At 45.0% G+C, this 115,343-nt stretch carries 78 protein-coding genes and 1 pseudogene (2 of these 79 cut by a window edge); 19 read left to right on the forward strand and 60 right to left on the reverse strand.

Annotation, left to right across the window (positions count from 1 at the left end):
* The 7 genes from FS628_RS13860 to FS628_RS13890 form a co-directional block, all read right to left on the reverse strand.
* Window positions 1-2,648 carry the start of a non-ribosomal peptide synthetase gene (locus tag FS628_RS13860; protein ID WP_145322713.1) on the reverse strand. 11,335 nt of this gene lie to the left of the window's left edge, so 2,648 of the gene's 13,983 nt are visible here — the first part of the coding sequence; it begins with the start codon at window positions 2,646-2,648; its stop codon lies beyond the left edge, outside the window.
* Window positions 2,649-2,731: 83 nt separating this feature from the next.
* Window positions 2,732-16,246, reverse strand: a complete 13,515-nt coding sequence (locus FS628_RS13865; protein WP_145322715.1) for a non-ribosomal peptide synthetase — start codon at window positions 16,244-16,246, stop codon at window positions 2,732-2,734.
* Window positions 16,239-18,707, reverse strand: coding sequence for a non-ribosomal peptide synthetase (locus FS628_RS13870; protein ID WP_186327815.1), 2,469 nt, complete (start codon window positions 18,705-18,707; stop codon window positions 16,239-16,241). Before FS628_RS13870 ends, FS628_RS13865 begins: the two co-directional genes overlap by 8 nt.
* The gene (locus FS628_RS13875; RefSeq protein WP_222125233.1) at window positions 18,697-22,398 is read right to left on the reverse strand and encodes a condensation domain-containing protein; all 3,702 of its coding nucleotides are present in this window, start codon (window positions 22,396-22,398) and stop codon (window positions 18,697-18,699) included. The genes FS628_RS13870 and FS628_RS13875 overlap by 11 nt, the downstream gene beginning before the upstream one ends.
* Window positions 22,399-22,484: 86 nt before the next feature.
* Window positions 22,485-24,281, reverse strand: coding sequence for an aminodeoxychorismate synthase component I (gene pabB, locus FS628_RS13880; protein WP_145322721.1), 1,797 nt, complete (start codon window positions 24,279-24,281; stop codon window positions 22,485-22,487).
* Window positions 24,282-24,308: 27 nt separating this feature from the next.
* The gene (locus tag FS628_RS13885; RefSeq protein WP_145322723.1) at window positions 24,309-24,914 is read right to left on the reverse strand and encodes an anthranilate synthase component II; all 606 of its coding nucleotides are present in this window, start codon (window positions 24,912-24,914) and stop codon (window positions 24,309-24,311) included.
* Between the two features lie 580 nt (window positions 24,915-25,494).
* A complete protein-coding gene (locus FS628_RS13890) occupies window positions 25,495-26,295 on the reverse strand; it encodes a lipid II flippase Amj family protein (RefSeq protein ID WP_145322725.1) in 801 nt (266 codons plus the stop codon).
* 428 nt (window positions 26,296-26,723) lie between these two features.
* Here FS628_RS13890 and FS628_RS13895 point away from each other — a divergent pair, with 428 nt between their 5' ends.
* A complete protein-coding gene (locus FS628_RS13895) occupies window positions 26,724-27,194 on the forward strand; it encodes a DUF2188 domain-containing protein (protein ID WP_145322727.1) in 471 nt (156 codons plus the stop codon).
* Between the two features lie 126 nt (window positions 27,195-27,320).
* On the opposite strand, the gene FS628_RS13900 is transcribed toward FS628_RS13895, so the two are convergent.
* Entirely contained in the window at window positions 27,321-28,055 is a 735-nt protein-coding gene (locus tag FS628_RS13900) for a YitT family protein (protein ID WP_145322729.1), read from the reverse strand.
* Window positions 28,056-28,967: 912 nt separating this feature from the next.
* Here FS628_RS13900 and FS628_RS13905 point away from each other — a divergent pair.
* The 4 genes from FS628_RS13905 (at window position 28,968) to cysK (ending at window position 32,358) form a co-directional block, all read left to right on the forward strand.
* Entirely contained in the window at window positions 28,968-30,005 is a 1,038-nt protein-coding gene (locus FS628_RS13905; RefSeq protein WP_145322731.1) for a nucleotide-binding protein, read from the forward strand.
* A complete protein-coding gene (locus FS628_RS13910) occupies window positions 30,002-30,235 on the forward strand; it encodes a hypothetical protein (RefSeq protein WP_017687536.1) in 234 nt (77 codons plus the stop codon). The genes FS628_RS13905 and FS628_RS13910 overlap by 4 nt, the downstream gene beginning before the upstream one ends.
* Before the next feature lie 468 nt (window positions 30,236-30,703).
* The gene (locus FS628_RS13915; protein WP_145322733.1) at window positions 30,704-31,087 is read left to right on the forward strand and encodes a hypothetical protein; all 384 of its coding nucleotides are present in this window, start codon (window positions 30,704-30,706) and stop codon (window positions 31,085-31,087) included.
* Window positions 31,088-31,401: 314 nt separating this feature from the next.
* Window positions 31,402-32,358 carry a cysteine synthase A gene (cysK, locus tag FS628_RS13920; RefSeq protein WP_145322735.1) on the forward strand — a complete coding sequence of 319 codons (957 nt, stop codon included), beginning with the start codon at window positions 31,402-31,404 and terminating at the stop codon, window positions 32,356-32,358.
* 185 nt (window positions 32,359-32,543) lie between these two features.
* Here the strand turns inward: cysK and FS628_RS13925 are convergent, their stop codons facing one another.
* Entirely contained in the window at window positions 32,544-34,526 is a 1,983-nt protein-coding gene (locus tag FS628_RS13925; protein ID WP_145322737.1) for an ATP-dependent DNA helicase, read from the reverse strand.
* Window positions 34,527-34,715: 189 nt separating this feature from the next.
* On the opposite strand from FS628_RS13925, the gene FS628_RS13930 reads away from it, so the two are divergent.
* Both FS628_RS13930 and FS628_RS13935 read left to right on the forward strand, forming a co-directional pair.
* The gene (locus tag FS628_RS13930) at window positions 34,716-36,308 is read left to right on the forward strand and encodes a catalase (RefSeq protein WP_145322739.1); all 1,593 of its coding nucleotides are present in this window, start codon (window positions 34,716-34,718) and stop codon (window positions 36,306-36,308) included.
* 553 nt (window positions 36,309-36,861) lie between these two features.
* Complete coding sequence (locus FS628_RS13935) at window positions 36,862-38,223, forward strand: right-handed parallel beta-helix repeat-containing protein (protein ID WP_145322741.1); 1,362 nt, start codon at window positions 36,862-36,864, stop codon at window positions 38,221-38,223.
* 139 nt (window positions 38,224-38,362) lie between these two features.
* Here FS628_RS13935 and FS628_RS13940 read toward each other — a convergent pair whose 3' ends face one another.
* From FS628_RS13940 to FS628_RS14015, 16 genes are all read right to left on the reverse strand, one after another.
* Window positions 38,363-38,644, reverse strand: a complete 282-nt coding sequence (locus FS628_RS13940; RefSeq protein WP_145322743.1) for a DUF6809 family protein — start codon at window positions 38,642-38,644, stop codon at window positions 38,363-38,365.
* A gap of 931 nt (window positions 38,645-39,575) precedes the next feature.
* Entirely contained in the window at window positions 39,576-40,727 is a 1,152-nt protein-coding gene (locus FS628_RS13945; protein WP_145322745.1) for a hypothetical protein, read from the reverse strand.
* The gene (locus tag FS628_RS13950) at window positions 40,724-42,631 is read right to left on the reverse strand and encodes an AAA family ATPase (protein ID WP_145322747.1); all 1,908 of its coding nucleotides are present in this window, start codon (window positions 42,629-42,631) and stop codon (window positions 40,724-40,726) included. The genes FS628_RS13945 and FS628_RS13950 overlap by 4 nt, the downstream gene beginning before the upstream one ends.
* Window positions 42,632-43,084: 453 nt before the next feature.
* Window positions 43,085-44,533: a hypothetical protein gene (locus FS628_RS13955; RefSeq protein ID WP_145322749.1), complete on the reverse strand. Its 1,449-nt coding sequence runs from the start codon at window positions 44,531-44,533 to the stop codon at window positions 43,085-43,087.
* Window positions 44,534-44,756: 223 nt separating this feature from the next.
* Complete coding sequence (locus FS628_RS13960) at window positions 44,757-45,929, reverse strand: phospholipase D family protein (protein ID WP_186327816.1); 1,173 nt, start codon at window positions 45,927-45,929, stop codon at window positions 44,757-44,759.
* A gap of 28 nt (window positions 45,930-45,957) precedes the next feature.
* Window positions 45,958-48,813, reverse strand: a complete 2,856-nt coding sequence (locus FS628_RS13965; protein WP_145322753.1) for an AAA family ATPase — start codon at window positions 48,811-48,813, stop codon at window positions 45,958-45,960.
* On the reverse strand, window positions 48,810-49,358 hold the full coding sequence (locus FS628_RS13970) for an ABC-three component system middle component 1 (RefSeq protein ID WP_127545557.1): 549 nt from the start codon (window positions 49,356-49,358) through the stop codon (window positions 48,810-48,812). Before FS628_RS13970 ends, FS628_RS13965 begins: the two co-directional genes overlap by 4 nt.
* Window positions 49,351-50,718, reverse strand: a complete 1,368-nt coding sequence (locus tag FS628_RS13975; RefSeq protein ID WP_145322755.1) for an ABC-three component system protein — start codon at window positions 50,716-50,718, stop codon at window positions 49,351-49,353. The genes FS628_RS13970 and FS628_RS13975 overlap by 8 nt, the downstream gene beginning before the upstream one ends.
* A gap of 16 nt (window positions 50,719-50,734) precedes the next feature.
* A complete protein-coding gene (locus tag FS628_RS13980) occupies window positions 50,735-51,790 on the reverse strand; it encodes an MBL fold metallo-hydrolase (protein WP_164783155.1) in 1,056 nt (351 codons plus the stop codon).
* Window positions 51,791-52,532: 742 nt separating this feature from the next.
* On the reverse strand, window positions 52,533-53,096 hold the full coding sequence (locus tag FS628_RS13985; protein WP_260871029.1) for a pentapeptide repeat-containing protein: 564 nt from the start codon (window positions 53,094-53,096) through the stop codon (window positions 52,533-52,535).
* Window positions 53,097-53,292: 196 nt separating this feature from the next.
* On the reverse strand, window positions 53,293-53,748 hold the full coding sequence (locus FS628_RS13990; protein ID WP_145322758.1) for a hypothetical protein: 456 nt from the start codon (window positions 53,746-53,748) through the stop codon (window positions 53,293-53,295).
* 329 nt (window positions 53,749-54,077) lie between these two features.
* A complete protein-coding gene (cdiI, locus tag FS628_RS13995; RefSeq protein WP_145322760.1) occupies window positions 54,078-54,452 on the reverse strand; it encodes a ribonuclease toxin immunity protein CdiI in 375 nt (124 codons plus the stop codon).
* Between the two features lie 22 nt (window positions 54,453-54,474).
* On the reverse strand, window positions 54,475-55,806 hold the full coding sequence (locus FS628_RS14000) for a WXG100 family type VII secretion target (RefSeq protein ID WP_145322762.1): 1,332 nt from the start codon (window positions 55,804-55,806) through the stop codon (window positions 54,475-54,477).
* A gap of 250 nt (window positions 55,807-56,056) precedes the next feature.
* The gene (gene yaaA, locus FS628_RS14005; protein WP_260871030.1) at window positions 56,057-56,812 is read right to left on the reverse strand and encodes a peroxide stress protein YaaA; all 756 of its coding nucleotides are present in this window, start codon (window positions 56,810-56,812) and stop codon (window positions 56,057-56,059) included.
* 213 nt (window positions 56,813-57,025) lie between these two features.
* Window positions 57,026-57,904, reverse strand: a complete 879-nt coding sequence (locus FS628_RS14010) for a prohibitin family protein (RefSeq protein WP_145322764.1) — start codon at window positions 57,902-57,904, stop codon at window positions 57,026-57,028.
* A 387-nt stretch (window positions 57,905-58,291) separates the two neighbouring features.
* Window positions 58,292-58,573, reverse strand: a complete 282-nt coding sequence (locus FS628_RS14015; protein WP_186327818.1) for a DUF3139 domain-containing protein — start codon at window positions 58,571-58,573, stop codon at window positions 58,292-58,294.
* 393 nt (window positions 58,574-58,966) lie between these two features.
* On the opposite strand from FS628_RS14015, the gene FS628_RS14020 reads away from it, so the two are divergent.
* Entirely contained in the window at window positions 58,967-59,731 is a 765-nt protein-coding gene (locus tag FS628_RS14020) for a hypothetical protein (RefSeq protein WP_145322768.1), read from the forward strand.
* A 228-nt stretch (window positions 59,732-59,959) separates the two neighbouring features.
* On the opposite strand, the gene FS628_RS14025 is transcribed toward FS628_RS14020, so the two are convergent.
* Both FS628_RS14025 and FS628_RS14030 read right to left on the reverse strand, forming a co-directional pair.
* Window positions 59,960-60,721 (reverse strand): DUF2935 domain-containing protein, encoded by a 762-nt coding sequence (locus tag FS628_RS14025; RefSeq protein ID WP_260871091.1) that lies wholly within the window; start codon window positions 60,719-60,721, stop codon window positions 59,960-59,962.
* A 341-nt stretch (window positions 60,722-61,062) separates the two neighbouring features.
* A complete protein-coding gene (locus FS628_RS14030) occupies window positions 61,063-61,479 on the reverse strand; it encodes a DUF1259 domain-containing protein (RefSeq protein ID WP_145322772.1) in 417 nt (138 codons plus the stop codon).
* A gap of 471 nt (window positions 61,480-61,950) precedes the next feature.
* Here FS628_RS14030 and FS628_RS14035 point away from each other — a divergent pair, with 471 nt between their 5' ends.
* The 3 genes from FS628_RS14035 to FS628_RS14045 all read left to right on the forward strand — a co-directional run bounded on the left by FS628_RS14035 (window position 61,951) and on the right by FS628_RS14045 (window position 63,724).
* Window positions 61,951-62,403 carry a hypothetical protein gene (locus FS628_RS14035; RefSeq protein ID WP_145322774.1) on the forward strand — a complete coding sequence of 151 codons (453 nt, stop codon included), beginning with the start codon at window positions 61,951-61,953 and terminating at the stop codon, window positions 62,401-62,403.
* Between the two features lie 380 nt (window positions 62,404-62,783).
* Entirely contained in the window at window positions 62,784-63,230 is a 447-nt protein-coding gene (locus FS628_RS14040; protein WP_145322776.1) for a hypothetical protein, read from the forward strand.
* Between the two features lie 41 nt (window positions 63,231-63,271).
* Complete coding sequence (locus FS628_RS14045) at window positions 63,272-63,724, forward strand: hypothetical protein (protein ID WP_145322778.1); 453 nt, start codon at window positions 63,272-63,274, stop codon at window positions 63,722-63,724.
* Between the two features lie 518 nt (window positions 63,725-64,242).
* Here FS628_RS14045 and FS628_RS14050 read toward each other — a convergent pair.
* The 6 genes from FS628_RS14050 to FS628_RS14075 form a co-directional block, all read right to left on the reverse strand.
* The gene (locus FS628_RS14050) at window positions 64,243-64,869 is read right to left on the reverse strand and encodes a cell wall hydrolase (RefSeq protein ID WP_145324150.1); all 627 of its coding nucleotides are present in this window, start codon (window positions 64,867-64,869) and stop codon (window positions 64,243-64,245) included.
* 528 nt (window positions 64,870-65,397) lie between these two features.
* Window positions 65,398-66,615, reverse strand: coding sequence for an MFS transporter (locus FS628_RS14055; protein WP_036614537.1), 1,218 nt, complete (start codon window positions 66,613-66,615; stop codon window positions 65,398-65,400).
* A gap of 113 nt (window positions 66,616-66,728) precedes the next feature.
* Window positions 66,729-67,544 (reverse strand): carbohydrate ABC transporter permease, encoded by an 816-nt coding sequence (locus FS628_RS14060; RefSeq protein ID WP_145322780.1) that lies wholly within the window; start codon window positions 67,542-67,544, stop codon window positions 66,729-66,731.
* 49 nt (window positions 67,545-67,593) lie between these two features.
* Window positions 67,594-68,466: a carbohydrate ABC transporter permease gene (locus tag FS628_RS14065; RefSeq protein WP_017687487.1), complete on the reverse strand. Its 873-nt coding sequence runs from the start codon at window positions 68,464-68,466 to the stop codon at window positions 67,594-67,596.
* Between the two features lie 3 nt (window positions 68,467-68,469).
* Window positions 68,470-69,744 carry an ABC transporter substrate-binding protein gene (locus tag FS628_RS14070; protein ID WP_145322782.1) on the reverse strand — a complete coding sequence of 425 codons (1,275 nt, stop codon included), beginning with the start codon at window positions 69,742-69,744 and terminating at the stop codon, window positions 68,470-68,472.
* Window positions 69,745-69,958: 214 nt separating this feature from the next.
* Window positions 69,959-71,143 (reverse strand): LLM class flavin-dependent oxidoreductase, encoded by a 1,185-nt coding sequence (locus FS628_RS14075; RefSeq protein WP_145324152.1) that lies wholly within the window; start codon window positions 71,141-71,143, stop codon window positions 69,959-69,961.
* 551 nt (window positions 71,144-71,694) lie between these two features.
* Between FS628_RS14075 and FS628_RS14080 the strand changes: the two genes are divergently transcribed.
* Entirely contained in the window at window positions 71,695-72,567 is an 873-nt protein-coding gene (locus FS628_RS14080; protein WP_145322784.1) for an AraC family transcriptional regulator, read from the forward strand.
* A 235-nt stretch (window positions 72,568-72,802) separates the two neighbouring features.
* Here FS628_RS14080 and FS628_RS14085 read toward each other — a convergent pair whose 3' ends face one another.
* From FS628_RS14085 to FS628_RS14110, 6 genes are all read right to left on the reverse strand, one after another.
* Window positions 72,803-73,726 carry a hypothetical protein gene (locus FS628_RS14085; RefSeq protein WP_145322785.1) on the reverse strand — a complete coding sequence of 308 codons (924 nt, stop codon included), beginning with the start codon at window positions 73,724-73,726 and terminating at the stop codon, window positions 72,803-72,805.
* Window positions 73,727-73,734: 8 nt separating this feature from the next.
* Window positions 73,735-75,102, reverse strand: a complete 1,368-nt coding sequence (locus FS628_RS14090; protein WP_145322787.1) for a nucleotide sugar dehydrogenase — start codon at window positions 75,100-75,102, stop codon at window positions 73,735-73,737.
* Between the two features lie 80 nt (window positions 75,103-75,182).
* Window positions 75,183-75,986, reverse strand: coding sequence for a response regulator transcription factor (locus FS628_RS14095; RefSeq protein ID WP_145322789.1), 804 nt, complete (start codon window positions 75,984-75,986; stop codon window positions 75,183-75,185).
* Window positions 75,987-76,262: 276 nt separating this feature from the next.
* Complete coding sequence (locus tag FS628_RS14100) at window positions 76,263-77,663, reverse strand: glycosyltransferase family 2 protein (RefSeq protein ID WP_186327819.1); 1,401 nt, start codon at window positions 77,661-77,663, stop codon at window positions 76,263-76,265.
* A 22-nt stretch (window positions 77,664-77,685) separates the two neighbouring features.
* Window positions 77,686-78,894: a HEAT repeat domain-containing protein gene (locus FS628_RS14105; RefSeq protein ID WP_145322791.1), complete on the reverse strand. Its 1,209-nt coding sequence runs from the start codon at window positions 78,892-78,894 to the stop codon at window positions 77,686-77,688.
* Between the two features lie 26 nt (window positions 78,895-78,920).
* A complete protein-coding gene (locus FS628_RS14110) occupies window positions 78,921-81,146 on the reverse strand; it encodes a hypothetical protein (RefSeq protein WP_145322793.1) in 2,226 nt (741 codons plus the stop codon).
* 853 nt (window positions 81,147-81,999) lie between these two features.
* Between FS628_RS14110 and FS628_RS14115 the strand changes: the two are divergent.
* Window positions 82,000-83,242: pseudogene (locus FS628_RS14115) on the forward strand (DNA polymerase IV).
* Window positions 83,239-83,580, forward strand: coding sequence for a YolD-like family protein (locus tag FS628_RS14120; RefSeq protein ID WP_145322795.1), 342 nt, complete (start codon window positions 83,239-83,241; stop codon window positions 83,578-83,580). The pseudogene FS628_RS14115 and the gene FS628_RS14120 overlap by 4 nt, the downstream one beginning before the upstream one ends.
* Before the next feature lie 214 nt (window positions 83,581-83,794).
* On the opposite strand, the gene glsA is transcribed toward FS628_RS14120, so the two are convergent.
* Both glsA and FS628_RS14130 read right to left on the reverse strand, forming a co-directional pair.
* A complete protein-coding gene (gene glsA / locus FS628_RS14125) occupies window positions 83,795-84,736 on the reverse strand; it encodes a glutaminase A (RefSeq protein ID WP_145322797.1) in 942 nt (313 codons plus the stop codon).
* A gap of 114 nt (window positions 84,737-84,850) precedes the next feature.
* Window positions 84,851-85,333 carry a GNAT family N-acetyltransferase gene (locus tag FS628_RS14130; protein WP_145322798.1) on the reverse strand — a complete coding sequence of 161 codons (483 nt, stop codon included), beginning with the start codon at window positions 85,331-85,333 and terminating at the stop codon, window positions 84,851-84,853.
* 74 nt (window positions 85,334-85,407) lie between these two features.
* Between FS628_RS14130 and FS628_RS14135 the strand changes: the two genes are divergently transcribed.
* Window positions 85,408-85,587, forward strand: a complete 180-nt coding sequence (locus tag FS628_RS14135) for a hypothetical protein (RefSeq protein WP_145322799.1) — start codon at window positions 85,408-85,410, stop codon at window positions 85,585-85,587.
* Here FS628_RS14135 and FS628_RS14140 read toward each other — a convergent pair.
* The 7 genes from FS628_RS14140 to FS628_RS14170 all read right to left on the reverse strand — a co-directional run bounded on the left by FS628_RS14140 (window position 85,584) and on the right by FS628_RS14170 (window position 94,778).
* A complete protein-coding gene (locus FS628_RS14140) occupies window positions 85,584-86,870 on the reverse strand; it encodes an L-lactate MFS transporter (protein WP_186327820.1) in 1,287 nt (428 codons plus the stop codon). The genes FS628_RS14135 and FS628_RS14140 overlap by 4 nt on opposite strands.
* A 120-nt stretch (window positions 86,871-86,990) precedes the next feature.
* Window positions 86,991-87,788, reverse strand: a complete 798-nt coding sequence (locus FS628_RS14145) for a LytR/AlgR family response regulator transcription factor (protein ID WP_145322801.1) — start codon at window positions 87,786-87,788, stop codon at window positions 86,991-86,993.
* A 10-nt stretch (window positions 87,789-87,798) separates the two neighbouring features.
* Entirely contained in the window at window positions 87,799-89,451 is a 1,653-nt protein-coding gene (locus FS628_RS14150) for a sensor histidine kinase (RefSeq protein ID WP_145324156.1), read from the reverse strand.
* A gap of 631 nt (window positions 89,452-90,082) precedes the next feature.
* Window positions 90,083-91,636, reverse strand: a complete 1,554-nt coding sequence (locus FS628_RS14155; protein ID WP_145322804.1) for an alpha-L-rhamnosidase-related protein — start codon at window positions 91,634-91,636, stop codon at window positions 90,083-90,085.
* Window positions 91,637-91,649: 13 nt separating this feature from the next.
* A complete protein-coding gene (locus FS628_RS14160; RefSeq protein ID WP_145322806.1) occupies window positions 91,650-92,486 on the reverse strand; it encodes a carbohydrate ABC transporter permease in 837 nt (278 codons plus the stop codon).
* Window positions 92,483-93,361, reverse strand: coding sequence for a carbohydrate ABC transporter permease (locus FS628_RS14165; RefSeq protein ID WP_145322808.1), 879 nt, complete (start codon window positions 93,359-93,361; stop codon window positions 92,483-92,485). The genes FS628_RS14160 and FS628_RS14165 overlap by 4 nt, the downstream gene beginning before the upstream one ends.
* Window positions 93,362-93,446: 85 nt before the next feature.
* Window positions 93,447-94,778 carry an ABC transporter substrate-binding protein gene (locus FS628_RS14170; RefSeq protein ID WP_145322809.1) on the reverse strand — a complete coding sequence of 444 codons (1,332 nt, stop codon included), beginning with the start codon at window positions 94,776-94,778 and terminating at the stop codon, window positions 93,447-93,449.
* A 131-nt stretch (window positions 94,779-94,909) separates the two neighbouring features.
* Between FS628_RS14170 and FS628_RS14175 the strand changes: the two genes are divergently transcribed.
* Both FS628_RS14175 and FS628_RS14180 read left to right on the forward strand, forming a co-directional pair.
* Window positions 94,910-96,718: a sensor histidine kinase gene (locus FS628_RS14175; protein WP_145322811.1), complete on the forward strand. Its 1,809-nt coding sequence runs from the start codon at window positions 94,910-94,912 to the stop codon at window positions 96,716-96,718.
* On the forward strand, window positions 96,703-98,307 hold the full coding sequence (locus FS628_RS14180; RefSeq protein WP_222125234.1) for a response regulator transcription factor: 1,605 nt from the start codon (window positions 96,703-96,705) through the stop codon (window positions 98,305-98,307). Before FS628_RS14175 ends, FS628_RS14180 begins: the two co-directional genes overlap by 16 nt.
* A gap of 33 nt (window positions 98,308-98,340) precedes the next feature.
* On the opposite strand, the gene FS628_RS14185 is transcribed toward FS628_RS14180, so the two are convergent.
* The 5 genes from FS628_RS14185 to FS628_RS14205 all read right to left on the reverse strand — a co-directional run bounded on the left by FS628_RS14185 (window position 98,341) and on the right by FS628_RS14205 (window position 108,622).
* Complete coding sequence (locus FS628_RS14185; RefSeq protein WP_145322814.1) at window positions 98,341-102,798, reverse strand: glycoside hydrolase family 3 C-terminal domain-containing protein; 4,458 nt, start codon at window positions 102,796-102,798, stop codon at window positions 98,341-98,343.
* Window positions 102,799-103,413: 615 nt separating this feature from the next.
* Window positions 103,414-103,701, reverse strand: coding sequence for a stage VI sporulation protein F (locus FS628_RS14190; RefSeq protein ID WP_145322816.1), 288 nt, complete (start codon window positions 103,699-103,701; stop codon window positions 103,414-103,416).
* Between the two features lie 116 nt (window positions 103,702-103,817).
* Window positions 103,818-105,863 (reverse strand): ATP-dependent DNA helicase RecG, encoded by a 2,046-nt coding sequence (gene recG, locus FS628_RS14195; protein ID WP_145322818.1) that lies wholly within the window; start codon window positions 105,861-105,863, stop codon window positions 103,818-103,820.
* A 10-nt stretch (window positions 105,864-105,873) separates the two neighbouring features.
* On the reverse strand, window positions 105,874-106,737 hold the full coding sequence (locus FS628_RS14200; RefSeq protein WP_145322820.1) for a DegV family protein: 864 nt from the start codon (window positions 106,735-106,737) through the stop codon (window positions 105,874-105,876).
* Window positions 106,738-106,813: 76 nt separating this feature from the next.
* Window positions 106,814-108,622 (reverse strand): DAK2 domain-containing protein, encoded by a 1,809-nt coding sequence (locus tag FS628_RS14205; RefSeq protein ID WP_145322822.1) that lies wholly within the window; start codon window positions 108,620-108,622, stop codon window positions 106,814-106,816.
* 234 nt (window positions 108,623-108,856) lie between these two features.
* On the opposite strand from FS628_RS14205, the gene FS628_RS31380 reads away from it, so the two are divergent.
* Complete coding sequence (locus FS628_RS31380) at window positions 108,857-109,021, forward strand: hypothetical protein (protein WP_186327821.1); 165 nt, start codon at window positions 108,857-108,859, stop codon at window positions 109,019-109,021.
* A gap of 238 nt (window positions 109,022-109,259) precedes the next feature.
* The gene (rpmB, locus tag FS628_RS14210) at window positions 109,260-109,448 is read left to right on the forward strand and encodes a 50S ribosomal protein L28 (RefSeq protein ID WP_017687459.1); all 189 of its coding nucleotides are present in this window, start codon (window positions 109,260-109,262) and stop codon (window positions 109,446-109,448) included.
* A gap of 193 nt (window positions 109,449-109,641) precedes the next feature.
* Here the strand turns inward: rpmB and spoVM are convergent, their stop codons facing one another.
* The 7 genes from spoVM to rlmN all read right to left on the reverse strand — a co-directional run.
* Entirely contained in the window at window positions 109,642-109,722 is an 81-nt protein-coding gene (gene spoVM, locus FS628_RS14215; RefSeq protein ID WP_019424875.1) for a stage V sporulation protein SpoVM, read from the reverse strand.
* Window positions 109,723-109,889: 167 nt separating this feature from the next.
* Window positions 109,890-110,141 (reverse strand): hypothetical protein, encoded by a 252-nt coding sequence (locus FS628_RS14220; RefSeq protein WP_062835351.1) that lies wholly within the window; start codon window positions 110,139-110,141, stop codon window positions 109,890-109,892.
* 3 nt (window positions 110,142-110,144) lie between these two features.
* A complete protein-coding gene (gene rpe / locus FS628_RS14225) occupies window positions 110,145-110,804 on the reverse strand; it encodes a ribulose-phosphate 3-epimerase (RefSeq protein WP_145322824.1) in 660 nt (219 codons plus the stop codon).
* A gap of 1 nt (window position 110,805) precedes the next feature.
* A complete protein-coding gene (rsgA, locus tag FS628_RS14230; protein ID WP_145322826.1) occupies window positions 110,806-111,714 on the reverse strand; it encodes a ribosome small subunit-dependent GTPase A in 909 nt (302 codons plus the stop codon).
* Between the two features lie 80 nt (window positions 111,715-111,794).
* Window positions 111,795-113,987 carry a Stk1 family PASTA domain-containing Ser/Thr kinase gene (gene pknB / locus FS628_RS14235; RefSeq protein WP_145322828.1) on the reverse strand — a complete coding sequence of 731 codons (2,193 nt, stop codon included), beginning with the start codon at window positions 113,985-113,987 and terminating at the stop codon, window positions 111,795-111,797.
* Entirely contained in the window at window positions 113,984-114,760 is a 777-nt protein-coding gene (locus FS628_RS14240) for a Stp1/IreP family PP2C-type Ser/Thr phosphatase (protein ID WP_145322830.1), read from the reverse strand. The genes pknB and FS628_RS14240 overlap by 4 nt, the downstream gene beginning before the upstream one ends.
* A gap of 7 nt (window positions 114,761-114,767) precedes the next feature.
* A protein-coding gene (gene rlmN / locus FS628_RS14245; protein ID WP_062836114.1) for a 23S rRNA (adenine(2503)-C(2))-methyltransferase RlmN crosses the window boundary here: on the reverse strand, window positions 114,768-115,343 show its 3' portion. It continues 465 nt past the right edge of the window; 576 of the gene's 1,041 nt are visible here — the last part of the coding sequence; the start codon falls outside the window, past its right edge — the gene reads right to left on this strand; its stop codon occupies window positions 114,768-114,770.

The following is a 115,343-nucleotide window of genomic DNA, read 5'->3' on the forward strand; positions in this document are numbered from 1 at the left end:
TCCACTCCGGAAAGAGCCCTCATCTTCTCCTGCACCTCTCCCAGCTCAATGCGGTGACCCCTGATTTTGACCTGATGATCCTTACGGTCTACAAACTCCAAATTTCCATCAGGCAGACGTTTAACCAAATCCCCAGTTTTATACATTTTCTCATTCGGAGCATATGGGTTATCTACAAAGCGTTCCAGCATCAATTCTGGAGCATTCAGGTAACTGGCCAACCCTTCACCGCCAATGTATAATTCTCCCGTCACACCAATAGGCATTGGATTACGTTTGGAGTTCATGACATAAGCAGTGGTGTTGTGGATTGGTTTGCCTATGGGTACGAGATCAGGCCGCGTAATCGGATAATATGTCGCATAAACCGTCGTTTCTGTTGGCCCATACATGTGCAATAATCGTTCTGGTCCCAAGACAGCAAATGCTTTGTTCAGATGCCTGATTGAAGCTTTCTCACCGCCAAACAGAAGATGTCTTACCTTGCTGAAACAGCTCGGGTTCCAATCCACCATCGTGTTAAATAGCGCAGTTGTCATAAAAGCGACCGTAATTTTTTCCTTGGTGAACATATCGGCAAGCGAAGCTACACTCTGCATCTGTTCTTCAGTAGTCAGTACAAGCGTCGAGCCATTCAACAATGCCCCGTATATATCGAAGGTAGCCCCATCAAAAGCATAATTCGAAATTTGCAGAATCCGATCTTTGGAGTTCAGTTCCACATAACCATTATTTCGCACAGTCTTGATGATATTTTGATGAGTTGCAACCACACCCTTCGGTTTTCCAGTTGAACCTGAAGTATAGATAATGTACGCGGCATCCCGTGGACCCGAAAGGAATTCAATCTCTTGGTGATTGTTCGTGTTAAATGAACGTTCATGCATCATCAACATGTCCGAGGTTAAGATATCTCCCTCATAGTTGGGCAATTCTAATTCAGTGAAACGAAGCAAGGATCGTGCACCACTATCATGAAGCATATGGGTCAATCTTTCGGCCGGAAATGTGGGGTCAAGTGGAATATAGGCAGCGCCAGCCCGAATAATAGCCAACATGCCTGCGATCATCTCCATGGATTTCCGGGCAACCAGACCTACCTTGTCTCCTGGCTTTATGCCATGCCATTGTATAGCTTGGGCCCACTCTTCAACCAGAGCATGGAGTTCTGCATAAGTCCATGTCTGGTAAGCTAATTGAATCGCTGGATGATCAGGATATAACTCTACCTGTCGAATAAATAATTCTGAAATGGACTGGTCCCTCGGATAGTCTGCTGTGGTCTCGTTTCCTTTCGCCAACATATTGTTTTCTTCCGGGGTCAGGATACGAATATCTGAAACACTTATCTCGGGTTCTCGCGCGATGATTAGACAGGCTTGCTTCAGGTGTACAAACAATCGCTCGATAAAAGAACCCGAATATACCTGCTGGTTGTAATTGATCTTGACCCGAATCTCCTCACCTGGACCTATGGAAATGTTCAGATCATAATTGGTATGTTCATAGGCTTCAATGGAAGTAATATCAAATCCCAGTTCAAACTGTTTGGTATCAAACATGCTGGCACTGGACGGGTAGTTTTCATACACCATGATATGATTAAAAAGCTGACCATTCTGACCCGCTTCCGCCTGCACTTCAGCGAGAGACAGATAGCTGTACTCCTCGGACAAAATGGAATTTTGGTGTGTCTCTTTCAGTAATTGGGCAAATGACTGTTTCTCATCCGACGTTATTCTTACGGGTACAGCGTTAATGAACAAACCTACAATTTTCTCCACATTCGGTATGGCAGCCGACCTTCCAGATACTACAGTTCCAAAAACCACATCGTCAGAATTGCTGTAGTATTGAAGTACTACTCCCCATAATGTCTGAAAAAGACTGCTCATCGTGACCTGATATTTACGGCTAACATCCATTAATTGATCTGTCAGCCCCTTGCCCAAATTAAACGTAATCTCCTGAATCGACGGTGGTTCCGCTGAATTCGAAGCTATTTCCGCAGGGAAGTCCGCTCCGATCTCATAACCAGCGAGATAATTCTTCCAATAGGTTCTGGCTTCGAACTCCTGCTGTTCACCCAACCATTTAATATATCGTTTATAGGGAATAACACGATCAAGTTGTGCAGGTGTTCCGTGAATCTCCTGTTTGTAGAGGGAGAACCACTCCTGAAAAATGATACCCAGGCACCATCCATCAATTAGAATATGATGATTGCTCCAGATCAGCGTATATGCCGCCGGGCCGGTTTGGATCATTTGCAAGCGTAGCAGGATATCTTTGGACAAATCAAAAGACCGCTGGCGATCTTCTTCCGCTATCTGCCGGATCATCTTCCGTTGTTCGATAGGATCAGGCTCGGTCAATTGAATGTATTCCAATTTAACTTTTCTGTTTCGCAACACGATTTGTCTCGGCTTGTTGATTTTGTCGTGAATAAAAATCGTCCGCAGCGTATCATATCTCTCGATAACTTTGTTCATTGAGCGTTCCAATGCCTTAACATCGACGAACCCATCAATCGTAAAAGTCATTTGCTCGAAATATACGTCTCCCTGGTCGTAAAGCGAATGAAACAGCAGTGCTTCTTGCATTGGAGATAATGGATAAATATCAGCAATTTCCGGTTTGTTCATCATCCCTTATGTCCTCCCCTTAAATCTATAGATAGCCGAAGGAGCCCCGGAGATCCCCTGTTCAATCTCGGAAATCTCCGGAATGCTCACAGCTTGCCAATGATATCCGAGATATCATCAAGTTCATCCAACGTGAGATCTGCATCGCTAAAGTCGCTGGGTGTAAATTCCTCGGCTTCACGAGTCAGGCAGTGTACAATCAATCTCTCCAGATTCGAGCCATAGCGGGCTACTTGCTCCATAGCCTCTCTCTCATCCATTCTTGAAGGATCATAGCGAAGGATCAGTTGGAATTTCCCCTGATCGACTACACAGTTCCACTCTTCAAAATGGGACATTCGGTTAAGTGGACTGATCAATTCCCCCATAGGCATGGGTGACATGGCGAACGACTCGCCTTGTGTATTTCCTCCAAATTGCCCCAGATAATTAAAGACAATGTCGGGATCACACGCCGCCCCCTCAAAAGCGCACTCGGTAGTCAGATATTTCAGGATTGAATACCCGGTTCCCTTGCCAGGAATGCCACGAAGCATTTCTTTCGTATGACGCAGCGCTTCACCAAGTTCTTCATGAGTTGTACGGAGAAGCACAGGATAGATCGTGGTAAACCAGCCTACGGTCCTTGTGGTATCCACATGGTCCAGTATGCCTTCTCTACCGTGTCCTTCAAGATCGATAACAATGTCTTTTGCATACGTCATGGAGAGGGCCGTCAACAGAATATCCATAACTTCGGTGTGATACGCACGATGAACTTCAGTCAATAGCTGTCGCGTTCTGTAAGGTTCCAGTTCCAAAGTCACTGTTTTGCTATGCTTGAGTAAACCAGGTTTATCGTGATGATCGCGAAGTTGTAGTGCTTTCTGATTTAGCTTGTCCCAATATGCTTGTTGACGCTTCATCTCTTCCGCTGTGGCTACGTTCTGAAGTTCACGACTCCAGAAGCCATAAGAATCCGTCTTCTCGGGCAACTTCACCGTCTTGTCCCCCATGAGAATAGCCTGATACATGCAGTGGAAATCTTCCAGCAGAATTCGCCACGATACACCGTCAATAATAAGGTGATGCATAGCAATAAGCAGATGGTCACCTTCAGGTGTTCTGAACACACCAAGCTGAATTAAGTCATGTCCCAGGTTCACCCTGGATTGAATCGCTGTCGCAAGACGTTCAAGGTGGGCATGATCCCCGTCAGCTTCCACTTCATGTATTTCCACAGGGAAATCCTTATCCTTGTCTATTGGGGAAACACGCTGTACCACACCATCCGGCTGGATATCGAATCGGATACGTAGCGCATCGTGGTGCTCACAAAGTTTATGGAACACCTCATTTACCGTGTCCGTATCCCACCCTTTTCGGTTGTATAGCATCATGGATTGATTCCAATGATTCATGTTGCTGTACCCCTGTGCAAAGAACCATTGTTGAATTGGAGTGAGAGGGATGTCTCCTTCAATGATGTCTCGCTGCTCTTTCCTCGTTTCCATAGGTTCCAAAAACTCGGCACACTCCGCGATTGTCGGATACAACATCAAATGCTTGACCTGTAGTCTGAGCTGATGACGAGTGAGTCTTGAAGCAATCTGTATGGATTTAATGGAATCCCCTCCGAGGACAAAGTAGTTGTCGTCGATTCCCACACGTTCCACACCCAGTACTTCTGACCAGACTTGGGCCAATATTTGTTCTTCTTGAGTTACCGGTGGACGATAATCCCCTTTTATGATGTTCAGATCCGGTGCCGGGAGAGCACCTCGATCCAGCTTACCGTTACGCGTTACCGGGAGCTTGGCAATCGATATAAAATACGACGGCACCATGTATTCGGGCAAACTCTGCTGAACATACTTTCTGAGCTCTTGTTCTTGGAATCCTTCCGATGAAACGATATAAGCACACAGATAATGTCCTGTATTGTCCTGACGAGGAACAACGACCGCTTCCTGTACGTCAGAATGCTGTATCAGCCTAGACTCAATCTCTCCCGGTTCAATTCGGTGTCCACGAATTTTGACCTGATGATCGATCCGTGTAAGAAATTCTATACAGCCATCAGACATCCAGCGGACTCTGTCCCCTGTCCGGTACATTCGTTGACCGGGACAGAATGGATCTTCCAGAAACTTGTTCAGCGTCAGATCCGGATCCCCAACATATTTCTCTGCTACACCCTCACCGGAAATGTACAGTTCACCGGCTACACCCACAGGTAAAAGATGGCCTTGCGCATTGAGTACATAGGCTTTCGTATTATGAATGGGTCTTCCAATAGGAACCGAACTGTGACCTGCCAGATTACGCCCAACATTATATGTCGTTGCAAAAACAGTTGTTTCGGTCGGACCATACCCATTCGCGATCCGGTCGTCTCCCAGATATTGATGAGCTTGCATGACATGAGATTTGGAAAGTGCCTCTCCTCCAACGAATAATCGATGCACATGTTGCAGACAGGTTACATCATGATCGACCAGCGCATTAAACAGTACACTAGTTACAAAGGCAGATGTGATCCGTTGCCCCTTCATAATTGAGGAAAGCTTGTTGATATCCAGCATGTCCTCTCTGCTGATCAGTACAAGCGTTGCCCCGTTCAATAATGAACCGAAGATCTCATAAGTTGATCCGTCAAAGGCATAGTTGGAGAGCTGTAACATCCGATCCTGTTCACGGATATCGATAAATCCATTATTCATCGCAGTCTTTATGACATTTCGGTGTGTAGTGACCACACCTTTCGGTAATCCGGTCGATCCCGAAGTATACATAATGTACGCTGGCATGGTCGCTTCATCCGATAATGTCGTTGGATTACCATCGTATTGAACAGATAATGTGTTTTTCTCTAATAGAGTTCGTCTGGACTCTTCCAGTGGAACCACGAACCCTTTGAACCCAGGGAGAAGTCTATCCGATGGAGCAACGAGCATTCTTGCATTACAGTGTTCCAGCATGTAGATCATTCTCTCTTGTGGATAGGATGGATCCAGCGGAACATATACGCCTCCTGCTCGCAAGATTCCCAAGATCGACACAATCATGTCAATCGAACGGTCTGCCAACAAGCCGACAGCATCTCCACGGCGTAAGCCGCTCTGCTCAAGATAGCTGGCAAGCTGACAAGCCTTCTGGTGAAGCTCCTGATAGGTTAGCGTCTCCCCATAAAAGTGCAACGCCGTATGATGGGGACGAAGCGACGCTTGGGTTTCAAACAGTTGGCTAATCGTACGATCACGCGGATACTCTGCGTAAGTGTCGTTGAACTGTCCCAGGATCTCCTGCTCTTCCGAAGGAGTGATCAGCCTGATCTCGTCCAGTAATATGTCCGGAGAGGTGGACATTTGTCTTAACACATGCTCATAATGAAGCGCCATATTTTCCATCTGAGAATGCTCGTAAAGGTCTGTCGCATATTCTATGGTCAGTTTAAGAGATTCCTGATTCTCGTGAACTACCCAAGTCATATCGAATTTAGAAGTGTTACTCGTCCAATCCAGAGGTTCAATATGCAACTCTTGCAGTTCTACCGTCCGGGGCTTGGCATCCTGTAGAACAAACATGGTGTCAAATAACGGATTGCGCTCTGGATCTCTTGCGATTTGCAGCTTCTCAATAAGTTCATTCAATGGGTACTCTCCATGTTCATAAGCCAGCAACGTGTCCCTGCGCACATGACCGATCCACTCGTGAATCCGGAGATCACCACACAATTCTTGTCTCAGCGCCAACGTGTTAACGAACATGCCTGCAACGGAAGATATATCCGTATGAGTCCTTCCCGCAAATGGAATGCCCACAACAATATCTTTTTCCCCCGTGTACTTGGACAGAAGAATGTTATACGCTGCCAACATCACCATGAAGAGTGTTGCATCTGTCTGTTGTGCTAACTGTTTCACTGCGCCACTCAGCTGAGGACTCAGTTCAAACGTATGGGAAGAACCTGTGAATTGTCGCCGGCTTGGGCGACGACCCTCTGTGAGGATGTCCAATACGGTGATGTCTTTCTCGTACCGCTTAAGCCAGTAATCTTCACTCGTCAGGTAGGCCGACTTGCTCTTCTGTTCACTCATCCACACTGTGTAATCCCTATATTGAACTGTCATCTCATCAAGAGGATGTCCCTGATAGAGTTGAATAAAATCCTGATACAGAATTCCGGTCGTCACTCCGTCCGAAACAATGTGATGCATGTCCAAGACCAACACATATTCTCTGTCTGAAAGTACACATAACCCTGCTCTCATAAGCGGTGCACATCCCAGATCGAAGGGCCGGACAAATGTGCCAATATACCGAGCCAGCTGTTCATTCCTCTCAAGACCTGCAAGCGTTTCAGGTTCAGTTATAAGTTCCAGTTTCCAATGTATGTCCTTCAGGTCATGAATGTGCTGTCGCAGCTCACCATCAACCATTCTGAAGGAGGTTCTTAGTGATTCATGCCGAAGAATAAGTCCTTTCAGCGCAAGCTCCAGACGGATCACATCGGGTTTCCCTTTCATCCTCAGTACCATGGGCATATTGTAACTTGTCCCGGTATCCTCGAACTGTTCCACCAGATATAATCTCTTCTGTGCCGACGACACCGGATAATCCTCTTGCTCTTTGACGCGCGGAATCCGAGTATGATTCTGCTTATCCCCTTGGTCAATCAAGGAGGCCATCTGTTGCAGCGTTGGAGCATTAAATAAATCAGGCATGCTTAATTTGATAGCCCATTTCTCCTGTACCTTCGCTATGAGAACCATTGCTTTCAGTGAATGCCCGCCCATTTCGAAGAAATGATCTTGCAAGCCCGCTTGTGCGAGGTCCAGAACTTCAGTCCATAATTGTGCCAGTTCCTTCTCCGTATGTGTTGAGGGAGCCACATAATTTGAAGACAGTCTAGCAAGGTCAGGTTTAGGCAGAGCTTTTCGGTCCAGCTTCCCGTTCTGTGTAAGCGGTAGGGATGAGAGCTCGATGAATACGGATGGAATCATATACTCAGGAAGTGTTTCTTTTAAGATTCTTCTCCAGTTCTCAGCTTGATGCTCGTTCTTCGTTTCATTCAAGACAAGTACACTTGCAGGGTCAATTACAACATACGCCGCCAACATGGAATGCCCTTGGTCATCACGATGTGCGGTAACTACAGTTTCGTTGACCTCTTTTAGAGCAAGGATGTGATCCTCGATCTCTGCCAGCTCAATCCGATTTCCACGGATTTTCACTTGCTGATCCAATCTACCCAAATATTCAATGGTGCCATCCTTTAACCATCTTACGAGGTCTCCTGTACGATAGACCCTATCTTCCCCTTCCATGTGCCAGGCCAGAAATCTCTCTTCTGTCAGCTCCGGTTGTCCCAAATATCCGGCAGCCAGACCCTCGCCTCCGATGTACAATTCTCCAGGAACTCCCACAGGTTGGGGTTTGCCCCATGTATTCAATACATAGAGCCTTGTATTATGAATGGCTCGGCCAATGGGAACACGCCCAGTTTCCCTTACTCTCTCATCAATGGAATACGTTGTTGCAAAAACGGTCGTCTCGGTCGGGCCATAACCATTTACAATCCGATGTTCTCCCAGTACATCCAACGCTTTAATCACATGATTCACCGAGGCAGCTTCTCCGCCAATAAACAGTTTCCTCATACCACGCAGGCTGTGTACGTCATAATCAACTACCGTGTTGAACAGGGAAGTTGTCATGAAGAGGCTCGTGATCCTCTCTTTTCTCAATGTGCGTGTAAGATACGACACATCATGAACATGTTGATTAGGCATAAGCACGAGTGTTGCGCCATTAAGAAGTGCTCCAAAAATTTCATATGTGGCGCCATCAAATGCATAATTGGACAACTGTAACATTCGATCCTCTCGCCCAATTTCAATGAATCCGTTATTGATACAGGTTTTCACTACATTGCGGTGACTCGTTACCACACCTTTGGGCATTCCGGTAGATCCCGAGGTATACATGACATAGACAGGCTGCTCTGCTGAATAGGAGATTGGTGTCTGTATCGAACTACCCTCTGCATAAACTTGTGGTTCGAGCAGGGGGATGATTGTTCCCGTGTAGGAATCAAGGGTCTGATACTGCTCCATGATGAGCCACTGTGCTCCGCTGTCCCGTAAAATGTATGTTAGTCGGTCTTCAGGGAATTTGGGATCGAGAGGGACATACGTTCCTCCTGCTTTTAATATCGCCAGGATGGCAATGATCATCTCAGGTTTACGATGTGTTAACAGTCCGACGTAGTCACCAGGCTTAATTCCACGTCGCTTGAGTAATGTCGTCATCCGGTTTACGCGTTCGTTCAGTTGTCCATAAGTCACACTCTCTGTACCGTACAGGAGTGCCTCGTGTTCTGGTTGTTCTGATACCATGGATTCAAATGCATCCGTAACAGTCCAGTCTCTTGGATATTCAGCATCGGTTTTATTAAGCTCTCTAAAATACTTTTTTTCTAGCGGGGTAAGCAGCTCCAGCTCCCGCAGTTTCGTATCCATGCTATTCAATAGTTGTTCCAGCAAATAAACATAATGACGAGTCATTTGTTCGATGGTAACCCGGTCCCATAAATCTGAACTGTATTCAACCTCAGCCACGAGTTCATCCCCATCTTCATGCCATACCCAGGACATATCGAATTTGGCCTGCTGTCCATGCCAGTCCAACTTGCGAACAGATATATCTTGAAGTGTTTTGACGGGAAGCGTCATATCCTGCAGTACAAACAGTGTGTCAAATAACGGGTTTCGGTTCGGCTGAAAAGAAAAATGAAGTTTGTCTAATAGATCACTGAGAGAATACATACCACGTTCATGTACTGCCAGCATATATTTTTTGACATGCTGGATATATTCACCAACCGTCAGATCAGCAGCTGCATTAAGCTTCAAAGGCAGCGTGTTAACAAACATCCCCACAGTAGGCTCCACATCTACATGTTCTCGTCCGGCAATCGGTGCCCCTACGGTTATTTCTTCTTCACCCGTATATTTAGATAACATCAGGCCATACACCGATAAAAGAAGGATGAATGGAGTAGCCCCGTAACCGGCAGCTGCTCTTTTCAATTCCTGTACCTTCTTACTTGGCAAACCAAATGTATAGGATGCCCCCCGGTACGATCTGATGGCAGGACGTACACGATCCATTGGAAGTTCTGCGGAACTCTCAAATTCCGAGTACTGATCCAACCAGAATTGCTGTGCTTCCACATAGGTACGGCTCGTCTGCTGTTTCTGCTTCCACATCACATAATCCTTGTATTGAACACGTATCGGATCAAGTGCCCGTACCTGATAAAGATCAAACAGTTCATCATATATCAGATGAGTAGATACTCCGTCAGACACAATGTGATGTGTATCCAGCGCCAGTACATACCGTTCCCTATCGATTTCAATTACACTTGCCCTGATCAGCGGTGCTTCTGCCAAATCAAACGGCTTAACAAAAGTGGACATCACGCCAGACATTGGATCTGTTTCAGTTCCACCAGATTCCTGGATCGAGGATTCCAATGAATCCATAGTCCACCTTTCAAGCTTCCAATCCACTTCATCTATCGAATGAATACGTTGAATTAATTCGCTATGTTCCATGTTGAATGATGTCCGCAGGGCTTCATGGCGTGCGATGACCCGTCTAAAACATGCTTCCAGACGAGCCGTGTCTAATGCTCCTGAGATTTCAAATAACATCGGCATGTTATAACTTGTTCCACTGTTTTCATATTGCTGGGCATAATAGATCTGTTTCTGAACTGATGTAACAGGATATGATTGCATCACCGGAGCCGGCTCAATGGCTCTATACTGATTCCGAGCGGCCTTCTGAATCCATCCAGCCATGTCCCGAAGAATTGGGGCCTGGAATACATCCAGCAGGGTAAGTCTGACATCAAGTTCCTGGTGAATCTTGCCTACTAGTAACATGGCTTTCAGAGAGTGTCCGCCCAATTCAAAGAAATGATCCTGTATTCCTATCTTCTTAATGCCTAGAACGCTTTCCCATATCTCAATCAAGCTCTGTTGGACCGGATTCTCTGCCGGAACATATTGCTGCCCTCGTACAATTGTCGGCTTCGGAAGCTTCTTCCGATCAATCTTTCCATTCGGAGTAAGCGGTATCTCATTCAAAATGGAAAAGACGGTTGGGACCATATATTCTGGCATTTGTTGCTTGAGTTCCTGCTTCCACATCGTTACCAGTTCTTGAAAGGACTGCTTGGCTTCTCCATCCTGAAGTAAAGTGTACGCACATAGATAGGAGTGACCCTGATCGTCACGATCCGCCATCACTATCGCTTCATGGATACCTGACAGTTTACGCAGGCGTCCCTCTACTTCCCCCAGTTCGATCCGATTGCCTCGAATCTTCACTTGATGGTCAATTCGATCAATGAATTCCAGATTTCCATCCGGCAGCCATTTAACCAAATCTCCAGTCCGATATAGACGTTCTCCCGGAATAACTGGGCTAGCTATAAATTTGTCACGGGTGAGCTCCGGTTGTCCCAAATATCCTTGGGCAAGTCCTTGTCCACCTATATGCAACTCGCCGGGAATACCAACAGGCAATCGCTTGCCTTCATGGTTCAGCACATACACTTTTGTGTTATTCGTTGGCTGACCAATTGGAATGTATTCACCAGAAACGATGGAGTAAAATGTGGCAAATACCGTCGTTTCTGTTGGACCGTATACATGTACAAGTCTATGCTTGCCAAGCAGATCAACGGCCTTTTTGACATGTGTCCCGGATACTTTCTCACCGCCAAAGAGAATTTTCCTAGTCCCGTTCAAGCATGCTGGATCCAGATCTACCAGTGTGTTAAATAGTGCCGTTGTCATGAAAGCGATCGTGATATGTTGTTCGCGAATGGCCTTGGCGAGAGCACTCCCATCCAGCACCTCTTCGCGTTTCAAAAGAACAAGTTCAGCACCGTGTAACAGGGCACCATAGATGTCGAAAGTCGATCCGTCAAAAGCATAATTAGATATCTGTAGCAGGCGGTCCTCAGGGGTGATATCCACGTAACCATTATGAATTACCGTCTTGATCACATTGCGGTGTGTCGTAATTACCCCTTTTGGGGTGCCGGTGGAACCAGAGGTGTACATGACATATAAGGGATCTTCCGGTCCAGGAGACTCGGCATATGCGCTGTTATTCACATTATTTCGTGTGAAAACCGGATTCTGATTGGATTCGTGTGCCCAGACATTTTCATTAAAAATCAGAGCTTCACCTTCATAGTTGGGTATCTGATCAGGATGGTCTGCAATCAACCACCTTGCCTCGCTATCCATTAACATGAATGTCTTCCTGTCCGCTGGAAAGCTCGGATCAATAGGGACGTACGCCCCCCCGCTCTTGACAATGGCGAGCATTGCAACAATGACCTCAATGGAGCGGTCCATGATGAGCCCGACACGTTGCCCAGGCTGAACGCCCTGTGAAATAAGGTATCGTGCAAGACGATTCACGCGATCATTTAACTCCTGATACGTAACACGGTACCCGTCCATCACGACAGCCGGATTCGCGCTACCGAGCTCAACCTGCTGCTCAAACAGCTCAGCTACGGAAACATTTTGAGGATAATCTGCATCGCTGTTATTCCATTCATCTATCTGTGCAATGTCAGATTCGGTTACAAGCTCCAGTTCCCCGATTTTCAGTTCCGGGAAAGCCACGATCTGCTGCAGCAAATGTACATAATGTTGTAACATCCGTTTTACGGTATGTGACTCCCACAGATCCGTTCGATATTCAACCGATAACGTCATATCATCTTCGGAATATGTGCAGACCCATGTCATGTCAAATTTTGATGCATGATGATCCCACTCTGCATACTCGACCTCAAGTCCAGGTATATGCATCTGTGCTGTTGCCGAATCCTGTAACATAAACATCGTGTCGAACAATGGATGTCGACTTGAATCAAACGGCAGTGACAAGCGATCTATCAGGTCTTCCAGTGGATATCGGCCGTATTGATAGGCTGCCAGCGTAATTTCTCTCATCTTCTCCAGATATACGCTTACCGACAGTTCTGCCTTGGGTTCACTTCGAAGTGCCAGCGTGTTGGCGAACATGCCTACCATTTGTTCATGCTGGATGGTATCTCTACATGTGAAAGGAGTGCCCACTATAACATCTTCTGCAGCTGAATATTTGGACAACAAAATCTGATAGGATGCCATCATAAGCATAAATAAGGTCTGTTGATTGGTCATTGCTGCATCTTTTAATTGACTCACGAGAGCAGGCTCTAACGTTAAGTTCACACGACTTCCCTCAAAACGGCGGATCGGCGAGCGTAGATGATCTGTTGGTATTTCAAGAACAGGGACTTCGATTTTGTACAAGGACAACCAGTACTCCTGACTTTTGTTATATGCCTCTTGTTGAAGATATCTCTCCTGTTCCCAGACAGCATAATCCTTGTACTGCACACTCAGGTCAGAAAGGTACTGCCCCTGATATAACCGAACCCAGTCGGATATCAGAATCTCTATCGATCGTCCATCCGAAATAATATGGTGCAGGTCAAGCAGTAGCACATGACACTCCTCGTTAATCCGAAGTAAACCTCTTCGGAACAAAGGAGCTTCTCCCAAATCAAATGGCTGGATGAATTGTTCAGCAAACGACTGGATAGCCGATTCCTCCGTCTCTGCTAATGAAGCTTTTTCGAGGCGCAACGGTTCAAGAGATATCTGATCAGGTCCGTGAATACGCTGCCGCAGCTCACCATGGTGTAACTCGAATGAAGTTCTCAATGCCTCATGTCTCTGAATCAGCATCTGCATTGATCTCTCCAAGGCATTCACATCCAGCTTGCCATTTAACCGAAGCAGGAAAGGCATATTGTAGCTTACACCTGCATTTTCCATTTGCTGAACAATGTACATCCGTTGTTGGATAGAAGACGCCGGGTACGTGTCCCTGTAGGGTACGGGCACAAGTTCTTCTCCAGGGTGGTCTGTCGAGCGTGCTGCCATGATCCACATGGCCATCTCCCGAATCGTAGGCATGATGAATACATCCTGTAGTGAAACCTTTACGCCGGTTTCCTTCTGCACTCTGGCCACAAGCATCATAGCTTTAAGTGAATGTCCTCCAATTTCGAAGAAATGCTCCTCTACTCCGACGCTCTGTATATCCAGAATCTCTTCCCAGATACGTGCTAATTTCTCTTCAAACACATTAGCTGGAGCAACGAAATGGTTGGTCTGTCTTCTCGTGGGCTTGGGAAGTGCCTTCCGGTCGAGCTTACCGTTCAGTGTCATGGGAAAGGCTTCCAGTGTAACGAACGTATTGGGAACCATATATTCAGGCAGGGTCTGCCTCAGCTCTTTTTTCCAGTCCAACACAGGAGTTTTGTTATCACTCGGGACGATATACGCGCATAAATAGGTATGTCCCTGCTCATCCTTCTCTGTCATGACCACAGCATCCTGAATCGATTCAATCCTGGATAGCCTGCTCTCAATTTCGCCAAGTTCAATCCGGTTTCCACGAATTTTCACTTGCTGATCCAATCTTCCCATGTACTCGAGGTTTCCATCCGGGAGCCAGCGAACGAGGTCGCCTGTTCTGTACATTCTTTCTCCAGCAGAACCGATTACAAAACGTTCTTCGGTTAACTCAGCCTGATGCAGGTAACCTTGCGCAAGTCCATCTCCGGAAATATACAACTCGCCAGGTACTCCAACAGGTTGAAGTTGTCCTTTTCGATTCATTACATGAGCCTGGGTATTGTGAACAGGTCTTCCGATGGGAACTGTGTTATAGTCCAGCAAACGTTGATTGACCAGATAAGTCGCTGCAAAAACGGTCGTTTCCGTCGGACCATATCCGTTAGCAATCCGGTCATTCCCCAGAACCTGCAGAGCCTTCTCCACATGCTTTTTGGATCCAGCCTCTCCGCCAAAGAAAAGCCTTCTCACATGTTTCAAACATTGAACATCCCATTCAACAACAGCATTGAACAGTACAGCAGTCATAAAAGCCGAAGTGATTCGTTCACGCTCCAGCGTATCAGCAAGCTCCGACACGTTGAGGACGGTTTCCTTGGGAATCAGCACCAGCGTAGCTCCGTTGAGTAAAGCACCGAATATTTCATATGTTGAACCATCAAATGCATAGTTGGAGAGTTGCAACATCCGGTCCGTTTCATGAATATCCATAAAACCGTTATTGATTACGGTCTTCACAATGTTACGATGTGTCGTTTGTACACCCTTCGGTTTACCTGTAGACCCCGATGTATACATGATATAGGCCACATCTTCAGCGGATCTGTGGCATTTCGTAAACATGTCCACAGCTTGCCGCTCGCCGTCACTCTGAAACTGTTCTTGCTTGAACAGATTGATCTGCTTGCCTTCATAGCCGCTGATGAACAGATCCTTCTCAGCAATAAGTACAGCCACATCACTATCTGCAAGTATGGTACGAATTCGCTCAGTCGGGAACTCCGGATCCAGCGGAATATAGGTACATCCTGCTTTCAAAATGGCGAAAATGGCCGTTATCATTTCTATGGACCGCCTTGAAATAAGTCCAATATTCTGTCCAGGTTCAACACCAGATTCGAGCAACTGAATTGCAAACTGATCAACTTGCATACCGAATTCTCGGTATGATAACTGCTCCTCCCCCATGACAATTGCGGTTCGCTCAGATTGCTGTATGACCTGCTGCTCGAGCAGTTCTACAACGGTTGCCTCATAAGGGTATTCGGCTGTTGTGTCATTGTAAGTTTCGAGTAACGCGTGTTCTTCCTCCGTGATAATATCGGCTGTATCGATCTTCTGTTCAGGTTTGGCAATCAAGCAACCAAGAACCTTCAGATATACGTCAAGCAGCCGATCTGTGAATGCTGTTGGATAAGATGACACCATCTTGACGGACAACTCACCGAGAGTTACTGAAATACTAAAATCAAGGAGAGTGTTTGTTTTCTCATAGCTGTAAGACTTAAATTCAAACATTCCTTTTTCCACAGACTCATACACATGAAAATCAATATAGTTAAAGGCGATATCAAATAGCGGATTTTCTCGGCTGCTTTGCTCCCCAATTGCATTTAGAATCTGAACAAGGGACAACCGGCCATACTTTTTGAGTGCGGCTTGTTTATGATATACATTTTGAGTAATGTCCCCCCAGTTCACCAGAGAGTCAAATTGCATGCGCATAGGAACGGTATTTAGAAAACAGCCCAATATGCGTGCTCCATCCTCATGGACAGGACGTCCATTCTCGACAAGCCCGATCAGGATATCATCCTCATAGGACAACATATATAATGAAGTGACGAATGCAGACAGACACAAGGATTTAACCGTAACACGCTGATTACGTGCCGCTTCTTTTAACTGGGTGTACAGTTCCGATGGAAGGAGAGTCACTGTTGAGTTGGCTACTGAATTGCCATGATGAATCTCGGACTGTTCCGGGAATGCATATTTTCGATAATCCGCCAGTTCTTCACGCCAATACTCCATAATGGACGAATTTCTAGATTGGGCCATCTGATCTATAACATAATCTTTGTAGCTCGTTTTTAACGGATCAGGCACTGACTTCCCCTCCTTTGAGAGCACCGTACAAATTCAGTAATTCCGACATAAAGACGGCAACGCTCCATCCATCCAGAATGGCATGATGAAAGATCCACCCCACATATGACTCCTCCTGGGAGGTGAAAATCACCAGACGCCAGAGCGGAGCTTGCTGGATATCAAATGGCCGCTTCCGGTCAAGCTCCATATAATTCCGAATTTCCTGTTCTATCGATTCGCTGTCCCGACTATCCAGTATGACCTCCTGAATATCAAAATGTATACGTTCACAACTATATTGGACAGGTACGGGAAAATCGGAAATATTGAAACCAGTACGCAGAATGGGATGCCTGATTATGAGTTCATTCATGACTGTTTGAAGATTCAGGGCCTGAATTCGATGCTCATGAATCTGATATATAAACTGATCGTGATATACACCCAGACCTTCATTTTTCATGTAATGGAACACCATTCCCTGCTGAATATCGCTCATGGGATACACGTCTTCCACATTGGAGGGTAACAAGGCTCGTAATGTCGGGTTCGCCAGCCACTCTGTACGCATCTGTAATAACTCCATCTCAATCTCGTTCCGGACGTTATCGGGTGCATGAAGGGAAGCACGATGTCTGGCCAGTTCGCGAATCGTTGGATAATCGTACATATCAGCAATTTGGATATGAAGTCCAAGCTCTCTGTTCATTCGGCTGATCAGTTCAATTACACGAATGGAGTCTCCGCCAAGCTCAAAGTAATCACACTCTACCCCCATATTGCGGTTATCCAACATCTCCTGCCAAATGTTCAGCATCTGCCATTCCAGTTCATGGCTTGGCATAACCAAATCGGTAACATCCATTGGAGTCACACTGTCGCTAGGAGCGGGAAGTGCTCTGATATCGACTTTGTTGCTCAGTGTCATTGGCAAAGCCTTCATTTGAATATAATGAGCAGGCAGCATATACTGCGGCAGATGTTGAGACAGCCTTGTTCGTAAATCTTTGCTCTGCTGAAGTCGTTCAGAGACATAATATGCACAGAGAACGCTCTCTCCTGTGTCACCTTCTCTCACCGTAACAACTGCTTGCTGTATTCCATCTATCTCCAAAAGTCTGGTTTCGATCTCACCAAGCTCGATTCGGAAACCTCTGATCTTCACTTGGTGATCGATCCTTCCCAAATATTCAAGTTCACCGTTCATCTGCCAGCGGGCGAGATCTCCCGTTCGATATAACCGCTGCGAGGGTGCAAAGGGATGGGGAACAAACCGTTCGGCAGTCAGTTCTTCTCGGTTCAGGTATCCCCTAGCCAAGCCTTCACCGCCAACATAAATCTCCCCTTCCACACCGATCGGAACCAATTCCCGCTGTTCATCGAGAATATAAATTTGAAGCGTAGGGATGGGTTTCCCAATGTTGCTTGTTTTGCCTTGGATATCATCCCATTCCATTTCCTTATATGTCACATGTACCGTTGTTTCCGTAATTCCATACATATTAATTAGTTGAGCTTGAGGATATTTCTTCTTCCATTCCAGTAGTTGTATAGGTTGAAGAGCTTCTCCACCGAAGATTACCTTTCGAACAGCCAGCGGTGTATCCAAGTCTGACTGTACTTCCAATTTAGCCATTCGGTAAAAGGCAGTCGGAGTTTGGTTTAAAATGGTGACCTGTTCCTTCTGTAGTAATGATAAGAATTGTGCTGGCTCTCTTGTCACATTCAGAGGAACTATAATCAATCTGGCACCATACAATAACGCTCCATACATCTCCCATACCGAAAAATCAAAACAGAATGAATGGAACAGTGTCCACACATCTTCTTTGGTGAAGTCAAACAAGTTTCGGTCATTAAAAAGCAGCCTGACCACATTGGAATGTTCAATCATGACCCCTTTTGGTTTGCCCGTTGATCCTGATGTGTAGATGATGTATGCCAAATCCGATGGTCGATTCACTTGTTCCGGATTTGTTGCATAGTTGCCCTCTTTCCCATCGTCATCCAGCAGGTCTGGAACAATTGCCTTAATCGACATTTCTTCAGGCAGATACTCCTGCTCTTCCGTAATACAGAATTGCGCTTTGCTATCTTCAAGCATGTATTGAATACGTTCCTTCGGGTACTCGGGATCAATCGGCATATAAGCTCCACCAGCCTTAAGTACGGCAAGAATGCTGATAACCATTCCGGGTGAACGTGAAAACAAAATGCCTACAACCTGATTTGGTTTCACGCCTTGCTGTCGAAGATATAACGCCAAGCGGTTGGCCTTACTATTTAATGATGCATACGTCATCTCCGTATGTTCATAACGCAAGGCAACCCGATCACAGGATCGTTTCGCCTGTGCCTCAAACAAACTGATCAGTGTTGCTTCTCGCGGGTATGTGGTCTTCGTATCATTGAATTGCTCCAGAAGTATACGCCTCTCGGTATCAGGCAATCTATTCAGACTCGACAGCTTAATGCTCAACAACCCCTTCCAGCATGGTGATGTAGAATTGAAGAAGCCTTTCGATGGTTTCCATTCTGTACAAATCCGTGTTGTATTCCATACGCAGCCTAAGAATATCGGACTCTTCATATACATGTAGAATCAAGTCATACTTGGATGTACTTCCTGCTTCAATCATCAACTGCACTGATACGTCCTGAAGCTGATATTGGTGTGTAAATTCATTTTGCAGTGTGAACATGACTTGAAAACCCGGTGTTGATCCCGGTGCCGTATGATACGAAAGGTCAGGTAGCAGCATTTCTATAGGTACTTCCTGATGTTGATAGGCATCCAGGGACATTCCTTTAACTTGTTCCAGCAGATCATCAAACGTCATATCTTCACTAAACTCGACGGGTAAAATAACGGTATTCGCTACAAATCCAATGAGATTCTCCACCTCGGCACGGGTCCTGTTGGACATTACGGTACCAATGGGAATATAGGACTGTCTGCTAAAACGATGGATTAGGTAGCCATACACCGCAAATAAGAGCATAAAGAGCGTAACCCCTGACCGGTTTGCCTTCACTAATGTCCTGGAGGTCAATTGGGAATCTACGATACGTTCGATCGTATTTCCTTTGTACGTTCTGGCCTCAGGATATGGAAAATCACATGGTACCTGTATAATGGGTAATGTTCGATTTAGCTTATTGATCCAGTGCTCTTTTAGTTCCCACAGAGGAGAATCACTGCCCTGCTCCATGGAGGATTGCCACAGCACATAATCCGAGTAGGAGACAGAAAGTGGCGACAACATTCGATGCGAATCTCCCAACTCCGAGTTATATAATTGCACCAATTCGTTGGTGAAAATCTCCACTGACCAGCCATCAGATATAATGTGATGCATGGACACAACCAGAATATGCTTGTCCGGGCTGCAATCAATCAGACACATACGAAGACATGCATCGTTCACAAGGTCAAACCGCAAGTTCGCTTCCCGATCAATCTCCATCCTGATTCCAACATGCCTTTCATTTTCCTGAAGCGAGGTAAGATCTATCCGTCTAATTTCTATTTCAGATCCTAGCTCCTTAACATATTGATAAGGTTCCCCATCTTGAATACCATAGCGAACACGCAAGGCCTCATGCCGCATAATCAGTGCTTGTACAGCATTCTGAAGTCTGTATATATGAAAAACACCGGTAAAGTGAATTGAAAAAGTATTGGTATAAAAGGCGCTCTCTGGAGCAATCATGTGCAGAACCCATTGGCTTTTTTGTTTCAATGTAAGCGGAAGTTTCTCTGTTCGTTGCTGCTGTACCGGGATAGGACTATGACTCTTCAACGGTTCCGCATTCTGCAACTCCTGAAGAATTCCATTGATGGTTGCTTGTCTGAAAAAACGCTGTACCGGAATACGCACCTTATACTCGGAAGCAATCATCGCGAGCAGACGAGTCATGCGAAGGGAGTCCCCGCCAAAAAGGAAAAAATCATCATGCTTGCTCACTTGGGTCAATCCCAAGACCGATAGAAATGCCTTTTCTAGAAATGCATAGTGCTCAGAAGAAGCCAATGCTCCTTCACCTATATGAGGTTGTCTGTACACTTCAATTCGGTCAAGAAGTACATTATGTTCCTTTACATATTCACGTACTTTGGTGTACACCAAAGCCTCATGGCAATGATCCTGCTCTGATGTGTAGTGAATAATGCATAGCTTGCCCTGCTGGATCTGTGCTCCTGCGGAATCCTCTTCTTCAGCCTGTACCCAAGCAGCCTGTTCAACAGAGGTTGCTGCAACCTCTTCTTCCATCATCATCTGAGCCTGCTGACGTTCATGCAGCATACATTCTATTCGATTGAGCGTTTCATCAAATTGGCCATCGAGTAGTAGATCTACAAGTTGTAGCCGCTGGATTTTACCTGTAGGTGTACGAGGGAATTCCCTTTTGCTTACTGGAACAATAAACCTCGGATTCACGCCAAATTGTCTCGATATGTTACCTCTCATCTCCTGAATGACAAACAGATTTAATCCTTCATCATCATTCCAAGGTGTATAAAATAACAACAGCTGATCATTGCCAGACTCTCCACCAGATATTCCTGCTGCTGCCACGTAGTCAGCATCAACACCGTATACTTGCTTCATCACGGCTTCAATCTCATAGTTGTATAGATTTTTGCCGTTCATGATCAGCACATCTTTTTCTCTGCCTGTTAATGTCAACATTCCACCTTTAATAAAACCGAGATCCCCTGATTCGAACCACCCATCGTTCGTCAATACGTTGTTAGTCGCTTCCTTGTTCTTGAAGTATTCCGTTATAATTGAATCTCCCTTGAGTTGAACTCTCCCTACATGAGCTTCGGGAAGCGGAACATTGCGATCATTTACTATACGCAGACTTATTCCGGGAATCACCTCTCCAATCTCGACAAAGGCTATTGTTTCGTCCGTATTGGGGGAGTCTGCAAAGATCAATTCGCTATCCAACGACCCCTTAACAACATGCTGAATTCCACCTGTCTCGGAATGATCAAACGTTCTGCTGAAGCAGAGACTGCCCGAAAACTCAGTCATGCCATATGCAGGAACAACGCTATCAGCTCTAAGCCCAAACGGAACTAATTGATGAAGGAATTCTTTGCCTGTCCGAGCCGAGATCGGCTGACCTACATTCAATATGGTTCGAATAGATGACAAGTCCCATGGCCTGGCATGGACGGCTTCATGCCGATTTATCTGTGCATAGGCAAAATTAGGAGCCCAGGTGAATGTGACTTGATGTTCCTCTATATCTTCCAGCCACGAAGTGGGGGAATCCAAAAAACGCTCAACAGAACTTAGCACTTGCTCACTGCCCAACACAACTCCGAGGATATGATTGGTTAACAATCCACCAGCATGATAGAGCGGCATCCAATTCAAGGTAATCTCTTCAGAAGTCAGGCCCAGATGTTGTTTGATACCTATAATATTTGCAAGGATCTGGTGATTCTGATATCGGATACACTTCGGAGTACCTGTTGTCCCTGATGTAAAAAGGGTAAGGACAGGGGCATGGGGCTCACTACTGTGCCTTTCCTGGGAACAGTTATGCCGCAGCAGCTCATTTACCGAAATTACCGCTTCTTCACGTTTGCCCTCACCTTCTAAAGTACCCGCGGAATCTCCTACAATGAGTGGACAATTCAATAACTTCCACACCTGTTTCAGCTTGTGATGATCCACGTGATCGGCTGGCAAATGAAGAGCTGGCTTCAGTGGTGCTGGGTTCATACCGCCAAGTATACAAGCCCAGAGTGCAGCTACTAAGTGATCTATGCGTTCAATTTGCAAAATGACAGATTCCCCTGGCCGGACACCTTGTTGAATCAGTCCTTGAAGGATGCGTTCAGCATCCTGAGACAATTCCATATAATCTGATATTCGGACTTCCCCATTTTCTTTCTTATAATGCAATTTCTTCTTTGGATGATTCCTGACAGTCAGATCAAAAGCCTCAGCGAGTGTCTTAGGATGTCCTGAACAATCAAGTGGTTTGCCTATCAGAATTGCTGGCTCCCCAGCCGAAAGAGTTGGTTGTGAATCCCACAACTTCGGTCGCTGACCATATTGGAAATGTTCCTGCGTCTTCAATACGCTGGAAGCAGTCGGTTGTATCCAATGTTCATCCCAAGCCCCGGAAGAGGTCATTGCTCGCATGGATATTGAAAGCTGTTGGACCGGGAGCTCATGTCTTATATAACGTTGGAGGCAAGTATGAAATGACATTCGAACGGTTTCTCCTTTCACTGCCCTGAGGTAATGGTGAGTTCATGGAACGAATGGTCCAGACTTTCCTGTAAAACTTCAACGGGGATCCACCCACGGACACTATTGATGAGCCATATATTTGTTGCTTCGATTATGTCTCTGTATGTTAATACCTTTTCCTCAAGAGCTCCGTCATACAGGAGTTGATTTCGTAATGTGCCTGCTAATAATCCGCTATCTCTGGGTGGAGTATATTTTTTACCCTGTTGCTCAATGACAACATTTCCTGTTGTGAATTCAGTAAGTTCCCTATGCTCATTCCACAGCAGAACATCATAGCCATCTCCACACGCCATACGATGAACATCATACATGTTCCGATACGTGGTCTTGTGATATAAGAAGCGCTGACTGGAGAGAATTGGTGATTTCGCGAGAGCTACCGTTTGTGTTTCTTTTGTTTCAATAAGAGGCGTGCTCTCAACCGAAATTTGTCCTAATGGAGATAACAACACTCTGACCTTATGAAGACCGGTTGAATGTTTGCTCGCATAAGCAGTCAGATGGTTATCAATATCCTCTCTAATCACCTCAAAGTTAAAATAGGATGCAGAATCCATCATCCGGTCAAGGTGCCTTTCCAAGAGGGAATACTGCCCGTTCTCCAATCGAAGCGATTCCAATAATTCAAAATATGGCTTTTGTTCCGTTAGCATTAACGCTTTTGTTTTGGCCTCTGCATATTCATCCGAAGCTGTCGAATCCCAGGTGATGCCTCCGCCCACACCGTATTCAGCCTGATTTCGCTGATGATCAATCCACACTGTACGAATCGCTACATTAAAAACGGATGAACCATCCGGACTCAACATGCCAATCGATCCGCAATAGATCTCCCTTGGTGTATCTTCCAGTTCATAGATTAAGTCCATTGTGCTGATTTTCGGTGCCCCAGTGATGGAACCGCAGGGAAAGAGTGCTGAGAACATATCCTCCAACTGTATGTGAGACCTGACATTTGCCGTAACGGTAGAGGTCATTTGAAACAGAGTATAATATTTCTCAATATCAAAAAGTCTCGGGACATGCACACTTCCCGTCTCGGCTATAACACTAAGATCATTCCGGAGTAAATCCGTAATCATCACATTTTCAGCCCGATTTTTGGGGGATTCATACAGCCAGTCAGCCAATTCGTCGTCCTGTTCCTGATAGAATCCCCGTTTCACTGTTCCTTTCATCGGACGAGTCTCCAGCTGATTTCCATTCTTTTTGAAAAACAATTCAGGTGAAGCACTTAAAATACTAATATCACCGAGTTGCAGCATGGCCGAGTAATCGGCCTGTTGTGCATCACATAGCTTTGTATAAAAAGCGTAAGGGTCACCCTCATATTCCGACCGAAGACGCATCGTATAATTGACCTGATAGGTGTCTCCCCGCGCGATGGCCTCGTGAATTTTATGTATATTCCGATGATAGGTCTCCTCTGTAACCGTTGGTTCCCATCCTGAGATCCGATATTCATCAGATGAAGATGCATAACCTGTATCATACCCTTCAAAAATACCAAACCATATGAGCGGTAAAGCCACATCTGAATGAACTCGAAAAGCGGGATCGAAAGCTGGCGCAGCCTCATAGGACACATAACCTACTGCATAATATCCCTTATCAACAGCGTCCTGAATCTGTCGCAACGCTGGTTTTACCTCTTCAATGGATATAGCTTTAATGACTTCAACAGGATTCCTGAAGATTTTGCGCTGTTTACAACGATCCTCGCCTACAAAATCAAATAAGATATACGGATTGGCATCTGATTGATTCATTCAAGAATACCTCCTTGAGAAGTTAGTTTAGAGCGTAACGTAACTTGAGTCGGATTCCGTCTTTTGATAAGAACAGTTCTGCAGAAAGTTAGCCAGAATCTGTTTGCCGGATGGCGTAATAATGGATTCCGGATGGAACTGAACTCCTTCTATACTCCATTTCTTATGACGAAGTCCCATCACTTCCCCATCGCTGGACCATGCGGTGACTTCCAATTCTTCCGGGAGATCAGGATTGACAATAAGCGAGTGATATCTTGCCACGTTCAGAACGGCAGGCATACCTTGAAATAACGTTTTGCCATCATGAGAGATATCCGAGGTTTTGCCGTGCATAAGATGCCGGGCTGATTCCACTTTTCCTCCAAATGCCTGAGCAATAGCCTGATGGCCAAGACATACACCAAGAATTGGAATCTTTCCAGCAAAATATCGAATCACTTCAAGAGAAACTCCGGCGTTAGACGGATTAGATGGACCTGGAGAAATCACGATATAATTCGGCGATATCTCTTCCAATTCTTTTACCGTAATCGCATCATTACGATACACGTTTACGTTCTCACCCAGATCAGCGAAGTACTGCACAAGGTTATACGTGAAAGAATCAAAGTTATCAATCATGACGATCATAAGCAGGTATCCCTCCAATATTGAATTAAAATCCAGAAAAGGATGACTTACAAGCTAGGAGACTGACTATTCGGTCTAAAACGCCATGTAAATAGCCGTTCTGATCTTAGTTATGTTGAGGATACAGGTTCTGAAGACCCAAAAAAACAGACTGTTCGGTTTAATGAAGTTCATTATTTTGTGTTATGCGCAAAATGATATTCACTACGATGTTAGTGAAATCTGATGAGAGGGTTGATTCCTTGGAATAAGTGACTTGTAAAGGAGAAGCAAAGAGAACGACGTCTGGTTGCCTTTTTGTGGTAAAAACTGGAAGTTATCCGAATCGTTACATTATGTATCATGTAATATTCTTATATGTTGGGAATTAAAGTGAAAACCAATGCCCATTTCATAATAACCCATATTAAACAAGTATACCACTGTTGTTTTAAATATTTTGCACTTTGATAACTTATTATGTAAATTTTCAATATAAAATGAGTTTTTTTGTCTTTTTTATGAATCACTTTGAGCCGAAACTCACAAAAAAACTGGCCTTCGGGATGTATGGATACATTCCTGATAAGGCCAGCCTTTATCACATCATACTTACAATCCAACCGATCCAATACGCAAATGGAATTAATAGCAACTGTGCTAGAACTGTACCGAACAGCCGGGATACGAGCATACAGCCGTAGATCTGATTCATGCGATCCAAACGGATCTCGCCACGTAATGACTTGTCACTGAGCAATGAAATTCGTGGATCAATCAGGATGGTCAGCAAAATCGTTGCTATTCCGTTAATCAGCCCTGTTGATTGGGATGCAGCTACAGCCTGCGCTGGATAAAGGTAAGCTGCGTACAAGCTGGACAGGACACCTGTTGTGTAGATTGCGGTTACAGCTACATTCAGCAACATTAACCGTCTTGGCATCCCATGCCTTACCAATCGTTTGGCCATCTTCCAGGATGGCGGGGTGATGTAATACGTTGCATTTCTAATCTTGCTTCGCTTCAGCATACCGCGAACCATTGCAGGGATGGAACCGGCTGCTTCAAAATGCACAACCATTCTCGATGAGAGCTTCACCATGGTTGGGAAACACAATATGGCTAATGCCGTTCCTATCGTTGCCGCACCCATTAACCAATGTAGCTGTCCTGCAAAGTGTGGATTGGCCCCACGTGTTGCGGTATCCACCAGATTACCTACCAACGGACCCTGGGCCATATTAGAGGTTCGAGAAACCAACAGCAAGATACCTGCCAGTGAAATGGCTAGAGCGATTCTGCGGGTGCGTAGTCCGCCAAGACGCAGCGCATATGACAAGCTGTCTGCGGCATGAATCAGCATGGTGAACAGCATAGGGATTGCCAGGCTAAGACTAAACATATGTATGTACTCCTTTATCTTCCTTTTGTTGAACTTATTTCTTTCATGCACAGCATTATACTCCTCTGTCTTGTAAAAGTATAGGACCGAGATCCTTCTATATAAGTTGAACTAAAGAATATTTACACTGGACACTCCGATGACTGAACAACCTTCCGATCGCTGTTATCCCCAGATTTTTTTGATTCCTTTTATAAAGGGGTAAATCCGGGGATAAAGGCGAGTTTATGCTTACGAAGTAGCTTTCCACAGAAAGCTTTTAGCTCCACTTCTTCAGGTTCTTTCTGTCCTCTCCGTTTCGTGTAAATGTTTATTTCAATTGATATAGATCATCGGTAATTGCACTTACGACCTCAGCTGTTCATCGTTTATCCCTTCCCTCACAGGGTAATATACAACTAATCCATTATTGTACAGGAGGGATTCATATGCCTTGGAACAAACAGGATTATCCGGTATCCATGAAGAACCTGGAACCACGTGTCAGACACAAAGCAATTGAAATCGCGAATGCTCTGCTCGATGACGGGTATGAGGAAGGACGCTCGATTGCCATAGCGACAGCTAAGGCGGAAGAATGGGATGAGAATCATCCCGTGCCGAAAAGTTCGAAATCGGACTCCACATCTTCTTCCGAAAATTCCAACCATAACAAGTCATCTTCTGCGGAGCGTCGTCATTCCGAGCCCGTTTCTTCGTCCAAAAGTCATGACAACATCCATGTAGTGCCTACCGACTCCGGTTGGGCGATCAAGGAAGAAGGAAAGTCCAACTATCTATCCACATTTGATACTAAGGCAGAAGCTGTAGATCAGGCCAAAGAACTTAGTAGCAAACAAAATATTCGAGCGATTATCCATAATCAGGATGGTCAGATTGCTTCTTCGATCAAGCTCTGAATGAATCGGAAAACAATAAAATCCCCTTTTGCTGCTGAAGAGCAGACAAAGGGGATTTTATTTGAACTTTAATTATCAAGTCCTGAATATGGTGCATACAGGTTATGGTTGTTCTGAAACGTATGGTCAATGGGATACCCCTCTAGCCACTGTAGTCCGTTGTGAAACAGCAGCAGCGTTAACTGCTTTGGCTGCAGCCGACGGCACCGGCAGTTTCACAGCCGAAGTCGTAACCACGGTTCCACGAGCCGGAACACTAACGACGTACGTAATGACTTTGCTGGCGATCCATACGGCCAGAATCGTATATAAAGTTTCTTTTACCGGAAGAAAGAAAAGCGACAATCCCAATACAAAAGCATCACTGACAAAGAAAACTGTTCCCAGCTTCCATCCCTTCCAGCGACTAACCAGCACGGCGAGAATATCGTCTCCGCCTGTCGCTCCACCGAATCGAAGCACGATCCCAGCACCTAGCCCTGTCAATACACCGGATAGAACTGCCGGAATCCACAGATTTCCGTTAAACGACATCACGAGTGTGGAGTATCGTTCAAAGCCGTCATAGAATAGGGAAAATGCACCGACGCCAAGCAATGCCTGAATCATGAATTTCCAGCCTTTAATGAACCAAGCCAGGATCATGACCGGAATGTCCAGTAACAACATACCGATAGCAGGTGATAAGCCTGTTGCGTATTTTCCGAGCAGGGCCAGACCGACAAATCCGCCCTCCGATAAATGATTCTGAAAGTTAATGTGATAGTAGGCAAAAGCTAAAATAAATGTACCGAGCAGCATAATGGCGAACTTGATCGCCTCTGTTTTAACGTGTTGTAAGGTTAACGATGTTCTCTTCATTCAGGTTCCCTCGCAGTTTGTAGGTTGGTTTTTTAGACCGACCGTACCCTGCAAAAGGCAAGCCTGGAAGAAATCATCGTGTACGTCCTTCGAATATTCATTCCAATCCCCTCTTTCGCAGAGTCAGCCGTTTTTTTTGAACCGGTTGGTGTACTCTACAAGGGGCGCTATGTGTATGAGAGATCGTAACGTTTCCAGATCGTCCTTGGGGAGATTGTCCTTCGGGAACTCATGGTATCCTGATCCTTTCTGTTCTGTTGTGGTTAGCTGTGCTTGGTTAAACTGAAAAATAACAACAATGCAGAAGCTTGAATATTTAACTTTACACTTATCACTTCGATTCCAGTACCCTCTTTCGATCGCTGTTATCCACGGATTTTTTCGATTCCCTTTTTCTAAAGGGAAAATCCGTTGATAAATGCGAGCGCTTCGCTTCTACAGATGGGTTCTGCACTCTACGTTCTTGTGTAAATTCTATCTCCAACTTACAGCAGTTGCAATTAAATCAATTTAAACACCAAAGCTAACTTGCTTGTTCTTCTATTATATAACACCAACGTGACCGGGTCTAAACAGCAGACCCCTCAAAAACGCGCATAAAGCAGCCTTTGGACTGCTCCAGCAGTCATACGGCGACACCAGGATAAGCAATGCTTGCTAATGGTGCAACCTGCTCCTTTATTCTATGACCAAAGCTTCCAAAAATAACTGTCAGTCACCCAACTGTGACAAATTGGGGCCTTTTTTTTATTTTCTGGGGAGTGGTAAAGGAATCATTATCCTTTTGAACATACACTATAGCAAGCGTAATCGGCTTATTCTTGGTTCCGCTCAAACGTTTCCATACTTACTCTGCTGTTTATGGTATAATATAACAATTGAATCCCACTACCGTTTAAGCGAGGCGGATTGATGAAAACGTTAAAGCCAAGAGTCTTTATTGGCTGCTCGCTGGAAGCCAAGCCGATTGCAGCCGCAGTACACGAAAACTTACGTTTCTCAGCTGAAGTTACCCCTTGGTACTCCGGAGTTTTTAATCCAAGCAGCTATACCATGGACGACCTGGAAGCAGAAGTCCGTACAACAGACTTTGCCATTTTTATTTTTCATCCGGATGATATATCCAAAATTCGCGGGAAGTACTACGCGTCGGTCCGGGATAATACAATGCTTGAAATGGGTCTGTTTATGGGCCGTCTGGGACGAAAGCGTATTTTTTTTATTCTTCCTGAAGATATTACAGACATCAAGGACACAACCAAGGTCGAGGGATTGCGTATGCCTACAGATTTGCTGGGGTTAAATCCACTCGTGTATGAAATTCGTTCTGACGGAAAGTGGGCGCCAGCTGTCTCGGTGGCATGTTCCAAAATCGCAGACAGTATTGAGGAACAAGGACGCTGGAGTGATCCAGAATTGGAGAATATCATTGAGAAGCATAAGCGTACTGAGGGAGAAGCAAGGTTACAACTGCTCAAGTTGCTGCGGTTCTTTAGGGAATTGCTGCGTACCCGCAAAGCAGATGCCAAAATGCTGGAGCGAATGAGCGATGCCCTGCGTACTGCTTTTGTCTCTCACCCTCCATTTGCCGTACGTGGCACTGCCATATACCGTACAGATGACAGTGGTTATATTGAGCAATTATGTGGTAATGTTGGAGAACCGGGGAGAAAGTATGACTTGTCCGCTAATGACGACAAACAACCGGATGATCCCAAGCGCATCCTGGTGATCGACTCTTACCGGGAAAACAAGATCAAGATCAATCTGTATGACGATTACCTTGAGAAAGAATATCTGCTATGCTATCCTGTAGCCAAGAGGTATGTAATCACCGTTCACATTATTGGACATATTGAAGCGGATGAGGCGGTATTTCAGCAGATTGACCTACAGAATCGTCAACTGTTCAACGCCATCAACGATTTGTTAGGAGGCGAACCGGAATGAAACCGGAAACGAAAAAAATAAGCAAGCGCTGGGGCAGCGAAAAAAAGGTACGCCTCAGTTCTGCGCCCGAATCATCACGACCGGTTCCGGAACCCAAGGAAGAAGATCGTTTCCACAAGCCGGCCGTACCGCTAACTACCATTGGGCCCTCCCTGAAGGGCAAGGAAAGACCCTATAAGGTCATCCTTGAAAAAGAGGCGTTCTACGAAAAGCCTCAATATCTTGCTTAAATCTGCACACATCATCAAGCCTGCCGCTGAATCGGCAGTATTCCATAGGCCCCGCCGCCCAAGGCAGGGGCTTTTTTGTTGCTCATTTTTCGTCAAAATATCAACTACTTCTTCTCGTTGACCTAGCATCATCAGGTTGCGTCAAGTCATCCTGAGATTCTTATTGTAATTCATTGCTTTAATTCATCTCTTGTAATTACTTCTGTAGCAGACTGCATTGCATAAGGGTCATTTGGTTTATGGCCTTAGGTTTCCTGCAAAACCCATAAATTATACCTAATTTTGGAGTGGGCTTGTCCTTAAAGCCATAGCCTCATTCACTATCTGTATCTACAGGAAAATGCGTTAGTGCTTGCTTCCAATATTTCTCGGTTGTATTGTGTATCTCCATTACATATATTGATTATAATATAAGAACACATGTTCTGTAAACGAAAAATTCCAATTATAGGTTAAGGAAGTGAACATATGACATCCTCTACTTCCGTCCCATCCCCTGCGGATGAAGACCACCGCCTGATTAAAGGCCTGGTTGTGCGCACGCTACTGCTGGATGTACTTGAACGAGATATTCGAACTTTGGATACGCTGCTGCTGAAGATGCCTGAAGTCTACATTCTGTCACTGACCCGCATTCAGAACAATGTGCTCAAGGAGATGCTAGGTCTTCGCAAACAAATGAGAACTCGTGGTGTCAAAGTTTTGGAGGAGAAACGTGAAGCGGATGGAATCGAAACCTTGTACATGTGCAGGGGGTATTGGCAACGTTTCTACATGTTATGGACGTTCGCACGAAACGAAGTCAAAAAAGAACTCAGTCGGCATCTGCAGATGGACCTGGCGCAGAGTTGATGCAACCCTGACAACATTGACCCCGGGCATACGCCTCCCTTTTATTGTTCATCTAAACCAGATGGATATGATCAACCTGCTCACCATCCAAAGTTACGCTTTGGTCTATTGCAAAACGTCACTACACTAATTGTCGATGTTCATTGCTGCTTCAAGTGTCAGCCTCAGAATATCCATCTCCAGCAAAACAAGTTGACCACGGAAGGTTACGTTCATTAAGATGGAATAGAGATATCCAACCATTCCAATAAGGCATGAATTGATTTCAATCCGGATATGCTCTCAACGTCTTATCAATCAAGGAGTTGTACTTCATGGATATGAACCCAAATTCGATTAAGCTAACACCCGCACATACAGGCATTGCCGCAGATGTGACCGAACTAATCGGCCAGACACCTGCCGTTAAACTAAACCGACTCACAGGCAGCGACTCCGCTGATGTATACGTGAAACTGGAATACTTCAACCCAAGCGGTAGCGTCAAAGACCGAGCCGCCTATAACCTGATCGTTCAGGCTGAACGGGCAGGTCTGCTGACCCCCGGAGCAACCATTATCGAACCAACCAGTGGCAATACCGGCATCGGTCTGGCCATGAACGCCGCTGCCAAAGGATATAAAGCCATTTTGATCATGCCGGATAACATGTCCAAGGAACGCATCAATATCTTGAAAGCCTATGGTGCAGATGTGGTGCTCACCCCCGCTGCCGAGCGGATGCCAGGTGCGATTCGCAAAGCGAAAGAGCTTCAGGCAGACATTCCGGGAAGTTTCATTCCGCAGCAGTTCGAGAATCAGGCGAATCCGGACATTCACCGGATCACTACGGCTCCCGAAATTATGCAGCAGATGGATGGCAAACTGGATGCTTTTATTGCCACCGCTGGAACCGGCGGCACCATTACCGGGACGGGAGAAGAACTGCGCAAGCAGCTACCCGATATCCGCATCTATGCGGTGGAGCCTAAAGGTTCCCCGGTGTTGTCCGGTGGCGAGCCCGGACCACACAAACTCGTCGGTACCAGTCCGGGGTTCATTCCGGACATACTGAATACCGACGTATGGGATGCCATTATCCAGGTGTCCGATGAGGATGCACTGGATACAATGCGGCAGCTTGCTGCCCGGGAAGGGCTGCTGCTCGGCCCTTCCTCTGGCGCTTCGGTGTGGGCCTCCCTTCGCATCGCGAAGGAACTGGGGCCGGGACACCGGGTGCTCTGTATTGCGCCGGATACCGGGGAACGGTATCTGAGCATGGGTATTTTTTAACAAAGAGGCATTGAGGAAACAAAACGAAACATGTAAAAGAACAAAAAAGCCTGAAAAACGCAAAAAGCCCTTGCTCTCCTACGAATGTAATCCGCAGAGAACAAGGACTTTATGAAGGCAAATATCACTTTTAACAAAATGTGAAGACATTAAAAATGTATATTCGCTATACCATTTAACAGTACTTAGTGTGTCAGGGTTGTCCATTTCACACCTTCGGGAAGCAGAGCCGCAATGCGGTCTTTGGCTTCCTTTTTGGTATACAGCGATTCGTCGAGAATGACTGCGGAACCCGAATCACTGCTCGTCCGAATCAGACGTCCGAGACCTTGCTTCACGCGCAGGAGCATATACGGAAGATCGATCTCTTCGTAAGGTGCTGCCGATGCACTTCGTTTCGCATTAAAGACAGGGTCCTGTGGTGGATAAGGAAGCGACCAGATCATGACATTGGATAATGACGGTCCTGGAACGTCCAGACCTTCCCACAGATTGACAGAACACAGCACACTTTCCTCATCCTCTTGGAACGCGGCGATCAGGTCACTGATCTCCCGGTCACCCTCGTACATAAAGCGCAACCCTTCTGCTTCAGGGACATGAACAATGTCCTGCTTGAACGCACGCAATTCCTCCATCGTACGGAACAAGATCAGTGCACGGCCCCCACTCTCCTGAAGTAAAGACACTGCATCCCGCAACCGATTTTCGTTCTCCGGGTGGCCTGGTACGGCCTCATTGGTAATCTTCATCTGCATTTTGTCGGCGTAATCATATGGTGAAGCTACGGAGAAGGATACAAAATCATCAATGCCCAGGCTGTCCGCCACATAGCGGAATGAGCTATCCACGGATAACGTTGCAGATGAGAACACGATTGGAATGCCTGTATTGAACACACGTTCATTCAGCATTTCCTTCACCGTACGCGGCATGATCGATAATGTCGTCTCGTCTTCACTCTCTTCCGCCCAGCAGATATAGCCGTCTTCCTTACGGAACAATGCAAGTGCAGACTGAATCATGTCCAAATGTTCTTCAACGACACGCATCTGGTATCCATCCAGCGAGAACAATCCGCTCTCAAATACCAATTCTTCGCCGATCGCATCCAGCACACTGGTCAGACGTTCAATCTCACGCAACAGTGGCGGCTCTACCCGAACTTCCTTCCGTTCCGATCCCGGAATCGCCACCGTGTAGGTATCCAGCAACGCAAACAGTCGCTCACTGCTCTCAATCGCTTCATCCACACGCTCCGCGAGGGATTCACGAATCTCTCCTTCAAGCAGACGAGTCACGAGTTCCTCGAAGATACGGTGTTTCAGTTTGTAACTCAGTGCATTCAGGGCTGCTTCTTCCAGCAAATGACCTTCATCAAATACAACTGAGCTGTGATCTGGCAGCAGGGGCAATTGTCCCTCGCGTTTGCGCGCATCATAGGTCCACACATGCTCCATGTAGTAATCATGGGAACAGATGATGATGTCCTTGGAACGGCGGTAATGGTCACGCGACAGCGTTAGGCCGCAGCGTTGACGTTTTGGACAAACGAAGCAATCCTGGAACGGGTCCCAGTTAATTTTGTTCCACTGGCGATCATTCAGATGCGGATATTGTTTGCGGTCACCATACGGATGGAAAGCCTGAAGCGTACCCGGCGTATTCACAAAATCCGGAAGGCTCTCATGTACCTCTTCGATAACAGGGGCATCCTCATCCGCGAATCGCACCGCACTTAATTTGTTCAGACAGACGTATTGGTCGGGGGATTTGCCCAAACGTGCGTCCACTTCCAAGTCCAGATGTGCAGCCAGCTTCGCGATATCTCCGCCGGGCTTCACAAGTTGTTCAATCAAAGACTCATCGGCACAGGCGATCACTGCCGGTTTGCCCGTATAACGTGCATAACAGACCGCGTAGAGCAGATAGACTAACGTCTTGCCTGTTCCGACACCGGCCTCAGCCATAATGGTCTTTTTATCTCCATAGGCCCGTTCGAGCTGGTACGCCATAAAAATCTGTTCATCCCGTACCTCGAAGCCGAACTCTGGCAAAATATCGTAAAAAACATCAGCAACCCACTCTCCCAGACGGGATACAAAAGGTTCAGCCGGATCATATGCAAAAGGATAACGTTGTGTAGACAATCCTAGGTCAGCCTCCATTCTTAGACGCGGTCCTCTTTCATTTTTCCGTTCAAAAAAGGCCGCAGGGCAAAAGTTAATTATCTCACGCAGTAAGGTTCGTGACAAGCTTTTTTTTGTTAGGTTATTTGCGAGGTTGAATGTATAGAACCAATTTTCAGGGAAAATATATACAGGAATCCACTTTAAGGAAAGGCGGTGCTCCAACCCATGAATCATCAGTCTTCACAACCAGAGCATTCCTCAGACAAATCAGCTGAGACATTAACGGATCGACAAGGTCATCCGATCACGGACAATCAGAATGTACGAACCGTTGGCAGCCGCGGACCGACTACGCTGGAAAACTATCATTTTCTCGAGAAAATCACGCATTTTGACCGCGAACGTATTCCAGAACGGGTGGTTCATGCCCGCGGCGCTGGCGCTCATGGCGTATTTGAAGCGTATGGAACGGCCGGAGATGAACCGGTATCGAAGTACACACGTGCACGTCTGTTTCAGGAAAAAGGCAAACAAACTCCCGTATTTGTGCGCTTCTCCACCGTTATTCACGGCGGGCACTCACCGGAGACCCTTCGGGACCCGCGCGGGTTTGCTGTAAAATTCTATACCGAAGACGGCAACTGGGATCTGGTGGGTAACAATCTGAAAATCTTTTTCATTCGCGACCCGCTCAAATTCCCGGACATGGTACACGCCTTTAAGCCCGACCCTCTGACCAATGCACAGGATATGGAACGGTTTTTCGATTTTGTCTCGTTAAGTCCTGAAGCTACCCATATGGTGACATTCCTCTTCTCTCCATGGGGCATTCCGGCGAATTATCGGCAGATGCAAGGCTCAGGTGTCAATACATATAAATGGGTCAATCAGGAAGGCAAGGGCGTACTTATCAAATATCACTGGGAACCGCTCAATCAAGGGATACGCAACCTGCTGCAAAAAGACGCGAGCAAGATTCAGGGACAGAATTTCAATCATGCGACGTTGGATCTGTATCACGCCATTGAACAAGGGGACTATCCCGAATGGGAGCTGTGCGTTCAAGTGATGGAAGACGGCGAGCATCCGGAGTTGGACTTCGACCCGCTGGATCCGACCAAGTTGTGGCCGCAGGAGCAGTTTCCTTTTCTACCTGTGGGCAAAATGACGCTGAATCGTAATCCCGAAGATTATTTCAATGAAGTGGAGCAAGCTGCGTTCGGTACGGGCGTTCTGGTGGACGGGCTCGATTTCTCAGATGACAAACTGCTGCAAGGGCGCACCTTCTCCTATTCGGATACCCAGCGTCACCGGGTGGGTGCGAACTATCTGCAATTGCCTGTAAATGCACCGAAGAATCGGGTTGCGACGAATCAAAGCGGCGGGCAGATGCAGTATCAGGTGGATCGTGCACCAGGTCAGAATCCGCATGTAAATTACGAGCCTTCGTCGCTCGGTGGGCTTAAAGAAGCGACCCCACGTGGCAAGGATCATGAACCACTGGTGGAAGGCCGACTTGTCCGCGAGAAGATTGAGCGCACCAATGACTTTGGACAAGCGGGTGATACGTACCGGGCGTTCGAGGATTGGGAACGGGATGAGCTGATCAGCAACATGGTCGGCGCATTGGCACAATGCAAACCGGATATCCGGGAGCGTATGATCTCTTACTTCACCCAGGCCGATGCGGATTACGGTCGGCGCGTCTCCGAAGGACTATCCTCTGTGCCAACCGATGATAGTTTGACGGTCCAACCGAAACATGAACCAAGTGTCGAGCAAGCAGAGAAACGCAGTCGTGAGACGGACGGATATTAAAGCAGCTGGACAGCGTTTAGACTGACAAGTCTGACACTGTTAGTACATTCGAGTATTTTGAGTAAGCAGATTACGTTCTGAATTAAACATAGCCCTGATCTTCAAGTTGCCAGTTGCAGCTGCTATCAGGGCTTTTTCATGACTAGCTTGAGTGTAATCTCCACTTCAGGATGCATGCTGCTATTTATTTTAAATTAAATGAAGTTCATATGAGTGGATCAAAGGTAAGACTTGTGCTCTGGGGATGGAAAAGCGTACTTCTCTACGTTCATTTCAGATGATCCTTCGTTAAATGAGAGCTATCACCCAATGGAAAGATTACATAAACCCCGTGAGATTACAGGCATTGGAAGCTTGCAGGCCTGACCTGCCTGCATGTACCTCCATCTGATCAGATGATTATTGATGATAACACTTACAACATTTACCATAAAGCTGTGTCCTAGAGATTGCATCTAACCAGCCGGCATGACCTATCTCATGGGTAAAGGTCTGGTACACGGCTACCACATGATCTTCATTCTATTCCCAATTAACCAAGGAGGTTTGCGTAATGAAATTATTCCCATCTACATCCACTCATGCATCTGTACGATCCGAACGTTCTCTGAAATCGAAAATGGCCCAGATCTGTCTGAGTGCCGCGTTCCCTCTATTATTGATTGGTGGTGGATCGGCCGGTGCTGAGGAACTGATCGAGAGCAGTTTGCAAAATCCCTCTGAATCGGTGGCGACTTCGAATATCGCGCTTGCTGCGGGTGATCTGTATGTGTCTCCTGGCGGCTCGGCCAGCAATCCGGGAACACTGAACAGCCCTACGTCACTTTCTAACGCATTGACCCAGATTGCACCGGGTAAAACGATCTATCTACGCGGCGGAACCTACAGTTTCTCCGAAACCATTACCATCGAGCGTGGCAATAGCGGTACATCCGGACAACGTAAAAATCTGGTGGCATATGGATCGGAAAAACCTGTCTTTGATTTCTCCGCTCAAGCTTTCGCGTCCACTAATCGCGGACTGCAAATGTTCGGAGACTATTGGCTCGTCAAAGGACTTGAGGTTAAGGGGGCAGGCGACAACGGGATCTTCATCGGGGGCAGCTATAACCGCCTGGAACAGATCGAAGCTCATCATAACCGGGATACGGGTATTCAAATGGGACGTTATGCTTCCACCGCAGCGAAGAGTGAGTGGCCAGCCTATAACGAAGTCATTCACTCTTACTCCCATGACAACTACGACCCGGATAATGGAGAAGATGCGGACGGCTTTGCCGCAAAACTGACTGTTGGCCCCGGCAACCTTTTCGACGGCTGTATCGCCGCGTATAATGTGGACGATGGCTGGGATCTGTACAGCAAGACAGACACGGGTGCCATTGGTGCAGTAACCATTCGTAACAGCATTGCGTACAACAATGGGCAAACTTCGGACGGAACATCAACCTCGGATAGCGATGGTAACGGCTTCAAGCTCGGAGGCGAGAAAATCGCCGTGAATCACATTGTGGAGAACAGTATTGCCTTTAATAACAAAAAGCATGGCTTCACCTACAACAGCAATCCCGGTTCGATCCAGATGAAAAACAACACCTCCTGGAACAATGGACAAAGCAACTTTGCCTTCGATATAGGCACCCATATCTTCACCAACAACCTGTCTTTCCAAGGCGGTGCCAGTGACAAAACAAGCGGAACCGACGTCAGCAACACCAACGTCTGGTGGAAGAACAAAAAAAGCGAGAACGCCAAAGGCCTGCTCGCCAGCGCAGCCGACTTTGTCTCCCTCGCGCCTTCTGTAACGCGTAGCGCGGACGGAACGCCTGTCTTGGGCAATTTCCTGAAGCTAGCCGGTGGCAGTGATCTGGTTGGATCCGGTACGCCATCGGGTACGAATATTGGTGCGCGGTAGGTGGTAGTTAGTAAAATAATAGAGTAATTAAAAGCAAAGTCCCCTTCCCCATTCCGCCTAAGCGGTGGTAATGGAGAAGGGGATTTTTGAATTGCTGTGTATTGTTTGCTGGCTTTAGGTTGAAAGATACTACTCACGCTCACGTTTTGCCTAATATCTCAATGATGAGTCTGCCACCTGTGCGAAAACCTTGCTCGAATGCCGCTTCCACATACATCGACGTGGATTGACCAATCAAGTCTATCAGTTGCTCCAAAGCATCGTATTCACTCTCTGTAAGCTGTGTTTTGTATTCCCGCATCAGGTCTGATATCTGGCGATTGATCTCCTGATACTCTTCTTGCTCAGGATGAATTGACTCGTCCAACCGCAGGTTTCCGTGAAACAAATCCTCAATCAGGTTTGACGTGTTATCCTTCATGGTAATCTCACCTCAGGGAAATTGTACACCAAGGGATGAGATCAAATGGGAATTTAGCGGGGAATCCGCTAAGATTAGCACTATTTTACATTATCAATTAGTCAAATTTATTAAATGTGAGATAACAACGCGAATCCGAAAAAAAATTATTAATGTATTCAAACAATTTTAAGGTATTCCTGTATTGGTCCCATTTTAGTTTTCTTAGAAAAAAACATAAACTCTTCCCCCTCACTTGCAGTAGCAATTGAACAGTTAAGATAATATTTCGTGTGTTCATGTTTTTTATAAAGTTGCTCAATTTCATTAGCCACATCATAAGTTAAGATCCAATACCGGTTTTTCATTGTATAATTAATTTTTTTGGCTAATGTTCAGTGACATTATAGTTGGTGTCTGAAAAACCAAGTAAAATCAAGGGATTTCTAATTTTCATTCTTTTTTTAATTTTCAATATAGTTGGTATCTAAGAAAAGCACAGTAAATTCACAATGACATTAATGTTGGTATCTTGTTTTTACATTTAAGTTAGTATCAGTTGGCTTGAATCACAATATAACTACAAATTGAACACCAGTCTACTTCAAAAAATCAATAAGGTTCCTCAACATTTGAATATCATGCACATTAAAGTTCTGGTACCCACCGCATATCCTGAAAGATTTCGAGCGTAATCCGCTTTGGTAGCATATCCTTAATTATAGACTCCAATATTTCTTGCTCCCTCAGATGTCTTTACCACCTAAGGTAATTATTCCATGCTCCAAACCGGTAATCTGGCCATTCTTACAAGTCCATTAAATATTCCTATATTTTCGTTTATGCTAAACCCATGTTGGATTCCCCTTAAAAACCGTTAGCATAATTGATTACATTTCAAGAAAATACATAGACTAATTTCTTTTTCTTCAACTGTTAAACTTTAATCTAATTATAACATTCCAAACTCTTGGGAAATATCGCGGGTAAGCTTGGCTAGTGGGCGCATACTGAGCTCACCCTCAGCAACATAGTTAGCTGTCAAAAATCGAGTGACATCTTCACGGCTATGGAAGATGTGCGGGAATTGCATATATAAAGAATAAATATAGTCCTCCTTATACGCTTGCTCCTTTGCAATTAATTCTACTACGTAATCCTTGTGTGTGTTATATAATTCAACAATTCTCAAATCTCGCAAATTCCGTGTTGCCTTACGAATAAATGTTCCGTCCCCCTTAACAAGACCTTTATTGAACAAAACAGAAATGTTGAAATCGAGGTCTTGATCAGACTGTGACCATAATCCCAAATAATCTTTTTTTTCTTTTGCTGTAGGAAACTGAACTGTGAACTTCACCTTATCTCCAAACCCTTCCTCGTAAGGGCTGAGATGTGTCTTACTGGTGAAATTTGTCGTATATTTAATATCTGCATTGCATGTGCTGCAACTGGGGATCAAATTATAAAAAGATACAGAAAAATAAGGATGCTGCGATTTACTATAGAAATGGTCGAACTGCGCTTTGGTTCCTCGTCGATCTTGATCTGGAGCTAAAACTGTCGTATAGTTGCGATTGCAATAAGGGCATACGCAAATTTTCAACTGGTTCAATAAATAATATGGGCCCCAGTCGGGATCATTCCCTTTAGCCAGAAACTTGGAGTAGTTGAATATCGAGTTGAACGCTTTTATAAAATCAAACGCGCTGTTTAGGATATCATATTGTTCCTTAAGGTTCTGATGTTCACTCGTGTCGCCTGTACGCATCGTTTCAACCAAAAGCTTCTCGATCGCCAACTTCATTTTTTCAATTTTCTTCTTCCCTGTATCCGTATCAATCTTATATTCAAATATCTCCCGAATTTGATTCAGTTCCGGATTTAACGAAATCGTATCCAGTTCATACTGCAATTGCTCAGGATCTCCAATAAGGATATTCTTTCTCCGGTTATACAGGTGTTGAAAAAACGCCCGAAACTTAGGATGAATAAAATGGGTCGCGCAATGCTCAAGCTCCGACTCGAAAAGGCCCTTTACAAAAAACTCCTCGTAATGTCTTTCAGCAAGTTGATTTAATCTAGGATGTGTTATTCCGATCATGGCCGCGGTCCCTCTAACTCTTTCAATCTTTTCCTAATATTGTCCATCTCAGCCTTTAGCGTTTGGACTTCATCATGCACTTGACGATCAAAGAACAACATGCGATCTTTCATCATTGTCAGGAGTTTATTTCTAATTAGCGGCTCTCCGATAATATGGATAGTTTTCTCAATAAATTCTCTTTGCGCGATCAATTCCTCGTTACTCCCATTCACAATCAAATGAATGACTTGATTAATCTTCTCCTTTGCGAACTCTCCCATCGTACCATTCTGCATGAAAAAAGAATGTGTAAACAGATGGTGTATGTTTGAAGCAAAGGTTTGCTGTTGCTCGTCAAGCCCTTGCTCAACAACCTGGCAAACATGCTTCCCTTGATGATCTTGGTACTTCCTCTGCAAAAAAATAATGTTAGTGCTTGGCAGATCGGATACAACAAATGGAGAATTAGAAGTGAGCACGATTTGGATATTAACACACTCTCCCCATAATCGTGGAAGCATCTCAACTAATCGAGAAATCAACTGTTTTTGCCATTGAGGATGAAAATAAAGCTCGGGTTCGTCCATGAGAATGATAGCGTTACGTCTTAGTCGTCGCCCATTCTCTTCCCCCCTACTTAGCTCATACATTCTTGCAAACAAATGAAGCATCGACTTCTCACCGGAACTTAAATCTTGCCAATTATAAGAAAAAACATCTTGAGTATTTGACAACCTTTGGAATAATTCCGTCAAATTATCTAGCACATGTACAGCAATACTAGTTCTTACTAGCAGTTGGCGGAATACCGTACGCCCAATCCCATCTTTAATGTATTCATCAATATATATGCTTATTAAATCAAAAGCAGTTAACTTGTTTTCAATAATATCAAGTTGTTCACTGGTTAATTGAGTCTTATATTCCAAATAAAGCTTTATTTCAACTGCTAATCGATGCACGTGATTAATAGGAGAGCCATTGCTAGGAGTCATCATTAATCTTATATAACTAGTATCGATAATTGCTCCCGGGACTGCCCGATAAATTTCAGAGATAAATATTTTTATCAAGACATTCGCCAGATTATTCATAAATCTTTGTGGATCTTCAGCTTCCAGCCCATCAAAAGAGATAGTTCTGCAATACTCGTTGATGAAGTCCACTACATCTGGAGGAACCATTTTTTTATCAAATACTGGATCTGTGAATGACAACGTTAACTCTTCTGGCATCCGATTAATAAAATGCATCATTTCCTCCGATAGTGAAGTGTCCATCCATCGATTCTTTTCCTGAAGAAAATGAATTTGTCTCTTAATCTCGCACAGACGATGAACTGCGACACTATTATTTGAGTAATGGAATTTCAAAGCATCAGTGCGTAAAAGATAATTCGTAGAAATGTTCAGTAGCAACCGATTTTCTGGCTCATTAGTTCTGTAGTCAAATAAATTGGAATAAAATACTATAGCCATGTCTTGAAAGATTAGATTTCCAATGCTCGAAGTATCTGTGAATTTATATTCCTCTGGATCTCCATACTCAAATCCCTCTAAATTACTGATTCGAAGTGGTAACCCCCGTTTGTGAACAATGACATGTTTTTTCTTACGTGCATCATATGCTATGATCAGCGCCGAATACGAGCCCCTTCGAATTGTCAACCATTCCTTCAAAAACTCAAGCATTGTCGTTTTTCCAGCACCATTTTCCCCTACTATTGCTGTAATATTTGAAATAAATGTATTTTTTTGTTGCGAGTGATTAAAAAAGCTTAATTGATAGAAAGGATTCTCTTTGATGGTCAGTAACCCACCCTTAGAATCATTATAGTGAAAATGATATTTCCCACCAAAATTAATGCCTTGATGTTGAATGAGGCCACGATAATCTTGTATCCAGATGTAGCATATTTCCACTCATTGTACCTCCATTTTCGCAAATATGTATCGTTCATCACCTACATCAACACCATTGCATCTGTTTCCTATAATTATGTCTATGAATGGTTTGAGTCTGTCGCCGTACTTAGGAAAGGGGAAGAATTGTCTAGTGATATGTGATATAACTTTCAGAAAACCATAGTCTATTCAGCGATTATCAACATCCAGTTAAGCTTTTTTAGTGATCATGTGATTACTGCCCTCGAATTCATAGTCCTGAGTGAGAAGGCTTCATATTGATGGTTTAATAACTTTAATAACATTCAAAGACTATTATTGCTAAACCTAGGTTTTAAGCAAGTATTCGTTTAAAGACCAGAAAAAATCCCTACAAACGATTGGAAAGAAGACAAAGGTAACCGTGATTGTCACGGCTACCCTTTTACTATTGAACATATTCCTGTTCTTTTCACTTTAATTATTCATAATCTAGTCTTTTTCTTGTTCAGTAAACATAGGGTAGTTATTATACTTAGTATAATTTGACAATCTCCTTTCAACCATATGATCCAGATGCGGATTCAATTTTTCAATGATGTATCTTGCAATAAGCTCTAGGAAAATATTTACATCATTAATGTGTTTATAATTTTTTGCATAGTCATATCTTGCGTTTCTTCTGCCACCACCACCGTGTGCTGATGCGTTTCTTCCAGTACCATAAATAATGTCCCCAATGTTTTTATTTTGGAGAAAAGAATGAGTGCTCCACTCTTCTTTAATCTTCTTTGCTTCCTCTTTTAACTTAGTGATGAAATTAACATACTTCGCTTTTCTTTTCCTAATAATCTCTTGTTCACTTCCATTTACGTATGTTCCAAAGTCGACATAATAAAGCGGAATAAATCTATGAGTCATGATTTCGGTTGCGTAGTAATTAAGAGCATCTTCTGGTCGATAGTTTGAAGGAGTCATTAGTGGTTTGTAATGTTTAACCGTTCCATATTCAAACACCCGAAAAAGGAACACACATCTTGGAAGTGATTCAAATTGCTTTAAAGAGGCATGGTAGAGCTCGAAAACCATTTCGTGGTCAGAATCCTCAAAACACACCATGTCATAATCTTTATTTTGCTTTAGTATCGGGAATTCTAGATAGAAAGGTTCCTTTTTTTTGCTGTCAAAGAAGTTCTTCTTTCTTAGTCTTAGCATGTCTAACAGGTCAAATTGTTCATATAGTTCAGCAAGTTTTCTATTGAAATCATAGTTTTCTGTAAAATAGAAAGAAGGATGACCATTAAAAAAGGCAAGTATATTTAATACAGTATTCTTAGTATCTTCCGAAGTATTCTCATTATAAAAAGTGGAATGACTATGAGTATCCGTCGATGAAATGAAGACATCTTTATACATAATTAAATCGTTCCTATGTTTCAAAACTTTGGAACCAACATATGTACTAAAAGTATTGATGTACTCCATTGGATAATACTCTAACTTAAACAACTCCTGATTTGATTCCTTAATACTCTGTTTGAGTTTTGCAATCATAAAAATTGTTAAGTTTTCTTCCAAGGATTTATCAAAATCAAAATTCTTGAAATTTTTCAAAGTCCTATATAGGTACTCCTTGTTACCGTTTAGTGTATTTGAATAGAGTATCTTTACTGTTCCATGACTTAAATTTCTAAGTAGTCGTTTATACATCTTTCTTGAAGACGAGTAAATTTTTTTATACTTCTCAACAAATAGTTCCTTCTCCTCATACGTTTTACAAGTGTATCTTATCTGATTTAGCTCAATGACAAGTTCTTTATACCCTTTAAGTTCAAAATAAGACAACTTGATTGGTACATGTAAAAAATTCGAATCATACACATCAATAATGTATTCGTCAATTGAATCCTCAATTTCCTTGATCTTACTTTCTAAATCCAAAATATAAATCCTCCCACTCCAATCTCTTTTATTCTTCATTTCACTAAACCGAAGGTTATTGTCAATGGAAATCCGTTGTCATTACTAACGAAGTACCTTCCAAATGCGGACCCTTAATACCAAGTTGTTCAACAATCTCAATTGTCTTATTTAGCGGTAGAAGTAGCCAATGCTCACAGATATCACTTACCACATTTGACTACTTACTTATACTACGAAGGAATTACAATATGATTTCTCCATAAATACAAAATCGTTCATTTAATTCATTCATTAAATAATCATAGGCTTCTTGAGAAATCCTAATGTGAGAGCGCCTAAAATGCATACTTTGCAAAGTCCGCTGACTGACAACTCTACGTTTTCTCAACGAGGGGAATATTGCCTTACCCAAATTATTATAAACATCAATTAATCGAATACCGTATTTGATTGGTGCACTAATTACCTTGCCGCTTGTAAACTCTACATAGTACGGAAACCGATATTTCCAGGGGTAATCTTTAAGGTCACTATTGTCTACTACATTCTTTATCTTAAATCCATTTGTCTTAGCATATCCAACAATCATAGGGGTAGGCTTATTCTGTTCATCATAACTCACAATAGTTAAGAAAAGGGTATCCTCACTTTGTATGCTGCCAGGTTTTCGTGGAAAATACGTAATATTCAAATTACGTCTACGTTCACCTTTCATTTGCTTATAATTATAATCATTAGGAATACGATCTTCCCCAGTACCTTCAAACTTTAACCAATAACCAGTTTCCTCATCAGAATTATTTGTCTTCTCAAAGATCGATTCAAACAACTCAGGATGCACCATTTTTTTTAGAACTGTACCTCTTTTTGAAATATTAGAGTAAGTGACATTTCTGTTTCGTTGATTAGCAGCTAGATGAGGAACATACTTCTTTTCTTCATCAATCCATTCTTGGGTGACAACCCCATTACCATCTAATTGAATCTGATCTAACAAATCATAGAAGTATTCATTTACTTTTTCAGATATTTCAGGCTCGTCATCCATTATGAAACAGACTTCGTGGTTAGACATAAAACCACCTTGTGTAAAATTCGCTGAACCTATAATAACGGAGTGGGCATCAAACGAGTAAAGCTTGGAATGTAAATCAATTAAAGCATAAATTTTCGCTTTTGCATGGAGTAAGCGTTCTAATCCGTAAATGCTGCTAACTCTCTCTACAAAATCCTCTCTATAAAATCTAGTAATAATGTTGCAACTAATGGTTGGATTCAATGTTAGCCAATCTGCCAATAGGTTAGCAGTTTGTGTTCCAATGAATGGGGAAATAATATTTAATTCATTCTCAGTTTCATCTAATAACCCTTTAAAACGATCCAATAAATCATTAGATACTAGACTTACGGCCATTAGTACCTCCTCTAAAATTAAAAACTTGTTATAATGATGCATCATTAAGTTCTAGTAACTTGGCTCTAGAAATTGGTTCTTCAGCGGGAATGATTAGTACATTGTCTGTTTCTGCATTTTCACTAACTTGTTGCTTTATAAGCGGACCTTTTTCGCTATATCCTTCATACTCAATTACCGCAATATCTTGATTCCTAAATTTTTTCAACATCATTTGGTAAAAATTATGATCATGTGTTGAAATAATAAACTGCTTATCATACTTTTCCATAAATAAACGAACTAAATCAATTAGTGATAAAACATTAACCTCATCCATACTTTGGATTGGATCATCCATTCCCATAAGTTGTAGACTAGACCACTGTTGATGTAAGCCCATTGCCATAAAAAAAGACAGTGCTATCGAGTTAATTTGTGCTGAACTGAATATATATGTGGCATTTGCCTGTGTTTGGTTTTCAATATATCCAGTTAATACCATTATAAGCAGTCTATAGGATCTATGCCTATATTCTTTATTAAAATCAATACTGTTATATACTGGATGTGAGTTAATCCGAGAGAAGATTTTCTGAATGGTATCGAATAGTTCAGAAATCATCTTTTCATTTAATTTGTCAACAGCCGGTTTAACATTGTTAATTAGATCTTTGATAGTATCTTGGTCTTCATGAACTTTTTTCTTAAGTTGGTCTAAATATTCTAAGTGATTATGTTGCACTCGCATTTCTTCTTGACGTGTCTTTAATAATAATTCTTCTTTAGCATTTTCTATTGCAGTTATTGACTTAAGAATTACTGTTTCTAGATAAATCAGCTTCTCTTTTTCACTCTGTACATTTTTCGAAACGTCCTGAATAAAATCCTCTACTTCCTTAACATCCCACTGTTTAGCCTGTAAAGGTGCACCCGCGAGCAATAGCTTGCTTATAAATGATTCAACAAAACCTTGATTTTCTAAAATAATCCCTTCAGTTTTTTCAATTTCTTGGGGCAAATCAGCTTTTTCCTCTGCTGTTAACTCTAATAAATTCCTTTCCAATTGTTGTTCTAGCTGAATTAACTTTTCCTTTTTCTTTTCTACAGTTTCATTCAAACCAATTCTCAATAAATCCGCATTATACTCCTGAATGAAGTTATTCCTCAACTCTATTTGAGCACTTAAATTCTGTATTTCTTTCTCCATTTTTAACATATGTTCTTTCTTATTCTGACATTCTTCTTCAGCACTTTTCAGAATCGTTCTAATCTCTAAATAGGATTTCTCAACATTCAATTTCAATTCATTTAATTTAATTCCCTCTTTTTCAAACTTATCTTTCATTTCTTTAATTTTTTGCTCCAGTAAAGGTAATTCATTGTGAATTTTGGCTTGTTCCAATTGAATTCGTTGTTGTAATTGTGGCTTGTTGATCCCTTCTGTTCCACAAGCAGGGCAACTATTTATCTCCTCTTCTACGGATAGATAATCAGACAAACTACTTAGGAAATTTTTATATTTCTGATCTATACCATGTAAGGCTAAAGCGGATTCTTCTAAAAATTTCAACGAGCTCATCGTACTAGCATGGATACTCGATACATCTACAATAGAAGACTGAGTCACTCTAATAACTTCCAAGAGCTCCGATGTTTTAGATTTCCATATAAAATTCTCATGTTCAATTTGGACATCTTTGATTAAATCATATTTATTGTTCCTTAAATTTTCTATGCACTCTGTAACTATTTTAATGAAGTTGTCAGATATGTGAACTGAAGCTTTAATTGTTTCGATTGCCTGTTTAGTACTGTTAATTTCTATGTTCTTATCTCTAATGAAAATAAGGGACTCCTCATACTGGTTGTTGCGATTGTTCAAAATAGTAACCAAATTAAGCATATTGTAAGCATTACGATGATTTTTTAATTTTTCTAATCTCCCCAACCCAATGTTTAATTTCTCCAAATCAGCTTTCCACTTCAATTTGATTTCTTCTATATCTTTAATACGCCGTTCCCTATTTTCTAAATCATATCTTTTTTGTTTTAACGACTCTTTTTCTTTCCTAATTAATGGAATTAGGGCATTCCAATCTTCTTTTTCAAATAGGTTGTCAGGAGCTAAGAAATTGTCCTTATATTCGCTAAGAGCAATGCTCAGAATCTTTTGATTTGGATCAGAAACTTTTTTAATTAGTTCATAAATCGCCGCTTTCAATTCGTTCTTCTTTCGAGTACCTTCACTAATCTGACCTTCTATTTGATTAACCCGATTATTTACTTTTTTTAGTAGTTCATTATATGAATCTTTATATTTCAAAAAGTGCTCGGTCCCAAATAGTAACGAAACAGAATCGTATCTATCACCATCTTTCATTCCTCGAAGAAATTCATTTAATTTCTCTTGTCCCAAAATATGAGTGAGGTGTAGTCCCCGGGAAACTTCAACTTTTTCAATCCAAGCTGGTTTTACTAATAATCCTTTTAACAAATGCTCCGCATCGGCATCTATAAAATTTGTTATACCATTAATAGGGGTTGGCAAGTGAAGCTCCAATTTATGTTTTCCATAATCCGTTATATCTTGAGCTCTTGCAGTACATGTTCTCTTTACTTTAAAAATCCCCCCTGTAGAGCCAATAAGTTCTAATTCCACATACGCCTCTTTTAACAGACTTGTATGCATATTTCTAATAAATCGGGTCCTATTTCTCTCATCAGTAGCTTGATTAAATCTATGTATTTCTCCTGAAAGCACCCATTCAATAGCATCAAATACTGATGTTTTCCCATGCCCATTTGGTCCATACAGTAATATTACCTTCGCATCATTAAAACGAAAAATAGTTTCATCAGAAAATCCCCGAAACCCACATATTTTCAATGATCTTATCTTCAATTTATATCATCCTTTTTTATTGAATTGAAAAAATCAATCAATTGATCACCACTTAATTTAGAATTAAAAAATTCCTGAGGTAACTTACTTAATGTTGATTTCTGCAGACACTCCCGAAGTTCTTCAAAAAATTCGTTATCATTAAATATGAGCAATTCTTTGTTACTAGTTAAATCAAGTACAAAAGGAACTTTACTTATATAGGGATCATCTTTTTTGGTAATAACAATTTTCCTGAAATAGCGCCTATCATTCTCGATCAACTTTCTGTATGAAGTGTCAATTTGATTTTGTGTACAAATAACCATAAGATAAATATCCCATTTAAGCATATGGAGCTCTTTGATCAAACGACTTTGTAATTTAACAGCTAATTCATCAGCAGCTTTTTCCCAGTTTTCTCTTAGTTCCTCTTCCGTTTCAAACTGAACCAGGCCGTAAATTTGCTCCGATGAAGCGTAAACTGTATCAAGATAGTTAAAATCAAGCTGATCTAGTTCTATAAATCCATTTCCCTCGAAAAATTCAACAAGCTCTTCAATCAATTTTGTTCATCTCCCTAATATGAAACTCTAATTCTTCTGGGTTAGTTACATGATTATACAAAGTTCTAATACAGTCACCGCACAGCACCTTTGTTCCATCTAAACTTTTATAGTTGTTCTCTTCTAATCCCTTAAAATATCCTTGCTCGTTAACTTTAGTAAAATCAATCAAGATATCCTCAAAAGAAAACTCATTTTGGCACCTCTTGCATAAATTAGTTTTCTTGCTTTTACTACAATTATCTAGTATTAAAGGAAAAGGGAACATAGATTCGCCACGACGAAGCTCTCTTTTTCCTGTTGCTGTCGCTTCCTTTTTTCGAAAAAGGCCTAATAAAAGTTCAGGCATTTTTGCATTCCTTTTTGTTGAGAAAATAAGATATGCAAATATCTCTTCATTTTCATCTAAACTTAAATTTGCATTAATATCATTGTGAATAAAACTTATATCTCTATATCCACATCTCAAGATGGTCAATATCTCCAGTAATTGCTCTATACCTGAAACATTACTCAAGACCTCAAACGGGTGTCTATAGCTTTGAAAGAATGCCCGAAGTTTCTCATTATCTGTTTTCATAATACTCTCTATTGAACGAATTAAGCTCTCCATTAAAATAGAATGAGTTTCTGGTGGGAAGTCTTCAATTAATGCCATAACTATTTCTTTTTCCGAATCATAATTACTCTTAAAGATGGTCTCTCCATCAACAAAATTGGCACTCGAACTTTCTATTTTACCGTAACCTATATCTAGAATATTAACGGATATATTCAATGATCTTAATATTGGCAGACAGCGATTAATTGAAGTAGCCCCAATCATCCCTCCACCAGATGCCTTATCTTTCATAACCCCCACTATCCCACCGTTAACTACAATAGGTGATCCTGATGCCCCACGAGTTATAAACTTAGGATCCGTTATCTTAGGAATTTCACAAGCCAAATCTAAATCAAAGTCACATTCCTCTCTTTCATCAAACACTTGCAATATGGTTCCATGAAAGGGTTGCCCTCTGTCTTTTTGAGTAAATGGGAATCCAAAGGCTTCCCATTTCTCATTTAACTCAAGCCTTTCTATACTTATTGGTAATGTTGGAGAATAGGCTCCCCCTTCAGGTAACGACAAAATTGCAAAATCCGCCCCTACATCAGGCTCATTTGGAAAAATAACTGTCGCTTGTATCTCAGCGTTATCTTCAAACATAATAAACACCGGTTCTAATTCATTGGGATCTAAATTATCTTCAATAACATGTCTAGCTGTAATCAATGTAGTTTCATTTACTAGAAATCCTGTTCCATTCTCATCACCACAACGTACTTTAGCAATAGATTTAAAGTCAATTTGATTCACTGTTGCTCCCCCTAAATTATAGGTGCACTATTACACTCTCTTCATTGCTCGGGTAAAATACTTCATAATTAAATTCACTTTTCATCTCTTCCTTGTTCATCAAAATTGCAGCCGGAGTTGAATAGGAAAAAAATAAATTTCTTGTAGAGGTAGATTTTCTAACAACTATTCTAGATAACGTCTCCATATCAGGATGTCCGTGACCTGAGCCGCTAGTAGATATTAAGTAATTCTTTGAGTCGATCATATTGAGAAGTTCTAGACTGGTATTGAATTGGCTTCCATGATGAGAAACTTTAATTAGATCAAAGTAAAGCGATCCCTCTGTATTAGAATAAAGATCCTTAAGTTGTCGAATCGTTATTGAAGGTGGACAATCTCCTAAAAAAAGCATTTTTTTATCTTTATGTTCTAAAATAAATGTAATGGAACTAGCATTAATTTCATCACCATCCTCAAAGAAGGGCGACTTTGACAATTTCTTTATAGAACTTGTCGCTGATACATTCACTCTACCTGCACCGCTCCCTTTCGGTTCCAGATATTCAGATACATATTCCACTGCATCATCAAAGCATTGGTCTGATGTGAATGGCATTTTAGGAAAAGTTCGGCGCAGTTCTTTTTTCCATACTTTCTCTAATTCTTTAAGCTCAATATCAGTCGGAGAAAGTACTATAATTTTCACATCCCCATTACCGAGTAATATTGGTGTTTTCTTATAAGAAACTGCATTGCCACTATAAAACCCGTTCCAATTGTAACCGTTAAAGTATATATGGCCTGCAAGTCGAGATCCTTGTTTTCCACTTATAGGAGACCTACTATCAAAGTCTTCTTCAACGTAAACAACTCTTCTCTCGATGATTTCTTTCTCCGTTCTATTTAATTGATGTTCATCCTGGCTAATAGATAAATGCCGATAACTATTGTGCCATATTTCCTTCACTTCAATTATATTAGGGGCTTCACTAGTCCCGTTATCTTCTAAAAAGGAAATTGCGCCTGCAATATGATCCCGATCGATATGTGTAATAACCATTAAATCTAGATGTTCACCCTTTGTACTCATATTCAAAAGAACAGGTTTTACATAGTTCTTATAAGTATGAGGGTAAGCCAAATCTATAAGAATGTTTACATTTGAATTCTCGAAGCAACTAACCAGAAATGTATCGCCATTTTTTGCTGGAAACATTTCAATCCTTGAAGTATATATTGGACTCACCCTTATTTTTCTTAGATTTTCATCAGATAAATTAGCTAGGGCCTAACAAAGTTTCACCCATAAACCTTTCAAAATATCGACATTGCTTCTTATTTATTTGCCAACATTATGAAATATTCGACAAATAATCCGGAACACCTGCTAAAATACCTATAATTTGCAACAAAGTAAGTAGTTAAAGAGTCTTGTATGATAAAATAAAACGGGAATATTCTTTAATGAATCAGTTCAAAAGTATGATAATTAAAATAAAATTCAGAATATCAAGTATGTGAAATATTTCTTCACAAAATTATGTATCCTTTTAAAAAGGACTAATTAAAGAAGTTAATCTTTGGTTTTTTTAAAATCATTCCGGGTCATAAAATAAAGATCTCTTTTTTTATTCCTTCCAGCTGTATACTCAAAAATAGAGAGCTGCGTCAGAATGAAAAGCTGCAATAATAGTATCAGCTAGATGCTGCTCTGGAGAATATTTATCTTTCTCTGTTAGGATAACCACTGAAGTTCGCATTTTCATTTCTCCCTATTCCGAAGTGCAGTTTATCTAGTGAGACCACATTACAGGCAAGTTCGAGCATAAAATCTATTCCCCACTTAAAATTTTATCTTGCAACCACTTTATAGCTTCTTCACCCACCAGAATATTAGGTTGTTCTGGCGTTCCGATATTGATGCTTTTTATAAAAGCTTCTTCTATTTCTCTAAGCCCTGTTAAGTTAGCACCGTGCAACAAAGTTCCTTTAAACGATGCTGAACTGACATCTACCTGATTCATATTAGCATCTCGAAAATCTGTAAGGTACAGGGAACTGGAAATTAGCTTTGCATTTGACAAATTCGCATTTGTAAAAATGGACTCAGAAAGATCCGCTTTGGCAAACCTTGCACCTTGGGCATCTGCATCTGTAAAATCGGCATAAGACAAATCTGCCTTATAGAAATCAGCATTTACTACATTGGTGTTAGTAAAGCTGGATGAACATAACAACGATGATGACATGTCCATATGTTCCAAATTCATGCCATCAAATGCACATTCGGTCAAATAAGCCTGATCCAAAGGATATCCCGATAAATCGATATGACGAAAGTCTATTTCATCTACACCTAATTTTTCACCCTTTTCTCCATTGGTTTCAATCCACACTCGGTGTGAATTTAATTGCTCTATCAGTTCTTGTTGGTTGGTTGTTTGTTTGTTTTCATTGCTGCACCATATCTAATCACCCTGACGTCTTTCTATTTTTCTGGAATTTTTGAAAAGAGAGCAACAGGAAAAAAATCTCCAAGTCAACATTAATCGTTTCTAATAAACAATCAGCATGGTCAACGATCTTTTGCGATTATTGACTCTCAATCTCACAGACCTCAATATATTTTTTGTTTATCCACTCTAATGCTAATTCCGCTTCTTCTTTCAAGATAACGCCTCGCTGGCTTTTATACTGAAAGTTCTCTTTTGCCCATAACAATAGTAGCTTTACATATTCTAATGTCTCAATTTCACATGTACTGTCCTCTTCATCTTCTTCTGCAAAAATATCTTCAAAAGTTGTAAAAGACTGGTCAGATTTTATTAAGCTCACATTCCCTCCACCCTCGTATAACGTTATTTCCCCTCTCAGTAATTCGATTAAGTTTCCGATCTCTTCCTGGATCGTGGCGAAGTCTCCAAATATATCCGATCCCAAAGAATTACTAATCAGATAACCATTCTTGAACGATGAATCTATACTTAAGTCCACGATAACTTCGTTGAAATCTTCTTTATATTCAATGGTATACCTATATTTAATCATGTTCGTATCTCCAATCTTTTTATTACAATGGACAGGCGGATGTAATCATATCAATATAGCCCACAATAATTTATACAGCACCTTTATTTGCTGTCCTGTCACCTTCTTTGGTTATTTTCTGCATACAAAAGAGCTCATTCCTCACAACGTTCAGGTGGGAAGAGCTTTCGGATTTTTATAACATCAATCGGGGTCATACGGCAACGTTTTTAGTGCTTGCATATCTCCCCAACTGTACACCCAATACTTGGACTATGAATACTATGGACATATAAGATAAACGAACTTTCGTTGTTCCTCCAAATGATTTATGATTCACAATCAGTGAGTTAAGAATGTAAACCCAATCTTTTTTTTACCATATCTAATAAATTATAAATCTCCTGTTTAGCTTCTGGGTGCTCCTCCACGTACTTCTCACTGTAAATCATCAAATAGTTATAAAATTCATCATGCTCCATCACTGCCATTACATCTTCATCATATGCTGGCGGCTCTCCAATAAAACACACTTTCTGATCACCAATATACTCTTCCTCTTCTGGCATATGATAGGATGAAAATTGTACCTCCAGTGGACCTGAACCATATCCATGTCTCTCATGATCTCCGAAGTATGTTAAAGCTCTCGGAAAATCAATAATCCAGAAATAGGATTCTACTAATCTATCTATTTCAGCTTTTGTTGCCAATATTTTATACATCATATCTCTCCTTCATTGTTAATTAAAAAGCAGGATAAAAGTTCTTTATGTTCCCTTTTTCATCTACGAACCCCACAAATTTCAGCCCATTTAGTTCTCCTTTAACTATCCCGTTTTTCACGTTTCCAGCCTGTATCTGTGGCTCTAATGCTGCTTTTCCCCAATTATACATTTTTTCATTAGAAATTATATTAGGATCATATACTGTTTTGGGATCGTTCACTCTCTTCCCAAGCACATTTCCATTTGAGTCCGTTATCGGTTCAAAAATACTTTTATCTGATTCACTTCGTTTCAAGGACGGAATTTGATACTCCACCTCGTAAATCCCCTCGATATTGTGCTTCTTGGGTTCACCTATAAAATAATCCTTTTTAACACTCAGCCCATACTTATTTGCGTCTTCTTGTAAGGTCTCATTAAATTTGTCCATATTATGACCACCTGATACTCCAGGTCTGCTACCTCTCTTAAATCCATCAACGTTTACTAGGTGAGCATATGGTCTTTGCAATTTTTCAGCATCACTTACATGTTCACTTATTATACTCTTAGATGCTTGCCCTTTACTCTCAGAACCCTTCTTTTGCTCATTCGCTTTCTTCGCTTCAGCCGCTTCCAAATTCTTTTTAATCTTCGCCACAGCTGGATGGGATGAAGGCAACCGAAAAGGCCCTTTGCCACCTGGCATACTCCCACGAACCATCTGAAATGCCATGAATAGCTGGCTGAACTTCAGTGAAGTTAGCATCATCTGCGCATACTTATCAGATACAGGTTCACCTGTCATCGGATGAATGCCCATCTCAAACGCCTTGATCTGCATCGCATAGATATCTTCCCCAGGGGGTTCTACATTCACAGCTTGCATGCGATTGATATCCAGATGCCCCTGATCCCTCTGATAAGCCTGAAGAGCAGCCTGATCCGCAACACCCTCCTCATTGACAGGCATCCACATTAACTTTCCAAACATATTAACTTGTGCCATTCGATAGCCCTTATCATTCGAACCTGTGTTACTTACCGAATTTCTCATCATCGCTGCCGCACCCACGGCCCCAATAGCACCGCCCAGACTCACCTGCTCAGCATCTGTATTCTCAAAACGCGTGGCAATATCCTTCAATTCCTTGGAGGTCTTCACCATACTCTCCAACGCTTTATCCAGTATAGGGCGTGACCGTTCAAACTCATAGAAAAATCGCTCCTGCGTTGCCCCCATCCACAATGTCTGAATAAACATGATCTGTCTTGTCAGATTCCCACGTATACTCTCCATCTCTTGTCTGGCCTGATCCACCTGATTCGACACGTGATGTAGTTGCTCTGGGGTAACTTTAATTGTACTCATCCATTTTCACCGCTCATCTGAAATATGATAATACTATGTTAGCAGAAGTTAGATGGCAATTACATCCGGCTAACCTCCTGATTTCACTTTATGAACCCACTCACAATATGTTATTGTTTCATACTACGGTCCTAACTCACTTCTCAACTCTGCGAAGGATACTGAAATACAATATCAAATTAAAAACCAGCCCATAAGATGAGCTGGCTTGCTAACTAGCACTTTTTTAAAAGCAAAGTTGGAATTTTCGCTATTTCTCCTCTGAATATATAAATACATAATTACTCTCATCCGACTTCTCTTCTGAGAAAACAAAACCTAACCGATCAAAATTTCTGATATCCTTCGCATCTGTAATTTTCCGTTCTGCCATATACCGCACCATTTCACCTCTGGCCATCTTGGCCCGCGTGGCCTTTTCAACAAGCTTCCCATCAACCATTTGCCCAAATACACAAGTGATAAAACGGGTCTCCTCATTCAGAAAAGGGGTGATGTTCTTGCTATACTCTTTGGAAGCCAGATTCAGAATACAGTTGCTTTCCTCTTGAAGCTGATCTGCCAACTTGCTGCCCCAGAATTGATAGAGCGATTTGAAGCCCGGACCTTGCAACTTGCCCTGCATCTCCAACCGATAAGGTGTAACCCCATCCAAAGGCCGCAACATGCCATAAAAACCGGATAATATACGTAAATGCTGCTGAAGATACGCCAGTTCCTCATCTTGAAAAACACCCGGAGCCATATACTGATACTGAATGCCCTCATAGGCGTAGATGGCTGGTGTCAGATTTGCTTTTATATTCATATTCTGAATCCGCTCCAGGTTCTGTTCGGCGATTGCATCGTTACACTTCCACATCGCTTTGAGTTCGTCATAGGATAACTCTTGAAGCAGACTCAATAGCTGTTCTGACTCATTTATAAAATGCGGCATCTGCGCGATAGCCATAAGATCGGTATCGATCTTCATCTTTTTAGCTGGTGATATGATAATTCTCATCATGCTGATCCATCCTTAATCTACCGTTGTTATTGTCGTTATTCATTGTACAGGATTGGCTAGGTGAATCCAATGTCAAGGCTTAACTAAATCACTCATGCTACGTTTGAAAAGACTCAAAAATGAACAAGTCAGCCCACGATTGGACCGGCTTGTTCATTAGAATTCAACACATTAAATTGGTGAGAAAGCAAGGCGTGCATTTCAAACCGCTAATTAGGGAGATACACTTCCCGCGCCGCTATTTGGCTCTGTTTTTGTAGTCGGCAATTGAATCATTGGCGTATTTGACCCACTTACATATGGAAGTGCTCCATCCCATTTCTTGATGGTTTCATATTCAACGAGTTGACTTGTTAATGATTGCTGAAGCTCTTTATTTGCTTTAGCTTGACCTTCTGCTTCGATCAATAGTTTATCTGCATTACCTTGTGCTTCCACACGCTTACGTTCTGCTTCTTTCTTGGCGATCTCAAGTTCAGTCGTTTTACGTTCCAGTTCTTGAGAAGCTTCGACACGCTTATCGATTGCTTCCTGAGTCTTGGCGTCAGGTTGAGGAACACCTACGGTCACGTTTGATACAATAAAGCCTAACTCTTTAACGTCGTCAGAAAAACGTTGTTCGACGTCTACGCCTGCTTCGGATGACTTTTCACCATACACATCAATGACTGTAAACTTAGAGATACCTTTACGAGCTGCGTCACGGAAACGTGTTTTGAGATATGTATCCTCAATTTCTTGAATGCTAATTGGCCCAAATGTATTAAATATAGAAGATACTTTACTTGGTTCTACTTGGTAGTTGTAAGCAAAATCGATTGTGATGTTTTTCCCGTCAGAAGTAGCAATCTGAATATCTCTATATTCAACCGTTTGAATTCGGATAGGATATTTCGTCACTTTATCAAACGCTCCAACGAGTTTCCATCCTTGACTCAGTGTACTATCTTTTACGCCTCCATTTGGTGAATACACGACCCCAACATATCCATTAGGAATTCGTGTTACAAAGAAGGTCACCAGTAATACTCCCACAATAATAACTAATGCAACCGTAATTGCCCCTACTCTAAACGTCTTTGAATTTTTCATCTACATTCTCCTCTTGTTTGAATTTATTGTATTTCTTCAACACTCTACTACCTATTTTATTGAATAGCGGGAACATTAATGACCATAGAATAAATGCTAGGATAAAAATTAAAATGATTCCCCCAATAAATGGCATATTCTTCCTCCTTCGTAACATGCTGTGGCTTCATTTACATCTGTTTAAATGCTACTTCTCCATTCAACCAAATTTATAACTAACTAATTATATCCTCTTTTATATATACTTTGTAAATTCATATTCGGTTTCATTCAATGCTATCCAGCGCTTGAACTACTATTAGGTAAAGTAGCGAAGAAAATGGTGAGTCAATGACGTCCAGTATCCGGTTATCCTATCAAGAAAGTGATCATCAATTCATCTGGGTATTATGGATCAGGCCATAGTTGCACCCATTGCTCTTCTCTCTGGGTGTAGACATATTCCTGCGGATTGTCCTTAAATTGGACGACTACAGGATACTGTGGCATTTTACTGCGACGAGCAGTGATGCTAATGATATCATGTTCATCCATACCTTTTTCAACGGTTAAATACGTTCTTAAACCATCTTCAAGTTCCTTCATATCCTTTTTATAGGAGCCATACCATGTGACAGAAGCTATGACCACTAGTGCAAATACAATCAATGATCCTTTTAGAAACTTCATTTTATTCACCTCCATTACCAGTTTCTATCAATATAGATTTAATAATTTTATCTGATATTTCTCTATGTACAATCTCTATTCATTGATATTTATCCTAAAAAGGTTCTATTTATCCAATTATATCGGACCCTGATCCTTGCGGAACAGACAATCTTACTTTGTCGTCTGGGTCGTTATATCTAAGTTACTTTATCCACTCGTCAATCTTCTATTACCTGAAGTTAGGTCGTTATTCTCATTATCTCAATGCTCCATTTTGCTATGATTATTATTGCTTTGGGCTTAAGTTCATTCCACCAATACCATATCAGTGATATTATTTTTCAGATAACAACCAGGTGGGGTTGATGTTCTTATTTAATTTATATTTTAGAGAGAAAGGGTGTCCCTCACATGTTTATTGTTCAATTACTACTCGCTATCGCACTTGTGGGCAGCTCAGGCAGCTCAAATTATGCGACTTCTACACAACTAGAAATCAACCAATCACAGCCCATGGATGCTTCTCCTGAACAAGTCATGGAAACTGGTTTAGAACCTTTCCGATCCGAACGCAATTATAATGGATGGGAGCCAGAACTCGATGAATTCGAGCAGGCCGCCAGCAATCTTCAGAACAAGTTATTTGATAGTACTGTATCTCCGATCCTATCCAAACCTGGCGATACAGGGACTTTCGATTACGGCGGACATCTGAAATTGCTAAAGTCTGTACCTCTAAATGCACGTTTTGAACGTGGGCCACTAACCATTCATGTTGTTCATGCTCAATTATTAGAGGCCAGCGATATTCCTGAGGATTCACAGAAAAACATTTCCATTCTGAATCGAGAAGATATCGGTTCTAAGATCACTTATATCAATATCCTCTACACTGTGGAAAATACAACCGATCAGAATATCGGTTTTTACGGCTTAAACTCCGTTCATCCAAACACGGGCAAGCCGATCTCCGCCGATCGCAATTTTATGAGAAAATCATATGTCTATAATCAGTATGATGGCGTAGTCGTTGATAATACGAGTTATGGTTTGGTATATACCGATGACCCGAATGAGCTGGAATCCATTGAACTTGTGTTCAATAAAATCTATGACTACGACACTGGAAAAACCATTGTAGAGCCCACTTCGTTGAACATTCCTTTTAACTTTTAAGAGTAGTGCCCCCACGTCTCAGCCCTTTTTTAAATAAGTAGTATTCAGCAGTTTCACTCATATAAACAAACCCCCGGCAACGCTTCTGCATTCAGCAGCGTACAGCCGGGGGTTCATGATTATATTCACCTTTTTCTATGGTTTAAATACTATCACGGTAAAACCATCATGTGGTGTGTAACTTAGGGTCAGATGACTATCACTTTATGGCCTGCCATCCACTGTATTTTAATGCATGATTTCTTTCTTGTTTACCTTCATGCCAGACAATGACTGATCGAACATGTCAAGAACAAATAAGAATCGTTCGGCTTCACGAAAAACGTGGTCTGCTAATAAGGGGTGAATGATGCTTTTGATTCGACACTCCTCAATTAAGTCGCGCGCAGTCTTCTTAAAGTCTCGTAACGATTGAACTGAAACGCGGTTTTCATCAACAAATTGACTTAGTAAGGGATGGGTTTGCGATTGTGGACGCATGGAACTTAAATCGATGGCTTGGAACATCAGCGTATCAAAATCTTGACTAAATCCCCTTGCTTGTTCCACTAATTTTCGCTCGGATGGATCAAGAAGATGACCTATAAATTTCGCATGATCTGCCATGATTTTGAGGAAAAATACATTTTCATCGATAATCGCATCAGGTAATGGCTCAAGTCTCCCGCTATTGAGTTCCTCTAACCGATTTCTAAAGTAATTGGCTTCTCGGCTAACATGATCCACAAGCAAAGGGAAATTGGTTCCCCCTGGAAGTTGACACCGTAGTATAAGCCCAAGCACTTTTCTTTTAAATGCCCATATGTGTGCAGCCGCATTGTGAACTTCTGAATTAAACTGTCTAATGGTTTGCGGATCCGTATCTGCTTGAAAAGAATGTGATCTTCTTTCGATATCCTCAAAGATTGCATGGAATTGATTGGCCTCATTAATTAACTGCGTATCTTCACACCTAAACCCTAGTCGAAGAAAAAAGGAATGTTCTTTCATAATGCGTGACCAAAAACGTATTTCGTCTAATGATTTGACAACAAAAGGATCCGACAAACCTTATCCCACCTTTCAGCACACTTAATAAGTAGACCATTTAAATATGCCATGATAGCAGAGTATATGGGGACGCCATGTTTCAATATGCTATCGAAAAATAAAAAATCAAGATTAATAAGGTGTGAATTTAAATACTTTCTGAGTGAGGAAAATATACGGGTATAGTTCACAAACCCACCTACAGGGGATTGGATTTCACACTAAACACGCAAAAAGGCGGATCCCAATGGATCACGCCTTTTTGCGTGTTTAACAGATTTATAACTAAAACTGCCTTCTATTTACTTTTTAGTCTTTTTAGGAAGTATTCCTACTGCCCTTGCAGCAGCAGCGCTTTTTTCTACAAAAGCAACCGGATTATCAATGGATTCCCAGTGGATATATTTAAATTGAATGTTTTGGAAAATCCAGTGGTTATGAATTGCACTAACTTTGATACCCCGCTTGCGTAATTCTGAGACAAAAGGATTGATTTCACTTTCTAGTATCACTGTTTCCCCCAAGTTTAGAGTGCGCCCACGGGAGTCACGAGATTCTACAGATAATGCAAATGGTAATGTTAAAGGGGATCTACTGCGCCGACCTAGAATCTTAACATTTAAATTCCGTAAAGTTTGAACAACGCAAGCTGGTTTATTTGTTGCTACCTGTCCGCCAATAATTTTAGCTAAACGTGCACACAAAGCTTTTTCACTCATATTAAATACCTCCCTATTGATTCAAACGAACAATATATATTATGATTAACAATTTTAATCTGATAGGAACATTTGATAGAGTATACTCGTATATTTTTCACATACCGTTAGAGCTCATATCAAGACATAGATAAATGGCTCATCACCATGCAATGCCACATCAAGCACTTTCTGCAAAGCAGACTTCTTAACGTTTCAGCTGTCAAACTAACAACCCCCAGCAACGCGTCTGCATTCAGCAGCGCATAGCCGGGGGTAATTTAATATTTACAATGAAAATCATCTCCGAGATCGATGAAGGGAATTCCACGGATTGTACCCGGTTCAGTACGACAGCTCCTTACATCGAAAGGTAACGGGGTATTGATATCACAGATTTGAACATAAGGCTTTCTAAATTAAAATTTTTCGTCCAAGCACTTTAATCTTATCTGCATAAGGTAATGAATATAAAGAAAGCGAGGTATAACCATGTCTACTCAATTTTTAGATTCTCGTCTATCCCTGCATAATACCTTTAGTGCTGGCACTTCAATTTTATCAGCAACCCCTACATTGCTGGGTGATATAGGACTTCAAACTGTCACTGCTATAGGAACCCCAAACGAAAATGATGTACGTATTCAACTTTGGGGAACAGTTGGGGTTAACAGATCTGCATCAAACCTAGTCAACATTTACGTTGAAAGAGGTGGCACTGGTATATTCGGTACAGGATTTCTCATTTTCAATTCAACGATTGATTTAACTTCAGGTCCGGGTTCCAGACTTCTGACATTTGCTGCTGGGGACTTCCCACCAGTAACTGATGTTGTAACTGGCCAGATTCGATATACAATGTATGTTGCAAGTTCCGCAGCAACTGCTGTAACTATTATTGGCCCAGTTTCCTTTAATGGTTTAGCTCAAGCAGGCACATCTTAAAACTAAATATAAAAAACAGGAACTCGGGATGGTACTTAGCTCCGAAGTTCCTGTTTTTTTTATATTCTCTTTACGATCTAACAATCTTAGATAATATTATTACTGATTAACTCTACGTAATGCTTTGAAAGAAAGTACTTGAAACAGAAAAAGCGGGAAGAGAGACGACCAGTCATACGCCGCATCGTGCGGTTGTGCGTTTCATTCCCGCTCAATTTCCACAATACAAATATATCATGTAAAAAGTCCAACGAATGGCCATTCTTTCATTCATAACTTCTAAAACATAATAGATCGCTGAAACTTCTTGCCACTAAGCGGACAACTCTTTCAAATCAGCAACATACGATATTTCAATATAATAGATTGGAGGAATGAAAATGGTTCGTACACTTGACGCTCGTACTTCTCTCGCCTCCACGGGCATTACTCCACTCAACATTCCACTTCCATCAAACACACCTACTTTGCTTGGGATCGTGGGACTCAACATTGTTAATCCAGGACCGCTCATCCGTACTCAGTTTAATGGGACTTATCGATTCTCAGTGGCCAGTTTATCTTCGTTGCCCTCTACTATTCGCTTGGAAATCTTCAGGGGGGCCACCAATACAGGCCAACCTATTTATGTCGTTTCCCAGCCTATATTCACTTCCACCAACACTATACTCGCAAGTTTCGAAGGTTCGGATTACAATGTGCCTCCCCCTATAAATGGACAACTAATCTATTCTTGCTATGCAACATTTGTGCCAGCATCCGGAATGGAACAAGCCACCCGCATTGGACCGGAATGCTTCAATGCTGTCACTTACAGCGACGATTAACTTCAACTCTATATGACTCCTTTACGGAAGGAGGAAATCACATGGTCAAAACTTTAGATGCTCGGACTTCCCAAGGCTCCAACGGACAGAACATTTTAACACCCAGCTTCACGAATGGAGTCCCACAATTATTCGCCCAGGTTGGACTACAAGTAAATAATCCAGGAATGGTCATACGGACGCTTTTTTCGGGTATTATCGAAATTACCGCCGATCAGCTTCCTGTTAACGGGGATCTTGTCATAGAAGTGTATCGAGGATTGAGCAATTCACAGCAGCTTGTTTATCGTGCAGGTACTATTGTCCAGGCCAACCCGTTTTTTAGTCCTTGCGTATTAACCTTTACTGGTTCGGATTATAATGTGACACCACCAGGAAATGGTCAACTTATTTATTCTGTATACGCTACATTTACCTATAATCCAAACTTCAGTGTTAACAACCTGCGCCTGGGGCCCGAAAGTTTCAATGCTACAGTTTATTCCGATGATTAATAGTCCTGAGCTAATTTCGTTAACATCTGCCCTCTTCTTATTTGTTGAACGTACAAAGGGGAGTGCTAGAATTGATTAGCTCTCCCCTTTTATTTAGGTGTGTTATTTAGACCTTTTCCTAAACTCATGAAATTCATATTCCTCATCAGTGGTAAAACAGAGCATAATAAATCATTTTCGTCATTTTCCTTATTTTAGGATACATTTGGCAACTAATTTAAGGGACTTTTTCCCTGTTATCTTTCAGATAACAATTAATATAACCTGTAATTATCTTGATTCGAAATAGAATGAAAGATTGGATGAAGTTGAAATGATATTTCATTTGAAATTACATATCTTCCTATTTGAACTAGTGTTTAATTCCTGAAAACAAAAAAAGCCGCCATGTAGGCGACTTTGAGGGTACCCTATCAAATAGATAGATGAAAAAAGTTAAGTTTCCAGTACGAATCAATATTCAATCGGGAGGTTCATCCTAATCATTTCAAATACTACACTTCATACTCTACTTAAACTCATCTCGTAAAATCATGCTGACCAATCGTCAGCAGCGTCGGCCTGCTCTTGCTCCACACCGAAGTGGCAATCTTCGGATTGTAATAATACAACGCTCCATTCGTCGGATCAGCCCCATTTAATGCTTTGCGTGCAGCCCTGTAAGAGGTCTGGGTTGGCTTGGTATTAAACTGGCCATCGTCTATAGCCGTGAACTGCCCTTTCTGGAAAATAACCTTCGAAATAGACGACGGGAATTCACTCGAATGTACCCGATTCAACACAACCGCTCCTACAGCGACTTGCCCTTCAAAAGATTCTCCGCGCGCCTCACCATGGATCAGCTTCGCCAACTGGCGCAGCGTTTCGCCCTCAGCTTTGGCCTTTTTGTTCAGCCTGTTGAGCGTCGCAGGACCTGCAACGCCATCTGCACTTAGTCCCTGAGCCTGCTGGAACTCACGGACAGCACGTTTGGTAATCGAACCATAATATCCAGTCATTCCGGCATCGAAGTACCCCAGATCGCTTAATTGCTCCTGCAGTTGCAGCACATGTTCACTACGAACGCCCTGTTCCAGCTTCTGTGCTCCTGCAGAAGGAGCTACCACGGTCAATCCCAGCGTCATCGCGCAGGCACCGAGAAGCATGCTGACCCGCCCTGCTCTTTTGCCAGCCGTTCTTCCCTTCCCATGAGTGACTTTCCGACTGACGGTGATAGGTTCCATGTTGCCAGCAATCGCTAACAGATCCAGCCCCTCATTTGTGCTATCGACTGTAGTCCGTTCATTGCTGTTCATATTGCTAGTCCCCCTCATCTCTTTCATCTCACTCACGCTATCTAATTCACTTATCATATTCTTTTCATTCATTTCATTCGTTTGATCCATTCCAATATTGTTCTTCATCATTCCATTAACCTCCACTTTTCTGAATCCAGATCCCACTTCTTTGCCCTGAATCCTCACGGTTGGACATCCCGAGTGTCATTATAGGATATAGAGAAAATGAAGTCTATCGGACCGATGACGCAGTGAAAAAACGACGCTGAACATAGCAAAAAGAGGCATGAGCCCATGGTCATACCCCTTCTTGTATCAACCTTATACCGCTTGTCCAACCCGGCATTTCCGTAGGCAGGCAGACCCGTACAAAAGTTGCGTTGTATTTATTGACAATTACTCGGCCAGTTCCTGACCCTTCGTTTCCCGGCCCCAGAACAGCACAGCGGCTGCGCCAATGAGGATTGTCACGAAGAAAATCGTGAAAATCAGGCTGATTGCCACTTCGCGCTGAACCAGCATACCGACCATTAATGGTGCAAGTACGCCACCGATCCGGCCAACCGATGTAGCTAGACCAACACCTGTCGAACGAACAGATGTCGGGTACAATTCCGGGCTGTAGGCGTACAGACCACCCCAAGCTCCCAGATTGAAGAAAGAAAGACAGATCCCTGCGGTCAGGATCGTCGCTTCCGTTGTTGCCAGTCCGAACGCAATCGCACTGAATGCAGTCAAAGTAAGATACACAACAAGTACGAATTTGCGACCGTAACGTTCAATGAAGTACGCCGCGGTGAAGTAACCTGGCAACTGTGCGATCGTCATGATCAGCACGTATTGGAAGCTTTTAACCAACGTAAATCCTTTCGCCATCACAACCGAAGGTAGCCACAGGAACATACCATAATAAGAGAAAATGACGGTAAACCACAAAATCCAGAGCATCAACGTTGTACGGCGATGTGGTGCGGACCAGACGGTAGCCACTTTCTCGCGGAACGTGATTTTATGAAGTTTTGTATGATTCTTGTACCGCGGTGGGTCCTGAATGGCACGACGCAGATACAGTGCATAGAACGCCGGAAGCGCACCAATGGCAAAGGCAATTCTCCATCCGTACTCCGGGATGACAAAGTTGGCAATGAGCGCAGATACAATCCAGCCCCCTGCCCAGAAACTTTCCAATAATACAACGGCACGTCCCCGTTCCGCTGTAGGCATCGACTCCGATACCAGTGTAGACGCTACGGGCAGCTCCCCGCCAAGTCCAATACCCGCAACCAGTCGCAGTGCACACAATACGGCGAATCCAGTCGCCAGTGCAGATAGGCCGCTTGCAATCGTGAAGATTAGCAAGGTCCACATCAATATTGCCTTCCGTCCAAATCGGTCCGCAAGTGCACCTGCAAGCAAAGCACCTAGCGCCATACCGATGGAGTTAATACTCGTAAGCACGCCGACCTGTCCGGGACTGAGACTCCATTCCTTGGCGAGTGCAGCCACGATAAAGGAGATCATGCCGACTTCCATCGCATCAAACAGCCAGCTCATGCCAGCACTGAACAGCAGCTTGCGCTGCTTGGGATTCCGCAATACTTCCAGTTTGCTCATCACTTATAGCTCCCTTGATCTCTATGTAGTCATTCTGACACTAAATCATTATTATGCAGAATGCTCCAGAAATCAATGCAAAATAAGCTTTTCCTTCCGATTTCTGCGATAGCTTACCCCTTGAGTGAACCCGCTGTCAGACCTGCAACAAAGTAACGCTGGAGTATAAGGAACAGCGCGATCATCGGAATGGCTGTTACCAGCACACCCGTAAGCATCATCGGATAGTTCGTCACGTATTCTCCGCGGAACTGCATAAGCGCGAGCGGTAACGTTAGCTTGGACTTACTGCTGAGCATCAGCATCGGAATAAGTAAGTCATTCCAGACCATGACGAGCAGGAACGTAGCCGTTGCCGCCAGCGAAGGTGCAGCCAGTGGCAGTGCAATCCGCGTATAGAGTCTCCATTCACTTGCTCCATCCATACTGCCCGCTTCCAGAATCTCCGAATTGAGCATGCGCATGAAGCCTGTCAGCATAAATACAGAGACAGGCATGAGCATCGCAGCGGATACGACAATCAATCCCGTGAGACTGTCCGACCATCCAAGTGTACGCGTGAGGGAATAGATCGGCAGCATACTCACCTGGGAAGGAACGATCAGACCGGCTACGAACAGAGCAAACACGATTTTGCCTACGCTGCCACCCCAGCGGACAATGGCATAAGCAATCATGCTGCTCAGTAATAACTCAATTGCAACCGTACCCAGCGTCACAACCAGACTGTTCCCGAAATATTGCCACATCGGCTGATTACGGAACATGCCAGTGATGTTATCCCACGTAAACGGGTCCGGCCAGCTGAACGGACTGGTGAAGAAGTTGCTGCTTGTTTTGAACGAGGATACGAACACAAAGTACAGCGGCACAAGGATCAGCAGCGCGTACACCAATAAGATCAGGCGATTGAACCATTTTAAAAACATGTGAACTCCCTTCTGCCTCGGTTGCAGGATGAATGCTCCAACATCAACCTCAATAGCTTACCCGGTCAGCGCGTAGTGCCTTGAACTGCAATAACGTCAAGAGCGCGAGCAACACCAGGAAGATCATGGAACCGGCAGAAGCCAGACCAAATGAATAGCTGCCAAAGGCGGTATGATAGATATATGTTGTCAAAATTTCAGTTGCATAGTTCGGGCCTCCGTCCGTCATTGTGAAAATGAGGTCAAATGCCTTGAACGACTGAATGGTCGTATAAGCCACAACAATCGTTGCCGAAGGTGCCAGCAGCGGCCAGGTCACGGTACGGAATACCTGCCATTTACTGCCGCCATCCATACGAGCCGCTTCATACAGTTCTGCCGGAATCCCTTGCAGACCCGCGATAAATACAATCATCATCTGGCCAGCATGGGCCCAGACTTGCACCGCAGCGATGGAATAGATGGCGATCTTGGGATCACCAATCCAGTTACGGGCGATGCTGCTCATCCCCGCTTCATTCAGTCCATAGTTGATTAGTCCGATAGATGGATCATACATAAATGCCCAGATCAATCCGACCGATACGGAGGACAGAATCGCAGGCAGGAAATACAATGCCCGAAGCACAATGCGTGTCTTGGTATTGCGTACCAGAAGCAGGGCCAGGACAAGTGAAATAAAGGTTTGTGCAATAACAACCGTTAACATGAACTCCACGTTGTTGCCAAAGGCTTTGCGGAATACGATGCTGCTGAGACTGTCCTTGTAATTATCCAGCCCTACAAATGCATACGACGGGGATACCCCATCCCAATCCGTAAAGGAGTAGAACAGCCCCGTCAATGTAGGAAATACGAACAATCCAACGTACAGCAGCAACCCGGGGATCAGAAACAGGGATAGCTGAAGACGGTTTTTCATCGTTTATTTCCCGATATGCTGATCAATGATCGCTTGTGCCTGCTGTGCTGCTTCTTCTGGAGAAGTACCGCTCAGCACGGCCTGAATGGAGTTGGTTACGGCTTTTTGATTGTCTCCGTTCAGGATGGTGAACCGTGGCTGGAACACGGTTTTTTTGCTTGCCCAATCTCCCGCTACCTGAAGCTCAGGTGTATCATACTTCACATCATTTACCGTTACATTCTGTCCCGTCTGGTTGGCGTATTCGCCAGCCACTTCCGGATTGCTTAGGAATTCGATGAACTTCTTCGCTTCTTCCGGATGTTTCGACTTGCTGTTCACCGCGAGCATGAATGTCGTCGTATGAACCCCTTCATACTTCGTTTGATCTGCACTTACGGTAATCGGTGCAAGCAGTTTTTGCTCCAAGTTCGGATTTTGCTGTTTGTTCTGAGCCAATTGATACGATCCGCTTGCCAGCATCGCTGCTTTCTCTTGAATAAACAGCGCTCCAGCCGCAGGGTCCTTCGTGCCCAATGCATCCTGCTGGAAGTAACCTTTATCGTTCAGTTCCTTGAATTGAGTCAATGTTTTCACCCAAAACTCATCTGTCAGTTTGGCTTCGCCCGCTTCTACTTTGGTAAAAATGTCGTCACTCGGTGCATTGTTCATCACCATCGTGTTCATGAATTGCCCTGGACCAATGTCCGCTCCGGCAAAGGCAATCGGAATGATGCCATTGTCTTTCAGCTTCTGGCAAAGTGCCAGGAAGCCTTCCCAATCGGTTGGTGGCGTCAAGCCGTATTGTTCAAACAGTTTCACATTATAGATTGGATCGTTATATACGAGTTGGTACGGAATTGCATATTGTTTGCCATCGTGCTGTCCTGATTCAATCAGCTTCGAATTGTAGGCCGACAGGAACGATGATCCGGTCAGATCCGTGAACAATCCGGCTTTGGTGAAAGCCTCGAACTGTGCACCCGGGAAGGATGCAAATACATCCCCTACCGAACCGTCACTGATTTTAGATTGAACGGTGGATTGGTATTGATCGGAGGGCAGCGTCTGCATCTCCACTTTGATGTTCGGGTTTGCTGTTTCAAATGCGTCAATGCTCTTATTCAGTGCTTCCACATCTTCTCCACGCCAGTGCATGAAGCTGAGGGTCACTTTGCCTGAACCTGAGGAGCCGTTCTCTCCAGATGACGCGTTATCCCCACCGCCGCAAGCTGACAGCAGGATGGACATAACCAGCATACTGACGAGAGGCAGGATTAATTTTTTATTTTTTTTCATGAAAAGGTGACCTCCTGAGGATGATTAATGTAAGTTGCATGAATGTTTTTACACTGGGCACTCCGAGTGCAGTACCATCTTCCGATCGCTGTTATCCCCGGATTTCTTTGAATCATTTCTTTCAATGGTTAAAATCCGGGGATAAAGGCGAGCGCTCCGCTTCTTCAGATCGGTTCTGCCCTCTCCGTTAAAGTGTAAAAAAAGGGGCACTTACTTAGTTGTTAGTAACTGAATGCTGCTTCTGTCTTGTTTTCCATTGCTCACGAATGATCGGCATCACGGTGCGGCCGAAGATTTCGGCTTCTTCCAGATGCGGGTAACCGGACAGAATGAAAGTCGTAACGCCGAGATCTCCATATTCCATCAATCGTTCGGCGACCTGTTCAGCTGTACCTACAATGAGGATCGCACCGCCGGAACGTACAACGGACAAGCCTGTCCACAGGTTGGGACCTACGACAAACTGCTGCTTCTCGGACAGTTCCCGTAGCTCGTTCTGTCTTCGTTGGTTGGTTGCATCCGTCTCCGCAAAAGCAGCTTTGGCTTTCTCGATGGCTTCTGGTGGTACTTTGCTAATAATCTCCCACGCTGCTGCCCATGCTTCTTCCTCGGTATCCCGAATGAGCACCTGGGCACGCATGCCGTAACGCAGCTGACGATCTTGTCCCGTTTCCTCTTTCACCTGCTGACGAATGACCTCAATCTCTTCGATCTGCTCCTGAATCCAGTCATGGGGCTCGCCCCACATGAGGAACGTATCCGCATGTTCAACGGCGACCTTTTTGGCAATCGGTGAACTTCCTCCCAGATAGAATGGTGGATGCGGGTTTTGCACCGTCTCCGGCATGCCTACCGGTCCTTTGAAGTTGTAATACTGGCCGTTGAATTCAGGATTGGGATCGCTGGGTGCATCTGCGCTAGAGTTCGGACCACTTCCTGCGAACTCCGTCAGATTCAGTCCCGTCGATTGGGTCCATGAACGCTTCATAACTTCCATATACTCGCTCGCCCGCACATACCGCTCATCATGCGCATGTGCCAGTGGATCGCCGAGTTCCTCCAGATCTCGAACAGAACTGCCTGTAACGACATTGATCATGGCGCGACCGCCTGAGAGCTGATCCAGTGCCGCTCCCATTCGTGCAGCGAGTACAGGTGTAACCAAACCCGGGCGAATGGCGACAAGGGGACGCAATGTCTTCGTGTGACTCATCACAGCTGAGCCGACCACCCATGCGTCCAGACAGGCTCCCCCTGTCGGAATCAGTACAAATTCGAATCCTGCCTTCTCCGCCGTCTGTGCCACATCGATCAGATAATCCAGACTCGGCTCCCGCTCCGGGGCAACCCCTACATACTTACCGTCCCCTGCTGTAGGCAAAAACCATCCAAACTTCATTTCTTCCTGTTCGCTCACAAAATTCAATCCCTTCTATGAATAAATAAAGTCTCATATTGAAAATAAAGTCACTGTTCTGGCAACTTGGCCGTTTCGGTTACGAATCGTTCTTACGATCACTGTTATCTCCAGATTTTTTGATTCCCTTTTCTAAGGGAAAATCCGGAGATAGCTTATGCTTCCGATGTAGCTTTCTTTCAGAAAGCTTTCAGGTGAACACTACGTTTCTTCAGAATCGATTTCGTCCCCTCCACTACGTTTGCACTTGTTTAAAACTTCTTTTCAAAGTGTGCCTAATTTCTAATTCATCTTAATAATAAACATCCAAATGCCGATTAATTAACTTGGTTTAATAGGTATGGACATCATATCAATTGATTTGTCTGTGAGCAATGTCATTTCGCGGCAATTTTATTTTGTCATTTTGTGGTCTTTTCTCAGATTTAGGTCTTCCTGATCTTGAATATATATAAAACCCACCTGTATAATAGGTTATAAGCGAAACTTTTAGATCGTATCTACGATACTTATATAATAAAGAGGTGTTCCTGATGACCGAGAGCATGAAGGAGGACCACCATGAGTTTTTGGAACTTATTTTCTTCACGCCATCTGAATTCGAGAAAGCTGGTGGCGCCTGGCCGATTCGCATCGGACGAAATATAGCCAAGACCAACTACCATATTGGCCCGCGTACTACGCCTTATCATTATTTGTTATTTGTGCTGGAGGGGGAAGGTACATTCATACAAAACGGACAGCGTCATGCCCTTCGAGCCAGGGATGCATTCTGTCTGTTTCCACATGTTCCCCATGAGTACTGGACTGATTCAGAGAACACGTTGCAGAAAATATTTATTGCATTTGACGGTGCACATGCAGCCGAACTGCTGTCTCGAATTGGACTTACACCCGACTCACCGTACCGTTCAGGTGTACTGACCCCCGAGACTGCAAGCGCCATGCGCTCATTCATGGAGGATGTTCGCAAACCTCAGGATGGAGCGAGCGATCTGGGACGACTCACCCGGTTTCTAAACCTCTTTGACCGGATAGCCCGTTCCCCCGCAACCAAAGGATTGCAACCGGATTCAACCACGCCTTGGCTTCAGAAAGGCAAGGATTACATGGACATTCATTTTGCAGGCGGCATCTCCGTGGAAGGTGTGTCCGCTCATGCTGGTGTAGATCGAACCCATTTTGCCAAACAGTTCCGCAAAGCGTATGGTCTGTCTCCCGTGCAATATATCCAACAATTAAAAATGAATCAGGCCAAACGCCTGCTGGTGCAGACTCAGCTAAGCTTAACAGAGGTCGCTCATTCCGTAGGTTACCCGGACTTGTTTTCCTTCTCCAAAGCATTTAAAAAGCACGTTGGTCTGCCTCCCAATCGCTATCGCACAGCAGAGAGTACTAAAGAGTAAAGGAGCGGCCTTTCGCTTCCCAGCCTATGATCCATATCTCGGGCACGCTGCCGCCTCTATAGAATTGCAGTGAACTCCTGAGTTTCATATCCTGCACATCATAGTGCTGCAAAACCATTACGAAATCTACCACCAAAAAAGGCAAGCCCCTTCAACCCGGGACTTGCCTTCTTTCTATACTATAGTCTTGACTACACGTACCTGAAACTAGGAACTTTTTTACGTTGACCTAACGCTATTCCTTCTCCTCATTCTTGCGCGCAAGCGGAATACCGTTCTCCTTCGCATACCATGCTTCATAATGATGCACAGCTACACCTGCAAATGAAGAATGAGAGGTACCCAGATCGAACACCTTCGCCATTTCTTCATTCATATTGCTAACCGGTTTACGGAAAAAGGTCAGGTGATCCCCCTCGTGTGTGTCCGCGAGCTCCGCTCCAATCCAGACCTTCTTACCGAGATCATCTGCTTCGTCCAGCTCTTCCTTGGACAGATCATACATCTGCTGCCCACTGTCCCGGTAAGCCATAATTGCCACCGCATCGAAGTGGGAGATCACCCAGCGACTGAATGTACCATCACCCTCAGCCGACTGACGGGCATCAAGCCAGAACGGAATGGCAGCACTCATATACAGTCCGGCATCCTCTCCTGCTTTTGTCCAGGACTTCATGTTGTTCTGCCACTCTGCAATGACGCTGCTCTCCTCGTTCTCCCATCGCTTCAGCTGATAAGGCTCTACATCCAGTTGAATGCCTTGGAAGCGTTCATTCTTGCTGGAAACTTCATTGTATGCTCGTACTCGCTCAATAAAAGCAAGCCCTTCATCCCGTTTCTCCTCATAGGCCCAGTCAGCATGACCGTTAAGTCCATGCACTTCAATCTCAGCCTGCCGGGCAGCCGCAATGAATTTGCGGTATGTTGCGTCAGGCACCTCATCCTGGATTTGCAGGAAGATGGTATCCACACCCTGTTCCTTGGAAAAGGCGATAATCTCCGGCGTCTGCTCTGCAATAATGGACGCGTCCCACAGCCAGGTCGCTTTGTGTTCCTCCGTCGAGAACCATTTGAACATCCAGGACAGAAGCAGCAGGCACAACACCACAGCCAGAATGGCCCATTTCGCCCTACCCACCAGCTTGCCCCGTTGCCTCATATATTTCCTCAGACGAGCAACGCTTCACTTGGCTCAAGCACAGGATGCTGTACCGAGTGACCAATCTTGTAGATATGCGGATGTGTGTATGAACGGAATGCATTACGTGTATCCAGAATTGGTACACCCATCTCGGCAATATCAAAGTAAGGCAAATCGCTGTGGTTGGTGATCAGCACGATGCAATCGTACTTCTTGAATTGTTCCAGATTGAACGCTTCGCTGTGTACAGTCTCCCCATGCTTATCTTGGAAGGAATCCGCATGTGGATCGTAGTAGCTAACGTTAGCTCCACTTTCCTTGAACAGTTCATATACTTCCAGTCCTGGTGATTCACGCAGGTCGGCAATATTTGGTTTGTACGACATGCCGAGTAGCAGAATATTGGATTTACGTACGGATTTAGCGTATTCGTTCAGAATTGTTGACGTTTTGTTCAATACATAATATGGCATGTTGTCATTGGTGGATTGCGCCAGCTCAATGAATTTGCTATAGAAACGGAAGCCTTTGGCTTTCCATGACAGGTACATCGGATCCAGCGGGATGCAGTGTCCACCGATACCTGGGCCTGGATAGAATGGCATGAAACCAAATGGTTTCGTCGCCGCCGCGTCAATAACTTCCCAGATATCAATGCCCATGCGGTCGCACATCATCGCCATTTCATTCACAAAGGCAATGTTTACGCTGCGGAATGTGTTCTCCAGCAATTTGGACATCTCAGCCACTTTCGGCGAAGATACCGGCACTACGGTTTCAACATACTTGCTATACAGTGCTGTTCCGAGCTTCAAGCAAGCTTCGGTCGTGCCCCCGATTACTTTCGGAGTATTATATGTCGTGAAGCGTCCGTTCGACGGGTCCACACGTTCAGGCGAGAAGCAGAGGAAGTAGTCTTTACCCGCTTCATGTCCGATCTTGTCCAGCTTCTGTTGAATCAATTCTTCGGTTGTGCCTGGATAAGTGGTGCTCTCCAAGGTAATCAGCATGCCTGGTTTCATATGCAGTTTGATCTGATCCACAACGGTCTCGATGTAAGACGTATCCGGGTCCTGATTCTCACTGAGCGGTGTAGGTACGCAGATACTGAGTGCGTCGATCACGCGCAGCATGCTGTAATCCGTCGTTGGCTGGAAACGGCCGCTTTGCATTACTTTTTTCAATTCATCAGACGAAATATCGTGAATATAGGAATCTCCTTGATAGATACTCTCTACTTTGGACGCATCCAGATCAATTCCGATTACCGTGAAACCTTGATTGACCATTTCCACGGCAAGTGGAAGTCCTACGTAACCGAGCCCGACGACGCCGAGTACAGCTTCTTTATTTTCAATCGCATTCAGTAATGTGTGGAATTGTTGATTCTCCATGATATTCCCTCCGGACAATGTATTTGGTGGTGCTTAAAATCCATGTAAATAGATGGTTTTCTGTTCATTTAAGCTATCTTCTAATGAAGGCAGCGTCTAATTCGGGCATCCAGTTCTACAGGTGAGAACGGTTTGGTCATGTAATCATCGACTCCGCTGCGGAAGCACTGACTGATCGTCTGCTCTACACGTTGCTCGGTCAATACGACGATTTTGGGTGGCTGCTCCATCTCCAGATTCTGGATATGATGTATGAACGGCAGACCGTCGATGCCATATAGATTCAGTTCGGTGAGCACTAGATCAGGTGTGACTTTCTCAATCAACTCCAGTGCAGCCAGTCCATCGACAGCTTCATAGGTTTCATATCCCTGCATTTTCAGACGCAGCTGCAGGAATTCGCGTACCGTCGGATCGTTGTCCACAATCAAAATACGTTCCGGCTCGTCCGCCGTCGTGTCCAGCGTGTAGATATGAATCTCCGATGAATCTATAAGCTTCGAGGATTCAGCCATATGCTGAATGGTTGCCTTCGAAGGGCGCTCCCCCTCCGGGAAACTGGCCAGTGTAATCTGTGGATCGGCACCGGGAACGCTCTCTTGCAGCTCATGTTTGATCCGAAGCCCTTCATAGTGAACCTCATCCAGTGACAACCCTGGCAGCAGGACAGCAATCGCCTGGGTCGCCCCATCCGTCCACACCTGGAAAGCAGACTTGCTTGTCTGCTCCAGATGTGTCCTGACCTGCTGCTCAGGTTGAGAGTTTCCTGCACAATGGATGAACATTAAGCCGCATGTTTCGGCACCCGTTTCTTTCAATCCCTGTTCTACACTTCGGTACACATTAACGGCAGCCTCACGCTGCAATGTCGCCGTATTTGGCATGTTCTTTTCCACCCTTCTCCTCGATTATCTATATAAGTCCAAAAAATATTATTTACACTGACACTCCGATGACAGAACAACCTCCTGATCGCTGTTATCCCCAGATTTTTTTAATTCCTTTTAAAAGGGGAAATCCGGGGATAAGCGTATGCTTTCGATGCAGCTTTCTTTTAGAAAGCTTTTAGGCGCACGCTTCGCTTCTTCAGTTTATTTCTATCCTCTCCGTTATCGTGTAAATGTCTAGTTGGACATATAATTGCTTTGATTATTCTTTACTCAAGCGGCTTCGCTTGTTTTCTTCTCATCCTCGGACCAGCTCTGACGTGTCATAGTACCCCATGAATTGTTGTTTTGCATGAACTGCACATGTCCCTGCAATCTCCACAGTACGCCAAGCTGATGGTAACCGACGAACTTCAGCGCGGAGTAGACCAGCATTTTGACCAGATCGGAGAGCTTGTTGTAACGCTTGAATGCAATCTCCTCCAGGATAAGTGCGCCTACACTCAGCAGGTAACCACACACGAAGTTCAGTAATCCGAACAGAACCAGGATCGGCCACTGGGTCATATCCAGAAGCACATATCCGGCGAGTGCCAGAAGTCCGGTAATTCGGAAATACGGATTCAGCGCTTCAAAAATAACGTTATATGGCATGGTCACCATACCCATAACCTTATATTTCGGATTGAACAACATGCCACGATTCTCGATCATGTTCTTCAGATTCCCGCGACCCCAACGCTTGCGCTGACTGGACAAGATCCGGTAGGAATCCGGTGCCTGCGTCCAGCATACGGCCTCAGGACAGAAGGCGACGCGGTACTTCAATTTGTTTTCCAGCATATAACGGTGGAGCTTGATGATGATGTTCATGTCTTCCCCAGGATAACCATCCCGGTATCCACCTACAGCGATAACAGCGTCCTTACGGAACATGCCGAAGGCACCGGAGACAATGATTAGACCGTTCATGTGACTCCAGCCAATCCGTCCGCCCAGAAAGGCTTTGAGATATTCGATCGACTGGAACATGGGCCAGATCTTACGAGGCAGCGATACATCTTGCACTGCCCCGTTTTCAATTTTGCAGCCATTGGCTATCCTTACATCTCCACCGATGGCCACCGTCTCTTCCGGATTCTCCATATACATGCGAGCCATGCGGATCAGGGCATCCTTCTCCAGCAACGAATCAGCATCGATGGAGGAGATTAACGGATAATGGGACAGGTTGATTCCTGCATTGAGAGAATCGGCCTTCCCGCCATTTTCCTTGTCAATGACATACAGATCCGGGAACTCCGGATTATGATAGATCCCACGAATTTTCTGACAGGCGATCTTGCCCCGAATCTTCGTATTGGGTACCGGCTTCAGGCGATATTCTTCCAACAGGATCTTCAGCGTGGCATCGCTGGAGCCATCATTCACGACGATGACTTCATACGTTGGATAATTCAGCGTCATCAGGCAATTCACATTTTCAATAATCGTCAGTTCCTCGTTGTACGCTGGTACCAGCAGGGAAACCGAGGGCACCAGTTCCGAGCCTGACAATGTATTGTATTTGGAATAATGCGACCGCCGGAAGATCGTCCAGATGTTACGGAATGATAACGCCAGAATGGAAAAGTAGAGCGTATTGACGAAAACAACATAGTAGATTGCGACCATGCCGTAGATTAATAGTAGATCCCTAAGCAGTGTAATCCCCTCCTACCGTAGCCACACCTGTACGTTTCTTGCTGGTTCTATTCTCTCGTACAGGGCCAAAATAACGATCGTAGAGCAGTCTTTTTTTGTTATGTGCAATCATCTGCTCTACAGCTCTGTCCTCAGTTCTTGTGTGCTGCATGGTACTCTCGATCTGCTGCATCGCAATCTCGCGCTCAGCACCGGTACCTTGCACCGCAGCCTGACACAGCGCTTCGAATCCCGGTTCGCCCAGCTTGCTCAGACTCTCCGCACTGTTATAGCGAACTCTCCAGTCCTCATCCCGCAGCGCTTTGCGCAGTAATGGAATGCTGCCAGATGCATGTTTCGAACCGAGCGCTTGCACCACCTCGGCGCGAACTTCCGGATCGGGGTCCTGGATCAGCTTCAGAATCGTCTCATCTCGGAGTGCCGGACTTGCGCTAAGATACAGCTTCACCGCCTCGGCACGTACATCCTGATGTTCGGCGCCTACGAGTCTGTCGAGGGCAGGCATCACTTCAGGTACAGCTTGTCCCCACATCGCAACGAGTCCGACTTTGACAAAATCAGGATTCCGATCTTCCAGCAATTCGATTAGAATTCTGCTCGTATCCAGACTCGTCTCAAGCAGAATATCTGCTGCCAGATGGTGAATCGACTTGCCTTTGGTTAACAGTAACGCCAGCATGTCTTTCAGTTCATCTTGTCGAGTCGTACATCTGGAGATGGAACGACCAATCATAATGGCCATCGGGCCTGGCTTCTCATCCTTCAGCAATTCCATCAAACCCGGAACGGCTTCGGGACAACGCATGCCACCCAAGCGATAAGCCGCTTCAATCTGGCGACCGTAACGCAGACGACCCAGTTCCTTCAGGTCGTGCTCTACGAATCCCGCTTCACGGCACAGTGCAATTAATTTGTCGCGGTACTCCCCTTTGAACTGGTCAATCCATTCAATAAGCCTGTCCTGGATGACCCGGCGTTCGAGCGGAGCCAGCTTGCCTGGTGGCAGTCTGAGCGGACTATTCTCGGTCAAGGCCGTTTGCAGATAAGTGAAGTAGTCACGCTGTTTCAATTCATAGAACGCAATCTTGCGTCGTTTGCCGTTGTGGGACATTTTCATGGCAAACAATACGATGACGCCTACAACAACAAGTGCGATACAGATGTACAAAAACAGATAGGCCAAAGCCAAACTTGAAAACATGTGAAAAGGTCCTCCTTTATACTCATTTATTCGATCTGAAAACTAGGAATTTTTTCGTAGCTCTTCTTCATTTTCTCGTAGCTTAGTTTCAACCGCTCGCTATACTGGACCTGTTCCCACGGCTGCCAGCTGTACACCGGCAACGTCTTCAGGTCCAAGGTCGTCTGTTCGCCCCCAGGCCAGGACACCTTTTCCGTGGCACGGTCCATTAGCCATGGAATGAGGGTAACACCTTCCACAGTAACTGTGGAGAACTCACGGCCATTCTTGAGCGGTTCATAGTCAATCGCTTGCAGCGAACTCGGATCACCGAACCCGAGCAGCATCCAGGGAATTCGCATCTCCACCTGATTACCGTTATACTGCCATGTCGTTAACGAATCCGTATCGGACTGACCGGGTGCTGTTGTTCCCCGCTTCAATGTCCCGACCTTTGCATTCATGAACGGGTGGGCAGATCGAGTATTCGGCGGTGTCATTTTCAGACTGACTGCCAGATTCCATGGATGGAAAGGATCTGTTGAAACAGACTGATTGTCTGGTAACATGTCATATCCATCCTTGCCGTACAGACGCTGATTAAAGTCATAGTCCTTGGCGATCTCCACCTGTGACTCCTCATCCTGCCCCAGTGTAATCACCGTCTCAAGACCATCACTGAGCGTACGGCCCGGAAGTAACTTATCAGGCTGACTGCCTCCGGCAAGTGTATCGGTCCCAATCCGCAGCACCGTCTGATCCGGGTCAAAAGGTTGATCCAAGGTCAGCCCAATATACAGATAGGCTTCATCATGGGTCATCTTCATCTCCTGAATGCCGTCCACTTGGCCCTGCCAGGTGGTGACTTCTTCATCCTTCAGATCATCCCAATCATCCAGTGACCCATCCATGGTCAACTGTTCCTGTTTACCCGGGTCCATGGCAAGCAGACCAAACATCTTCTCGTTCGTCAGTACGTTCAGCCAGTATGCCCGGCGATCAGCCGGGATTTCCAGTGGCATCGTGTTCCATGTTTTTTTGAACCACTCATCCTGCCACATGAACACAATTGCTCCCGAGTACCCTTCATCATAGATATCCTGCGTCAATGACGCGTCAATATCTCCCTGCTCCACCTCGTTATGTCCGCCCTGATTCCGGCCTCCCATACCCAGATGGGAAATACCCAGAGAAGAAGGTACACCATACTCTGTAATCATTACAGGCATATCGGAAAACTCGGCTTTGAGCTTACGCAGATAACTTTTGTACGTGTTGTACTCACCATTCTCATCTTTGATCGTTTGGAGTGTTTTATCGATATGGAACAGATCCGGGTAATACGGGTACACGTGGTAGGCTGCAAAATATCCACCCTCCCACGCCTCCGGCTGAATATGACGGGCATCCACACTCACGAGATCCTCTTCATACAGCGGCTCCCCGGGATGATCCAGCACATCCGTGGTTACCCAGTTGGTGAAGGTCATCGGATGCTCCCATCCATACTTCTTCTCCAGGACCGCTGTATGATCCAGCAGTTCTGCGAGCCAGTTCTCGAACGGTGACGCTTCTGGACTCGCGGAGAAATGAACTCCCTTGTATTGCGGCACGTCCGCATGTTTCGCGTTCGTATTGTCTACCATCGCCGGGTCCCATTCCGTACCCACATGCCAGGCCATCAGATATTTTCCAGCATTCGTCTTGTATTTGCCGCTGGACTCTCCCTGCTTGGCAGGAATGTCCGCATCGCCATAGACAGCGGATACTGCCTTTTCAATCTCCTGCTTGAACGTCTGCTCAATATGGGCAGCATAGGCATCCTGCTTCTCAATCAACTCTTCTTCAGGTGACCATATGCCCTGTATAAAATATAATGGTTGCTCCCGGCCACGATTGTATTCGACCAATGCAGAGTAAAAAATCGGTTCGTGAACCGTGTATACCCGGATCACATTGGCTCCCAGATCCTCGATCTGCTGGAACCACCGCAAGTAATCCTCTTTGGTCAGCGGGAATTCTCCCGGGTAATGCCCCGGTGAAGTTGCGCCCAGGTTGACACCTTTGACGAACATCTCCCTCCACGTTCCATCCGGCCCGTATTCCATGAACCGGTCTCCATCGGTCTTGAATTTCATCTCCGTGCCGTTCTCCGCTGTGTACGTAACGAGCTTGGGTTGCATATAGTGCCATCCGGCAAATATCCCGCCAGTCACCACCACTGCTCCTGTCAACACCGTTAATAACCAGCGTCTTCGTCTTTGTCTGCTCATGTCTTTAGATTGCTCACCTCTCTATTATGCATCCTGCTTCAACACCGAATGGTCCAACATGAAGCATAGGAATCATTCCGCTTCGGATGTCCGCTTGGTAGAGATGTCAGCGGTGTAGTTCTCACTATAGCGCTAAGACTCTGCATTTGTAACTAGGCTGATGGAAGCAAACATGAAATGGAACATTCTGCCCATGATTCGTAAAAAAGTCCATCAACTACCACTCGGAAGCCTCTGGGATACCGCTGATTCCCGAACACTAATATTTGCTGGAATTGATGGATTAGATGCCCTGCTAATCTTGCACTTCTGAAACCTTTATTGTTATGTGCAACGCGGGTACAGGCATCGTTTTCCGTTTGAACACATACCCCATTAAACGCGAGTCATATGTTAAAGTTGCGGACCTTTTTACAGTATTAACCATAAAGATTACAAAATTGATACTATAGTCCGATAACGCATCAGCGATATTCCGCGTCACATCAAGGTTTTCTGAAAAATGCAGAAAACCAAAAAAGGACGTCAGTCCCCCTCTATAGGACTGTACCCATTTATAAACCTTTTACAAAAACCTAAATGAACGCCCGGTCATCACCCAGAGGTCACAGATCTCTCACATTAAATGTAAAAAAGCACAACTTATTTCCTAATTTCTGCCTCTAATATAGCTAATCCATAATTGTGTCCAATTTGCAAAATAATTCCGGTTGCCGCATTTTGAATTGTCAGATATGCTTATAAAACAGGAACACTTGTTCCATATTGTAAATAAACTGTTAAATATCGATGTTCAAATAAAGATAATTAATGCTTAACAGAGCCCAGCATCACGGATAAGGAGAGAAGTCTTATGCCCCGCCAAGACAGACGTGTCATCATGCTGGCCGACTGCCAGTCATTCTATGCCAGTGTGGAGAAGTCTGCACACCCCGAATACAAGGATCGCCCCCTCGTTGTCGCGGGAGATCCGGCGCGCCGTTCGGGTATTATTCTTGCGGCCTGTCCACTCGCCAAGTCCTATGGAATCACAACAGCAGAACGACTGGGTGAAGCGCTCGCCAAATGTCCGGATGTTGTGGTCGTTCGCCCCCGGATGGCCGAGTACATTCGGGTGTCCCTTCATATTACGCGTATCCTTCAGTCTTACACGGATTTGGTAGAACCCTATAGTATTGATGAGCAGTTCCTCGATGTCACCGGAAGCCTGGATCTGTTTGGCAGTCCCGAGACGATTGCCCGAAGCATTCAATCCAGAGTGATGGATGAGACGGGTGTGTACATTCGAATCAATCAGTGATACCAAGGTCGTCAGCAAGATGGCCTGTGATCTGTATGCCAAAAAAGTCCCTGATGGCATCTGCACGCTGCCCCGCAAAGATCTGCCGTCCACCATCTGGAAAAAGCCTGTGCGAGACATGTTCATGGTTGGTTCCCGCATGGCGCAGCATCTCTACAAGATGGGCATTCATACCATTGGTGATCTGGCCCAGACTCCGCTGTCTCGGCTGAGAGAACGTTGGGGTGTGAATGGCGAGGTACTGTGGCGTATTGCCCGCGGTATCGATGATTCTCCGGTCAAACCCGGGACATATGCTCATCAGCAGCAGGGTATTGGACATCAGATGACCCTCCCCCGGGACTATGACTCCTGGGAAGATATCAAAGTGGTACTGCTTGAGCTAGCGGAGCTCGTCAGTCGACGTTCCCGGGACAAATCGCTCATGGGCCATGTCGTCTCGGTTGGATGTCGCGGACAGGATTATGATCGGCCTACCGGTTTTTCCCGCCAGATGAAGGTGAATGAACCCACCAACATTACGGATGAAGTATATGATGCGGCAGCAGCTCTGTTCCTGCGCCATTGGGACGGATTACCCATCCGCCGCATCAGCGTGTCACTGACCGGACTAGTGCCTGATTCCGAAGTGCAGCTGTCCTGGTTCGATGACCGCGAACGCAAAAGAGAACTGGAACGTGCCACGGATGATATCAAGCGCAGGTACGGAGATACCGCCATCATGCGGGCATCCTCCCTCTGCTCGTCCGCGCAGGCACAGGAACGTTCTCATAAAATTGGAGGTCATTATAAATGAGTAAAAAATTGCAGCAAAACGGTATCTTCGAGTCCTCACGCATGATGCTTCCTGAACATCGGGAAGCCTATATTCTTCATCAGGAACAACTCGCTCCTCGTACCCGCCCATCCCTGGATGCCCAGGCCGCAGAAGAAATGTCCCGTCTGCTCAGCAACTCAATGATGCTTGGAGATATCGTTACCATTTCGTTGTTTCACGAACATGACGATATCCGTTACACCGGGCAGGTGCTTCGGCTGGACCGTCCTGCCCGTACCCTCCGATTGCTGATGGAAGGTGGGTCCCGGGATATTCAGATGAATCTCATTACGGATGTGGCGCTTGCCAATGAATGAAGGGGTATATCCCACCCCGATGTTGTGGATATTCCATGATAGATGCAGCATTGCCGTTGCCATGCAGGACTGTCTTCCTACACTTCCTGGTGAATACCAAAAGTAGCCGACGAGACATATCCAGACCATTCACTTCGTTCTAAAGAAGCAAAATATCAGATACGTGATTCATCGGCTACATATAAGGGTATAACTTCTTTTTTCAGTAAATTTCTTAGAAAAAGCTCCAGTCGAATTCCTTGGACAGACGCTCCAGCAGATGCACGCCGGCAATACTGTTGCCTTTGCGATTCAGAGCCGGGCCGACAAGACCTATGCCGAATTGTCCCGGTACAAGGGTCAGAATCCCACCGGATACGCCACTTTTGGCGGGCAAGCCGACCTCGATGGCAAATTCGCCTGATGCATTATACATACCACAGGTGGTCATAAAGGTTTTGGCAATCTGAACATAGCGACGAGGGATGAGTTCTTCTCCCGTAATTGGATCTGTTCCATTGTAGGCCAGAACGAGTGACATTCGAGACAGATCTGCACACGTCACTTCAATGGAGCAATGACGGAAATACACGGCAAGCACGTCTTCAACGTCATCCTTAATGACTCCGTTGTGCTTCAAAAAGTAGCCAAGTGAACGATTCATATGACCACTCTCCGATTCGGACTGAAACACCTCTTCGTTATAGCCCAGGCGATCATTGTGTGCCAGCTTGCGGAAAAATTCCAGAATGCGCCGTGATTTCTCTTCCTTACAGTCTCCTCCAACAAGCGAGGACACCGTAATTGCACCTGCATTAATCAATGGATTAAATGGAATACCGGGTTCGACTAGTTCAAGCTTAACCATTGAATCGTAATCGTCGCCTGTAGGCTCTTTTCCTACATTAAAGAAGACTGCTTCTTCTCCATGATCCATTAAGGCCAGAATAAGGGTAAATACTTTGGAGATACTTTGCATCGTAAATGGAACACCGCAATCCCCTGCCGACACATGATTACCTTCGGCGTCCATGATATGTATACCGAGCTCATCCTGTGAGGCTTTGACAAGCTCTGGAATATAAGAAGCCACTTTACCCTGCCCGGTGTGCAAACGACTGGTCTCCAGCCACTCCGGCAGTAATGCATTCAGACGTTCCATGGTTGAATTGCTCATATGTCATCTCCTCCACATCTCTATATAAGCATCTTGCATGAGATGCGTATGATGAACTCCATCCGCATCATTGCAAGATGCCTCATACATCTGATTATCCTCAGATTGCTTCCTTTACCGCTTCATTTGAAGATTTAACTCCAAGATCTCACCAGGAAGACCTTCGTAATCGCCAGTCCAGGTGGACACAAAGTTCTGTCTGGTTAAGATCTGACGGGAAGCGACGTTAGACGGATCAATAACTGCATAGAGTGATCCAATCCCTGCGGCTTGTGCCTGTATAATCAGCCGTGACGCTATAGATGTACCCTGTCCTTTGCCCCAATGTTCAGGCAAGATCATGTATCCTATTTCAGCACGGGTCGGGTCTGCCTCATCCGGAATCAATTTGGCATACGCCACACCGGCACCATCTTCACTAAATACCCGGTAATGCCCACAAGTGGAACGCTCATTAAAATCAAGCATCGATTCGAATTGTGTTCTCGCCTCTTGCTCCGGTAGTGCACGTTCTGTAATCTGTTTCATTACTTCCATATTGGAAACCAATGCATAATAGTCATCAAAATCAGGTTGTGTGTATTTAATGAAGTTCATGATATGCCTCCTCTGGGGTACATAACTTGGTCTTAATCTTCTTGGATTCACCTAGAGTATAACAGAAGCGAATGATGGAATGCACACAAGGCACCTCACTCGCTGGGCAGCCGGATAGTCCAACAGGCAAACAGGCTGGCAATCTGGCAACAGTAGATACCAAAAAGCGGCCTCATCTGGAGACCGCTCTGTTTATTTTACTTTTTACAATGAAGAAATATACTCATTCCGTACTTACAGCACATGTTGCTTAGCTTGCCCGTGATGAAGGGTTAAGGTTCATCTGTTTTTCACGTTGACGTGCACGACGACCTTGACCCGGAGGTGTAATGATCAGTGCGAGCAACAGCGAGACAGCGCAGAGTACAGCAATCACGATAAAGGTTAGATGGAATCCGCCCAGCAGGGCGCTGATGAATGATCCTGCCAAAGCACCAAATCCAAATCCCTGATAGATCACGCCATAGTTTTTGCTCTGATTCTTCAGTCCGAAGTAATCGGCCACAATCGCCGGGAATACCGTAATGTTACCACCGAAGCAGAATGCAACGGCCGCCACACAGGCGAAGAAAATCCCGAAGGTCAGTGGAACCAGACTAAGTGTCATGACAGCTACGGCTGTAACCAGCAATGCACCAGCGATGACCTTCATTCGTCCTACTTTATCCGACAGCGCACCAAGAATAATACGTCCTGCCGTGTTAAAGATCGCAACCATAGCTACTGCATTCGCAGCTGTAGCTACATCCAGTCCAGCGAGCTGTACACCGATATCTTTGACAATACCGATCAGATACAGTCCGCTCATACACGCCGTGAAGAAAATAACGAACAGCATGTACGCTTCTTTCGTACGCAGCATCTCTTTCACCGTATAGTCATGACGTGCCACGACTTGTTTCGTTCCTTCCTTGCTTGCCGGAGCCTGTTCACGAACAACCGCTTCACGAATCAGGAATGATCCGGCAACGACCAGAACCAGAACGATAATACCCCAATACATAAATGCCTGAGCAGGACCAACGGCACCAATCAATGCCGAGTTCACATATTTGAACAATAGACTACCGGTACCGAAAGCTCCGACCGAGATCCCCGAGATCAGACCTTTACGTTCCGGGAACCATTTGATCAGATTAGACAGCGACGTAATATACGCCGTACCATCTGCAAAACCAACGACAAATCCAGCCAAAATGTACAGCAGTGTTAGCGAAGTAACTTGGGAACTCAGAATCAGACCCAGTCCAAGCACGACCCCGGCTACACGGATCAGACGCTGAAGACCCCAACGTTCCTGCAACCGTCCTGCAAACAATGTGGCAAACGCCAATGCAAAACTCGTAATTGAAAATGTTATCGCGACCGAGCTGACGTCCCATCCGAAACGATCAGACAGCGGTTGATTAAATAAACTCCAAGTATAGATGGTTCCAAGACCCATTTGTACAATGATAGTCCCCAAAACAATAAGCCAGCGGTTCATTTTTGTAGGTGCAAATGTTGATGTAGGTGCTGATGAAATTGCTGCTTTCATCGTGATCTCCCCTTTGCCGATGTCATATACATGAATGCGTTCACAAGCTAATCATACATGAAAGGGGATTCATTACACCGATTTGAGCATGAGTTGCATCAGATGCGGAATGAAATGCTTCTAGATGCGCATGAGTTGCCTGAATTCTTTGACCTTCCCGCGACTCACGGGCACTTCAGCTTCCAAATCGCGCAGACGAAGCAGATACGTATTGTTGAACCAGGGTACAATTTCACGGATTTGCGACAGATTTACGACGTACGAACGGTGGCAGCGAAAGAACGTGTCCTGTGGCAGACGGCTGTGAAAATCCGATATGCTCACTGGCATGGTGAACTCACCATTTTTGGTATATACCTTCGTCACCTTCTCTTGCGCTTCCGCATAGTAGATGTCTGCCGTATCCGTAACAATAATATTGTCATTCCGCAGCAGATTAATTCTTCTGTCCGTATGGGAATTCGTATCTCGTAACAATTCCCCATGCGCAGCAGGTCCGTCCGCCGTGGTAGGAGCTGGTCCATCCTCAACATGTTGCTCCACCGGCGTATGATCACGCTTGAAAGCCATCTCCAGCTTATGGAGCATCGCAGCGATTCGTTTCTCGTCATAAGGCTTCAGAATATAATCAAACGCCTCCAACTCAAAGGCTTCTGCTGCATGTTCCTTATACGCCGTAGTAAATACAATATAAGGTTTAGTTGCAAACTTCCCGATATGATGGGCCAGCATCATGCCATCCAGTGAGGGAATATTGATATCCAGGAAAATCACGTCAACTTCTTGTTCCTGCAAAAACTTCAGTACATCCAGTCCGTCTTCAAGGCGATCCACCACCTCAATCTGACTATGTTCCTGGATTAAGTAATTCAATTCCTCACTTGCCAGAATCTCGTCTTCCACAATAAGAGCTCTCATTGATCTATCATCACCTTGTTACGACATCTCCTTTGGGCACATCAAATAAAATATCGGTTCCTTGTTCCAGCCTTGTAATGGTTACACCTTGTCCGTAGATGAGCTTAACCCGGCGATGCACATTATATAGCCCGATCTGGTTACCCGGCATGCGGTCATGGTAGACCCGTTCTATTATGTCTGCTCCAATGCCTGCTCCTGTATCACTGACACTGATTCGCACAAACTCCGGATAATCCTGTACCCGAATTCGAACGGTCCCGGGTCCTTTTACCTTGAGAATGCCATGAATAATTGCATTTTCGACGAGCGGCTGGATAACAAGACTCGGAATATGCACCGCGACCTCATCAATCTCATAGATCACGTTAAGTCGACTGCCGAAGCGGGCTTTCTCAATCTCCACATAATTGCGGACCTGCTCCAGTTCCTTGTGAATATCGATTAACTCATCCGACAGCTCCAGATTGTAGCGCATGTACCCGGATAGATTCACAATCAGCTCCCGAGCACGATCCGGTTTGGTTCGGATGGACGAAGCAATCGCATTCAGCGCATTAAACAAAAAATGAGGGTGAATGGTTGTCTGTAATGCACGCAGCTCTGCTTTGTTGGCAGCAGCCTTGATCTCCTCTACCCGCGATACCTCCATCTGGGTCGAGATGATCTGCGATAGACCTACAGCCATCGTTTGCAATGGATACGTAATTTTGTACGCTTTGCGATAATAGATTTTGAGCGCACCTGTGATGTCTCCTCGTTCTTTGAGCGGAATGATTAACAGCGAATGGATATCCGGTGTTTTTTCATCAATCACATCATTGCTGATTGTAATCTCCCCGCTGGATATCGTCTTCTTCGTCATCTCACTAATAATCTCATTGCCAATATGATATCGTTCCTCACCAAATCCTACATAAGCCAGTACATTCCGGGTATCCGTAATCGCAACCGCATCAGCCTGGATATCCTCCTGAATAATTCGGCAGATCTTGCGCAGAGAATCCTCATCAATTGAACGGAAATACGGCAAAGTCTTGTTCGCAATCTCCAATGCAAGTTTCGCCTGACGAGCCGCAATCATCTCCTTTTCCCCTTCGACACTCTGCACCAAGAGTACAATCAATCCAATGTTGACTTCACCCAGAATCATAGGCAAGGCAATCTGCGAAACAATATCAGCACCCAATGGATCAGGATAGGAAAATAAGAGGATCAGTAACATCGTCAGCGTTTCACAGATCATTCCGGCACCAATACCAATAATCCATCGCTTGGGCTTGGGCGTATACTTATGTATATATCCAGAGACCAGACCTGCAAGGATACTCGTGATCAGACACGGTATAGCTGTGACTCCATCCATATCAATCAGATACCGATGCACCCCGGAGACAATACCCGTAATAATACCCACAGGCGCTCCGAACAAAATACCACCCGATAACACGGCGATAATCCGCACGTTCACCAGTGAACCTTCAACATTAATGCCCGTATACGTGCCGAAGATGGCAAAAGCACAGAATAACAAGGTAACCGCAATATACTCCTGCCACCTTAATTTTCCTTTTTGCAGAATCTGCCTAAATCTCGGCACCCTCGACAGAAAGAATAAAAATATAATCAGCAGCGCCGCCCGTTCAAATAAACCCAGCAGCATCGTAAACATTTCCAATCGTACTTCCTCCACATCTGTCCAAAATAAAAACATGTCTCATTGTAACGCAATTTCCTCATCTCGTATGCAACAGTTTACCGCTCCCCCCGGAGGAAAGCAAAGTCCATCCTGTGAAAATGCATCAACAATACTGCACCATTCACACCATAGTTCATCCCTTAGCTTCTATGCAATCTGCGTTTCCAGAAAAACCTATGTTATAATGATTTGTCATGTTATTCCAATTGTTCAATGAAATTAATACAGAAAGGTGTTCATGCATGCTTGCAATTCTACTCTTAGGTTCATTTCTGCTTTTTAGTCTTCTATGGTACACACTATCCTTTCTCTCCAAACGAAGTAAGAATCCCGATCGCTCATCGGCAATAGTCCTGCGAATAATCTTAAGCATCTCAATTCTGGCACTCATCGTTCAAGTCTACATACTTAAAGGAAACCCATATAACTTTATTTTAATATTAGTATTTATCGCTTCATTAATAGCCACTCGTTCTTTTAACGGTACGAACAAAGAGAGATAAATAAAAAACAATAGGCCTTGGCTCTATCTGTAATCCTGCAACTAATCCAAAAAGGCCAACCAGACGTTCCTGGTTGACCTCAAGTCCAAAGTTTATGAGAAATTTCGCCTGATAAAATAACTTGGCGTGCAGCTCCAAGCATGGCAATAACTGTTGACCACATTGCTGCCATAAGGAGAATACGTTTTGTCGTCCGGGTCGTAGAGCTCCCAGAAAGTGTCCGCTCCATCCTTTAACATACCGCCCCAATACCTTCGGATCTGCTCCAATGCCTTCTCCTCTTCCCCGCACATAAGCAATGCATCAACATAATGATGAACCATGTACGGCGTGGTCATGCCAATAGCTTCTCCGTTACTCGTTAACCGATCAAGTAATTGCCGGGCCGCTGGAGCATCCATGATCTCAGCCAGAACCATCCACACTTGCGAAGCCCAGGATACCTGTCTTTTTTCACCACTGACGAAAAAGCCCTGTTCACCATCCCACAGATATGTGAGAGCTGCTTGCTCAGCGTCTTTGATGTGTGCGTTAATCCATTCCTCATACTCCGGCAGCCCTAGTTCTTTGGCAATCAACCTTCCCCTTTTCATACTATAGATGAGAACTGCCTGAGCACCCGCCTGTTTATTTAATTCTTCATGCCAGTCCAGAAAACAATACCACGTATCGTCATCCCGTACGATGCCCCGCTGATCGAGCCGCTTAAGCCCAACTTCAACCTGTTCTCGAGCCACCGGCCAAAGTTCTTCCAGCGTTTCCCTGTCGTTGGTAGCTTCAAAATAGTCCCATAATGTTGCAATAAAGAACAACGCATAGTCGTATAGGTAAATATCGTCCACGTACGGTTCCGGTTGTTCGTACAAACAGGCTCCTACCTGGCCGCCTTCCAATCTCGTTCCGGCAAAGAGATACAGACAACGCTTGACGAGATCATTACAGCCGAATGTTTCATAATTGACGAGGGCCTGAAGGCGAAGATCACCGATCCATAAACGTCGATCGCGCTTCGGTCCATCTTCGAATACCGTCTGCATGCAATCCCGAAGTGTCTTCACGGACACGCGATCCATTTCCAACAGCTCCGTGTCGATACCTTCAGGCAATCGAGGTACTGCCCCTATGTCTGCTGAGGTCACCGTCATGCAATACACATCGTTCATTCGAATATCGTAACGGATCGACGTTTCTACCACCTCGATTGTCAGATATCGAAAGGCATACCGACGGTCCAGTGTTAGTGTGCCGGGTAACACGTCCACAGTCACGATCTCATCCTGAAGCCACGAACGGCTAAGCCAACCCGAATATCCTGCAAAATCCTCACCGACCTCACAGGGCATTTCTCCGAATGTGAGCTTCAACCTGAGAGGTGCATCTGCATTACTGCGCTCGTTAAGAAGCGACAAGGTTAGATAACCGACGAGATGCTCCCCGAAATCCAGCGTAACACTATCTCCCTTGCACAGCACTTGATCGGACAAGTGCTCCGCTGGGCCAAGTGGCTCGATACGCCATCCCTGAAAAGCCGCCGCATCCGGAACTGCGCTCACGATATGTTCCGGATAGACCTTTTTCTGGCGAAGCTCCGGCATCAGACGCTGCGCTTTTTCCAGCCAGGCTGTGTTTATCACTTTTTCACTCATTGCAGTGTCCTCCTTATCCTTTGACCGCCCCAACCGTCATACCACCGATAAAATATTTTTGCAGGAACAGAAACGCCAGCAGCAACGGTAGCGCGCACAGAAAGCACGCTGCAAACAGGACATTCCACTGCGTGGGGTTTTGCTGATCGCCCAAAAATCCGAGCATGGCCAGTGGTAACGGTGAATCTCCTGCGCTGGAAATAAAGATCATATTGAAGAAATAATCGTTCCAGATCCAGACACCTTGCGTAATAATGACCGAAACCGTTACAGGAATAAGTAAGGGGAACACGACGGTCCAGAACCGTTGGAATAATCCCGCCCCATCGATGTGCGCCGCTTCTTCTACCTCCTCAGGCACACCGCTTCGAATGAAGCCCGTGTACAGGAAAGTTGAAAACGGCAGACTGCACGTAATGAACATGAAAATAGGCGTATATTGATTCGTTGGGATATGCAGCGCATTAATCATTTGCACGATCGGTATCAATACCATTTGGGCAGGAACCACGAGTCCGGACAAAAAAAACAAATACATAAACTTACTTAACTTTGTCTTCAAACGAGCCATCGGGTAGGACGCCATCGCCGCAAGCAGGACAACGAATACGACCGATACGCCGGTTAACACCATGCTGTTCCACAGCGCTTCCGGAAAGTGCATGCGGTCGAAGGCAGCCTTGTAACTTGCAAAGGACATATCCTGGAACAGGACCAGCGGATTTGTATTGTTGCTTGGATCTCGGAGTGATGTCGAAAAGGCAATAATTAACGGAATCAGGTTTAACGCCATCACCAACAGCACGACGACCTGAACGGATCCTTTCCCCAAAACTTTACGAAGCGTCATGCCGACACCTCCCGTTTGTTCATTTTCAGTACAAAGACAGCGGTAATGACGATAATCACGGCAAAGGAAATGACGCCCAGAGCCGAAGCTTTACCAAAGAGCTGTTCGGTAAATGCCATCTTGTATATGGTATAAATCAGCGTGTTGGTAGCCGTACCGGGACCGCCATTTGTCATGATAAACGGGAAGTCGAACGCTTTGAGTCCATTGATCAAACTTAACGTCACGTTGATTGTGATCGCTGTTGCCAGTAATGGAATCTTCACATGTCGCAGCAATCTCCATGAGCCGCATCCATCAATCCGTCCGGCTTCCAACAGGTCGCTCGGAACAGTCTGTAGTCCTGCAAGGAAGATAATCATTGTCGTTCCGATCGTCTTCCAGATTTCCACGAAGATAATGGAATACAGCGCGGTCGAGTAATCACCCAGGAAATTCAGTTCATTTGCGATACCGAGTTTATCGAGAAAGGAAGAAATCAGCCCGTAATCCGGCATATAGACGTAGCTCCACAAAAATCCGACGACGATCGCACTGAACAATGTGGGAATATACGCCAGGGAACGGTAAATCCCAGTTCCTCTTATTTTCATGTTTAACAGCAGAGCCATTGCCAAACCGATGATATTGCCAGCTATGACGGTGACGAACGTATAGATCAGTGTATTTTTTAATGAAATGCCCAGGATGTCACTGCGGAACAATTCCTTGTAGTTGTCGAGACCGATATAGTTATAGGCTTGGGCGTACCCGTTATAGTCCGTTATGCTGTACTGGAACAACCGCAGGATCGGGAAGATCCAGAAGGTCAGGTAGAAGATCAATGCCGGCAAGGCAAACCAGTACATGGACTTTTTCATTACAGTAGAGCTCATCCTGCTCCGTCCTTTCCAAGAGGGCCTGCGGCAAGGGAAGAAGGACAAGCACTCTCCCCTTTACAGCAGACAGCATCGTTTTGTTCTAATTTTTCCACAGTTCTCTGAACTTGGTTTCCATGGCGTTCGCCACATCTTCTGGCGTTGTTTTCTGTCCAGCAATAATCTCGGCAAACTTTGCCTGCATGACATCCGATACTCCGGCTGGCCACATCTGGTTGCTGAAGTAGACGGAATTTCCAGTTTGTTGATAGTTGTCATTTACTTCCTTAAATAATTCATTTTCAAGCTCTACGTCCTTATATACGCTAATGGAACTGTTGGCTTCCACAAATGCCTTGAACAGATCTGATTCTCCATCGAACAGGTAGTTCAGTACTTCCTTGGCTGCATCCAGGTTTGCCGATTTGGCGTTCAAAGCGTATCCGGCAGATGTTGCAGCAGATACAAACACCGGCTGTTCCGGCTCGTTACCTGGCAATGAGGCGAATCCGCGAGTAAATTCGGCAGCGCCTTTGGACGTCATGGAGGCATAATCCCATGTTCCCGTAAAGGTCATTGCTGCTTTTCCGTCGATAAACAACTGCGCAGATTGGGCACTACCAATGCCAAGCGAGTTTTTGACCACGTAGTTCTTATCATAGAGCTCTTTGTATTTGGAAATGGTTTGAACCCACTTTGGATCGGTCAGCGATTTTTCGCCGTTTTGCAGTTTGACATCAAAATCCAATTCATTCGGATACACGACATTGGCTGCAATCGGATACATACCGAATTGGATCATCCAAGGGTCTTTGTCACCCATCGCAATTGGCGTTACGCCTGCTGCCTGCAGCTTTTGACACAACTCCAGAAACGAAGGCCAATCCTTCGGAAACTCGGAATATCCTGCCTGCTGTAACAACTCCTTATTGTAATACACGCCCAGGAAGTCCAGTCCTTCAGCAACCCCGTAAGGTTTACCCTCATAGGACATATCGTCCTTCGCTCCTTGGCTGATGCTGTCCCAGAACTTCAGATCTGAGAGATCTGCAGCAAATCCAGCCTTTGCAAAATCAATAACACCGCCAGCCGCATTCTTCGGAAAAATCCAGAAAATGTCTGGTCCCTGTCCAGCCGCAAGCTTGGTTCGAACAGATGTATTGTATTGATCATCAGGCAACTTTTGTACTTCCAAGTTAATGTCCGGGAACTTCTCTTTGACTAGACGCGGCAAGGTCTCCAGCTCGAAATCCTCTCCCGCGGACGCCTTGTTTCCCGAAAGCATCATCGTCAACGTAATTGGCTTTTCTGACTCATCTGTACTTCCGTTGTTGGCATCCGTACCGCTCCCCTCCTGGCTACTGGAGCTACATGCGCTCAGAAACATCATGAGGAGTACCAAAGTTAGGGACCACAGTCGTTTTCTTTTTTTCATCTTGTCATTCCCCCAATTCATGTTTATTCTTGCTTTGTGCACATTCTCATCATACGGTGGGCAAAAGTGCATTTGCTTTGGCTCGTATGGTGCACTATTTTTAGAATTGACAAATGGCGGGAGGAGCACGTATGATTCTGTTCAACATCAAAACTAAACTTTTTCTGGTCCTCGTCCTCGTATCGATCGTGCCAATTATCGTCGTTTCTGTCAGTTCCTATCGCAGTTACACGAAGCTGGTGAATGAGCAGACCTCTCTCGTGACGTCAACAACTATAGGTAATTCGGTCAAGAGTATGGAGGAAATTTTACAGAATATCGACCGGATCTCCGTCACACTCCTTCAGCAGTCTTCCAATGCAACCGCTTACAGTACTGTGAGTGATGAACTAATCAAGTTGAACGGTACCAACGACCAATATGAAATCTTCATGATCCGCAGCAAATTGAAATTGATCTTCGAAAATATTCTGCTTGGCTACAATTACATCAATGGTTTGTATCTTTTCACACCAGATGGCAAATGGATAAGCTACGGCAGTAGCGGGACAGACCTACGTCTCGATTATGTCGCACTTCGCGATGAGTGGTATCTGGATACGATCCAGCGTAAAGGCGATTTGTACATTGGTGAAGTTGGCGTCAAACCTTACATCATTAACGCCAAGGAATCCATTGGCTTCTCCAGAGCTCTCTACGATCCCAACAACAACGAGTTCCTTGGCGTGTTTATGCTCGATTGCAGCATGAACATTTTTGACGGTCTAAAACGTAATCCGGCACCAAGCTTATCCAATCTATATCTGGCGAACGACGCTGGCGAGATCCTGTACTCCACCGACGGAAGTAGAGTTGGCACGCCTCTCTCCGATTCTCTCGCTGCGGCAACGCATCAAGTCGGCAACAGTTCACAGTACAAATCAATCCAAGATAACATGATGACGGTAATCCAGAAGGTTCCCGGCCGCAATTGGAACGTGATTGCCAACATCTCTATGGATCGGCTGTATGAGGAGTACAACATCTCGCAAAAGTTGCTGTTATACGTGGCCGTAAGCTGTGCCGTCATTTTCCTTTTACTTTCCTTTTTCTTGTCTAACCTGATCACCAAACCCATCATCGAATTAACCAAACTGATGCGCAAAACCAAATCTCATCGTTTTGTGATCATCAAGCCTCAAGTAACGAGGCAAGTCGACGAGATTGGAATCCTTTACCATGAGTTCAACAAAATGATGAAAGACATCGATACGCATATCCGAGAAAGTTACCAGAATAAAATCCTCATGCTGGACTCCCAGATGAAGGCATTGGAAGCACAGATCAACTCCCATTTCCTCTACAATACGCTGGAGTCAATTAATAGCATTGCCGAGATCGAAGAAGTCGAGAGTATTGTGGTGATGACCAAGTCACTTGGGGACATGTTCCGCTACAGCATCAAAACGGACAGTGAGCTGGTCGCGGTCAGCGAAGAACTCCAGCATGTAGAAAACTACATGGCCATCCAGCAGATTCGGTACGGTGACAAGTTCGCGTTCAACCTCAATGTGGACCCGGAGATTCGGAGTCGTCGCATGCTGAAACTTCTGTTGCAACCACTCGTGGAAAATGCCATCTATCACGGGTTGGAGAACAAACGTGGAAAGGGTTCCGTCACCATTACCGGTTTGTTTCAGGGGGACAGCATCGTGTTCGAGATCTGGGACGATGGCGTTGGCATGTCCTCAACACAAGCGGAGGAACTTCGACAATTGCTCCAGCAGCCACCTGAATTCGTCACCGTTGGTCAAAGGCATAAACAAAGCATCGGGATCAAAAACGTGCATTCACGAATTGCTTTGTATTACGGAGAGGGTTACGGCCTTTCGTTTCATACCGATTTGAATACAGGAACTCGAATTACACTCGAAATTCCGGCCAATTGGGAAAAGAGGTGACCAAAGAGATGTACACGTATATCGTTGTGGACGATGAACCCTTGATCCGCAAAGGCTTGTTGAAAAAAATCGGGTCTTTCGAGCACTCGCTTGAACTCTTAGGCGAAGCAGATAACGGCGCAGATGCCTTGGCTTTGATTGAATCGTTCAAGCCGGACATTATCTTTACGGACATGCGCATGCCTGAGGTCGACGGCAAGCTGCTGATCAGGACTGTATGCCAGCAATATCCGTGCATCAAGTTAATTGTCATTAGCGGGCATACCGATTTTGATTATATGCAGGAGGCAATCGCTGCGAAAGTTGTAAATTACCTACTGAAGCCTTTTAGCCGGGACGAGATCCACGGTACACTCCACCAAGCCATCCATGCCATCGAGCAGGAGCGCTCTCTTCAGCGGGAAGTCGTTTTAAGAGAAGTGGAAACGGAGCAGATGAAAAGGGATGCCGACATGCAAGCCTTCCTGAATTATGTGCTGGCTCCCCATTCATCCATCAAAACACCTGTGTTCCGCTCTGCGGTATTTGCCGACATCATGGCATCTGACCAGTTCATTTTATTGACGATTTATGGTCCTCAACCGCTTACAGCACAGCAACTACCTACCTTTTCGAATGGCCTGTACATTCCTCATCCACAAACGGATCAGCTACTGTTTTTCCTGATGCATGATCTGGGTTGCACAGGCCACCTGGATTTGCAGAAAATGGCGGCACAAACAGCGAGTATGATTTTGTCCAAATCCGAAACTACGGATTGTTGTGTGGGGATCAGCTTGCCGCATACAGGCATTGGTGGGGTCCGAGAAGCTCACCATCAAACGATCCTCGCGCTAGACGAACGAGCCATTACCGATTTCGGCAAATGTTACGTATTTTCACAGGAGCAAATTCCTTTACATCAACTGAAGTGGGCTCGAACGTATGAACTGTTATTTTTTATAGAGAGTGGGAATGTGCCGAAGGTGGAAGAGCTCCTCACCGATTTCTTTGCCTTCTACATACGCCAGCCTGACGCCTTGCTTGCCCACCTGAAAGAGCAGTGCAGAGACATCATTACGGAAACCAAACGGCTGCTGAGTAACTATATCCAGAACGGAGGTAACAGTAGCGCCTCCTCCAGCTTGGAGGCCGTCCTGAACGTCTCGTTCGATATGGAGTGCATTAGGCATTACATGGTAAAGGTACTGACGGGAACAGCCCTTCTGCTTAAGGAAGATAACCCCTACGCATCAGATCAAGTAATCGACAACGTCAGGACATATATCGATAATCACTATACCAAGGATTTAACGCTGGAATGGGTATCGTCCCTGTTCTACATTAACCCGAGTTACCTCAGTTATTTATTTAAAGAAAAGACATCTGAGAACTTCACTGATTACGTAAACCGACTACGGATTAAGCAAGCCAAGCAGCTCTTAACGAGCACAGACGATAAAATCTACCGGGTTGCCAAACAGCTGGGTTACGACAATCCAAAATATTTTTTTAGGGTGTTTAAAAAATTGACCGGTTGGACCCCAGAGGAATACCGAAAGCAACACAAATCCTTCACCGCAAACAACAAGGAACCAGGCCATGCATGATGGCCCAGTTCCTTGTTTTCGTTGTTGTGGTTCTTAGTGGTGCAGCTGTTCTACTATCCGGTCATGCACACGGACAATGACTGTTGCAAGTTGTGCCCGTGTCAGAGTGCTCTGTGGTTGTAGCAGTTTATCCGGCGTACCTTGGAATATACCAAGCTGAATAGCCGTTGCCATGGCTGCCCGGTTATTTGGTTTCAGCTGGTCCTGGTCCTTAAAGTCTCCCAGCCATGATTCAATCTCTGCTTCCTGCAGTTTCGTATCCACCCCAGACAAGTTCAGCGCACGAACGAGCACCATTGCCATGTCCTCACGTGACATTGGGGCATTCGGCAGGTACTGCCCTTCTTCCATTAGTCCATATTCCTTGGAGGCTCGCAAAATCGGATCAAACCATTTCTCGTTTGCTGCCGCTCCTCCCGGCTCCATTCCTAACGCATTCAAGGCAGCCATCAACGTTTGGGCTGATGTTGTCATTCCCTGGGGTTGCATGCGGCGTTCCGATACGCCATTGATCAACAGCAAGCTGTTGGCTTTGGCTATGTCTCTGGCATACCAGGCTGAAGGCTTAACGTCAACAAATTCGCGGTGCGAGTGAATCGTTACGTACGTGCCTCCTTGATTTAGCAGCACTTTCCATACCTTGTTTCCGTTTGTGTCTTTGGTCAACACGCCGGGCACCGGCGTAAGTTGGCCTCCTTCCCCAACGTATGCGATTGTTGTGGAGTTTGCAGCTACGACATCGTTAACAGGCAGCGTTGCAATGACATACGTGTTCTGCATATCTTTGATGGATACGTTCCATGGATCACCGATGACCCGGATGCCAGATGAGCGGATACTTGCTGCCTTAGCTTGATCAGCAACATCTCCCGTTTGCACCGTCACGACAGCAGAAACATTGCCCTCCGAATCCGTTTCGCCTTCAGTCTCGGACCCGGATGCTGGTGGCTTAACAGGAGTTCCAACACTACCTGATCCAGGCGTGCTTGGCGAATCAGGATTTGTTCCTGGATTTGTACCTGGACTTCCTGGATTCGTTCCCGGCTCTTTCAACGTAAATGACAAACTGTCAATCCGAAGATCCGGTTCATGAAACACCAGATACAGATCATGTACGCCGCTCACGGCAGCAGAAATATCTGCCTCTACGTCAACGTATCCTAATTCCTTGACCATCACGTTAGCATTGCTAATCTTGTAGGAGACAGGTTCTGTCACCGGTACGTTCCATACAGCAAGCGGTGCGGTATCGAGCGCATCCGCATGCAATGAGATCGTGCCACCCTGCACATTAGATGCGACAGTTGCCTTCACCTTCTGCACACCTGTCAAGTCAGCCTTAGGCAACGCGATCCACGATCCATTTTGTTTGGACCGAACTGCGTAATAGCCTCCAACAATCGCTTTGGCTTTTAATTGGGCTGCCGTGCGTTCCTTGGATACTTCGTGGTAAACGACTTCGTTCGAAGCAAACGCATGATCAAATACATTTAAGGACTGGGTAAGGGGTAAGGCCGCAATCGACTTCCCACCAATGCTTAATGCCTTCGATACTTGCACGTCTGCATCACCAGCTGACGTTCCGATCATGAATTCATAATTGCCCTGTTCAACAATCCATTCGCTCCGATTCACATCCCATAATGCCAGGGTTTGCGGATCGACCTGCAACAGGACTTCTTTTGTTTCACCCGGAATGAGATGGATCTTCTCAAATGACACCAGTTTCTTTTTGGGCGCATGTGCGCCGTATGCAGAGTTGCTGTTACGGGCGTATAGCTGCACAACCTCGGAAGTGGCTACGTCTCCTGTATTGGTTACGCGGACCGACACCGTGAATGGTTCATCTCCCGTAACAGAAGACGGTACAGTCAGGGAATCGTACGTAAAATCAGCATACGATAATCCGTAACCAAACGGATAGGTCAACGTGGCATCTGTATACATATAAGTCAACTCAGATTCAATAGGATCTGCATTAGTCATATCAACCGTAAATCGCGGGTCGATGTCCTCAAGGCCAGAAATGTTACCTTCTGGTATAACATATGGACTAATGGAAGGGAATGCATCCATCCCCGTATACCATGTGGACGTCAGGCGACCTGTTGGCGCGTAATCTCCGTACAACACCTGGGCCAGAGCATACGAATCGTATTGACCGCCATATGGCTGGTAAACGATCGCTGAGATGTTAGGGTTGTTCTGAATGCGCTCCAGGTTTACAGGGAAGCTCGATTTAACCACGACAACGGTTTTCTTACCCTGGACTGCAAAGGCAGCAGATACTTTGTCGACCAGTTCATAATCAGCCTCGCCCATATCGAGGGTAGACCGGTCGTTCCCTTCTCCTGCGCTATGACGTGGAATTGCTCCGACAAAGACGATGGCGTAATCGTCTTCCGTGGCTCTTGCTACTGCCTCTTCGCCTACGTTCTTCACAACGGCCTTCTCAAACTTCACCTCATCCGGACGATTCGCAGCATTATCCTTGCTTCCCAGTGGAGATGATGTTGTCACGAGCTTACCAGCATCATCTACCTTGATAAAGCGTCCGTTGGCATAATACCAGTTTGTAAAGTCACCAGAGAATCCTGTACGGTACCCATTGGTAACAATAGACATTGACCCATCCTCGTTCGTTTCCATTCGTAATGTTGGGGGTATGGCACTCGTATCACCCATCATCTCAGGAAGGTTCCAATCATTGTTCGTCAGATTGAGGCTGGTACGATCCGTATTGCCAACTGCTGCATGATTTGTCGCAGGGGAAGTCACCCAACGCTGATTATACAGCGACAATAAACTTGAACCCGCTTGACCCCAATCGTACACTCGGAACAAATGAGAGGATTCGCCCTCATCTAGCGTATCCGCAGTTGTGATGAGCTGTGCTCCCTCCGTGCCTGCATTTGGACTGTACACGTCTGCCGTGACCGTTTGTTGATTCGCTTTAGAGGTTAGTGCAATGACTTCATTTCCTGGGGCATAGTTTACGTTACTGCTGCCATTCATTTTAATGATTGAGAGCAGTGGAGATTCACCGGAGTTTTCCAGCGCAGGTGTCGTGCCAACTGAATACGTCGTCTTGAAGCGCGCGTCGGCATACACCCCAGAAACAGCAGCGTCATTTCCTTTTTCCAGCGGAAGTGTGCCGTCATTTTTCAACAAAACAACGCTCTCCTGTGCCGCCTGAAGTGCTATTTCCTGATGGTTCACTTGGTTATAATCGGAAGGCGGAGACGTCCTGACGTCCCTTGCTTCCTGGGCAAAAGGATAGTTTTTCGGTATGCCCTGCTCATCAATTTCATTAAAAATCCCCAAACGCACCAGCTGGTTTACATGTGGTCTGGCTGCTTCTATAAGCTCTTCCTCGGTAACTCCATATTCCCCCTGCTCCACGAGCGACACCAGATCGGTCACATCAGCAGGTGTCGTCCCTGACGGCCGACCCGCATTTGCCTGGGCAAGCGCCATGAGAACCGTTGCATGACCGCGGTCCACGGCATAACGGTCGTCATATCCATTTCCGAGTTGGTTCGCGTTGGATACAATCGCATCTCCATTGAAATCGGGCGAGCTGTATACGCCATATTTCGCGTCCAAATTGGCCAATAATTGTAGCGGGGAAAGGATGTTTGGAATGCCGTTTGTCCGGCCATAAGATGTCATTGTGCCCGCCAGCGCACCTGATTCAAATCCAGGGAGCGCGGCTCTGGTTTGGTACTCAAACAATGAACGCGCGCTTGCGCTGTTATTCGCGGTCTGCCGGAACCACTGTGCGTTATATACGGAATAATGCTTTGTCCCCACCGCGGCCCTCATCCAGAATCCATCTTCGCTGGTGGACTGATCAATTCCACTAAGACCCGAAGCCATCTTGTCGATCAAGACTCCGGCCATATTTGGATCTTCAGAGAACCCTTCATCGAAGCGACCGCTAAGCGGATTGATACGCATATCACTGACAACACTGAACGCCACGCTTAGGGAAGGATCATTGCCCCCATGAATGTTGGATTCGCCCTGCTTGACCTTTAATTTGCTGATTTTCTCATTCCCCATCACTTCCCCGATATCGGACAAAAGCTCTTTGTTCCAGCTCTGTCCCATGCCAATCAGAGCAGGAAAATCAGTCGAGACACCCTGAACATTATCTGCAGCGGATAACGCTCCGGGAATGACTTTGCCCGCATGTTTTCCCAGCTTCAATGTGTAATGGTTTCGTGAACCCGTCACATAAACGGCTGGACCTTCGAGGCCAGTGTATTCGAAATAGGTGTCTACGTATGCATCCAGATGCTCTGGCACGCCATCGAATAATGGCATCCCGTCAAAGACACCTCCCTGCTGAGTTTGGAACTTTAACGTACTTGTTGTAGATGCTGATAGTGGCATGGCTCCCCAGGACCCCCATATCAGACTGACCACGGTGATGACGGCAATCACTTTGCCGCCGATCTTCTGCTTGAAATCTCTAGTCAAAGTCAATGTTAACCCTCCTCTATTTGTAATCGCTTACAATTTGGTACTTACTCATTATAGTTTGAGGAATGGTACATTTTGTTTATGGGTTGAGGTACAGTATTTTTAGATATTACGGTTATGTATCATCAAAGGATAAATTTGGATTTATATTAAATATAAGCCTCATACTCCACCAATCACTGTACTAAGATGCTCGATTTAACCAACAAAACATACTCAATGAAAACTTTGTTTTTGCGGTAACACAAGCCAGGTCATGGGTCATTTCGATAACTACAACGAATATTCAACCGAGCAATGCCACAAGGCTTGTCCCTGGTTATAACAATCAAAAGGGCGTTCCATAAGTCATCTTCCTGACTTATGGAACGCCCCATCTAAAATTACTTTATACACATTCATGTAATTTGGCTTTTCTAAAGTACTTTCGTTTACACAACAACGGAGAGGGCAGAACCAATCTGAAGAAGCGAAGCGTGCGCCTTTATCCCCGGATTTTACCCTTTTGAAATTTTAATCTAAAAATCCGGGGATAACAGCGATCGAAAGATGGTACTGCACTCGTAGTGCCCCCGTGTAAACAACGCTCTTTATCCTACCCAACATTACATCGTATCCCTACCTAAACATCCCCCACAGCTTAATCAGATGAAACGTATTGTTCGGATCAATCTTCTGTGCAAGCACAAAAGCAACGAACTGCTCCTCCTGCGCCGTAGAGAAATTCTCATTCATAATGACTGCCGAAGACTTGACCAACCTTCTGACCTTGGCCTTATCTTGCAAATCAGACTTGGTCACGCCATCAATCAACTTTTTGATACGCTCTTTGACAGCAGGATTTTTCATCTTTAATTTGATCCGCTCCACCAGCTGCGGACTGATTCCATATTGTTGGTAACTCAAAACGTACAGCACCTCCCAAAGAATAAACTCACTTCTTATTCATATGTCGGAAGGGCTTGTACACTTGTCTGTTTTTACAAAGGTAATATGAAAAATCCAGTCGTTATCGGCAAATCTTAGTCAATGAGATCGCCTTTGAACACTTGCTGTTGCTGTAGGAAATCACGCAAAGGTGCGTAGTCGATAGACGTCCAGAAGGTCGCATCCTCAATCAAGTGGGTTACGTCATCTCTGGCTTGTTCCAGCACAGCAAAATCGGCAACCATGTCGGCAAGACGGAATTCAGGCAATCCGCTTTGTTTTGTACCAAAGAAATCACCCGGGCCCCGGAGATCCAGATCCCGACGGGATACCTCGAATCCATCCTCGGTTTCCGTCATCACCTTCATGCGCTCCTGCCCGACCTCCGTCTTGGGATCAGCAATAAGTACACAATAGGACGCGTGGGCCCCACGACCAACCCGACCACGCAGCTGATGCAGCTGGGACAGCCCGAAGCGGTCTGCATCCATAATGACCATCAACGTTGCATTTGGCACATCGACCCCAACCTCCACAACGGTAGTCGAGACGAGAAGCTGAATATCATTGCTGTAGAAGTCACGCATCATCTCTTCTTTCTCCGCGGCCGTCATCCGGCCATGCAGCAGACCCACGCGATATTTCGGAAAGTTCTGCTGCATCTGTACATGCAGATCAATGGCATTCTGGACATCCAGCTTCTCCGACTCTTCAATGAGTGGACAGATCAGATAGGCCTGACGTCCCTGATCCACTTCTCTGGAGATAAACCCGAGTACTCGCTCCATCATGTCATGTTTGACCCAATACGTAGAGATGGGAATCCGTCCCTTCGGACGTTCCGAGATCGTGGATACTTCAATATCACCAAAAGCTGTAATGGCCAGTGTCCGCGGAATAGGCGTTGCCGTCATCGTTAACACATCCGGATTATATCCTTTACGTCGTAAAACGCTGCGCTGATTCACACCGAAGCGATGCTGCTCGTCCGTCACCACAAGACCCAGATCACGGAAGAAAACATCTTCCTGAATCAGGGCGTGTGTACCCACCACGATATCAATCATGCCCATTTGCAACGATGCGATCAGATCTTTACGCTTACGCCCATTTACACTGCCCGTTAACAGCCCTACAGTCACCCCAAACGGTTCAAACAGCTTTTGCAGTGACCGCATATGCTGCTCTGCCAAAATCTCTGTAGGCACCATCAGAGCCCCCTGAAAACCGGATCGAACCGTTGTATATAGGGCAATCGCGGCAATCACCGTTTTACCCGAACCTACATCACCCTGCAGTAATCGGTTCATTGCATACGGTGAGCGCATATCGTGCAGGATCTCAAGTTCCACCTTTTTCTGGGCATCAGTCAATTCAAAAGGCAGACTGCGCACAAACTCGCGAATCGTTGTATTGTCCGTAGTATGTACCACGCCACCCATGCGATTCCGGTTCAACGCACGATACGCCTGCATTTTCAACTGGAACAGAAACAGTTCTTCGTACACCATCCGCTGTCTGGCCTGTTGACCTTCCCGGTTATCTTGTGGACGATGGATTCCAGCAATCGCCTGCTTGCGTGGCATCAAACTATATTTCTTCATCAACGATTGGGGCAGAATCTCGGGAATCATATCTCCGAATTGGATTAATCCCTGATTGATCGTTTTGCGCATCCATTGTTGCGTCAGCTTGCCGGTTACCGAGTATACAGGTTGCAGTGTGCCTGAACGCCCATCCCCTTTATCGGGGAACTCCGAGTCAGTGACCGTCATCTGCATACGTTTTTGTTCCCATTTCCCTGTAATCACAATCTCCCGATTGGGCGTAAGCTGTTCTTTGAGGAAATGGCGATTGAACCACGTTGCTGTAATCATCCACTCTTCCGTCATGATCTTACAGGTCAGACGGGACTTTTTGCCGTATCGTTGTAATACAGGAATACCCATCACCTGTCCCTGGACGGTGATCTTGTCTCCATCCTTCACTTCACTAAGGGAACGCAGACGGTAATCCTCATAACGGAACGGATAATATTCTAGCAAGTCTTTAACAGTAGAGATGCCAAAGGCGTGAAGCTCTCCCTCTTTGAGAGCACTCACGCCGTTAATTTGCTTAACTGATATTTCTTCCAATTTCATGTCTAATCCCTCATTCCGGAACAGGCCACATAAAGATCGCAATGACACCAGGTCCAACATGACTGCCTATTACGGCACCAATATTGGTATAGATCACTTCATTCAGTGTAAAATGACCACGCAGCTGCTCTGCACAAGCGATCGCTGATCCCGGGTCAGCGGTATGACCTACCGCCAGGTTAACCCGTTTGCCTGCAAGATCCTTCTGGAACAGCTCAATTATACGTGCCATTGCTTTTTTATGACCTCTGACTTTCTCAACTGCGTAGATAACGCCTTCTTCATCAATAGACAGGATCGGCTTAATGTTAAGCAGCGTTCCCAAGATGGCTGAAGCTTTGCCAATCCGGCCACCCTTTTGCAGATACTCCAGAGTATCTACGAGAAAAAACAACTTGCGAGATTGTTGCATCCCTTCAATAGCCGCAGCGATTTCGACTGCTGACTTTCCCAGTTCGGCAAGTTCAGCAGCCTGTACCACCATCAGACCGTATCCATAAGATGCTGACTTCGAATCCAGCACGGTGATGTCACCCTCACGCTCCAGCAAAGACTTGCCGAGCATGGCCGATTGATAGGTACCACTCATGCCGGATGACAGGTGGATGGATACTATCGGGCGTTCCGGGTTCTCATCCAGCAGTGCTTGATAGACATTCATGAAATCAGTTGGAGATGGCTGTGAAGTTGTAGGCAACACAGATACCTTCTTCAATTTTTCATAGAACTGTTCCGAAGTCAGATCAACGCCGTCTGCATATGTTTCTTCCCCGAACAAAACACGCAGCGGAACAATGTGAATCCCGTATTTGCGAATGAGTTCTTCGGGAATATCTGCCGTACTATCCGTGACAATCGCAACCTTGTGGCTCATGACTCTCCTCCTATTCGCTAGAGCGCTATAAGTACATGTTCAAAAAGTCAACTAGAGACTTTTTGAACAACCTTTATTAGGACTCTACGGAGAACAAATAATAATACACAGGCTGTCCTCCAAGATGTACCTCTACCTCGGCATCAGGATACTGTTCTTCAAGCCATGCAGCGAGGGCAGCGGTAACCTCAGGGTCAGCTTCGTCCCCTTCAAGGATCGTCACCACTTCATCTCCACTCTCCATCATCTGTTTGAGCAGACCTTCACATGCTTGAAGCATGGTTTCATCCGTCGCTACAATTTTGGAGTTATGAATACCGATATAGTGTCCCGCCTTGATATCCAAGTCATCATATTGCGTATCACGAACCGCATGAGTCACTTGACCGGACTGCACCCGGCTGATTGCCTCCAGCATCTGGTCACGGTTCGTTTCCGCAGACTCGTCTTCCTGGAAAGCAAACGCAGCTGCCATTCCCTGTGGGATAGTCTTACTTGGAATAACCGTAATCCGGCGCTCATCTTCAAGCAGTTCACGCGCCTGCTCAGCAGCCAGTACAATATTCGAGTTATTCGGAAGTATGAATACCTGCTGCGCAGCAATTGAACGAACGGCTTTCACAAAATCCTCCGTACTTGGATTCATCGTCTGTCCACCGGACAGAACGACATCGACGCCAAGACTTTGGAAGATCTCTGCAATACCGTCACCGGAGGATACCGCAATAAAACCATACGGTGCCATCTCATCTGCAGGAAGCACTGCCTCTTCCAGGCTTCGCGCTGCCTCAGGTGGAATCTCTGCAAACAATTCAGGTGAAGGCGCAATGTCCATTCCTGCCGTCAGCAGATCCCGATGCTGTTCACGCATATTGAGAATATGAATCTGTGTGATTTCACCATATTGCAGTGCCAGATTTAATACATCACCTGGTGTCTTGGAATGGACATGAACTTTGATCACTTCATCATCGGCAATGATGATGATCGAATCCCCATTAACTGACAACGCTTTCCGGAATGCTTCGTCATCGAATGCCACTCCTGCGTTCTCTCCAAGCTCACGATTAATGAAAAATTCCATATCATACAGGAACTCAATGTCTTCCGTTTCCAATCTCGCCTGAGCAGACAACGGCATCTCCGGTGAGATTACCTGCTGTGCAGGCTTCGTGACAACCAGTTCTGCCGGTGCAGCCGGTTTCAAAGCAGATGCTGCCACGCCTGGAGTCGCTTCTTTCTTCAAGGAAGCACGATTTCCTCCGTCACTCTGCAGCAACACTTCCATAAAGCCTTCGTAGATATATACAAGCCCCTGACCACCTGAATCCACAACACCAACCTGTTTCAGTACAGGCAGTAATTCCGGAGTCATTGCCAGTGCTTCTTTTGCTTTTAACAAAACTTCATTCATTAATTCAGTAATATCATTCGTCCGTCTTGCGTAGTAGTTGGCATGTTTGGCCGCTTCCTTGGCTACGGTAAGAATGGTCCCTTCCACGGGCTTTACGACAGCTTTGTAAGCTGCATCAACACCGTTCTGCAGGGCTGCTGCAAATTGGAGCGTATTCAGTTCCTCATAGGGAGCAGCTGAACGACTAAATCCACGGAACAATTGCGATAGAATAACTCCCGAATTCCCCCGTGCGCCCATAAGCAAGCCTTTCGATAGAATACCGGCAGCTTCGCCGATGGAGGCAGAACTTTTTCTTTTAATCTCTGCGACTCCTGCACTCATTGTCAAATTCATGTTCGTTCCCGTGTCACCATCCGGCACAGGGAAAACATTCAGGGAATTGACGTGCTCTGCATGCTGTCCAAGTTGTTCCGCTCCGGCAAGTACCATTGCGGTGAAATCTGTTCCATTTAAAGAACGTATACTCAAGTGAGAATTCCCCTTCCTAGCTTGATACACGAACACCTTGCACCAAGATGTGTCTGGTCTGTTCATGCGCTAACGCGGACTGCGTTATTCTTCGTCCATACCTTGTCCGGCACAGGCATACAATACATAATGTCAGCCGGATTAACGGTCTGGGCGGCCGGGCTACCAATATCCTGCACTCTCTGCACCCCTAACTTCGGGGCATACGGATATGCACCGGTATCAAGAGCCGGCATGAATGCCGCATGGAGACTGGTGCCAATTGATGGAATGCCGCAGCTCACAGCGTTGCCAAAAAGCAGACCACCGACCTCTAAGTACGGTTTATTCTCCGACTTCCTCGCGGCAACAGCCTGTTCACCACTGTATTATGGACTATTCAACATTGTACTATATTAGACAGGAGAAATAAATAAAGTTTTTGGATCAGTTGACGAAGCTTTTTTGATTATGATATTATATTCAAGTATTGTTTTATGCAGGTTAAGTAATGGAAATGATCCGGTCATGCCGGCTTAAACAACACCATTAGCTACTGAAACCTGATCTTGATGATCAGGAAGAACAATTTAGTCCTTATGGAATGATCTCTCGTTTCCGAAGGCAACTGGTTATTTTAGGATAGGAGGTGTAATCTATGTCTCGCAAATGTTATGTGACAGGTAAGAAACCGGGCACCGGTAACCACGTATCCCACGCTAACAACCGTAACCGTCGTACTTGGGGCGTAAACGTTCAGAAGGTCCGCATTCTCGTTGACGGCAAACCAAAACGTGTATACGTAAGCACCCGTGCACTGAAAGCCGGTAAAGTGACTCGCGTATAATCACGCAAAGCTACTATAAATCGGGTAAGCAAAAAGCACCTTGTTCCTTGCAGGTGCTTTTTTGGTATTCAGAAAAGGGATCTTGAATACGCTCATTAACATGTGGATGGCCGCCGCATGGCGCTTCGCAGGTACGAATTCCAGATAAGCCTGAGCCAAAGCGGCGGTATTCCCTGTTACCTTATCAATCTGATCAGTTCTTTTGAAACGTATTAAGAATCGCCTTTACAAACCCTCCCAAAAACTTCGGCAGTTTGAATGTGTAAAATTTCATAATTCACCCTCCCCATCATGCTCATGCGTCCGCCGTATCCTATGCTCCAGGCCTTCTTTACCTCAAACACGACAAAAAAGGCTACATGAGAAACCTGCTCATGTAACCATATTTATGCGGAACCTTCGATCCCTATTCCACAATGACAAGCCCGAAGATTAGGTCATTTACGTTTGGGAAGGAATGTATTGATAGACAGCGATCATGAAAACACTCAGTAAATAATACAGTATGCTGAATATAACAAAAGTAACCCGATGTCCCGTACGATCAAATTTGCGGAAATACATAATAACAACGCCCACCCCGATCAATGACGTAATGGCATTATACGGGGATTGAATAACCGCAAACAAAGCAAGCACGAGTCCCGTCGCAAGACTCGCAGCCATCGTCCACAGCGTCTCCTTAAGGGTCATAGATTAGCCCTCGTAGCTACGGCGAATTTCAGTAATCGCAGCAGCACGATCCTCACGGCCAAATACAGCACTTCCGGCAACGAGTACATCTGCTCCAGCTTCCACCACAAGCGGGGCTGTGTCGGCAGCAATTCCGCCATCTACTTCGATATGTACATCATGGCGTCCCTTTTCATTCAACCAGGTACGAATCTGCTTGATTTTGTTCATGGTACCCGAGATAAATGCCTGTCCGCCAAAACCAGGATTTACTGTCATGACCAGAACCATGTCAACATCATCAAGAACTTCCAGAATGGCACTAGCTGGCGTTCCCGGATTAAGGGCTACTCCTGCTTTTACTCCCTGCTCCTTGATCAGATGAATAACGCGGTGCAGATGTACACAAGCCTCAGCATGAACGGTAATTACCGCTGCGCCCGCTTTGGCAAATTCCTCAACATAACGCTCCGGATTCTCAATCATCAAATGCACATCGAGCGGCAAGCTTGTATGTGGAGCGATCGCCTTTACAATCGCAGGTCCAAGCGTAATATTAGGGACGAAATGACCGTCCATAACGTCAACATGAATCCAGTCTCCTCCTGCAGCTTGGGCTTCTGCTACTTCCGCACCAAGTCGGGCAAAATCAGCTGATAATATCGATGGGGCAATTTTAATCATGTTAATACCTCCGCTTCTTATCTTTCATTTCGGTAAGGAACAGCACATAGTGCTGATATCGGCTTTCGGAGATTAGACCTTCCTCCTTGGCCGCAAGCACACGACAGCCTGGTTCATGTGTATGGGTACAGCCTCGGAACTTGCACTGATCTGCAAACTGGGCAAATTCCCGGAAACAAGTAGAGAGTTCCTCCACACCGATCTCTAGAAAGTCCAGTTGGCTGAATCCCGGCGTATCTGCGACGAACCCGCCATTATCCAGGGGTATAAGTTCCACGTGTCTGGTGGTATGTTTCCCTCGTCCGAGACGCATGCTGATCGCATTTGTCTCCAGCGTCAGGCCCGGCATCAATGCATTTAACATCGAAGACTTGCCCACACCGGATTGTCCGGAGAATACGCTGATCTTACCAGCCAGACGGTCTCTGAGCAATTCACTGCCTTCACCGGTACGTGAACTTGTCGAGATTACTTCGTAACCCACCTGTTCATACAATGCCTTCACTTCAGCAATGGTATCTTTGGCTGGATCTGCCAAATCCAGTTTGGTCAACACAATGAGTGCATCCAGTCCCGCCTGCTCGATGTGAACAAGGAACTTGTCCAACAGATTTAGGTTCATATCCGGTTCCTTCACAGAGAACACGAGAACAGCCAAACTTACATTGGCTACAGGAGGACGGATAAGTTCCGTCTCACGCTTCCGAATTTCATCTACCGTTCCTTCTCCGTTCTCAGTCAACATGTAGCTGACGCGATCACCTACAAGCGGTGATGTTCCCCGCTTTCTGAAGATACCTCTGGCTCTGCATTGAACGGCGGAACCTTCAACCGAAGGAACCCCGTTGTCTTCCACTGGCATGACATAATAGTAACCGCTTAGCGCTTTAACGATGATACCTTCTGGCATAGCTCCGTCGCCCTCCTTTAGATGGTGGTACATTTACTCCAGACGCCAGCATAAGCCGCCCTTATGGACGGCTTGATGCGTTAACGACTTCCGTTTTCTTTTTCTTTTCCTTTGCCATGACCTTTATCGTTATTCAGGGCAGAGGTATCTTCCTCTTCATTGTCACCCTCACCATCTGCCGGTGTAGACTCAGGCTCACCCTCCTGGTTCGGGTCAACACTGCCTTCTTCACCACTACCTGCACCCGGATCAGGCTCATTCTCTGGCGGTGGCTGTGTGCTTTGTTCCGGGTCAATGGAAGGTACAATCACTGTTCCGTTTTTGGCTTCACTGTAGGAGACAAGATACGTGTCCAGGAACTGTCCATCTCGATACACGGACACAGCCCCATTTTCATTTGGAGCGAGCACAAGGGGAATAGTCAGCATCTGGGTTGAATTGACGGTGCGAGTTCCCCATTCCTGATTCTTGCCGCGTGCGTCTTCATATGTGATACGGATTTTACTGTTTTTGCCCTCTTCTTTGGGTGATACATTGATATCAAAAGGATATTGCAGCGCTTCAGGCGGATACCCTGTACTGATAAAGATCGTAATCTTATCGCCAGGACGTACGTCTGTGCCCGCTTCCACAGGCCATTGCTGCGTCACTTTGCCCTTTTCCACCGTATAACTTAGTTCTTCCTGCACCTGAGCTAGTTCCAGTCCAGCAGATTTAATTTTTTCTTCGGCTTCACTGCGGGTAAGGTTTTTCAGATCAGGCATTTTGATCGTTTCAGCGCCTTTACTTACGGTTAACTCAATCTGAACCGCCTCTGGATCGAATTCCTCATTGACGCCAGGTGTCTGGGAAATAACAGTACCTGAAGCCACATCATTGGAGAAATCATCTTTCCGCTGAATCTGATCTTCCTTAATACCAAGCTTAGTCAATTTCTTGACAGCTTCATCATAAGTCTCTTGTTTGACATCAATCATCTTCAGCAGTTCTTTTTCAGCACCAACACTGATCTGGACCTCGGAACCTTCTTTGACGACATCTCCTTCTTTTCTGCTCTGGTCAAAGACAATACCGGGTTCGACACCTTCCTGATACAGACGGATGATCTCATCACTGACGACGAGTCCTTTCTCCTCAAGTATTTCCCGAGCCTTTTCTTCCGTCTGGGTGATCACGTTAGGCACGGTAACTTCAGGTACAACCAGCATACCCTTGACATACCATACAACGCCCACCATGGCGATTAGAATAAGAACGGTTAATGAAATGAGTAGTGCTGGCTTCTTCCAGCTCTTGGATTTCGCCTTACCCTTGCCAGTTTCTTCGTCAGACTCCATCACTGGCACTGCACCGGTCGATGTAACTCCGCGCGGTTCAGGCTTGATCGCTGGCATGACGCGAGTCTGGTCTATATCATCCTCATCCGGAAAATCAATCTTCGTTTCATTGCGTCTCTCCGGCATCAGGCAAGTTTCCAGATCGGTCTGCATTTCTTTGGCTGACTGATAACGTTCCTGCGGATTTTTGCGCATCGATTTCAGAATGACATTTTCCACACTTTGCGGAATCAATGGATTGAATTTGCGTGGTTCATCGAACTCTTCCTGCAAATGCTTCAACGCTACACTGATTGGACTTTCTCCCAAGAACGGAAGTTGCCCAGTCAGCATTTGGTACAATACGATACCAAGAGAATATAAGTCCGATTTTTCGCCCGTCACGATGCCTTTGGCATGCTCCGGTGAGAAGTAATGCACAGAACCGACTACGGAACCTGTCTGCGTAATCGTTGTAGAAGTAACGGCACGAGCGATCCCGAAATCTGTTACCTTCACACGGCCATTCCGGCCAATTAATATATTATGGGGTTTGATATCCCGATGAATGATTTGATTATGATGTGCATGATCAAGCGCATCTGCGATCTGGGAAGCAATTCTTACCGACTCGTCCACCTGCAGAGGCGCACGTTCTTTAATGATTTCATTCAGGTTTTTGCCTTCCACATACTCCATGACAATATAATGAACGTCATCTTCCTGTCCCACGTCATAAATACTGACTACATTCGGATGAGACAGTGAGGCTGCCGATTGTGCTTCCCTGCGGAAACGGCGAATAAACTCTTCGTCATGCACAAACTGTTGTCTAAGGACTTTGATCGCTACATTCCGGTTCAGCAGAAGATCCTGGGCTTTGTACACGAGAGCCATGCCGCCACCCCCGACTCGCTCAATCACTTCATATCGTCCGCCTAGCTGGTGCCCAATCATGACTCACACCCCGTTTCCGTATCCACGGAACCTTCCTTCTGCAACTCGAACAATGCAACCGTGATGTTATCGTCTCCACCAGCAAGTAAAGCCAACTGAAGCAGTCGGTCTGCACGATCTTCCAATGCCAGTTCCTGATTGCCGGCAACCTGAATAATCTGCTCATTGCTGACCAGGTTACTGAGACCGTCACTGCACAGGAGAAGAACTTCGCCTTCCTCCAGCTTAACGGTATCCAGATCCACCTTCACTTCGGCATCTGTTCCAAGCGCACGAGTCAGCACGTTGCGACGTGGGTGATGTGACACATCCTCTTTACTGATCTGGCCGTTTTTGAACAATTCATTCACCAGTGTATGGTCCTCGGTCAGCTGGATCACAGCTTTATTCGCAATTTTGTAAGCTCTGCTATCACCGATGTGTCCAATCACACCTTCCGTATCGTTCAATAACGCTGCAACCACCGTTGTTCCCATGTTGTGGTACTTGTCATCTGTAGATGCCGTGCGGAATATAACTTCGTTGGCATGCAAAATAGCATCGCTGAGAGCTGCAGACAGAGACGCATGCGACAGACCTGGTTCCAGCGTTCCCAGATCGTGCACCAACGTCTCCACTGCCAAGCGGCTTGCCGTATCCCCTGCAAGATGTCCACCCATGCCATCGGCAACAATACCCAGAATATATCCTGTATCGAGATTACGAATCCAGGCTGAATCTTCATTCACCGAACGCACCCGTCCGATATGGCTCACATGAACTGTTTTGATCAAAACGTTCTCACCTCAACTCCATATGCTTTGCACGAAGCTGACCGCAAGCGGCAGCAATATCATGTCCCTGTTCACGACGAATGGTTACATTAACACCCTGTTCCGAGAGAATCTTCTGAAAATTGAAAATGTCGCTTCTCGATGTTCTTACATACTTGCGTTCAGGAACATGGTTAACCGGAATCAGATTCACGTGGCACAACATGTTCTTAAGCACGCTTGCCAGTTCTGCTGCATGCTCTGGCTGGTCGTTTACCCCACCAATGAGTGCATATTCAAACGTAATTCTCCGACCTGTTTTGGCCAGATAATAACGAAGGGACTCCATCACGTCTTCAAAAGGAAAACGACGGTTAACCGGCATCAATTTCGAACGCAATGCATCATTCGGTGCATGGATCGAAATGGCGAGGTTGATCTGTGTATCTTCATCCGCAAACTTGTAGATGTTCGGAACGATCCCGCTCGTTGAAACTGTGATATGACGCTGACCGATATTCAGTCCTTTTTCATGAATCATAATGCGCAAGAAAGTCATCGTTGCTTCATAGTTTTCGAAAGGTTCACCCGAACCCATGATTAC

Origin of the sequence: Paenibacillus xylanexedens, from assembly GCF_007676705.1 — a bacterium.
Classification (GTDB): Bacteria; Bacillota; Bacilli; order Paenibacillales; family Paenibacillaceae; genus Paenibacillus; species Paenibacillus xylanexedens_C.

Coding starts and splice junctions, on each gene's coding strand:
- FS628_RS14045 (WP_145322778.1), top strand. CDS start 63,272: ATGGTCAAAACTTTAGATGCTCGGACTTCCCAAGGCTCCAACGGACAG.
- FS628_RS14135 (WP_145322799.1), top strand. CDS start 85,408: ATGGAATGCACACAAGGCACCTCACTCGCTGGGCAGCCGGATAGTCCA.
- FS628_RS14070 (WP_145322782.1), bottom strand. CDS start 69,744: ATGAAAAAAAATAAAAAATTAATCCTGCCTCTCGTCAGTATGCTGGTT.
- FS628_RS13905 (WP_145322731.1), top strand. CDS start 28,968: ATGAAAACGTTAAAGCCAAGAGTCTTTATTGGCTGCTCGCTGGAAGCC.
- FS628_RS14095 (WP_145322789.1), bottom strand. CDS start 75,986: ATGCCAAATACGGCGACATTGCAGCGTGAGGCTGCCGTTAATGTGTAC.
- FS628_RS14030 (WP_145322772.1), bottom strand. CDS start 61,479: ATGAGTGAAAAAGCTTTGTGTGCACGTTTAGCTAAAATTATTGGCGGA.
- FS628_RS14160 (WP_145322806.1), bottom strand. CDS start 92,486: ATGACGCTTCGTAAAGTTTTGGGGAAAGGATCCGTTCAGGTCGTCGTG.
- FS628_RS14025 (WP_260871091.1), bottom strand. CDS start 60,721: ATGAAAGAACATTCCTTTTTTCTTCGACTAGGGTTTAGGTGTGAAGAT.
- FS628_RS13940 (WP_145322743.1), bottom strand. CDS start 38,644: ATGAAGGATAACACGTCAAACCTGATTGAGGATTTGTTTCACGGAAAC.
- FS628_RS13930 (WP_145322739.1), top strand. CDS start 34,716: ATGAATCATCAGTCTTCACAACCAGAGCATTCCTCAGACAAATCAGCT.
- cdiI (WP_145322760.1), bottom strand. CDS start 54,452: ATGTATAAAATATTGGCAACAAAAGCTGAAATAGATAGATTAGTAGAA.
- spoVM (WP_019424875.1), bottom strand. CDS start 109,722: ATGAAATTTTACACATTCAAACTGCCGAAGTTTTTGGGAGGGTTTGTA.
- glsA (WP_145322797.1), bottom strand. CDS start 84,736: ATGAGCAATTCAACCATGGAACGTCTGAATGCATTACTGCCGGAGTGG.
- FS628_RS13980 (WP_164783155.1), bottom strand. CDS start 51,790: ATGAGTACAAAGGGTGAACATCTAGATTTAATGGTTATTACACATATC.
- FS628_RS14100 (WP_186327819.1), bottom strand. CDS start 77,663: ATGGTCGCAATCTACTATGTTGTTTTCGTCAATACGCTCTACTTTTCC.
- FS628_RS13900 (WP_145322729.1), bottom strand. CDS start 28,055: ATGAAGAGAACATCGTTAACCTTACAACACGTTAAAACAGAGGCGATC.
- FS628_RS14085 (WP_145322785.1), bottom strand. CDS start 73,726: ATGAGGCAACGGGGCAAGCTGGTGGGTAGGGCGAAATGGGCCATTCTG.
- FS628_RS14040 (WP_145322776.1), top strand. CDS start 62,784: ATGGTTCGTACACTTGACGCTCGTACTTCTCTCGCCTCCACGGGCATT.
- rpmB (WP_017687459.1), top strand. CDS start 109,260: ATGTCTCGCAAATGTTATGTGACAGGTAAGAAACCGGGCACCGGTAAC.
- pabB (WP_145322721.1), bottom strand. CDS start 24,281: ATGAATCAATCAGATGCCAATCCGTATATCTTATTTGATTTTGTAGGC.
- FS628_RS14090 (WP_145322787.1), bottom strand. CDS start 75,102: ATGGAGAATCAACAATTCCACACATTACTGAATGCGATTGAAAATAAA.
- FS628_RS13910 (WP_017687536.1), top strand. CDS start 30,002: ATGAAACCGGAAACGAAAAAAATAAGCAAGCGCTGGGGCAGCGAAAAA.
- FS628_RS14110 (WP_145322793.1), bottom strand. CDS start 81,146: ATGAGCAGACAAAGACGAAGACGCTGGTTATTAACGGTGTTGACAGGA.
- FS628_RS14220 (WP_062835351.1), bottom strand. CDS start 110,141: ATGACCCTTAAGGAGACGCTGTGGACGATGGCTGCGAGTCTTGCGACG.
- FS628_RS14120 (WP_145322795.1), top strand. CDS start 83,239: ATGAGTAAAAAATTGCAGCAAAACGGTATCTTCGAGTCCTCACGCATG.
- FS628_RS14015 (WP_186327818.1), bottom strand. CDS start 58,573: ATGAAGTTTCTAAAAGGATCATTGATTGTATTTGCACTAGTGGTCATA.
- pknB (WP_145322828.1), bottom strand. CDS start 113,987: ATGATTGGGCACCAGCTAGGCGGACGATATGAAGTGATTGAGCGAGTC.
- FS628_RS14200 (WP_145322820.1), bottom strand. CDS start 106,737: ATGAGCCACAAGGTTGCGATTGTCACGGATAGTACGGCAGATATTCCC.
- FS628_RS13945 (WP_145322745.1), bottom strand. CDS start 40,727: ATGATCGGAATAACACATCCTAGATTAAATCAACTTGCTGAAAGACAT.
- FS628_RS13890 (WP_145322725.1), bottom strand. CDS start 26,295: ATGTTTAGTCTTAGCCTGGCAATCCCTATGCTGTTCACCATGCTGATT.
- FS628_RS13875 (WP_222125233.1), bottom strand. CDS start 22,398: ATGCGAGCAATGACCTCTTCCGGGGCTTGGGATGAACATTGGATACAA.
- FS628_RS14010 (WP_145322764.1), bottom strand. CDS start 57,904: ATGAAAAATTCAAAGACGTTTAGAGTAGGGGCAATTACGGTTGCATTA.
- FS628_RS14170 (WP_145322809.1), bottom strand. CDS start 94,778: ATGAAAAAAAGAAAACGACTGTGGTCCCTAACTTTGGTACTCCTCATG.
- FS628_RS14020 (WP_145322768.1), top strand. CDS start 58,967: ATGTTTATTGTTCAATTACTACTCGCTATCGCACTTGTGGGCAGCTCA.
- FS628_RS14000 (WP_145322762.1), bottom strand. CDS start 55,806: ATGAGTACAATTAAAGTTACCCCAGAGCAACTACATCACGTGTCGAAT.
- rsgA (WP_145322826.1), bottom strand. CDS start 111,714: ATGCCAGAAGGTATCATCGTTAAAGCGCTAAGCGGTTACTATTATGTC.
- FS628_RS13895 (WP_145322727.1), top strand. CDS start 26,724: ATGCCTTGGAACAAACAGGATTATCCGGTATCCATGAAGAACCTGGAA.
- FS628_RS13960 (WP_186327816.1), bottom strand. CDS start 45,929: ATGGCCGTAAGTCTAGTATCTAATGATTTATTGGATCGTTTTAAAGGG.
- FS628_RS14055 (WP_036614537.1), bottom strand. CDS start 66,615: ATGAGCAAACTGGAAGTATTGCGGAATCCCAAGCAGCGCAAGCTGCTG.
- cysK (WP_145322735.1), top strand. CDS start 31,402: ATGGATATGAACCCAAATTCGATTAAGCTAACACCCGCACATACAGGC.
- FS628_RS13990 (WP_145322758.1), bottom strand. CDS start 53,748: ATGATTAAATATAGGTATACCATTGAATATAAAGAAGATTTCAACGAA.
- rpe (WP_145322824.1), bottom strand. CDS start 110,804: ATGATTAAAATTGCCCCATCGATATTATCAGCTGATTTTGCCCGACTT.
- FS628_RS14060 (WP_145322780.1), bottom strand. CDS start 67,544: ATGTTTTTAAAATGGTTCAATCGCCTGATCTTATTGGTGTACGCGCTG.
- yaaA (WP_260871030.1), bottom strand. CDS start 56,812: ATGATGAGAATTATCATATCACCAGCTAAAAAGATGAAGATCGATACC.
- FS628_RS14050 (WP_145324150.1), bottom strand. CDS start 64,869: ATGCTTCTCGGTGCCTGCGCGATGACGCTGGGATTGACCGTGGTAGCT.
- FS628_RS31380 (WP_186327821.1), top strand. CDS start 108,857: ATGAATGCCGCATGGAGACTGGTGCCAATTGATGGAATGCCGCAGCTC.
- FS628_RS14150 (WP_145324156.1), bottom strand. CDS start 89,451: ATGCTGCTGGGTTTATTTGAACGGGCGGCGCTGCTGATTATATTTTTA.
- FS628_RS14145 (WP_145322801.1), bottom strand. CDS start 87,788: ATGAGAGCTCTTATTGTGGAAGACGAGATTCTGGCAAGTGAGGAATTG.
- FS628_RS14080 (WP_145322784.1), top strand. CDS start 71,695: ATGACCGAGAGCATGAAGGAGGACCACCATGAGTTTTTGGAACTTATT.
- FS628_RS14155 (WP_145322804.1), bottom strand. CDS start 91,636: ATGAGTGAAAAAGTGATAAACACAGCCTGGCTGGAAAAAGCGCAGCGT.
- FS628_RS14140 (WP_186327820.1), bottom strand. CDS start 86,870: ATGAAAGCAGCAATTTCATCAGCACCTACATCAACATTTGCACCTACA.
- FS628_RS13915 (WP_145322733.1), top strand. CDS start 30,704: ATGACATCCTCTACTTCCGTCCCATCCCCTGCGGATGAAGACCACCGC.
- FS628_RS13935 (WP_145322741.1), top strand. CDS start 36,862: ATGAAATTATTCCCATCTACATCCACTCATGCATCTGTACGATCCGAA.
- recG (WP_145322818.1), bottom strand. CDS start 105,863: ATGAAATTGGAAGAAATATCAGTTAAGCAAATTAACGGCGTGAGTGCT.
- FS628_RS14165 (WP_145322808.1), bottom strand. CDS start 93,361: ATGAGCTCTACTGTAATGAAAAAGTCCATGTACTGGTTTGCCTTGCCG.
- FS628_RS14130 (WP_145322798.1), bottom strand. CDS start 85,333: ATGAACTTCATTAAATACACACAACCTGATTTTGATGACTATTATGCA.
- FS628_RS13885 (WP_145322723.1), bottom strand. CDS start 24,914: ATGATCGTCATGATTGATAACTTTGATTCTTTCACGTATAACCTTGTG.
- FS628_RS14065 (WP_017687487.1), bottom strand. CDS start 68,466: ATGAAAAACCGTCTTCAGCTATCCCTGTTTCTGATCCCCGGGTTGCTG.
- FS628_RS13925 (WP_145322737.1), bottom strand. CDS start 34,526: ATGGAGGCTGACCTAGGATTGTCTACACAACGTTATCCTTTTGCATAT.
- FS628_RS14035 (WP_145322774.1), top strand. CDS start 61,951: ATGTCTACTCAATTTTTAGATTCTCGTCTATCCCTGCATAATACCTTT.
- FS628_RS14175 (WP_145322811.1), top strand. CDS start 94,910: ATGATTCTGTTCAACATCAAAACTAAACTTTTTCTGGTCCTCGTCCTC.
- FS628_RS14075 (WP_145324152.1), bottom strand. CDS start 71,143: ATGAAGTTTGGATGGTTTTTGCCTACAGCAGGGGACGGTAAGTATGTA.
- FS628_RS14105 (WP_145322791.1), bottom strand. CDS start 78,894: ATGTTTTCAAGTTTGGCTTTGGCCTATCTGTTTTTGTACATCTGTATC.